The organism is Pseudomonas syringae, from assembly GCF_000737245.1.
Taxonomy (GTDB): Bacteria; Pseudomonadota; Gammaproteobacteria; order Pseudomonadales; family Pseudomonadaceae; genus Aquipseudomonas; species Aquipseudomonas syringae_J.
Genome location: NZ_JPQU01000025.1, coordinates 1 through 102,773, shown reverse-complemented (window position 1 = coordinate 102,773; position 102,773 = coordinate 1). Strand labels below are relative to the sequence as shown.

The window sequence follows — 102,773 nt, the reverse complement described above, 5'->3', positions numbered from 1 at the left end:
TAACCCACGAAATGGGCTTCGCCCGTACCGTGGCCAACCGCGTGATCTTCATGGATAAAGGCGAAATCGTCGAGCAAGCCGCTCCAAACGACTTCTTCGACAATCCGCAGAGTGACCGTACCCGTTTGTTCCTGAGCCAGATTTTGCATTGATTGGTTGAGTGGCAGCGTGAAAAACCCGGACCTTGTGTTCGGGTTTTTTTTGATAGACGCAAAAGTGATGCTGGAGCCGAATCTGTGGGAGCGAGCTTGCTCGCGAAAGGGCCTGAGACTCGATACATCTTCTGCGGTTGAAAAAATAATGCTGTCGCGAGCAAGCTCGCTCCCACGGGCTTCGTGAGGCCAGTTGGAGCCGGGCTTGCCCGCGAAGCACGATGATGCGGTTTGGCTGATGCACCTCGTCGACTGATTCGCGGGCAAGCCTCGCTCCAACAAGGGTGCCTTCTGTTGAAGCCCTGCTGGCTTGCGATCGCAGCGTACCCAAGTTCCCCGAAACTTGTATTCCCTTCCGTTCTCCAACAGGATGTTGCCCTTTCGCGCTTTGCGCAGTTTCACCTTCCTGCCCCCCACGAGAATGCAATGACGACCAAGGCGCCATCGGCGAGTACGACCCCGCAACACTCATCTTCTGTCCTCAATCGCCCGTGGCTGGTGCTGCTCGGGCTGGTGTTGGTAGCGCTCAATCTGCGTCCGGCGCTGGCAAGCATGGCGCCGTTGCTCGGCTACGTTTCCGACAGCCTCGGGCTTTCATCGGCCACGGCGGGTTTGCTGACGACCTTACCGGTGCTCTGCCTGGGGCTGTTTGCACCCTTGGCGCCTCGGTTGGCGCGGCGCTTTGGCAGTGAACAGGTGGTTTTTGCGGTTCTGTTCGCCTTGGCGGCAGGTATCGTCTTGCGCAGTTTCTTCGGCCAGTTCGGTCTATTCGCCGGCAGTATCCTGGCCGGGGCGAGTATTGGGGTCATCGGTGTGCTGCTGCCGGGTATCGTCAAGCGCGACTTCCCTAAACATGCGGGCACCATGACCGGTGTCTACACCATGGCGTTGTGTCTGGGGGCCGCGCTCGCGGCGGGCTCCACGGTGCCAATCGCCCATCATTTCAATGACAGTTGGGCCGTCGGCCTGGGTATCTGGATGATCCCTGCATTGTTTGCGGCCTTGATCTGGTGGCCGCAGGCGCGGCAAAAACATGACCAGCACAAGGTCGCCTACCGCGTGCGGGGTTTGTTGAGTGATCGGCTGGCCTGGCAAGTCACTTTGTACATGGGCCTGCAATCATCTTTGGCTTATGTGGTGTTTGGTTGGTTGCCATCGGTGCTGATCGGCCGGGGCCTTAGCCCGACGGACGCCGGTTTGTTGCTGTCCGGTTCGATCATGGTGCAGCTGATCAGTGCCTTGAGCGCCCCATGGCTGGCAACCCGTGGCAAGGATCAGCGCCTGGGCGTCCTTATCTCGATGTCCCTGACGCTGACTGGGCTGTTCGGATGCTTGTACGCGCCGGTGGGTGGTCTATGGGGCTGGGCAGTTGTGCTGGGGTTGGGGCAGGGTGCGGCATTCAGCATCGCGCTGACCCTGATCGTACTGCGGTCGCGGGATTCTCACGTGGCGTCCAATCTGTCGGGTATGGCCCAGGGGATCGGCTACACCATTGCATCCATCGGGCCCTTTGCCGTAGGCGTTGTGCATGATGTGACTGACAGCTGGGACTCCATCGGCTGGATCTTCGCTGTCCTCGGCATAGCGGCCACAGTCGCTGGCCTGGGTGCTGGACGAGCCTTGTATGTGCAGGTCAGTAGCGAAAAAGTATGAGTCACGGTATTTGCGTGTCGAATGCGCATGGCAAAGCGCTGAAAGTCCGCTTATCGTGCAAGCACCTTTTGCTCCAATGGACGTGCATGCATGAGTGACGAAGACAAACGCCTGATCAATAACGCGCTGATTACCCGCTTTTACGAGGCGTTCAACCGTCTCGACGCCGAAGCTATGGCTGCGTGCTATACCGATGACGTGGTGTTCAGCGATCCGGTGTTTGGCGAGCTGCGTGGGCAACAGGCCGGTGATATGTGGCGCATGCTCACGTCCCGTGCCAAGGATTTTTCCCTGACCTTTGACAGTGTGCGTGCTGATGAGCGTAGCGGCGCGGCACACTGGGTCGCGACCTATCTGTTCAGCAAGACAGGTAACATCGTGATCAACGACATTCAGGCGCGTTTCGTATTCCGGGACGGCAAGATCAGCGAACATCACGACCAATTCGACCTGTGGCGCTGGTCCCGTCAGGCATTGGGTGTCAAAGGGCTGCTGTTGGGCTGGACGCCTTTTGTTCAGAACGCCATTCGTGAGCAGGCGCGAAAAGGCCTGAAGGCGTTTCAGGCTGAGCGCTAAGGCTCTGCTAGAATCCGCGCTTTCATGCCAACCTGATTTGCCGTTATGCCAGAAGCCATGTGCACATCCGTCGACGAAACCCCCGAACCAGCGGTCAGTAAGCCCTGGTTCGTGTACCTGGTGCGTGCGGAAAACGGTTCGTTGTACTGCGGCATCAGCGACAATCCCCAGCGCCGCTTCACCGCCCACCAAAGTGGCAAAGGCGCACGCTTCTTCTATTCCAGCCCGGCAGTGGCGCTGGTGTATGTCGAGGAATGTGTCAGCAAGGGTGAAGCGCTGCGCCAGGAGCGGTTGATCAAGAAGTTGAGGAAGAGTGCCAAGGAGGTTTTGGCGGCGGGTTATTGCACCAAGATTTGATGGGGACACGTTCTCCTGCCTGTAGGAGCGCGCTTGCCCGCGATGCAGTGTGTCAGCGAAAAGTGCGTTGTCTGACCGTCCGCCATCGCGGGCAAGCGCGCTCCCACAGGTTCTGCATTCGTTCAGACACACCTCGGTTCTGTAGGAGTTGTCGGAGGTTACGACGGCGACGAATGCGGCTTGTCTGATGCGCCGCAGTTCGCAGCCTGCGGCAGCTCCTAAAGAACCTGCGTTTCGATCAATCGCCGTGATGATCCGCCATCAGAGTTGTCGGGTAGGCTCGAGGGTTTTTGCCGGTTAAGCTGTGGGTTTTCCCTCTGCCGGAAAGGCCAATATGACCGATATCATCCTGCACCATTACCCCACCTCACTGTTCGCTGAAAAAGCCCGTCTGATGCTGGGTTTCAAGGGCTTGTCCTGGCGCTCGGTCATCATCCCTTCAATCATGCCAAAACCCGATCTGACGGCGCTGACCGGTGGCTATCGGAAAACCCCGGTGTTACAGATCGGCGCGGATATCTACTGCGACACGGCCCTGATCGCCCGCCGTCTGGAGCAGGAAAAAGCCTCGCCTGCGTTCTTCCCGGAAGGTCAGGAATTCACCGTTGCCAGCTTCGCGGCCTGGGCGGATTCGGTAATGTTCATGCATGCGGTCAGCCTGGTGTTCCAGCCTGAATCCCTGGCCGTGCGGTTCGCCAAAGTACCGCCGGAAGCGGCGAAGGCCTTTATCGCCGATCGTGCCGCACTGTTCGATGGCGGTAGCGCGAATCGGATGCCAGCTGAACAGGCCAAACACCAGTGGCCAACGCTGATGGCGCGTCTGGAGCTGCAACTGGAGCGCAACGGCGACTTTCTGTTCGGCGTGCCGTCGATTGCCGATTTCTCGGTCGCCCACACCCTGTGGTTCCTCAAGCAAACCCCGGTGACCGCACCGTTGGTGGATGACTATCCAGGGATAGCGGCATGGCTGGGCCGAGTGCTGGGCTTCGGTCATGGCGCTCCCAGCGAGCTGAGCTCGGCCGAGGCAGTGGAAATCGCCGCGAAGGCCACACCCGCTGCGTTGCCGGATGAGCAATTTGTTGATCCCAACGGCTTCAAGGCAGGAGATCAGGTGACGATCTCAGCCGTCGATTATGGCGTCGACCCGGTTGAAGGTGAATTGGTGTTCAGTGGGCGTGAGGAGTTGATTCTGCGTCGCGAAGACGAAAGGGCTGGGGTGGTGCATGTGCACTTTCCGCGGTTTGGGTTTCGGATAGTGAAACGCTGAGCGCGGGCGGGTTTGATCTCTGTGGGAGCGAGGCTTGCCCGCGATACAGACGCTGCGGTTTCGCAGATGAACCGTGTCGACCTTATCGCGGGCAAGCCTCGCTCCCACAGGGATGTATCAGGCAGCACGATTTGCGATCACTTCAACGCCGCAAGTATCGCTTCTTCACTAAAGCCCCGAATAATCGTGCCATTCACATCAATCAACGGAATCCCTCGGCCGCCAAGAGCTTCATAGGCCTTGCGGCCTTCCGTTGATTTCTCGATGTCGTATTCCTTGTACGGGATGCCCTTGCTGTCGAGGAAACGCCGGGTCTGTTTGCAGTAACCGCACCATTCGGTGGCGTACATCACCACACGGGCTTGCGCCTGAGTGTGTGTGGGGACCGCGTCTGATGGATTGAAGAAGTGCTCGATCTTGCCCCAGTTCTGGTAAACCACCACAACCAGCATGATCAGCACGAATTTCTTCAAGGTGCGTATCAACATGACTAGTGCCCTCAGCGACGCTTGAGCTGATCGGTCAGCTGCGTCGGCAGGCCTTTGATGATCAGGGTGCCAGCGGCTTCGTCGTATTCGATCTTGTCGCCCAGCAGATGTGCTTCGAAACTGATCGACAGGCCTTCTGCACGGCCGGTGAAGCGACGGAACTGGTTGAGGGTGCGCTTATCCGCCGGGATCTCGGGTGACAGGCCGTAGTCCTTGTTGCGGATGTGATCGTAAAACGCGCGCGGGCGTTCTTCGTCGATCAGCCCGGACAGCTCTTCCAGGCCCATGGGTTCGCCCATCTTGCTCTGGCTGCTGGCGTAGTCCACCAGGGTCTTGGTCTTCTCACGGGCGGAATCTTCCGGCAGGTCCTCGCTTTCGACGAAATCGCTGAAGGCTTTGAGCAGGGTACGGGTTTCACCAGGGCCGTCGACGCCTTCCTGGCAGCCGATGAAGTCGCGGAAGTACTCCGAAACCTTTTTACCGTTCTTGCCTTTGATGAACGAGATGTACTGTTTGGACGTCTTGTTGTTCTGCCACTCCGAGACGTTGATCCGCGCCGCCAGGTGCAGTTGACCGAGGTCCAGGTGGCGCGATGGAGTCACGTCCAGGGTTTCGCTCACTGCCACGCCTTCACTGTGGTGCAGCAGGGCGATGGCCAGGTAGTCGGTCATCCCTTGCTGGTAGTGGGCAAACAGCACGTGGCCGCCGACGGACAGGTTGGATTCTTCCATCAGCTTTTGCAGGTGTTCCACCGCGATGCGGCTGAACGCTGTGAAGTCTTTGCCGCCGTCCATGTATTCCTTCAGCCAGCCACTGAACGGATGCGCGCCGGACTCGGCATGGAAGAACCCCCAGGCCTTGCCTTGTTTGGCGTTATAGCTCTCGTTAAGGTCCGCCAGCATGTTCTCGATGGCTTGGGATTCGGCGAGTTCAGAGTCGCGTGCGTGCAGGACAGCTGGCGTACCGTCGGGTTTCTTGTCGATCAGGTGGACGATGCAATGACGGATCGGCATAGAGTTCTCGGCTGGTTGTGAGCGGAATACAGGTCGAGCGGCGCGGCTCGTTTTAACGGCGGCCAGTGTAGCGCACACGAGGCTGGAACGCCCCTGAGACCCTTGGTTTTAGCTCTTGTGGTGGTATTGGAGTATGTTTTTTCGGCAGATTGAGGATAAACCTGTCCAAACGGGTAGGTTAGTGCGGATATTTGCTTGGCTCTGTGCTAGTTTTGCCCGGTCTTGCGCAGCATAGCGCGCCAAGCACCGCAGTTTGTGTGCTTTCGGGCCGAACCATTGCCCGCTTTGAGCATCTACAGTTCGCGATTAATCGTGGCTGCTATTGGAGGGTCAGGTTCATCGCCTGGCCCCAGGCCGATGCTGCACTCTGCAATCCAAATGAATTTGATAGGGAAGGAACACCACCATGGCTCTGACTAAAGACCAATTGATCGCCGATATCGCAGAAGCTATCGACGCGCCAAAAACCACCGCGCGTAATGCTCTTGAGCAATTGGGCCAAATTGTTGCCGACCAACTGGAAAACGGCGTTGAAATCACTCTGCCGGGCATCGGCAAACTGAAAGTAGCCGAGCGTCCAGCTCGCACTGGCCGCAACCCTTCGACTGGCGCTGCCATCGAAATCGCTGCCAAGAAAGTTATCAAGTTCGTACCAGCTAAAGTGCTGAGCGACTCGATCAACAAGTAAGCTCACGCTTGCTGTGAAAAAGCCGTGCGCCGGTCAACCGGGCACGGCTTTTTTGTGTCTGTTCGCTTAGCTCCGTCCCGTTGGAGCGAGGCTTGCCCGCGAATCAGACGACTCGGTGCAATAGGCAAACCGCGTCATCGTTCTTCGCGGGCAAGCCACGCTCCAACAGGGTTCAGTGCCAGTTGTTTGAGATCTACACCCACCGCTCCTGCCGCCACGCCTCTTGCTTCGCCTTGTCATGAAAAGTCCAGGCCACAAAACGGCTTTGCTTCTGGCCCTGGCCCATTTCCACCACGCGGCTCTCAAAAACACCCACTTTCTTCAGGGTGCTCTGAATCAGCGGCAGGTTGCTCGCCTTGGATACCAGTGTGCTGAACCACAGCACCTGCCTTGCCGACTGGGTGCTTTCCTTGATCAGTTGGGTTACGAAGCCGATTTCGCCACCTTCGCACCACAATTCCTGGGACTGCCCACCGAAATTCAGCACCGGAAGCTTGCGCTTCGGGTCGGCCTTGCCCAATGCCCGCCATTTACGCTGGCTGCCGCGCTGTGCTTCTTCCAGGGAAGAGTGGAACGGCGGGTTGCACAGGCTGACGTCAAAACGCTCATCGCTGTTCAGCAAGTCCAGCAGGATCTGCTTACGGTTGCCTTGCTGACGCAGGATGATGGCTTTGTTCAGTTTGTTGGACTTGACGATTGCAGTGGCCGCGGCAATTGCAGTGGGGTCTATATCCGAGCCCAGAAACTGCCAGCCGTAGTCGCTATGGCCGATGAGCGGGTAAACGCAGTTGGCGCCGGTGCCGACGTCCAGCGCCTTGATCGCAGCCCCACGCGGGATCACGCCCTCATTGCCCTCAGCCAGCAGGTCGGCCAGAAAGTGCAGGTAATCGGCCCGGCCCGGAATCGGCGGGCACAAGTAATCCGCCGGAATGTCCCAATGCGCTATGCCGTAGAACGATTTCAGCAACGCCCGGTTGAACACCCGCACGGCAGAAGGGTTGGCGAAGTCGATGCTTTCCTTGCCATACGGATTGGTGATCAGAAACTGACCCAGCTCCGGGCTGCTTTTGATCAGCTTGGGAAAATCGTAATGGCCTTGGTGGCGATTGCGCGGGTGCAGGGTGGCTTTTTCCTTCGGCTCGGCTCCCGGCGCTTTGGTTTTCGTCGGGAGCTTTTTGCCAGGTGCGGCCGGTTGTTTCGGAATAGTCATGGTTGCGTCGGGTCAGCGTCGGGGCTTGAGTGGCGGGCATTGTCCCACAGCTGGCCCTTGGTGCGGGGGATTGCATTGGTGGGCTAACTGCTACGTATTGAACTCCGTCTGCGACTTAAACTGAGCTGATTTCCATATAAATTGATTGAGTTTGCCCAACCTGAGGAGCTATCTGATGAAATTGAAGCTGATCTAGACGGCGGGGGAGTCCGTCTTGCAGGGATGACCTCGTGGTATGAAGGTGGCGGAGTTTCTGGGCGAGGCAAGGATATACGGGATGGAGTGGGGCTTTGGCGAGGGGTCAATGATTGATACGGAGGTGGATAGTCGACAACAATTCGATTGGTATTTCTCATGGCATAGAAATCATCGGGGTGCATCATAAGTCCACGAGCAGTTGTAGTAGGTATTCCAGTCCCTCTACTAGGCCTCAACCGGCTATAAGCTGTTCTTCCAAACATAAATCCCGCACTAATAGCAACTAACCCAGCGCCCACGACCATCAGGATCTTTCCTGTATCGCTATTTCGCACGACCCTGCCTAAAATCGCGGTTAACCCTCCTACAGCCATGCTTACCAGAATGAGGCTTGAAGCCGGCTTGGAAACTATCGCCCGAAACAGCGCACTCAAAGCTAAATGCCCAGTGGGATCGGAATGATTGATCGGATCCCCCACGCAATAGGCATAAGCATTCAGCCCACCACCACCAAACGGGCTTAAGCTGTCAGGACTGTGGAAGCGCCTTAATACCGGGTTATAGGCTCGGTATCCATTACCCAGCAGATACCAACCGGTATCCGGTTCACGGAACTCACCGTTAAAGGCCATTGATGCGACGGGATTCAGTTCGGTCGACCGTTGGCCATAAGCGCTGTAGCGGACCTTGTTCAGATCATGGTTATCGAGTTCAGCCAGCACGGAGTTTTGGTGACTGGCGGCCAGCAGAACAGTGGTTTGGTCAGCACGCTGCCGGCCGGGTTTGGGCTTCTTCATCAGATGGCACCTCGTATCCTCTATCGCTTCAGGTATCAGGCGGCAGTCAATACAGGGGGCTGCGGGGATGAGAATACGCTCGGTGGGGGACTGGCAGTACTAGCAGAAATACTAGGTTTTTGGGTCTTTATGCGGGATGTTTGGGTTTGATCAGGGTACTCATAACCCATTCGATGCTGGAGAAACGCAGCCCCCCCCCGTAGGAGCGCGCTTGCCCGCGATGACGGTGTATCAGACACGGGCGTTCTGGATCAGAATCGGCAGCGTTAGATCAGGCCTCATCGCGGGCAAGCGCGCTCCTACAGGGGCATGGTAGCCAGCCTGAGTTACAGGCTGGCTTCTTGGTTCATTTACAAACTCGCAATCCGCGCATGCTGCTCGGCCAGTTTGCCCAGAGCCTGTTCGGCTTCGGCCATTTTGGCGCGTTCTTTGGCGATGACTTCTGGCGGGGCCTTGTCAACAAACGCGGCGTTGGACAGCTTGCCGCCGACCCGCTGCACTTCGCCTTGCAGACGCAGGATTTCCTTGTCCAGACGCGCCAGCTCGGCGTCTTTGTCGATCAGGCCGGCCATTGGCACCAGCACTTCCATCTCGCCCACCAGACCGGTAGCCGACAGCGGTGCTTCGGCGCCAGCTTCCAGCACGGTGATGGATTCCAGCTTGGCGAGCTTTTTCAGCAGGTAGTCGTTTTCCTGCAAGCGGCGCAGGTCTTCGGCGTTGACGTTCTTGAGGAACAACTGCAGCGGCTTGCCCGGACCGATGTTCATTTCGCCACGGATGTTACGGGTGGCGAGCATCAGGCCTTTGAGCCATTCGATGTCGTCTTCAGCGGCTTGATCAATGCGCGCTTCGTTGGCCACTGGCCAAGGTTGCAGCATGATGGTCTTGCCTTCGACACCGGCCAGCGGCGCGAGGCGCTGCCAGATTTCTTCGGTGATGAATGGCATGAACGGATGGGCCAGACGCAGCGCCACTTCCAGTACCCGAACCAGTGTGCGGCGAGTACCGCGCTGGCGCTCAACCGGAGCGGTTTCGTCCCACAGCACAGGCTTGGACAGTTCCAGGTACCAGTCGCAATACTGGTTCCAGATGAACTCGTACAAGGCTTGAGCGGCGAGGTCGAAGCGGAACTGATCCAGCTGGCGGGTCACTTCGGCTTCAGTGCGTTGCAGTTGCGAAATGATCCAGCGATCCGCCAGGGACAGCTCGACTTCTTCGCCGTTCTGGCCGCAGTCTTCGCCCTTGTCCAGGACGTAGCGCGCTGCGTTCCAGATCTTGTTGCAGAAGTTGCGATAGCCTTCGACGCGGCCCATGTCGAACTTGATGTCGCGACCGGTGGAGGCCAGCGAGCAGAAGGTGAAACGCAGGGCGTCGGTGCCGTAGCTGGCGATGCCGTCGGCGAACTCGTCGCGGGTCTGCTTTTCAATCTTCTTGGCCAGTTTCGGCTGCATCATGCCGGAGGTGCGTTTCTGCACCAGATCTTCCAGCTCGATACCGTCGATGATGTCCAGCGGGTCCAGGACGTTGCCTTTGGACTTGGACATCTTCTGACCCTGACCGTCGCGGACCAGACCATGCACGTAAACGGTCTTGAACGGTACTTGCGGGGTGCCGTCTTCGTTCTTCACCAAATGCATGGTGAGCATGATCATCCGGGCAACCCAGAAGAAAATGATGTCGAAGCCGGTGACCAGCACGTCGGTGGAGTGGAAGGTTTCCAGCGCCTTGGTCTTTTCCGGCCAGCCGAGGGTGGAGAAAGTCCACAGGCCCGAGCTGAACCAAGTGTCGAGAACGTCGTTGTCCTGTTGTAGCGCAACTTCAGGACCGAGGTTGTTCTTGGCGCGGACTTCGGATTCGTCGCGACCGACATACACCTTGCCGGACTCGTCGTACCACGCCGGGATGCGGTGGCCCCACCAGAGCTGACGGCTGATGCACCAGTCCTGGATGTCGCGCATCCACGAGAAGTACATGTTTTCGTATTGCTTGGGCACGAAGGCGATGCGGCCATCTTCCACTGCGGCAATGGCCGGTTCTGCCAACGGCTTGGTGGACACATACCACTGGTCGGTCAGCCATGGCTCGATGATGGTGCCGGAGCGGTCGCCTTTCGGGACTTTCAGGGCGTGATCATCAACGCTGACCAGCAGACCGGCGGCGTCGAAGGCAGCAACGATCTGCTTGCGGGCTTCGAAGCGATCCAGGCCTGCATATTGCGCAGGCAGGGTGCCGTCAACGGTTTCGTTCAGGGTGCCGTCCAGGTTGAACACCTGAGCAGTGGCCAGTACGTGGGCATTTTTGTCGAAAATGTTCAGCAGCGGCAGGTTGTGGCGCTTGCCGACTTCATAGTCGTTGAAATCGTGGGCCGGGGTGATCTTCACGCAGCCGGTGCCGAATTCAGGGTCGCAATAATCGTCTGCGATGATAGGGATGCGACGGCCAACCAGTGGCAGCTCGACGAACTTGCCGATCAGCGCCTTGTAACGCTCGTCTTCCGGGTTAACAGCGACGGCGGCATCACCGAGCATGGTTTCCGGGCGCGTAGTAGCAACGATCAGGTAATCCAGGCCGTCAGCGGTTTTTGCGCCGTCAGCCAGTGGATAACGCAGGTTCCACAGGAAGCCTTTTTCGTCGTGGTTTTCCACTTCGAGGTCGGAGATGGCCGTGTGCAGTTTGGTGTCCCAGTTGACCAGACGCTTGCCGCGATAGATCAGCCCGTCTTCATGCAAACGCACAAAGGCTTCTTTAACGGCTTCCGACAGCCCGTCGTCCATGGTGAAGCGCTCGCGGCTCCAGTCTACGGACGAGCCAAGGCGACGGATCTGACGGCTGATATTGCCGCCGGACTGATCCTTCCATTCCCAGATCTTTTCCAGAAACTTGTCGCGGCCAAGGTCATGACGGTTCAGGCCCTGCGCTTCGATCTGACGTTCTACCAGCATCTGCGTAGCGATACCGGCGTGATCGGTGCCCGGCTGCCACAGGGTGTTGCGACCCTGCATGCGGCGGAAACGGATCAAGGCGTCCATGATCGCGTTATTGAAACCGTGCCCCATGTGCAGGCTGCCGGTGACGTTTGGCGGCGGGATCATGATGGTGTACGAGTCACCCGAACCTTGCGGCGCGAAGTAATTCTCGGATTCCCAGGTCTGATACCAGGAAGTTTCAATAGCGTGCGGCTGGTAGGTCTTGTCCATGCGCGGCGGGAACCTATTGCTGTAATTCAGGAAAGCCGACAAGTATAGCGAGGATGAGCGGCTGGGCGTAGAGCGGGGCGATGATGGGCTGTTAAATTTGGAAAGCAATTTTCTGACAACGCTTTCGCGCAACAAGCGCGGTCTCTGTGGGAGCGGTGCTTGCCCGCGATACAGGCGATGCGTGACATCAGGCAAACCACGTCATCGTTCATCGCGGGCAAGCACCGCTCCCACAGGGATGAAAGCGTTAATTCTGATACTGACTGAGCAACCGCTCCAACCTTGCCTCAAGCCGACGCTTGATCTCGGTTTCGATGTGCGGAGCGAAGTCATCGATCACGTCTTGCATGATCAACTGGGCGGCGTCGCGCAGCTCAGTGTCCAGATGCAGCAGCGTGTCTTCTTTCGAAACCGCTTGCTGTGGTGCAGGTGCAGGCGCGGCTGCTACCGCTGGTTCCGGCGTCAGGGTCGGGATATCGGCCTCATCGCCACCGAAATCCAGTTCCTCAGCCAGCGCCGGTTTTGCGCCCACCACATCGAACAGTAGAGGGATCTGACCCTCTCCATTGCCTGGCGTGGGCGGGGAGTCGTCGCCGAGCAGCTGGCGGATAGACTCAAGGTCATCCAGCAGGTTGGCGGAGTTTTTCAGGGAGTTTGAATTATCCATCGGGGTGCTCAAAGACGCTGTAGTCGGTGATCCTGCAGAGGATAGCCCTGTTCACGATAGAAGCGAAAACTCTCTCGTGCGGCCAGTCGTATCGCGGAATCTTCCACAACGATTTCCGCCACGCGGGCGAAACGTTTGAAAAAATCGGGGATGCGCAGGTCAAGGTTGACCAGCAGATCCTGATGTTGTCCCGGGTCTTCACCCAGGCCCAGTACGACAGGTGCAACCTGGTCCTCTTCGGCATCGCCGTGAGGGATAAAGGTCTCACCCTTGAAGCGCCACAGTCGGGCATCGAGGTCTTCACGCTGCGCAGCATCGCTGCAATGCAGGTAGATCCGATGGCCCATGCGCCAGGCCTTCTCCGTGAGCTTGCAGGCGAAGTCCAGGCGTGCCGACGGATCGGCGCTGGGGAGAATGTAGAAGTCGACTTGTGTCATGTAGGTTCCAGGTCGCGGGGCGCTTTTCGCGTATCAAACTCATGGTTTGAAACGCTTACCCTGTAGGAGCGAGCTTGCTCGCGATAGCGTCAGGTCAAGCGATAACTTATCGACAGAAAAAACCGAATCGCGAGCAAGCTCGCTCCTCCAGGGTTTGCGTTTGCCATGCGGCAGCGAACGCCCCGGTGTCCTTACGCGCCAGCGCGGTCGAGCAGGTATTGGGTCAACAGTGGAACCGGACGGCCAGTGGCGCCTTTTTCCTTGCCGCCGCTCAGCCAGGCGGTCCCGGCGATGTCCAGGTGCGCCCACTCGTAGGTTTTGGTGAAGCGCGACAGGAAGCACGCAGCGGTGATGGTGCCGCCTTTAGGGCCACCGATGTTGGCGATGTCGGCGAACGGGCTGTCCAGTTGCTCCTGATATTCGTCGAACAACGGAAGCTGCCAGGCGCGGTCGTCAGCGAACTTGCCCGCATCCAGCAGTTGATTGATCAGCGCATCGTTATTGCCCAGCAGGCCGGAGGTGTGACCACCCAAGGCTACGACGCAAGCGCCGGTCAGGGTTGCGATGTCGATCACCGCCTGTGGCTTGAAACGTTCGGCATAGGTAAGGGCATCGCACAGCACCAGACGGCCTTCGGCGTCGGTGTTGAGGATTTCCACAGTCTGGCCGCTCATGGTGGTGACGATGTCGCCCGGGCGAGTCGCGGTGCCGCTTGGCATGTTCTCGGCTGCGGCGATGACGCACACCAAATTGATCGGCAATTGCAGCTCCAGCACCGCGCGCAGGGTGCCAAACACGCTTGCAGCGCCGCACATGTCGAACTTCATCTCGTCCATGCCCGCGGCCGGCTTGATGCTGATGCCGCCGGTATCAAAAGTGATGCCTTTGCCAACCAGTACGAAAGGCTTCTCGCTTTTCTTGCCGCCAGAGTAGTTCATGACAATCAGGCGCGGCGGCTGGGCGCTGCCTTGAGCCACGGCGAGGAACGAACCCATGCCCAATTCGGCGAGTTTTTTCTCGTCGTGCACTTCAACCTTGAGGTTCTTGTGCGCTTTGCCCAACGCCTTGGCCTGTTCGCCCAGATAAACAGGGTGGCAGACGTTCGGTGGCATGTTGCCCAGATCGCGGGTCAGTGCCATGCCGGTGGCGATAGCCTGTGCGTGGGTCGCGGCGCGTTCCACGTCGGCGACGCTGATTTTGTCGGTCAGCAGGGTGACCTTTTTCAGCGCGCGGGCTTCGGCTTTTTGCGACTTGAAGCGATCAAAGACGTATTCGCCATCGGCCAGGGTCTCAACCAGCAGGCGAGCTTTGCCGTAGGTATCGCGGTTCTTGACTGCAACCTGATCCAGAGCGATGGCAGCATCGGTGCCGCCCAGGCCCTTGAGCGTCGACAGTACGCCGCTGATGATTTTCTTGAACTGGCGGTCGGTCAGTTCGGCTTCTTTACCGGTGCCGACCAACAGCACGCGTTCGGCTTTGAGGTTTGGCAGGTTGTGCAGCAGCAGGCTCTGGCCAACCTTGCCAACCAGATCACCGCGTTTGAGCACGGCGGCAATGGCACCACCACTCAGAGCGTCTACGCTCTTGGCAGCATCGCTGAGCACGCGGCCTTCGCCTACGGCAACCACCAGCGTGGCGGTCTTCAAGGTTTCTGGGCTTACGCTTTTAACAACCAATTCCATGTCCGGGTCCCCGAATAAACGATGAGCTATCGCGAAATGAATGACGTGCGCGACAGGCAGCAGCGGTTGCGCATGCACCTGTCAGCGACAAGGCCCGCAGTTTGACCCCCGCACAGGACCCCTGACAACCCCGTAAAACATACCGATACGGCACTGTGTAGGACGGCTACGTATGAACTATCCCGAGTGCGCAGTGACAGAGCACCTGATTCACAGGATAATGCCGCATATTTTTTGGCGGGTTCACGGCTCAACGTGTTGAATCTGCCGTCACCACTGATACCTTTTTTCTTGTCTGGCTGCCTGAGCCCGGCGACCCTGGAGTGTCTGGTTTGATCGTCTTCCGTTATCTGTCCCGAGAAGTGCTGGTTACCTTGAGCGCTGTCAGCGCTGTCTTGCTGGTAATTATCATGAGCGGACGCTTCATCAAGTACCTGGCGCAAGCGGCGTCGGGCGCACTGGATCCAGGCGTACTGTTCCTGATCATGGGCTTTCGCATGCCCGGTTTCCTGCAACTGATCCTGCCACTGGGTTTGTTCCTCGGCATTCTGCTGGCCTACGGGCGTTTGTACCTGGAAAGCGAAATGACCGTGCTGTCCGCCACAGGCATGAGCCAGCAGCGTTTGCTGGCCATGACCATGGTGCCGGCCGCACTGGTCGCTTTGCTGGTGGCGTGGTTGAGCTTCAGCCTCGCGCCTCAGGGGGCCACGCAGTTCTCGCTGCTGATCAACAAACAGGACGCCATGACCGAGTTTGATACCCTGGTGCCCGGTCGCTTCCAGACCCTGCGCGATGGCAGCCGGGTTACCTACACCAAGGAGCTCTCGGATGATCGTTCGAAGCTGGGCGGTGTATTCATTTCGGAAAAACGCATCTCTGCTGACAAATCCAAGGATCGCGGCATCACCGTGCTGGTCGCTGAAAAAGGCCACCAGGAAGTGAAACCCGACGGCAGTCGCTTTCTGGTTCTGGAAAACGGCTATCGCTACGACGGCAATCCGGGTGAGGCCAACTACCGCGCCATCAAGTACGACACTTACGGTGCGCTGCTGCCCAAACCGGACATCAGCAATGAAGTGACTGACCGCGAGGCTATTCCGACCCTCGACCTGTTTGGCAGCGACATTCCCCGCAACCAGGCCGAGCTGCACTGGCGTATCTCGCTGCCGATCCTGGTCTTCATCGTGACCCTGATGGCCGTGCCGCTGGCGCGGGTCAATCCGCGTCAGGGTCGCTACCTGAAATTACTGCCAGCCATTCTGCTGTACATGGCTTATCTGACCATCCTGATTGCTGCCCGTGGCGCCCTTGAAAAAGGCAAGTTGCCGATGGCGCTGGGCTTGTGGTGGGTGCACGCGATCTTCCTGTTGATTGGCCTGGGCTTGCTGTACTGGGAGCCGTTGCGCTTGAAAATGGCGAGTCGCCGCGCTGTGTCGGAGGTGACCCATGGTTAAGCTCGATCGCTACATTGGCAAAAGCGTATTCATCGCGATCCTGGCCGTCCTGGGGATTATTCTGGGACTGGCATCGCTGTTTGCCTTCATCGATGAAATGGGCGATGTCAGTGATTCCTACACCCTGTTGGACGCCGGCAGCTTCGTTGCCCTGACCGCGCCGCGCCGGCTCTATGAAATGCTGCCGATGGCAGCACTGATCGGCTGCCTGATCGGCCTCGGCAGCCTGGCCAGCAGCAGCGAACTGACCATCATGCGTGCGGCCGGTGTGTCCATTGGGCGCATCGTCTGGGCGGTCATGAAGCCAATGCTGGTGCTGATGATCTTTGGCGTGCTGGTAGGTGAATACGTTGCGCCTGCCGCCGAGAATCAGGCCCAGGCCAATCGTTCGCTGGCACAAGGCAGTGGCGACGCGCAGAGCGCACGTCACGGCATGTGGCACCGTCAGGGTGACGAGTTCATCCACATCAACGCCGTGCAACCCAGCGGCGTGTTGTACGGTGTGACCCGTTACCGCTTCGATGACGAGCGGCACATGCTCAGCGCCAGCTTCAGCAAGCAGGCCACATTCAAAACCGATTACTGGGAATTAAAGGACATCACCACCACCTTCTTCCGTGACGGCAGCACCGAAGTGATCAAGACCGCTGAGGAGCGCTGGGACGTAGCGCTCAGCCCGCAACTGCTGAGCACCGTCATCATGCCGCCTGATTCGTTGTCCATCACCGGCTTGTGGCAATACGCGCATTACCTGGCTGATCAGGGCCTGAGCAACGGCCGTTACTGGCTGGCATTCTGGACCAAAGTCCTGCAGCCACTGGTGACCGTGGCGCTGGTGCTGATGGCGATCTCTTTCATCTTTGGTCCGCTGCGTTCGGTGACTTTGGGTCAGCGGGTCTTCACCGGCGTGCTGGTGGGCTTCACGTTCCGCATTGCGCAGGACCTGCTGGGGCCTTCAAGTCTGGTGTTCGGCTTCTCGCCGCTGTTCGCGGTGCTGGTGCCGGCCGCGGTCTGTGCGTTGGCGGGGATACTGCTGTTGCGCAGGGCTGGGTAAGAGTTTTGTAGTTGTGAAAAAGCCGACGTTTAGTCGGCTTTTTTGTGGGTGTTGACCTTTGATTTTGGGGTGCCCTTATGGTGGCTACACATCTTTTTCAGTACATATCCATTGCTGCGGTAGCGGCGGCTTATGGTTGCGCTTTTACAGCGCCTCACTTTTGAAAAGCCGGAATGCCGGCCCAGTCAAAAGTAAGCAAAACGCTCTTGCCCCACCACTCGGTCCCTCGCTGGTGCTCGGCATGCCCGTAATCCGACATTGAGGCGTGGTGCCGCCGCCAACGGCCATCCATGGCCTAGGGCGGCTAAACCGGCATCCCTGCCGGTTTACCCCACGCCTCAACATCGAATTCCGGCCAGCGTGGTTTAACGGGGCGCCCAAGATCAAAAGCCAAATCAAAAGCGAACGAGGCGGCCTGAAAACCGACCTGTTTGGGTGAACTTACCGCGCGATGTTTGTTGTTTGGGGTCATTCGCGAATGAATTCGCTCCCACGGGTTTGAGTGCGCCTCGGACCTGTGGGAGCAAGCTTGCTTGCGAAGGCTGTATTCCAGGCGATAAATAACTATCGGATGTAATTGCCTCTTCGCGAGCAAGGTGGAGCGCCACCCCGGTCGCTCCCACAGAAGATCACCGAACCCGTGGGAGCGAATTCATTCGCGAATGCAATGATGCAGACGATGAAAGTAGCGAGGCAGGCTCGCACAAGAAAGCAGGTCGGCTTTCAGGCCGCCTCGCGCGCTTTTGATTTTGATCCAGGGCGCCCCGTTAAACCACGCGGGCGGGTACCCCGAGCCTAGGCGAGGAGCCGAGTGGTGGGGCAAGAGCGCTTTGGTTAGTTTTGACTGGGCCAGCATTCTGGCTTTTCGAAAGTGACCCGCCGTAAGGGCGGAACCGTAATTTCAACTCGCTGCGATAACGGATATGTACTCAGAATTCTGTGCAGCGAAATTCAGGGTTGTAGCTACCTCTGCTTCGGCACCCTAACCAACTGACTATTGGAATACATGTCATGCCAGCTGCGTTTGTGCTTGTCGAACAACGCCCAGACAAAGCCCAGCCCAAGACACAGCCAGGAAGCAATGGACACCATGAAGCGCAGCAGCGCCTGCATCAGGGATATTCCGCTGCCGTCGGCGTTCTGCACCCGTATGCCCCAGACCTGCATACCCAGAGTTTGCCCCGAGTGGGTCCAGAACTTGGCGAAGAAACCGAAGAGCACCATGAACAGAATCGCCGACAACAATGGATCGCCATCCAGCGAGCCCGATTCTGACAAGACCTTGAGCCTGGCCTCGCCGATGAATGCCATCATCACCAGCTTGTAGATAAAGGCCGTCACCAGCAGCAGCGCGAAGCACAACAGAGCGTCATAACAGATGGCCGCCAGGCGGCGACCCAAGCCTGCTGCCGGATAGTCACCTTGCGGACGAAGCATGTGTCTGGACATCGCGTGGCTCTCGTGGCGAAAAAGAACCCATTTTACGGAATCGCGCCCATAAAAAAGCCCCTGATATCAATATCAGGGGCTTTTCCTGTTCCAAAGGCTCAGCCTTCAGCTTGAACTTCGTCAGCCTGCATGCCTTTCTGGCCCTGCACTGCAACGAAGGTCACTTTCTGACCTTCTTTAAGGCTCTTGAAGCCGTTGCCTTGAATAGCGCGGAAGTGCACAAACAAGTCCGGACCGCTTTCTGGAGTGATAAAACCAAAACCCTTCTCGTCGTTAAACCACTTGACGGTACCGCTCTGACGTGTAGACATTTTCTTATTCCCTGGAACTTGAATTGATGACAGCCTCTTCCTCATGAAAGAGCGCTGGGCTGGTTGCAGGAAACAGGAACGTAGAGCGGGTTGTAGCAACAACTTGAGCTACCGACCAGGTCCAGATTCAGCGACCCATGCAAACGCAGTCAGGAAACTCTACGCTAACTCTTGTTACAAAAACAACCCCCGCGCGAGGCCCGTCCACAGGCCGTTTGGCAGGCTTTTAGAAATTTTACTACTGCTGAATAATCGATAGTTTTTAACTTTCAGCTGCACTGTTCAAGTGCGCCGCTTTGGCACTTTTGCCGTTGTTTAGTGCGGATCGGCGCAGGCGATAGATGCGGCCGAACAGTGCATATACCGGCCGCATTTTTTTGACGCTGGTTATTAGCCGCGGAAGTAACGTTGCGCTACAAAAGGCATTTTTGTCACGCGCATCGGTACTTTCTTGCCGCGCACTATTGCCCACACAGGTGTGTCAAGAGCAGTGAAGGCGCTGTCCACATAACCCATTGCCAACGGGCCGCCCAGACTTGGACCGAAGCCGCCACTGCACACGGTGCCAATGGATTTGCCGTCAGCGTCGACGATATCGGTGCCTTCGCGTACCGGGGTGCGTTCCTGTGGCAGCAAACCGATGCGTTTACGGGCCGGAGCCGCTTGTTGTTGAGCAAAAATCTGCTCCGCCCCGGGGAAGCCGCCAGCTCGCGTGCCATCCGCGCGACGAACTTTCGAGATCGCCCACAGCAGACTGGCTTCAATCGGCGTGGTGTCGGTGTTCATGTCGTGGCCATACAGGCACAGACCGGCTTCCAGGCGCAGAGAATCCCGAGCACCAAGGCCAATGGGGGCAACTTCTGGCTCAGCCAGGAGGCGACGCGCCAGGGCTTCAGCCTGATCGGCCGGGACGGAAATTTCGTAGCCGTCTTCACCGGTGTAGCCGGAGCGGCTGACATAGCAGTCCACACCCATCAGCTGGACGCTGGCGAACTGCATGAAGGTCATCTTGGCGACTTCTGGCGCCAGGCGTGCCAGCACGGTTACCGCTTGCGGGCCTTGCAGGGCGAGCAGGGCGCGCTCTTCGAACAGGGGCTGGATTTCACAGTGACCACTCACATGCTTTTGCAGGTGGGCTAGGTCTTCGTTCTTGCAGGCGGCGTTGACCACCAGCATCAGTTGATCGTTACCGAGATTGGCGACCATCAGGTCATCGAGGATGCCGCCGGTTTCATTGGTAAACATGGCGTAGCGCTGCATGCCCACTGGCAGGTCGATGATATCCACAGGCACCAGGGCTTCCAGCGCCTTGGCCGCATCGGCACCGGTCAGACGGATCTGGCCCATGTGCGATACATCAAAGAGCCCGGCTTTCTCACGGGTGTGCAGGTGTTCCTTCATCACGCCAGCGGGATATTGCACCGGCATGTCATAGCCTGCGAAAGGCACCATCTTGGCGCCGAGCTCGCGATGCAGGGCGTGGAGCGGGGTGGTGAGCAGTTGTTCGGTGGTCATGATCGATTCCTTGAAATAGATGGCGCTGGTGCCCAAGACGTGGGACCGGCCGGGCGGCGTTCCGCTTTAGCCGGGAAGGCTGCATTCCTGACACACCATAGGTGCAGGATGTACTTGCCTCTTCCCGGCTAAAACGGAACGCCGCCCGGCCGGTCCCACGACGGATCCTGTTAAGGGATCACGCCTCTTGATAGCTCTCGATGGACGGGCAGGCACAGATCAGGTTGCGGTCGCCGAACACGTTATCTACGCGTCCAACCGGTGGCCAGTATTTGCCGTCGATCAAGGACTCCACCGGGTACACCGCTTGTTCGCGGCTGTAGGGATGGCTCCACTCCCCGACGATTTCCGCTGCAGTGTGCGGAGCGTTTTTCAGCGGGTTGTCCTCCTTGTCCAGCAAGCCGCTTTCCACTGCGCGGATTTCTTCGCGGATCTTGATCATTGCGTCGCAGAAGCGGTCCAGCTCTTCCTTGGATTCGCTCTCGGTCGGCTCGATCATCAAGGTGCCAGCCACCGGGAACGACATCGTTGGCGCATGGAAGCCGAAGTCTATGAGGCGTTTGGCGACGTCATCGACGCTGATGCCGCTGGTTTCTTTCAGTGGGCGCAGGTCGAGGATGCATTCGTGGGCAACCAGACCGCTGCTGCCGGTGTAGAGCACTGGGTAGTGTTCTTCCAGGCGGCGGGAGATGTAGTTGGCGTTGAGAATCGCCAGTTGCGAAGCACGCTTGAGGCCTTCGCCGCCCATCATGCTGATGTACATCCAGGTGATTGGCAGAATGCTGGCGCTGCCGAACGGCGCTGCGCAGACCGCGCCTTCTTTGCGTTCCATGTTCGCGTGACCCGGCAGGAACGGGGTCAGGTGTGACTTGACGCCAATCGGGCCAACGCCCGGGCCGCCACCACCGTGGGGGATGCAGAAGGTCTTGTGCAGATTCAAGTGCGAGACGTCGCCGCCGAACTTGCCCGGTGCGCACAGGCCCACCATGGCGTTCATGTTGGCGCCGTCAATGTAAACCTGGCCGCCGTTGTCGTGAACGATGGCGCAGATTTCGCGGATGCCTTCTTCGAACACGCCGTGGGTCGACGGGTAAGTGATCATCAGTGCAGCTAGGTGATCGCGATGCTCGATGGCCTTCGCGCGCAGGTCTTCGATATCAACGTTGCCCCGTGCGTCGCAAGCAGTGACCACAACGCGCATGCCAGCCATGTTGGCAGTGGCCGGGTTGGTGCCGTGAGCGGATGACGGAATCAGGCAGATGTCGCGGCGCTCATCGCCACGGCTTTGGTGATAGGCACGGATTGCCAGCAGACCTGCGTATTCGCCCTGAGAACCGGCGTTCGGTTGCAGGGAGATCGAGTCATAACCGGTGGCCGCGCAGAGCATCGCTTCCAGTTCGTCGGTCAGTTGTTGGTAGCCGGCGCTTTGTTCAGCTGGGGCGAACGGGTGCAGATTGCCGAATTCAGCCCAGGTCACTGGGATCATTTCGCTGGCAGCGTTGAGCTTCATGGTGCACGAGCCCAGAGGAATCATGGTGCGGTCCAGCGCCAGGTCCTTGTCGGCCAGTTTGCGCAGGTAGCGCATCAGCTCGGTTTCCGAGTGATAACGGTTGAACACAGGGTGGCTGAGAATTGCCGACTCACGCAGCAGCGCTTGCGGCAGTCGCGCTTCAACGCTTTGTGCCAGTGCGGCGAAGTCCGGCAGATTCTGCCCTTCACCGGCGAAGATGGTCCACAGGGTTTCAATCGACGCTTGCGAGGTGGTCTCGTCGAACGACAGCCCCAGACGCTCACTGTCGATTTCACGCAGGTTGATCTGCTGGGCGCGTGCTTTGGCGTGCAGGGTTGCGGTATCGGCGCCAGTCTTGAGGGACAGGCTGTCGAAGAAGAATTCCTGCTCGACGTTCAGGCCCAGTTGGCTCAAGCCCTTGGCGAAAATCGCGGTCAGTTGGTGCACGCGGTTGGCGATCTGCGTCAGGCCACGTGGACCGTGATAGACGGCGTACATGCTGGCGATGTTGGCCAGCAGGACTTGCGCGGTGCAGATGTTGCTGGTGGCTTTCTCGCGACGGATATGTTGTTCGCGGGTCTGCATGGCCAGACGCAGGGCCTGTTTGCCATGACGGTCAACCGAGACACCGACCAGGCGGCCTGGCATGTCGCGCTTGAACGCATCTTTAGTGGAGAAGTAGGCCGCGTGCGGGCCACCGAAACCCAGTGGCACGCCGAAACGCTGAGCGCTGCCGATCGCCACGTCTGCGCCAAATTCGCCCGGCGGAGTCAGCAGGGTCAGGGCCAGCAAGTCAGCGGCCACGGCAACCAGTGCGTTGGCGGCGTGGAAGCGCTCGACCAGTTCACGGTAGTCGAACAGGTCGCCATTGCTGGCCGGATATTGCAGCAGAGCGCCGAAGAACGGGCTGACATCAGTCAGTTGTGATTCGTCAGCCACGACCACGGTGATGCCCAAAGGCTCGGCACGGGTGCGCAATACGTCGAGGGTTTGCGGGTGGCAGTGGCTGGAGGCGAAGAACTGGTGGCTGCTCTTGTTCTTGCTCAGGCGTTTGCAGAAGGTCATCGCTTCGGCAGCGGCGGTGGCTTCGTCCAGCAGCGAGGCATTGGCGATCGGCAGGCCGGTCAGGTCGCTGATCAGAGTCTGGAAATTCAGCAGGGATTCCAGACGGCCCTGGGAAATTTCTGGTTGGTAAGGCGTGTAAGCGGTGTACCAGGCCGGGTTTTCCAGCAGGTTGCGCAGGATCGGTGCAGGCGTGTGGGTGCCGTAGTAACCCTGGCCAATGTAAGTCTTGAACAGCTGGTTTTTGCCTGCGATGGCTTTGATCGAGGCCAGCGCATCGGCTTCGCTCAGACCCGGTTCCATGCCCAGCACGCTGGTGCCTTTGATGCTTTCCGGGATGACACTGGCGCTCAGCGCTTCCAGGGAGTCGAAGCCCAGCGTGGCGAGCATGGCCTGTTCGTCAGCGGCGCGGGGGCCGATGTGGCGGGCGATGAATTCGTTGGCGGTGCTCAGTTCGATACGGTCAGTCATGGTCGGCTCCTCAGGCTTCGGCGTTGGCTTTGATCAGGCGGTCGTAAGCGTCTTGATCAAGCAGGCCATCGATAGCGCTGGCGTCTTGGGGAATGAAGCGAAAGAACCAGCCCGCGCCCAGGGCGTCTTCGTTGACCAGTTCAGGCGTTGCGTCGAGGGCCTGGTTGACTTCAACCACTTCACCATCGAGGGGCATATTGATGCTGCTGGCGGCTTTTACCGACTCCACCACCGAGGCTTCGGCGTGCTGAGCGTAGGTCTGCAGCTCAGGCAGTTGCACGTAAACCACATCACCCAGGGATTCTTGGGCGTAAGGCGTGATGCCTACGGTGACACTGCCATCGGCTTCGGCACGCAGCCATTCGTGATCGACAGTGAATCGCAACTCGCTCATAAATACTCCTAAGGTGACTTACCGCTCGCAGCAGGCGCGGGCATTGATGACAATCACTTAGCAAATATGCGGCCAATAATTCTTTTTCTATATAAATCAATGGCTTGAGAGTTTATAGAAGGACGGTTTTGCATTGATCTGTAGCGAAATCGATACAGCTTGTATCGCGTTACAAATTCTCGATGGATCAAAGCCTTGGCGGCCGTGGATATGCGTATGTCGTAGTGAAATCGTTACGGTGTATTGAAATCACTACGGTCCTGGCGTTGAGTCGTAATCCCACAGAAACCACTGATGACGTGGGACCGGCTTTAGCCGGGAAGAGGCCAGTACATTCAGCACATCATTATCGTCAAAAATGCCGCCTTCCCGGCTAAAGCCGGTCCCACGTCGGCTTGCGGGCAAACATAGAATCTCCCACAAGGTCCGGCGCCACCCGCCTAATCACCTCACCGCACTCACCCCATCCAGCGTCGAGAACGAGGTGTCCTTGGCGGTCAGCAGGAAGTCGCGCATGTAGGGCGCGTCGAGCATGTCGGCGCGAACTCCGGCATAGAGTGTAGCGAACAATCCTTTTTCGCCCAGGCGTTTGCCCTTCACGTAGCCACGCGAGCTGTACTCATGCAGCGCCCAGTGAGGCATGCCGCACACGCCACGGCCGCTGGCGACCAATTGCATCATCATCACGGTCAGTTCTGAAGTCCGCACCTGAGCGGGTTCGATGTCGGCGGGTTCCAGAAAGCGGGTGAAGATATCCAGCCGGTCACGTTCGACTGGATAAGTGATGAGGGTTTCCTTGAGCAGGTCCTCGGGCACGATGTAGGGCTTGGTGGCCAGTGGATGCTGGTTGGCAACCGCCAGCATCGCCTCGTAAGTGAACAGCGGCACGTAAGTAATGCCCACCAGTTCCAGAGGATCGGACGTCACCACCAGATCCAGATCGCCACGGGCCAGAGCGGGCAGGGGGGCGAAGGCAAAGCCCGAGGCCAGATCCAGCTCGACTTCCGGCCAGGCATCGCGGAACTGGTCGATGGTCGGCATCAGCCACTGGAAGCAGCTGTGACACTCGATAGCCATGTGCAACCGCCCCGCGGTGCCGCCCGCCAGGCGAGCGATGTCACGTTCTGCGCCGCGCAACTGCGGTAATACCGAATCAGCCAACTGCAGCAGACGCAGCCCGGCGCTGGTGAAGCGTACCGGCTTGGTCTTGCGCACGAATAGCTGCATGCCCATGCGCTCTTCCAGCTCCTTGAACTGATGGGACAGCGCCGACTGAGTCAGATGCAGGCGCTCGGCCGCCTCCACCAGGCTGTCGGCCTCACGCAGGGCGTGCAGGGTTTTCAAGTGGCGTATCTCAAGCATTTCGTCTCGCAGCCCTATCAGCGCTTCATGAATGGATTTTGTGATCAACAAGAAAACAATGAGTTTGTCTCATGTTGCTCCGGCTGTCGACAATGGCGCCATCTTTTAAAGGGGACGCATCATGGCCTTGGCCCACAATCTTGGTTTTCCACGCATCGGCGCGGATCGTGAATTGAAAAAAGCTTTGGAAGCTTATTGGAAAGGCGACCTGGATCAGGACGGCTTGCAGGCTGTTGGCCGCGAGCTGCGCGCCACCCATTGGCAGCTGCAAAAAGAGGCGGGTATTGACTTACTGCCCGTGGGCGATTTTGCCTGGTACGACCAGGTGTTGAGCCATTCACTGATGCTCGGCGTGATCCCTGAGCGCTTTGCCGGCACTCGCAATGCCCGTGGCCTGCCGACGCTGGAGACTTTGTTCGCCATGGCCCGGGGCGCAGACAGTTGCTGTGGTCATGCTCATGGCAAAGAACAATACGCTCAGGAACTGACCAAGTGGTTTGATACCAACTACCACTATCTGGTGCCGGAGTTTACTCAGGATCAGCGCTTCCAATTGAGTTGGGAGCAACTGTTCGAAGAAGTGGACGAAGCGCGGGCGCTGGGCCACAAGGTCAAACCGGTGTTGATCGGTCCCCTGACTTTCCTGTGGCTGGGGAAAACCAAGGGCGATGACTTCGACAAACTCGATCTGCTGGATCGTCTGCTGCCGTTGTATGGGGAAATTCTCGGTCGTCTTGCGGGGCAGGGCGTGGAATGGGTGCAGATCGACGAACCGATCCTGGGCCTGGATCTACCGCAAGACTGGAAAAACGGCTTCGAGCGTACTTACCACAGCCTGCAATATTCGCCGCTGAAAAAACTGGTCGCGACTTACTTCTCGGGTCTGGAGGACAACCTCGGGCTGGCAGTTTCCCTGCCGGTGGACGGTCTGCACATCGATCTGGTGCGTGCGCCGGAGCAGCTGGCGTTGGTGCTGGATCGTTTGCCGACTTACAAGGTGCTGTCGCTGGGCGTCGTCAACGGGCGTAACGTCTGGCGCTGCGATCTGGAGCAGGCGTTGGGTCAGTTGCGTGAAGCGCAGCAGCGTTTTGGCGACAACTTGTGGGTGGCCGGATCCTGTTCCTTGCTGCACAGTCCGGTGGATCTGGGCCGTGAAGACCAGCTGGATGCGGAGTTGAAAAGCTGGCTGGCGTTTGCGGTTCAGAAATGTGCGGAAATTTCGTTGCTCAGTACCGCTCTCAATGAGCCCGGCAGCGCTGTGGTGCAGGGTGAATTGAGCGCCAGCCGTGCTGTGCAGCTCAGTCGCCAGCAATCGACGCGCATTCATCAGCCAGCCGTTCAGGCGCGTCTGGCGGCCATCACGGCGCAGGACAGCCAGCGCCAGTCGGCGTTCGCGCAGCGCATCGAACAGCAGCGTTTGCGCCTGAATTTACCAGCGTTTCCGACCACCACGATCGGCTCATTCCCACAGACCGCGTCGATTCGTCTGGCGCGTCAGGCTTTCAAACAGGGCAAATTGACGGCCAATGATTATCACGACGCCATGCGCCACGAAATCCGCCATGCGGTGCAGGTCCAGGAACAGTTGGGGCTCGACGTACTGGTGCATGGCGAGGCCGAACGTAATGACATGGTCGAGTACTTTGCCGAGCAACTGGACGGTTATGCGTTTACCCGTTTTGGCTGGGTGCAGAGCTACGGTTCGCGCTGTGTGAAACCGGCCGTGATTTTCGGTGACCTGAGCCGTCCACAGGCGATGACTGTGGACTGGATCAGCTACGCCCAAAGCCTCACCGACAAGCCTATGAAGGGCATGCTGACCGGACCGGTGACCATGCTGATGTGGTCATTCCCCCGGGAAGACATTTCCCGCAAGGCGCAAGCGCAACAATTGGCCCTGGCGATTCGCGATGAGGTGGTGGATCTGGAGCAGGCCGGGATCAAAATCGTGCAGATCGACGAAGCGGCATTCCGGGAAGGCCTGCCTTTGCGTCGCTCGCAATGGCAGGAATATCTGGACTGGGCGGTGGAAGCGTTCCGGCTGTGCGCCTCGGGTGTGCGGGATGAAACGCAGATCCACACCCACATGTGCTACAGCGAATTCAACGAGGTGATCGAGTCCATCGCGGCCATGGACGCTGATGTGATCACTATTGAAACCTCGCGTTCGGATATGGAGTTGCTGGAAGCCTTCAAGGCGTTCGATTATCCGAACGACATCGGCCCCGGTGTCTACGACATCCATTCCCCGCGGGTGCCGGCCACTGAAGAGATGGTCCGCCTGATGAGCAAAGCGGTGCAGCAGGTCCCCGCTGAGCGCCTGTGGGTCAACCCCGATTGCGGCCTGAAAACCCGCGCCTGGCCGGAAACCGAGGCCGCGCTGGTGAATATGGTGGCGGCGGCTCGAACCCTGCGTAGCCGTCTCGACTGACGCGGACCTGTGGGAGCAAGCTTGCTTGCGAAGGCGATAATTAAGCCTCCGAAGAATGTGCTGAATGTACTGGCCTCTTCGCGAGCAAGCTCGCTCCCACGGATGTGTTTTTTCCAAAAGAATGACCATTCAGCCACCTTCATCAAACTGTCACGCAAGTGTGGCAGCGCGCTTGGCAAAACATCATCACACTCGCTGCCTACTGGGGATTTGTTTGTTGGTGTTTTTTCATGCGTGTTTTTCTCTTCCTGGCCGCGCTTTTGTGCGGCTTGCCGTCTTTTGCGGCCTCTCGATGTGACGTCAATGTTCCGGTGCAGACAGCCGAGTTGCAAAACGTGCGCCTGACCTATCAAAGCATTGGCGACGAATCCGACCCTGCCTTGCTACTGGTCATGGGCCTGGGGGGGCAGTTGATCGACTGGCCGGATGAAGTCGTGGCCGCGTTGTGCCAGCAAGGTTATCGGATCATCCGCTATGACAACCGCGACGTTGGCCTGTCGACCTGGAATACCCCGCCTGCCAACGCCAACCTCACCTATGAAGTGCTGCGCTACAAGCTTGGGCTGGAGGTTTCGGCGCCGTATTCATTGACCGACATGGCGGATGACGCCCTGGGTTTAATGGATGCGTTGCATGTCCGGCAATTCCACGTGCTGGGAGCCAGCATGGGCGGCATGATTGCTCAGCATCTGGCCGACATCGCCCCGCGACGGATCGAAAGCCTGACGCTGATCATGACCAGCTCCGGCGCCCAGGGTTTGCCCATGCCGAGCTCGGCGTTGATGCAGTTGCTCGCTGAGCGCGGGGCGCCGGATCGAGCCGCAGCTCTTGAACAGCAGGCCGATTTGCTTGCTGCTCTGGGTAGCCCGGACATAAAAGACGACCGCGCCCTGTTACTGCAACAGGCGGCGGCATCCTATGACCGGGCCTTCAATCCTGAAGGCGTCAAGCGCCAGATTCTGGCGATTCTGGCCGAGCCCAGCCGGGTGGAATTGCTCAATCGCCTGCGGCTGCCGGTGTTGGTGGTGCATGGCACGGCTGATCCGCTGTTGCCGGTGATGCATGGTGTGCATGTGGCCGCTCATATCCAGGGCAGCCAGCTGCGCTTGATTCCCGGTCTGGCTCATCGTTTTCAGGAGGCCTTCAAGGCGCCGCTCCTTGGCGTGGTTTTACCGTACCTAAAAGCGCAGCATGAAGACGGGCGGCATATGGCGCAGCTTTGAACATGCAGGTGCGATAGGCGTATCGTGGTGGCTTTCTTTATTTGAGTGAGCCTGCCATGAGCACACCCCTGAAAATCGATTTTGTCTCCGACGTTTCCTGCCCCTGGTGCGTCGTGGGTTTACGCGCCCTTAACGAAGCGCTGGCCGAATTGGGCGATGAAGTTCAGGCACGGATCCACTTCCAGCCCTTCGAGCTGAACCCGAATATGCCTGCCGAAGGTCAGGACCTGAACGAACACATTTTCGAGAAGTACGGCTCAACGCCAGAGCAATTTGCGGCCAATCGAGAGAATATCCGCCAGCGCGGCGCCGAATTGGGCTTCACCTTTTCCCAGGGCGACCGGCGTATCTACAACACCTTCGACGCCCATCGGTTGCTGCACTGGGCCGAACTTGAAGGCAAACAGCAGGCGCTTAAAGAAGCTTTATTTGCGGCTTATTTTACTGACCATGCCGATCCTTCCAGCCATCGGGTACTGGCGGATGTGGCGCAGAAAGTCGGCCTCGATCGCATGCGCGCCGAGTCGATTCTGAACAGCGACGAATACGCCGCTCAGGTGCGTGAGCAAGAGCAATTGTGGGTCTCGCGTGGCGTCAGTTCGGTGCCGACCATTGTCTTCAACGACCAATATGCGGTGTCGGGCGGCCAGCCGGTTGAAGTGTTTGTGGGAGCGATTCGGCAGATATTGGCTGAAGACAAGTAACCGAAGATTTCGGGTATACCCCCTGTGGGAGCGGTGCTTGCCCGCGATACGACCACCGCAGATATCAGGTCTATCGCGTCCAGCCTTATCGCGGGCAAGCACCGCTCCCACAGATTGGAGTTCCGGGCCAGGCTTCAGCCGTGGAATCTGACCCAAACCGTCACCAACAATGTCGCAGCCACCAGCCAGGCGACGGCCGCGAGCGCCAGGGAAACCTCAAGGCGCCAGCGATCGACCAGCAGATACAGCGCCCCCAGATAAACGAAGTACGGAATGATCGACCACATGCCGAAGAGGATGGTGGTCTTCAGGTCGTCCAGCGAACGGCCTTTGCCGACGATGTAATGGGCGATCAGGGCAAAGGTCGGAAACAGCGGCACCAGCCCGGCGATGTAATAGTTTTTGGTCTTGGCCAGGGCGGCAAGAATGACCACAACAGCAGCGCCCAGCAGGGCTTTAAACACCAGATCCACAAAACACCCTTCTAAACTTGAAATGCGAATGAACTGTAGGAGCGAGCTTGCTCGAGATGGCGTTCCGTCAGTCACTAGATGAGTGTCTGATAAAACGTATCGCGAGCAAGCTCGCTCCTACAAGGGGGAGACCTCAGCCAAGGCCATACTTTTTGACCTTATCGAACAACGTCGTCTTGGCCATGCCCAGTTCCTGGCTAGCCTGGCTGAGGTTGCCGCCGCTGCGCTGCAAGGCTTCGCTGAGCAGGTTTTTCTCGAAGGCTTCGACGGCTTCGGCAAAGCCCAGGCTCTGGTTTTCTTCAAGGTTGGCGCTGGGCTTCTTGAACGCGGGCAAGCCCAGTGCGAAGCGCTCGGCAACGTTGCGCAGTTCACGCACGTTGCCGGGCCAGTCGTGGCTCATCAGGCTGGACAGGGTTTGCCGGTCCAATTGCGGCGCTTCCCGATCAAAACGCAGGGACGACAGCTGCAGGAAGTGTTCGAACAATTGCAGAATGTCTTCCCGCCGTTCCCGCAGCGGCGGCAGTTCCAGAGTGACCACGTTCAAGCGGTAATACAGGTCACTGCGAAACTGCCCGGCTTTACTCTGCTCGTCCAGATCGGATTTGGTCGCCGCAATCACCCGGCAATCCACCTCCACGCTTTGATTGGAGCCCAGGCGCTCAAGGGTGCGCTCCTGCAATACCCGCAGCAATTTGATCTGCAGACTGAGGGGCATGCTTTCCACTTCATCGAGGAACAGCGTGCCGTTGTGGGCGTGTTCGATCTTGCCGATACGGCGTTTGCCGGCACCGGTAAAGGCGTTGGATTCGTGGCCGAAAATCTCGGTTTCAAACAGGCTTTCCGGCAGCCCGCCACAGTTGAGCGCTACGAACTGCTGGGCGTGGCGACGGCTGAAATCGTGCAGGCAACGGGCGACCAATTCCTTGCCGGTGCCGGTTTCGCCTTCAATCAACACGTTGGCCGAGGTATCGGCAACGTTGGCGATCAAGGCGCGCAGGTTTTGCATGGCCGGCGAGCGGCCGATGATCTTGCCTTCCAGCGAGTTGCGCTCGGCCAGTTGCTTGCGCAGCGACCAGACTTCCCGGGCCAGGCCCCGCTGTTCAAGGGCGCGGCGGGCGACTTCAACCAGACGTTCCGGGGAGAAGGGTTTCTCCATGAAGTCATAGGCACCATCACGCATGGCACTCACCGCCATGGAAATATCGCCGTGGCCCGTGATCAGTACCACGGGCAGGCTGGCGTCACGGGCTTTCAGGCGGGTCAGCAACTCCAGGCCGTCGATGCCGGGCAGGCGGATATCGCTGATCACGATGCCGGCAAAATTATCGCCAATTCGCGCCAGTGCTTCTTCGGCACTGCCAACGCCTTCGCTGGGAATGTCCTCCAGCGCCAGAGCCTGCTGGCAACCGAGCAAGACATGGGGGTCGTCTTCGACGATGAGTACGGTCAGGTCAGTGGTCATTTGAAGGTCTCATCGGACGCCATCAGTTTTTGAATTGAAATACGCCCCTGTGGGAGCGGTGCTTGCCCGCGATAAGGCTGGACGCGATTCACGTCGGATCGCGTTGAACTTATCGCGGGCAAGCACCGCTCCCACAGATTCGCGGCGGTCATACGCTGACCACCGGCAAACACAGCACAAACTCCGTCCCGCCACTGGCCGGATGCTCAACGCTGAGGCTGCCACCGGTGGCTGCGGCGAGGCTGGCGGAGAGGGTCAGGCCCAGCCCCAGGCCTTGTTCGCCGGGTTTGGTGGTGAAGAAGGGTTCGAACAGATGCTTGCGCGCTTCGTCGTCGATACCGTGGCCGTTGTCGCGCACCAGCAGGCGATAGCGGTCTTCGAGCACCGCGCCTTCGAGCCAGAGTTCGGGCATTGGCTGCGCGTGCATGGCGTCGAGGGCGTTGCCGATCAGGTTGACCAGAATCTGTTCCAGCCGGGTCTGGTCGATCATCAGTTCTGCATCGACGAAGTCCTGATGCAAGGTCAGGGAGAAGTTTTCCAGACGCCCAGCCAGTAATTGCAATGCGGCATCCACCGCTTTGCTCAATTTGGCCTGGCCCTTGTCGTCACCGCGCCGGGCGAACGCACGCAAGCTCGCGGTAATACGGCCCATGCGGTCAACCAGATCATTGATGGTGCGCAGGTTGGTGCTGGCTGTTTCCAGCGCGCCGCGTTCGAGGAAGCGCACGGTGTTGCCGGACAAGGTGCGAAGCGCCGCCAATGGTTGGTTCAGTTCGTGGGCGATGCTGGTGGACATCTGGCCGATAGCGGCCAGTTTTCCCGCCTGGACCAGCTCGTCCTGGGCTTTGCGTAAAGTGTCTTCGGCTTGCCTGCGCTCGCGAATCTGCCCTTTGAGACGCTCGTTGCTGGCGCGCAGGTGTTCGGTGCGCTCAGCGATCTTGCGTTCCAGTTCGTCGTTGGCCGCCTGCAAGGCTTCCCGTGCCGCCAGCCGCGTCGAAAGCACCTTGCGCCGTTCATTCCAGGCGATCAACAGAAACGCCACCAACGCGCAGGCCACTGCCACCAACATGCCCTGGCTGCCGGCCTCCCGGCGCAGGTCTTCCAGCGGGGTGAGCAAGGTCAGGTGCCAGGGCGTATCGCTCAATTGGCGAGTCTGGGCCAGATAGCTGACTTGCTTGTGTTCGTGGTCGACGCTGACGTTGGCGGGGAAGGTGAGTTTTTCCACGCCTTCGGACAGCAGTTCGCGCTCCAGCGGCACCAGCTCATTGAGCGGCCACCAGTAATATTGCAGGCTGCGGGCGAGGCGTTCTTTGATTTCAGGTGTCAGCGGGCGCACGGATTTCAGGCGTCTGGCCGGGTCGCTGGAAAGGATGATGATGCCGTTCTCGTCACTGACGAACGCTTCCAGCCGCGCCCGTTGCCAGCGTTGCTCCAGGGCTTCGAGTTGCACCTTGATCACCGCCACGCCCACGATCTTGCCTTTCTCTTCCAGGCCATGGGCCAGGTAGTAGCCAGGCTCGCCGGTGGTGCTGCCGATGCCATAAAAACGCCCCGGCTGACCACGCACGGCATCCTGAAAATAGGCGCGGAATGACAGGTCTTCACCCAGGTAACTGTCGGCATCGCGCCAGTTGCTGGTGGCCAGCACTCGGCCGGTGGGATCAAGTACGTAAATGGCACGGCTGCGGCTGCGGCGGTTCAGACCTTCAAGGTAATCGTTGACCTCGCCACGCAGCTCCGGTGTCGGGTCGTTGAGCAGCGCTGAAACACTTGATTCCAGCTCCAGCACGCTGGGCAAATAGGTGTACTTGTTGATTTCGCTTTCGAGGGTGCGGGCGTGCAGTTCCAGCTGGCGCTCGCCGCTCTCGCTAAGGGTTTTGATGCCGTTGTGTTCACTGAACAGATAGGCGATGTAGCCCAGGCCGAGCATCAGGACGATGATCAGCGGTGGCAGAAACAGGTGACGAATCAGACGGGGTTTCACGGCGAGTGATGGCGGCGCGGCGCGATAGAGATTGGGGTCGCATTTCATCACAGTCGTCCTGAGCCGAACAGCGGCCTGACTCGATCAGAGTCAGGCCGCTATCGGGGTGTTGCATTTAGTGCTGAAGAATCTTGGCCAGGAACTGCTGGGCACGCTCGGAACGCGCACTCACATCACCAAAGAACTCTTCTTTTTCGCAGTCTTCAACGATGTGACCCTGATCCATGAAGATCACGCGGTTGGCGACTTTGCGGGCGAAACCCATTTCGTGGGTCACGCACATCATGGTCATGCCTTCGTGGGCCAGTTGCACCATCACGTCCAGCACTTCATTGACCATTTCCGGGTCAAGGGCCGAGGTCGGTTCGTCGAACAGCATGACGATCGGGTCCATGGCCAGCGCACGGGCAATCGCCACACGCTGTTGCTGACCACCGGAAAGCTGACCCGGATGCTTGTTGGCGTGGGCGGACAGGCCGACGCGATCCAGCAGTTTCAGACCTTTTTCAGTGGCTTCGGCCTTGCTGCGGCCGAGTACTTTGATCTGCGCGATGGTCAGGTTTTCGACGATGGTCAGGTGCGGGAACAGCTCGAAATGCTGAAACACCATGCCAACCCGCGAACGCAATTGCGGCAGGTTGGTTTTCGGGTTGGCAATCGAGGTGCCGTCCACGGTGATGTCGCCTTTCTGGAACGGCTCCAGGGCGTTCACGCATTTGATCAGGGTCGATTTGCCGGAGCCCGACGGCCCGCAAACCACCACCACTTCACCCTTTTTGACTTCGGTGCTGCAATCAGTCAGTACCTGGAAGTCGCCATACCACTTGTTGACGTTTTTTATGGAAATCATACGGCGAACCTTTTTTGCAGGCGCTTCACCAGCAACGAGGCGGCAAAGCTGATCGTGAAGTACACCAGACCGGCGATGATCAGGAACTCATTGGCGCGGCCAATGATGTCGCCACTGGCCCGCGAAGCATTGAGGAAGTCCACAAGGCCAACGGTGTAAACCAGCGAGGTGTCCTGAAACAGAATGATGCTCTGCTGCAGCAATAACGGGGTCATCTTGCGAAAGGCCTGGGGCAGGATGATCAGGCGCATCATCTGCCCGTAGGTCATGCCCAGCGCCTGGGCGGCACCCATCTGACCCTTGGAAATCGACTGCACACCGGCGCGGACGATTTCGCAGAAGTACGCCGCCTCGAACATCATGAAGGCCACGACGCATGAGGTGAACGCACCGATGGGCGTGTCTTCGCCGGTGATCCAGCGCAGCACGAACGGCACCGCCAGATAGAACCAGGTGATGACCAGCAGCAGTGGAATGGAGCGGAAGTAGTTGACGTAAGCGCCGGCCACATTGGACAGCAACTTGCTCGACGACAAGCGCATCAACGCCAGGATAGTGCCCAGCACCAGACCGCCGACGATGCCCATGGCCATCAACTGCAAGGTCATGACCATGCCGTTCCACATACCGGGAATGGCTTGGCTGATTCCGGAAAAGTCCATTATTTGCCCCCCACGGAAATCAAGCCAGGCACCGCGACTTTCTTCTCGATCAAGCGCATCAGCAGCATCAGGCTCATGTTCAGGGTGAAGTAGATCAGCGTGGCCAGGGTGAAGGCTTCAAACAGGTTCGCGGAAAACTCGGCGGTCTGTTTGGTCTGGGCCAGCAGCTCCATCAGACCGATCAACGAAGCCACCGACGAGTTCTTAAACACGTTGAGGAATTCGGAGGTGAGCGGCGGAATGATGATCCGGTAAGCCTGGGGCAGCAGCACGTTCCAGTAGATTTGCGTCAGGCTGAAGCCCATGGCGCGCGCTGCGGATTCCTGACCAGGCGGCAGCGCCTGAATACCGGTACGCACTTGTTCGCAAACCCGTGCAGCGGTGAACAGACCCAGGCAGACAATCACGCTGAGAAACGCGGACGTCGTCGGGTTCAGATCCTGCTTGTACCACTCCTGCATCCCTTCAGGCAGTAAGTCCGGTACCAGAAAGTACCAGATGAACAGCTGCACCAGCAGCGGCACATTACGAAAGATTTCCACGTACACCGTGGCGATGCCCGCTACCAGACGGTTCGGCACGGTGCGCATGACACCCAGCACCGAGCCCAGCAGCAAAGCGATGATCCAGGCGACGACAGCAATGGCGATAGTCCAGCCCAGACCGGAAATGAACCAGTCCAGATAGGTTTCGCTGCCAACGCCGGTGGACTTGAAGAAAACACCCCAGTCCCAGTTGTAATTCATCAGGGTCTCCCCTCTGATCGATCCAGATACGCGCAACGGCAACCCGAGACAGCCAAGGCTGTCTCGGGAGTAGCTTTGTTATGGGCGATTAAGCCTTTTTATCGTCAGCCGCTTTATCAGTCGGTTCAGCGATCAGTTTTTTCAGCTCGTCGCTCATCGGGAAGTTCAGGTTCAAGCCTTTTGGCGGGATGGGCGCCTGGAACCATTTGTCGTAGATCTTGTTGATTTCGCCCGACTTGTAGGTCGCAACGATGGCGTCGTCTACCGCTTTCTTGAACGGCTCGTCGCCTTTGCGCACCATGCAGCCGTAGATTTCGTACGACTGAGGCGTACCGGTCACGGCCCAATCGGTCGGCTTCTTGGCCTTGGCCATTTCACCGGCCAGCAAGGCGTCGTCCATCATGAAAGCCACAGCGCGGCCTGATTCCAGCATCTGGAAGGATTCGCCGTGGTCCTTGGCGGAGATCACGTTCATGCCCATCTGCTTGTCGGCGTTCATCGCCTTGAGGATGCGCTCGGACGTGGTGCCAGCGGTGGTCACGACGTTCTTGCCTTTCAGGTCGCCGAAATCTTTGTAAGACGAGTCAGCCTTGGACAGCAGACGGGTACCGATTTCGAAGATGCCGACCGAGAAATCGACTTGCTGCTGGCGTTCAACGTTGTTGGTGGTCGAGCCACACTCAACGTCGACAGTGCCGTTCTGCACCAGCGGGATACGGGTCTGCGAGGTGACCAGGTTGTACTTGACCTTCAGGTCCGGCATGTCCAGGTCTTTCTTGATGGCTTCGACGATTTTCAGCTGGATATCGTGGGAGTAGCCGACCGGAACACCGGACGCGTCAGCGATATAAGAGAACGGGATCGAAGCATCGCGGTGCCCGAGGGTGATTTGGCCGGATTCCTTGATTTTCTTCAGTGTGCCGGTCAATTCAGCGGCGAAAACTGGAGTGCTGATCAGAGCAGCAGCGATTGCTGCGCCCAGAAGATGGGGAACGATGCGCATCTATTTATCCTCGGATTTGTTTTTTTTATGGGACCTGAACAGTAAGTGGTCCGCCTGTTAAGGCGATGACTTCAGCAGCGGCCATCAGACTAAGGCTACAGATAAAGCGATCGACATAAAGTGTAGAGCAGAAGGCGTGCCAAGGCGGTGTGTCGTGGTTAATCAACTGATTTTAAAGAGGTTTTATTTTTTGCGCTGATCGGGAGCGAGACGGTGGCGTCCGGGATGCCGAACTAAAGGGGAGGGGGTGTTCGGGAATCCGAATGGGTGGGGAATTGCATAAGTCCTGTAGGAGTGAGCTTGCTCGCGATAGCGTCGGGACTGTCAACATAGCTATTGGCTGACCGGACGCTATCGCGAGCAAGCTCACTTCTACAGGTTCTGCTTTTTTTCAGGAATAGCTCAAAATCCTGTGAGAGCGCACCGAGGTTACGAGGCCCGCGATAGCGGTCTGCCTGACAAACCGCCATCGCGGCCTCGCGTTGCTCGTGCGCTCCTACAGGGGTAGGGAGTTGCCTCACGCCGCTGCGAACGCGCCTTTATTCCGGGCCACGGTGTCGAGGTACTGTTGAACACCGGCGCGCTCTTCGGCGGTCATGAACAGGCCAAGCTTGCTGCGACGCCACAGGATGTCTTCTGCCGCCGTCGCCCATTCGGTGCTGCACAGGTAATCAACTTCCCGGGTGTACAGGCCAGCGCCAAGGTTATCGCCCATGTCCGCAATACTTTGCACGCCGTCCAGCAGGCGCCAGCTGCGGCTGCCGTAAGTGCGAGCCCAGCGCTGAGCGATCTCCGCAGGCAACCAGGCGAAGCGCTTGGTTAACTCGGCGCTCAACTCGGCGGGAGTCGTCATGTCTTCGCCGCCCGGCAGGCTCGCATTGGCCGTCCAGCTTGGCTTCATGTTCTTGAAGAACGGAGCCAGTTGCGCCATGGCCGATTCTGCCAGCTTGCGGTAGGTGGTCAGCTTGCCGCCGAACACCGAAAGGATTGGCGCTTCATCGGCGCTGCCGGACAACGACAGGGTGTAGTCGCGGGTAATAGCTGAAGGATTATCCGATTCGTCATTGCACAGCGGACGGACACCAGACCATGTATTGATAACGTCATCGCGGCTCAGCTGCTTTTTGAAGTGGTCGTTGGCCACTTTGAGCATGTAGTCCATCTCGCCATCAGTAATCTCGACCTTGTTCGGATCGCCTTGATACTCGCGGTCAGTGGTACCGATGATGGTAAAGCGTTCCAGATACGGGATCGCAAAGACGATGCGCTGATCTTCGTTCTGCAGGATGAATGCGTTCTCGCCCTCGTACAGTTTCGGCACGATCAGGTGGCTGCCCTGAATCAGGCGAATGCCGTACGGCGAATCCAGCTTCAAGTCATCACGGATGAACTTGGCGACCCACGGACCGGCCGCGTTGACCAGCGCCTTTGCGCGGATCGAAAACAGCGTGCCGTCAGATCGCTCCATGTGCAGGTGCCACAGGCCGTGGCTGCGACGAGCATTCAGGCAACGGGTCTGGGTATGAATGTGTGCGCCGTTTTCACGGGCGGCCATGGCGTTGAGTACCACGAGGCGGGCGTCATCTACCCAGCAGTCAGAGTATTCGAAGCCACGGGTAATGTTCGATTTCAGCGGGCTGTCACTGCCAAAGCGAAGATTGCGCGAGCCTGGCAGCTTTTCGCGCTTGCCCAAGTGGTCATAAAGAAACAGGCCGGCACGAATCATCCACGCCGGACGCAAGTGCGGGCGATGGGGCAATACGAAACGCATGGGCTTGACGATGTGCGGTGCTTTGGCCAACAGCACTTCGCGTTCGGCCAAGGCTTCACGCACCAGGCGGAATTCGTAATGTTCCAGATAGCGCAGGCCGCCATGGATCAGCTTGCTGCTGGCCGACGAGGTATGGCTGGCAAGGTCGTCTTTTTCGCAAAGGAACACGGACAAACCCCGGCCAGAGGCATCTGCTGCGATCCCGACCCCATTGATACCGCCACCAATGACGGCGATGTCGTAGACCTCGGAGAGTGGTGGCGTTGGCAAGGTGGAATGGGGCATCGGAGAGCCTCCTGAGTTTATCGTTCGAACATTGAATTCGAACATTTATGTTCATTTCCGAAAATCATAGCTCAATAGTGACGGGGCTTCCAGTCGGCATTCATTGAAAATACTGATTGGAAGGGAGAAAAGGAACAAAAATGAACATGGGAATGGGGTAAGCGAAGGAGGTACCTGTTGGAGCGAGGCTTGCCCGCGAATCAGGCTCCGCGGTTTGTCAGGCATATCGCGTCATCGTTCTTCGCGGGCAAGCCTCGCTCCAACAGGGATTGCGCTGGATTTTAAACCACTTCCAACCGAATCTTGTTCTGCGCCAGCAGTTGCATCAGCGCCGGAACCGGCGCCTGATCGGTGACCAGGCAATCAATCAGGCTGATCGATCCGAGGCGGACCATGGCGTTGCGGCCGAACTTGCTGGAGTCCGCAGCCAGAATCACTTGCCGGGCATTGGCGATGATCGCCTGGGAAACGCGCACTTCCTGGTAATCGAAATCCAGCAGGCTGCCGTCTTCGTCGATACCGCTAATACCCACCAGAGCAAAGTCGACCTTGAACTGATTGATAAAGTCGACGCTGGCCTGACCCACTACACCACCATCGCGACGCACGTTGCCGCCAGCCAGCAAGACTTCGAAGTCATCCTTGGCGCTCAGAATCGATGCTACATGCAGGTTGTTGGTGATGATTTTCAGGTTGTTGTGGTTGAGCAGGGCGCGGGCGATGGATTCGGTGGTGGTGCCGATGTTGATGAACAGGGAGGCATGATCGGGGATCTGCGCCGCAATCGCTTCGGCTATCCGCTGTTTTTCATCGCGCATCTGATCGGCGCGCATGGCGTAGGCGGTGTTTTCAATGCTCGAGTCATAAGCCGCGCCGCCGTGATAGCGGCGCAACAGGTTCGATTCTGCGAGCTGATTGATATCCCGGCGGATGGTTTGCGGGGTCACGACGAACAGCGTGGCCATCTCCTCGATGCTCACATAGCCGCGTTCACGAACCAGTTCGAGGATCTGCTGCTGACGGGGTGGCAGGTTCATTGTTGTGAGTGTCCTTCAGGCCGCCAAATGGCGACCATCATGCCGCAGGCGCTGAGGCCTGTCAGCCGGAAACTCACGTCCTGAACCTAACTCCCGTCCTGCTCATACCCAGATCAGTCGTTGGTTTCGTGCGGTTCCCAGTCACGAGTACGGGATACCGCCTTCTGCCAGCCGGCGTAGAGCTTTTCCTTCTCTTCTTCGGCACATTGCGGCTGGAACTCGCGCTCAATAACCGCCTTGTTTTTCAGCTCGTCCAGGCTGCTCCAGAAGCCAATGGCCAAACCTGCCAGGTAAGCAGCACCCAATGCGGTGGTTTCGCGCATTTTTGGACGCTCAACCTTCGTGCCGAGGATGTCTGCCTGGAACTGCATCAGGAAGTTGTTGGCCACTGCGCCGCCATCGACGCGCAGAGATTTCAGACGCTCACCGGAGTCCTGCTGCATGGCATCGAGGACATCGCGGGTTTGATAGGCGATGGATTCCAGCGCCGCGCGGATGATGTGATCGACTTTGACGCCACGGGTCAGGCCAAACAATGCACCACGGGCATACGGGTCCCAATAAGGAGCGCCTAGACCGGTAAACGCGGGCACCAGATACACGCCGTTGCTGTCTTTCACCTTGCCAGCGAAATACTCGGTGTCCACCGCGTCGGTGATGATTTTCAGCTCATCGCGCAACCATTGCACCGTGGAGCCACCGTTGAATACCGCACCTTCCAAGGCGTAAGCCACTTCTCCACGAGGGCCGCAGCCGATGGTTGTCAACATGCCATGGGCTGACTTGACGGCTTTTTTGCCAGTGTTCATCAGCAGGAAGCAGCCAGTGCCGTAGGTGTTTTTCGCCTGGCCCGGCTCGACGCACATCTGTCCGAACAGCGCGGCCTGTTGGTCACCGGCGATGCCGGCAATGGGAATGCCGCTTTTGCTCTCCCCGTAGACCTCGGAGGAGCTTTTCACCTCGGGCAGTATCTCCCGTGGAATATCCAGCACGTCGAGCATGCGCTGATCCCATTCCAGGGTATGAATGTTGAACAGCATGGTCCGCGAGGCGTTGGTGTAATCGGTGACGTGGACTTTGCCACCGGTGAATTTCCAGATCAGCCAGCTATCGATGGTGCCGAACATCAGCTCGCCATTGCGGGCGCGCTCGCGGCTGCCTTCTACGTTATCCAGGATCCACTTGACCTTGGTGCCGGAGAAGTACGGGTCGATAACCAGGCCCGTAGTGTCCTTGATGTACTCTTCCAGCCCATCACGCTTGAGCTGCTGGCAGATTTCGGTACTGCGGCGGCACTGCCAGACGATGGCGTTATAGATCGGACGACCGGTGTCCTTTTCCCAGATAACCGTGGTTTCACGCTGGTTGGTGATGCCAATGGCGGCGATCTGATTGTGATGCAGATCAGCCTGGGCCAGCGCTTTGGTCATGCAGGCCGTCTGAGTGGCGAAGATTTCCATCGGGTCGTGTTCAACCCATCCCGGCTGCGGGTAATGCTGAACGAATTCACTTTGCGCGGTACTGACCACATTGGCGTCGCGGTCAAAGATGATTGCACGAGAGCTGGTCGTACCCTGATCGAGGGCAATGATGTAATTCTTGTTCTGAGCGTCAGTCATGTCGATTGCCTTGTGCTTGGGGTGAAGTTTTCATTTCAGATATGGCGAGCGAATTCAGTACGGTGCCGAGACTTTTCCGGAAGCCGCCTCTACGTTTGCTTCTTCTTGCGTAGCCGCTTGGGGAAGGTGTCGCGCAATCAGCGCACGATAACCGGCAGCACCGACGCAGGCACCGAGAATCGGCGCGAAAATCGGAATCAGAAAGTAAGGAATATCACGAGTACCGGTAAATGCCACTTCGTCCCAGCCTGCCAGAAATGTCATCAGTTTAGGACCGAAATCCCGCGCCGGGTTCATGGCGAAGCCGGTCAACGGGCCCATGGAGGCTCCAATCAGCGCTACTAGCAGACCGATGAGCAGAGGGGCCAGAGCGCCACGAGGCAAGCCGTTATTGTCGTCAGTCAGGGACATGATCACGCACATCAGGATGGCGGTAATCACACCTTCAACCAGCGCCGCCTGGGCGACGGAAATGGCCGGGTTGGGGTAGGTTGAGAAGGCTGACGCCAGCTCCAGACTTTGTAATGAGCCGCGTATCATCTGGTGAGCTTGTTCGAATTCGAAGAAAAGGCTGCTATACAGCAAATAAACAAGGCCCGCGCCGCAGAACGCACCTGCGACTTGAGCCGCGATGTAGAACGGCAATTTGCGCTTCTCGAAACCGGCGAACAGGCTCAGGGCAATGCTGACCGCCGGGTTCAGGTGAGCGCCGGAAACGCCTGCGCTTAAATAAATGGCCATGGCGACAGCCAAGCCCCAGATAATGCTGATCTCCCATTGGCCAAAGCTGGCACCCCCGACCTTGAGCGCCGCAACACATCCTGTGCCGAAAAAAATCATCAGGGCAGTGCCGAGAAACTCAGCGACACACTGGCCTTTCAACGTGGGTTGTTGCAGTTCGATCGTCATGGAAACCTCATTTTTTGTTCTTTTGCGGCGCTGTGTGAAATTCACCAGTGCTCATTTTTTACCTCTCGGGGAATACCCCATCCCCGACATCGGTTCGACCTTTGTAAGGACTAAAGTTCCAGTACGTTTTCGAAAACGAAAAAATATAGACATGAATGAATGCTGTCAAAGGTCAAAATGAACGGTGCGACCGATTCTGAGCGGGCAGGCGCTGCTTGCGTTGATTCGTGCCGTAGGAAATGTATGTTTATTGCTGTGGTTATTGTCCGGAGGGCCCGCCAATACGCGGCATATCGGGCGAAGATCGCTTAAAGTAACCCGCTTGGAACAGTTTGCCCTTCACTCTGGAGTGCCGCATGACGCCCGCATTGGATTTGTTGAAAAAAGTTCGCGCCGAACATCATATCCACAGCTATGAGCACGACCCCAAGGCTGCTTCTTATGGGCTGGAGGCCGCCGAAAAGCTTGGTCTTGAGCCTGCGCAGGTATTCAAAACCCTGTTGGCGAGTACCGAAAAAGGCGAGTTGCTGGTGGCGGTGGTGCCAGTTATTGGCACTCTGGACCTGAAAGCCCTCGCGAGCGCTGCCAAGGCCAAGAAGACCGAAATGGCTGATCCGGCAGCAGCGCAGCGTTCAACGGGTTATCTGTTGGGAGGCATCAGCCCCTTGGGCCAGAAGAAACGCTTGCGCACGTTCATTGACGAAAGCGCCGAAGCGTTCACGACTATTTACGTCAGTGCCGGACGGCGCGGCCTTGAGGTGGAGTTATCGCCTGCGGTACTGGCCGAACAGACCAATGCGATCTTCGCGCCGATTGGGCGGGGGTGAGTTGACGGTTCTGTGGGAGCGGTGCTTGCCCGCGATAGGTCTATCGCAGATATCAGGTCAATCCGGTCCAGCCTTATTGCGGGCAAGTCGGAATGCCGCCCACACGCTCCCACAGGGATTGAAGTGCACCCCAAGGCAGGTTCAGCCCGCCTTATGCACCGGCACACTTCCCGCAACCGGAAACAACACCAGATGCTCCGCCGCAACCTGGATGCCTACCTGATCGCCGGCTTGATAGTCGGCGTGGCTGGGGAAGATGGCCTCAAGCTGAGTGCCCGTGGGCAGTTGCAGGCGATACAGGGTTGATGCGCCCTGGAAGGTCTTGCTCGTCACCCGGACTTTGAGTTCGCTGTCCGGGGCATAGACGATGTCGTCCGGTCGAAGCAGAACCTCGACGGCACTGCCTTTGCTGCCAGGGTAGGCGCGGTTGCCTTGCAGTACGCCCAGCTCGGTTTGCACCGACTGAGGATCAACCATCAAGCCGCGTATGAAATAGCCCTGACCAATAAAGCTGGCGACAAACGGCGTCAGCGGTTCGTGATACAGGTTGTAAGGCGTATCCCATTGTTCAAGGCGACCTTCCTTGAAAACTCCAACGTGATCACTTACCGCGAAAGCCTCCTCCTGATCATGGGTCACCAGAATGGCACTGGTGCCGCGCGCCTTGAGGATGTCTCGTACTTCATGGCTCAGGCGCCTGCGCAATTCGCCGTCAAGGTTGGAAAACGGCTCGTCGAGCAGCAACAGTTGCGGCTCGGGTGCCAGGGCACGTGCCAGCGCAACCCGCTGCTGCTGGCCGCCGGACAGTTCATGAGGGAAGCGTTTGCCCAACGCAGCGAGATTGACCAGCTCCAAAAGCTCTTCAGTCACTTGTTTGAGGCGAGGATGTTTGCGAATACCGAAGGCGATGTTCTCGGCGACACTCAGGTGCGGGAACAGCGCGTAGTCCTGGAAAACCATACCGATCCGGCGTTTCTCCGGGGGCAGGGTAAAGCCCGGTTTTGAAATGACTTCCCCCGCCAGGGTGATTTCCCCGGCGTGGACCGGTTCAAAGCCTGCAATGGCACGCAGAGTAGTAGTTTTGCCGCAACCGGAGGACCCCAGCAGGCAACCGATGTCGCCCGCGTTGAGGTGCAGGTTGAGATCCTGCACCACCCGCTGATCCTGATAACCGCAGGCCAGATCGTGCAGGTTCAGCAGCAGTGGCTGGCTCATGCCGGCTGGCAGGACGGCGCGACCAGGAACTCCAGCAGCGCTTTCTGAGCATGCAGACGGTTTTCGGCCTGATCCCACGCTACAGAGCGCGGATCATCCAGCAGGTCGACGCTGATTTCTTCGCCACGGTGGGCTGGCAGGCAGTGCATGAACAGCACCTCAGAATCCGCCAGATCCAGCAGCTCGCGGGTCACCTGGAACGGCGTGAACAACGCGATGCGCTTGGCGGTTTCTTCTTCCTGGCCCATGGAGGTCCAGACGTCAGTGCTGACAAGGTGTGCGCCTGCAACCGCTTCGCGTGGGTCGCGCAGCACGGTAACCCGATCACCGGCCAGTGCCAGGAACTCAGGATTAGGCTCGTAACCTGCCGGGCAGGCGACGCGCAACTGGAAGTCGAATTGGATCGCCGCTTCTATATAGCTGTTGCACATGTTGTTGCCATCGCCAATCCAGGCAACAGTCTTGCCCTTGATGGAGCCGCGATGCTCAAGGAAGGTTTGCATGTCGGCCAGCAACTGACAGGGGTGCAGATCATCGGATAGGCCGTTGATCACCGGTACCCGGGAATTGGCGGCAAACTCAAGCAGATTGCTGTGGGCAAAAGTCCGAATCATCACACCGTCAAGCATGCTCGAAAGCACTCGCGCGGCGTCGCCAATCGGCTCGCCACGGCCCAATTGAGTATCCCGAGGCGACAAAAAGATCGCCTGACCCCCGAGCTGGATCATGCCGGCTTCAAACGAAACACGGGTACGTGTCGAGGATTTCTCGAACACCATGCCCAGCACACGGCTTTTCAGCGGCTCGAAAAGCACGCCACGATTTCGCAGGTCTTTGAGCTCTACACCGCGATGAATCAAGCGCAGGAGCTCTTCTGGCTTGTAATCCATCATCGAGAGAAAGTGCCTGGGGTTCATTATTAACTACCTTTTTTGCAACAGACCGCAGGTGCTCAAAGCCGGGTTTTATCGGGAAAACGGGCGAGACCTGCGGCGGAAGCCGCTCGGGGCGACGAATAGGGAAGGCGCGATGGTATAAAAAAATGTCGCGTCTTACCAATAGGATGCTTACCTCCTGCTATTTTCAGCAGCGGCAGGAGGCGGATCTACATTCATAAAATGCCGGATTCAAAGCGCGGACGTGCTCCTGATGGAGTCAAACAGCCAGCCCTTAAAATTCCGAGGGGAGCATTTGTACACCGAGCATGCGCGCGATTGCAATTAGTGCCGATCCGGTAACAGTCCCCGCAGTGATCAGACCGCTTATGCGATGTGCTTCACGGGACGGAGATTTGTCCCGTTTCATAAATACTCGAGGTGAGTTATAAATGCCGAGCGTGCCATCACAAGGCTTATAAGGGGCTACAGGAATGGAATCAAAGGAAAAACAGCTGACGGAATTGCTCGGGCTCACGGCTCGGACCCTGACGCACCTGACTGCTTCGATGACCTCCATGTCCTTCGAGCTGCTGCGCAGTGAAGACGAAGTCACCCGTGCTGCGGGTCGACACATGATCGACCGCATGGCAACCATCAGCTCCGGCCTCGATGAGCATTGGCGTCTGATCGGTGAACTGACCGGCGTGCATGTGGCTCAAGAGCAGATCGAGACCGTTCACGAGATCCAGCTACAGCGCAAAATCACCCCGATCGGCGGTTGATTAGACGCCAGCATCGGCCTGCCTGATGCTGGCCGATTCATGAGACGAACGTCTCTGGCGTAGTTGCAAGCCACCCTCCATAGTTTCGTTGGCGTGACCGGTCCAGGTCGCAACGACAAAAATATGAGGCTGGCCATGACCAAGACCCTCCACCACCGTGCGTGCCATCTCTGCGAAGCTATTTGCGGGCTGAGCATCGAGATCACTACCAGTCTGGAAAACGAAGCGACGATCACCTCGATCAAGGGCGATCCGCTTGATACGTTCAGTCGCGGGCACATCTGCCCCAAAGCCGTAGCCCTGCAGGACATCCAGAACGACCCGGACCGCTTGCGGCAACCTGTGCGCCGCGTCGGCAATCAGTGGCAGCCAATCGGGTGGCAGGCGGCGTTTGATCTGGTCGCCGAGCGGCTGCTGGCTATTCAACAGCGTCACGGTCAGAACGCGGTTGCGGTCTATCAAGGCAACCCCAGCGTTCATAATTACGGGCTAATGACCCACAGCAATTACTTTCTAGGCCTCCTGAAGACCCGCAATCGTTTTTCGGCAACCTCGGTGGATCAGTTGCCCCATCACCTCACCAGCTTCCTGATGTACGGTCATGGCCTTCTGCTGCCCATCCCGGACATTGATCACACCGATTTTATGCTGATTCTGGGCGGCAACCCGTTGGCCTCGAACGGCAGCATCATGACCGTCCCGGATGTTGAAAAGCGCTTGAAGGCGATTCAGGCTCGTGGCGGCAAAGTCGTGGTGGTCGATCCTCGGCGCAGCGAAACCGCTGCAATTGCCGATCAGCATCTATTCGTGCGGCCCGGCGGCGATGCGGCCCTGTTGTTGGGTCTGCTCAATACCCTGTTTGAAGAGGGCCTGACCCGTGACAGCCCATTGCCGGTCGACGGTCTCGATCAGGTGCGTGCCGCCATTGCTGATTTCAATGCCGAGGCCATGAGCCCCCGTTGCGGGGTGTCCGCCGGGCACATCCGCCAGCTAGCGCGGGATTTCGCCGCAGCCGACAAAGCGGTGTGCTATGGGCGCATGGGTATCTCGACCCAGCAATTTGGCACTCTCTGCCACTGGCTGGTGCAACTGATCAATCTGGTTACCGGCAACCTGGATCGAGTGGGCGGGGCGCTCTGCACCGAACCTGCCGTGGACCTGGTCGCCTCGACGTCCGGTGGCCATTTCAATCAATGGCAAAGCCGGGTCTCCGGGCTGCCGGAATATGCCGGGGAACTGCCGGTCGCCGCTTTGGCGGAAGAGATGCTCAGCGTCGGGGAAGGGCAGGTCAAGGCGCTGGTGACGGTGGCGGGCAATCCGGTGCTGTCCACGCCCAACGGACGCCAGCTCGATCAGGCCCTTGAGGGCCTCGAATTCATGCTCAGCATCGATTTGTACATCAATGAAACCACACGCCATGCCGACCTGATCCTGCCGTCCACCTCAGCGCTGGAAAACGACCATTACGACACCACCTTCAATATGTTCGCGGTGCGCAACGTCAGCCGTTTCAACCAGGCGATTCTAGAGAAGCCTGAGGGGGCGCTGCACGATTGGGAGATCTTCGTCGGCCTGGCAAAAGCTTTTGCCAGCAAGGCCGGACGCGAGTTGAAGCCGACCATGGCGCCGGCGCAGATGATCGATCGTGGTTTGCGTGCGGGCCTGTATGGCGATGGCTCGCAGCACCAGCTTTCAATCGCGACCCTGGCGCAGTATCCCCACGGCTTGGACCTTGGTGCGTTGAAGCCGAACCTCGCTCCACGGCTGAATACCGCCAATGGCCACGTTCAGGCTGCGCCAGAGGTGATCATGGCCGACCTGAAGCGTTTCGCCGCGCAGCTCGCCCCTGAGGCGGGGGAACTGTTACTGATTGGCCGTCGACATGTACGCAGCAACAATTCCTGGATGCACAACTACCATCGTTTGGTGAAGGGCAAGCCGCGCCATCAATTGCTGATGCACCCGGAGGATCTTGCCTCGCGGGGGTTGAGTGATGGACAGCAGGTGCGCGTGAGTTCCAGGGTTGGGGTTATTGAAGTTCAGGTGCTGGCGAGCCTGGAGATGATGCCGGGCGTGGTCAGCTTGCCCCATGGCTGGGGACATGGACGGCCAGGCGTACAGATGGATATCGCCCGCAGTCAACCGGGAGTCAGCGCCAATGACCTGACCGACGAGCGCGAACTTGATAGCCTGTCTGGCAATGCGGTCCTCAATGGGGTCAGTGTGCAGGTCGCAGCGGCATGAGGTGGGGTGAAAGGGAAGGCTGAGCGCCATGCTCGGGTTTCCGTTACAATGCGCCACCGTGTCGACAACTGAGTCGCAAAAGTTAAGCCGAGGTGTTCCATGGATATCATCGAAACGATCAAAGAGCAGATTGCGAACAATACCGTTCTGCTTTATATGAAAGGCGCTCCGAATGCCCCGCAGTGCGGCTTTTCGGCAAAAGCTTCCCAGGCATTGATGGCATGTGGCGAAAAGTTCGCTTACGTCGACATCCTGCAAAACCCTGAAATCCGCGCCAACCTGCCCAAGTACGCCAACTGGCCGACTTTCCCACAGTTGTGGGTTGCAGGCGAACTGGTCGGCGGCAGCGACATCATTACCGAGATGATGGCTGATGGCTCCTTGCCGACGCTGGTAAAAGAAGCAACGGCCAAGGCTGCTGCGGGTAATACTGAAGCCTGATAAACGCCGCTTCTGCAGGTACAAAAAAAGCCCCGCTTTTCTCACGAAAGTGGGGCTTTTGCGTTGCGCCATTCACCGGTAGGAGCCAACTTGTTGGCGAGGCGGTGGGTCGGGTGGCAGATGTCCTACATCGTTGGCCCTGGGCTCAATTACCTGTGGGAGCGACCGGGGTGGCGTTCCACCTTGCTCGCGAAGGGGCAGTAACATCCGATAGTTATTTATCGCCCGGAATACAGCCTTCGCAAGCAAGCTTGCTCCCACAGGTTCTGAGGCTGCCACGGGAAGACGCACAAAGGAAAGCTCCGCTTTCGAGAGAAGGCGGGGCTTTTTCGTTACCGGTCGATCAGACGTTTCAGTCGTCGCCCATCTGCGATTGCAGGTAGTTTTCGATACCGATTTTTTCGATCAGGCCCAGTTGGGTTTCCAGCCAGTCGATATGTTCTTCCTCGGATTCGAGGATGTCTTCCAGCAGCTCGCGGCTACCAAAATCGCCAACCACTTCGAAGTGAGCGATTGCAGCTTTGAGATCAGCCAAGCCTTTCTGTTCGATTTTCAGGTCGCACTCAAGCATTTCCTTGGTGTGCTCGCCAATCAGGATTTTGCCCAGCTCCTGCAGATTAGGCAGGCCTTCAAGGAACAGGATGCGCTTGATGAGCTTGTCAGCGTGCTTCATCTCATCGATGGACTCGTGATACTCGTGCTTGCCCAGCTTGTTCAGACCCCAATCCTCGTACATGCGAGCATGCAGAAAGTATTGATTGATCGCGACCAGCTCGTTTCCGAGGATCCTGTTGAGATGCTGGATGACTGTAATGTCGCCTTTCATTTTTGAGGTCCTGCCAATGGCTTGTGTATATAAAGCGCGAGTTTGAGCTGCGCTTAATCGAGTGTCAAACCTAAGTTATTGAATAATAAGTGAAAATAAATAGGAATAAGAATGTTTGTGTTCCGCATCTTGCTCCTAAGCGCTTGAATTAAAGGCATAAAAAAACCGGACGCAGGGTCCGGTTCTCTGAATTCGTTAAATCAGGCAGGTGAAAATTCTGCCGGATAAGCCAGCGCAGCCTGGCTGGTTTGCAGTTCGGTCAGGGTATCGCGCACCACTTCCTTGGCAAGACAGGCGCATTTTCCGCATTTGGTTGCGACACCGAGTGTTTCGCGGACATCTTTATAACTGCAGCAACCCTCGAATATTGCATCGCGGATTTGACCGTCGGTGACACCCTGGCAGAGGCAGACATACATAAGTGAGAACCATCGCTGTAATTTCTCGTTGCCGGGGATACTAATGTTAATGAGAATGCTTGTCAAAACTCATTGAGAAGGTTTCTTGGGTTGGCGATGAATGGTAAAAGTGGTTTTATTGAAGATCTGTATATCTGAAAACTTTGTGGCGCATATGACAACGCCATCGCGAGCAAGCTCGCTCCTACAGGGGATCGCGTCTTCTGTAGGAGCGCGCTTGCACGCGATGGCGTCATTAGAAACAACGCAGATTTTCAGCCCCGCCGATCAATCATCAAAATCATCCCAACCGCCCATCTGCTTCCAGCGGTTGACGATGCCGCAGAACAGCTCAGCCGTTTTTTCAGTGTCGTAACGCGCTGAATGCGCCTCACGGCCGTCGAAGTCGATGCCGGCGGCCTGGCAGGCTTTAGCCAGCACGGTCTGGCCGTAGGCGAGGCCCGCGAGCGTAGCGGTATCAAAGCTGGAGAACGGATGAAACGGATTTCGCTTCATGTCCAGGCGCGCCACAGCTGCGTTCAGAAAGCCCAGGTCAAAGCTGGCATTGTGACCGACCAGCACGGCACGTTTGCAGCCATTGGCCTTCAGGGCCTTGCGCACGCCACGAAAAATATCGTTAAGCGCGGTTTCTTCGCTCACCGCCATGCGCAGCGGGTGATCCAGCTTGATGCCGGTGAACTCCAGCGCAGCGGCTTCGATGTTGGCGCCTTCAAACGGCTCGACACGGAAGAAATGGGTGTGCTCCGGGAAGACAAAACCGTGTTCATCCATACCGATTGTGACGGCGGCAATTTCCAGCAGCGCGTCGGTGGCCGAGTTGAAGCCACCGGTCTCTACATCGATGACGACAGGCAGATAGCCGCGAAACCGGGCCGCCATCGGATGGCGCGAACCGCCGCCATGACCTCCCTGTTCGTCGTCGAAATGATCTTCACTCACGCGTGTTTCTCCAGCAGGCGCCAGCGCAGTTTTTCACCGGCGCGCAGCGGTATTACGGACAGCTCGCCAAACGGCAGACTGGTGGGCGCGGTCCATTCATCACGGACCAGCGTTATGGTGTCTTGTGGCGCAGGCAAACCGTAGAACGCAGGACCATGCAGGCTGGCGAAACCTTCCAGTTTGTCCAGTGCGTTGCGTTGCTCGAACGCCTCTGCATACATTTCAATCGCAGCGTAGGCGGTATAGCAACCGGCGCAACCGCAAGCATTTTCCTTGGCGTGCTGGGCGTGGGGTGCCGAGTCGGTGCCCAGGAAGAACTTGCTGCTGCCACCAGTGGCGGCGTCGAGCAGCGCGGTCTGGTGAGTGTTGCGCTTGAGGATCGGCAGGCAATAGAAATGCGGCCGGATCCCGCCCACCAGCATGTGGTTGCGGTTATAAAGCAGGTGATGCGCGGTGATCGTCGCGCCAACGTTGGCCGAGGCCTGATTGACGAATTGCACTGCTTCACTGGTGGTGATGTGTTCAAACACCACTTTAAGCATCGGGAAGCGTTCGACCACACGGGTCAGGTGCTCGTCGATGAACATCTTCTCGCGGTCGAACACGTCGATTTCGCTGCGGGTCACCTCGCCGTGCACCAGAAGCGGCATGCCGACGTCGGCCATGGCTTCCAGAACCGGGAAGATCTTGTCGATGCTGGTAACTCCGGAGTCGGAGTTGGTGGTCGCGCCAGCCGGATACAGCTTGGCAGCATGCACAAAACCGGTGGCCTTGGCCGTGCGGATATCTTCGGGCAGGGTCAGGTCAGTAAGGTACAGCACCATCAGCGGTTCGAACGGGCTGCCGGCAGGGCGGGCGGCCAGAATGCGCTGTCGATAGGCATCGGCTTCCTGCGCATTGCGTACCGGTGGAACCAGGTTGGGCATGATGATGGCGCGGCCAAAAGTACGCGCAACGTCAGCAACGGTGTGGGGTAATACAGCTCCATCGCGGAGGTGTATGTGCCAGTCGTCGGGACGCAGAAGGGTCAGGCGGTCGGACATTGGGGATTCCAGGCGGGTCAAACTCGCTGGGAATGCTACCGGAAAAGACTCTCTCAGGCACTCGCTATCAAGTTTTGTAGGAAGTAACCGATAGCCCGTTGTAGGAAGAATTTTTTGGTTATGCCGTATTTTTAAGTGGAGCCTCCCGTGCGCCAGCGATATCTAGCCCTGCTCAGCGTGTTCGCCAGCCTGCCCGCGATGGCGATTACTTTCCAGACGCGTCTGGAAAGCATCGAGTGGAAAGTTGAAGGCGATCAGTTCGAGTGCCGCCTGAGCCAACCCATCACCGACTTCGGTGCGGGCGAGTTCGTGCGCCGTGCCGGCGAGCAGGCGACCTTCCGGATCAAATCCGCAGGCAACATGATGGGCGCCGGCTCCGCGACGTTGATTGCCGCTGCTGCACCTTGGCAGCCGGGCCGTGGCGACATCAATCTGGGGTCGGTGCGCGTTAGCAACGGCGAGTTTCCGTTTAGCAGTTCACAGGTGCAGGCCGGTCGTCTGATCAGCGGGCTGATGGACGGTCGCAGCCCGGTGATCCGCCATTATTCCCGCGACGTGGGGGGCACGACCGAAGTGCGTCTGTTGCCGGTCAAGTTCAATAAAGCTTTCGGTGAGTATCAGCAGTGCGTCGCCAAGCTTCTGCCGATGAATTACGACCAGGTCAAACAGGCTGAGGTCGGCTTTCCTGGCGGGGGCATTGATCTTGACGCGCAGGCCAAGAGCAAGCTGCACACCATCGTGGCTTATTTGAAGGCCGACCCAACGGTCAACCACATCGAGCTCGACGGCCACTCGGATAACAGTGGCAATCGTCTGACCAACCGTGATCTTTCACGCCGACGCGCGCTGGCGGTCATGGATTACCTCAAGGCCCAAGGCATCCCGGAAGAGCAGATAACCCTGCGCTTTCATGGCGAGCGTTATCCTTTGGCACCTAACACCAATAACGCCAACCGCGCTCGTAACCGTCGGGTCAACGTCCATCTGGAGCGCGTTGCTCCTGATGAAAAGCCTGCGCCAGTGGCCTCAATCGGCCCATCTGCAAAGGTTTGATCACCCGCTACCTTGCGTCGCTCGATTGACATAAGTTGTCGCTTCATCGTCAGAAGCTGTCGCGCTACTGTAAATCGAAGCATTTGAGCGGTAGAATCACCGGTTTTCCGTACAACCCGGTGGAGTGATGGCATGGCGGACGTAAACAAGGTAGTTCTCGCGTATTCCGGTGGCCTGGATACTTCGGTAATCCTCAAGTGGCTGCAGGATACGTACAACTGCGAAGTGGTGACTTTTACGGCTGACCTGGGTCAGGGCGAAGAAGTCGAACCAGCACGCGCCAAGGCCAAGGCCATGGGCGTGAAAGAAATCTACATCGACGATCTGCGCGAAGAGTTCGTGCGTGACTTCGTGTTCCCGATGTTTCGCGCCAACACCGTTTACGAAGGCGAGTACCTGCTGGGTACTTCCATCGCTCGTCCGCTGATCGCCAAGCGCCTGATCGAAATCGCCAACGAAACCGGCGCTGATGCCATCTCCCACGGCGCTACTGGCAAAGGTAACGACCAGGTTCGTTTCGAACTGGGCGCCTATGCCCTCAAGCCAGGTGTAAAAGTGATTGCCCCTTGGCGCGAATGGGATCTGCTGTCTCGTGAGAAGCTGATGGATTACGCCGAGAAGCACTCGATCCCGATCGAGCGTCACGGCAAGAAGAAGTCTCCGTACTCCATGGATGCCAACCTGCTGCACATCTCCTATGAGGGCGGCGTGCTGGAAGACACCTGGACCGAGCACGAAGAAGACATGTGGCGTTGGACTGTCTCTCCAGAGAGCGCGCCTGACACCGCGCAGTATCTGGAGCTGACCTACCGTAACGGCGACATTGTCGCGTTGGACGGCGTCGAAATGACCCCGGCAACCGTACTGGCCACCCTCAACCGCATCGGCGGCGAGCACGGTATCGGTCGTCTGGATATCGTAGAAAACCGCTATGTGGGCATGAAATCCCGTGGCTGCTACGAAACCCCGGGCGGCACCATCATGCTGCGCGCTCACCGCGCTATCGAGTCGATCACTCTCGACCGTGAAGTCGCTCACCTCAAGGATGAGCTGATGCCGAAATACGCGAGCCTGATCTACACCGGCTACTGGTGGAGCCCGGAGCGTCTGATGCTGCAACAGATGATCGACGCTTCCCAGGCGCACGTGAACGGCGTGGTACGTCTGAAGCTGTATAAAGGCAACGTTATCGTTACCGGTCGAAAGTCTGACGAATCGCTGTTTGATGCCAATATCGCCACCTTCGAAGAAGATGGCGGCGCATACAACCAGGCCGACGCTGCGGGCTTCATCAAGCTCAATGCGCTGCGCATGCGTATCGCGGCAAACAAGGGTCGTAAACTGTTTTAAACAGCAGCCCTGACATAGAGTTGCAGCACCTGCAAGGGTGCTGCAACGCTAGCGAATGTTTAGACCTCTCTTTATCGTACCGAGGCTTGCTCCAGTTTTGCCGTTTTAGCGTGCTCGACTCGCTGCCGTTCTGTTTTTCATTATCCTCGTATTCATCATTTACCTTCCTCGATAACCTGACTGTCTGGCGATAGGCGGCTGCCTTGCTTCAGGTCTCCTGCTAGCAGATCTGATGCCGAGCAGGGAGGCGGTTTGCTCGCGTCTCTCTGCGGTCCGTACAAAACTTTGTTATTGAAGTTCAATGTTAAAAAAAACATTACAACAAGTGCTGATGGGAACACTATCAAAAACCACAGATAGACCTGACGATTTTCGTCATTCAGATAAGGCAGCACTGTTGTTGCGGACGCTTCGCACAGCGCTGCGAACATGGCGATAACACTGATCGGATTGAGCAGGTGCGTAAGTACTTTCATTCAAATGTCCTCCTGCGTAAACAGGCGTGTGGCGGCTCAAGTGATTAGCAAGAGGCGTCGTCCTTGTCTCGCTTGAATTCGAATCGGTAGGCTTTCCCGATATTCCAGACTTCCCGGGTGGTCAGTCCCAGAATCTGTGCTATTTCGGGTGCGCTGTAGCCCAGACTGGAATAGTGCATGGCCTGGCCCGCAACCACGTCGTCCACATCAGTCGTATCATAACCGCGCAGGCGATGGGTGCTACCCAGTGGTTTGCTGAGCGCAATTTTTACGCCGTGCTCCACGGCCAGCTGTCTGATGTCTTTTCTGTTCATCTTCAATGAATATTGAAGTGATGAAAAGCCTGCGCCTTTGGCGACCAATTGCCTCAAGAGTTCGACTTTCTCGTGCCGGTCATTTTGGCTGTCATTCTTGTCTGATGCCACAAGTCTGGCTGCCGGGACGCTGGTGCAAGACTCGCCTATGGGAATCTTGTCGATAACACCACCCTGGGCTACGAATTGCTCAACAGCAGCATTTAGATCCATGGCGTCGGGGTCGTCCGAAGATAAGCGGATGGTTTTTCTGTTCATGGGTTATTCCTTTTTGAACATGGTTATACACATGGCCAATTCAAATAAAGAATCGTCTGGCCTTGTTGAGGCCACCAAGGGATAGCTGCATATCTAATCAGTTACTTGCTTGAATCCTTTCGGCGCTCTGCGGGCAGAGTCTATACATAATGCTATTTGAAAAAGTCAAAGTGGCATCAGTTTGCTAGAGGATGATTTGTTATTCGCGACGCTGTACTAATCAGTACTAATGGGTTGTCGTTAAAAAAGTAACCACTGGTAATAGAATTTGCAAGTGAAAAAATAGTCTTTACATGAATTGCCTGGAGTCCAGTTTGCTTGTCTTACATGGCTGTTATCAGTGTCTGTTAGTTTTGTAGTCCATTTCCTATTTGTGATGGGGAGGATGGCGCCGTGTCTCTATATAGTATTACCTGAATGTCGGATGAGCTGTCGCAAAGACAGAGCGCTCTCACGCTCGATCCTGGTGGCTTTTTTGATGTGCGGTATATATCTATGGTCCAGTGTTTTTTATGTCTGCATCCACAGCTTGTAAATGTCATGAGTTCTGGCCAAATAACGCTGTCCGTAAGATTGGGCTTTCAGGAATATCCTAAAAGCTAGTAGGAAATTTCTCTAAATACATATGTTTACAAAAAGGCGAATAAAAGTGTGTATTTTCTAAACGTCATATACCAGACCGGCCTGAAACGTCCTGTTGGAGTCTGCTTGATTAACGTCGCTCAAGGAGGTGTATCTTTTGCGTGATTAGCTGCTTTGCCTATGTGTTGACCCTGCCGACGGGTTGTCAGTTGTAACCAGACTCTATTTGTCCTGGTCGCAATGGTGTCGTGGCTTCGTGTATCCAAAAGGCCTTCGCCCCTCCGGGATCCCGCAGGGTAAGTCGATTGTTCATTCATGGATTGTAAGACCGTTTGATTAGTCCAAAGAGGTATTGGAAAAATGCTTGACGTAACAGTGATAATTCTTTTGCTGTATTCGCCGCGCTCTATCTCGCTGCTGCGGCGCTCGGCAAACCCGTCTGACGCTGAGTGGGTGGTCTCTTGAAAAACTATTCACAGGCGTCATATCGGCAGAATCTTGTAGGAAAATTCTGCTGTAAGAGTAGGAATGGTCTCTTGCTGTTGGTACTCAGGGGTAAGCGCCATGCAAAGCACTAAACGACTAAGCTATTGTGCGTATCCTGAATATTCGAATAGCGAAAAATGGACTGCCCATGAATAAAGTGCTGATCGTGGACGATCATCCCGTCATTCGCCTTGCCGTACGCATGCTGATGGAGCGCCATGGCTATGAGGTCATCGCGGAGACGGACAACGGAGTGGATGCCCTGCAACTGGCTCGTGAGCATTTACCCGATATCGTGATTCTTGATATTGGCATCCCCAAGCTGGATGGCCTGGAAGTCATTGCGCGTTTGTCTGCCATGACACTGCCGTTCAAGGTGCTCATCCTGACTTCTCAGGCGCCAGGCCATTTCTCGATGCGTTGCATGCAGGCCGGGGCGGCAGGATATGTTTGTAAGCAGCAGGACCTCACCGAACTGTTGAGTGCAATAAAGGCGGTATTGTCTGGTTACAGCTATTTTCCGAACCAGGCACTACATACCGTACGTTCGAGCATGGGCAATGCCAGCGAAGCGGATATGGTTGATCGCTTGTCAGGCCGGGAAATGATGGTGTTGCAGCAGTTGGCGAGGGGGAAGACCAATAAAGAAATAGCCGATGGAATGTTTCTAAGTAATAAAACAGTCAGCACTTATAAAACCAGACTGCTACTTAAACTTAATGCGCACTCTCTGGTAGATTTGATTGAGCTTGCGCAGCGTAATGGACTGGTTTGAATATTGAGCCGACCAGCCTGCAAGCCAGCGCTGGTCGTCAACAGATTTACATCTGCTCTTCACCTGGGGGAGATCTCGGCGTACTTCTCGGCGACGTGAGACCTGGGTGGTTGCATGCAGGCATGGGATATACGTGCATTTTTAGCTCATAAATCGTAGTCGTAATCGGCCAATTGTCTTTGCAGGCGGCGTTCTTCCAGCATGTTGTCGATGGTCCGGCGTTTGCTGAGGTTGGTTTTGGCTGGCTCGACCGGGGCTGGTTCATTGTCGTCGGATTCAACTGCGATGAAATCGTCGTCTACGTCTAATTGCTCTTTGTCAGTGCTCATAAAGTCGACTCCAGAATTAGGCTGTCATTGGCGGACCTTATAGCGACTATCGGCGAGCGGGTAAAAAAGATTTTTTCAATCGATCGACCACCAGAACCTCTATTACTCAATCGTCAGAGGTTTTGTCCTTGTAGTCGCAAAGGTCTTCTATCCGGCAACTCCCGCAGCGGGGCTTGCGGGCCTGGCACACGTATCTGCCGTGCAGGATCAGCCAGTGGTGAGCATCGAGCAGGTAATCCTTGGGAACAAATTTCATCAGTTGCTTTTCAACGTCGACAACGTTCTTGCCGGGCGCGATCCCGGTGCGGTTGCTGACCCGGAATATGTGGGTGTCCACCGCCATGGCTATCTGTCGAAAGGCAGTATTGAGCACTACGTTAGCGGTTTTGCGCCCGACACCGGGTAATGCTTCCAGTGCCTCGCGGGTTTGCGGCACCTCTCCGTTGTGCAACTCCATCAGCATCCGGCATGTTTCGATGACGTTTTTGGCCTTGCTGTTGTACAGGCCGATGGTCTTGATGTACTCCGACAGCCCTTCGACGCCCAGTTCATAGATAGCCTGAGGAGTATTGGCAATCGGGTAAAGGCGGGCGGTGGCTTTGTTAACGCTCACGTCGGTTGCCTGGGCAGACAGAATCACCGAGATCAGCAGTTCAAATGGGGTTGTGTAGGCCAGCTCGGTCTTGGGGTCAGGATTGTCTTCGTGGAGTCTACGGAAGATTTCCTTACGCTTTGCGGTGTTCATGATCCGAGTATTTCCCTGGATTGGGTGGTGCCAGACTGGGCGATACCGGAGGTCCCTTTTTCTGCAGCCTCGAGAAACTGTTCGGCGCACTGCATTTGAGCGTTCAATTCCTCAATTTCCTTCAGGCCTGTCTCAGTTGTCTGAGCTTTCTTGAGTGCTGCGCGGGCCATGGCGAGCTGTATTTTTGCGCGTTTGATATTCCCGGTGTCTACCTGGGCAACCTGCACCCGGACCTCCGTTGGCTTTGTTGCCAATAGACCGGCCAATATCTGCTCGGCGGTTTCGTATTCGTTCTGCAACTCGACCAGACGTGCGGCCTGTTCGGCAATAGGCGGATGACCGAATGCCTTGAGCGATTTGTTCAACTGCGCACGGCTCATGGCCACGGCAATACGTGCTTTCTTTACGGCGGTGTCGTCAGTTGCTTCGAGCCGTGATTGAGGCTGCGCAGGCGTAGCTGGTGGCTTTTGCGCGCGGGCCAGCCGCTCTGCCTGGCGTCGCTCGTCAGCGTGCCGTAGTCGAGCATTGCGGGACTCGAAGCGCATGCGCGCATGGTCGCGTTTACGGTTGCGGATCTGCCGTTCTTCAGGTGTTTGCGCCAGGCCGCCGGTGAGGGCGATGACTTTTGCGGCAGGGGGAACCGCGGGGGATGCCTGATCTGCTGAAATGGGTATCAGGTCGATGCAGTCCACGGGGCAAGGCGCAACGCACAGATCGCAACCTGTGCATTCATCGACGATCACGGTGTGCATGAACTTTGCCGCGCCGACAATTGCGTCAACCGGGCAGGCTTGAATGCACTTGGTGCAACCGATGCACTCTGCTTCACGAATGAATGCCACCTGTGCAGGCGCAAGTCCGCGTTCGAGGTCCGGGCGCATCACCGGCAAGTTCAGCAAGAGCGCCAGTCCGGCGATGGTTTCTTCACCGCCTGGTGGGCATTTGTTGATCGCCTCGCCCTGAGCGATACCCTGGGCATAAGGCATGCAGCCCGGATGTCCACATTTGCCACATTGGGTCTGAGGCAGCAGGGCGTCGATGCTTTGGATGAGGTTCATGGTCTTGCCGAGTTGCGTTGGGTGATGAGTGAATGCAGAGTCGAAAGCGCCTGTGGGAGCGAATTCATTCGCGAAGCGTTGTGTCAGACAACGCTTTACACGCTGTAGCACCGCTTCGCGAATGAATTCGCTCCCACAGGGGTACTGATCGACGTACCAGCTCTGGCGCGCCGCCTAGCCTGTTACCAACCTTACTTGATGCGCTGACCCGGTTTAGCTCCGCTGTCAGGGCTGAGCAGGTAGATTTCTTCGCCGCCAGGGCCGGCTGCCATCACCATGCCTTCGGACATGCCGAAGCGCATTTTCCGCGGTTTCAGATTGGCGATCATCATCGTCAAGCGACCTTCCAGCTCGGAAGGATTCGGGTAAGCACTCTTGATGCCGGAGAACACGTTGCGTTGCTCGTCGCCGATATCCAGCGTCAGACGCAGCAGTTTGTCTGCGCCTTCAACATGTTCGGCCTTGAGGATCAGCGCGACGCGCAAATCCACCGCTGCAAACGCATCGAACTCGATCTCGGCAGCCAGTGGCTCCTTGAGCAACTCGCCATTACCTTGAGGGGCTGCACCGGTATCGGTTGCACTGGCCGCCAGGTCCTCTTTCGAGGCTGCGGTCATGGCTTCAACCTTGATCGGGTCGATCCGGCTCATCAGGGCCTGGAAAGGGTTCAACTGGTGATTGCCCAACAGCGTCTTGTGGTCGTCCCAGGTCAATGGTGCGACGTTGAGGAATTTCTCTGCATCAGCGGCCAATAGTGGCAGGACTGGCTTGAGGAAAATCACCAATTGACGGAACAGGTTGACGCCCAGTGCGCAAACGGCCTGAACTTCGTCCTGTTTGCCCTCCTGCTTTGCCAGCGACCAGGGTGCCTTTTCGGCGATGTAGGCGTTGGCTCGATCGGCAAGGCCCATGATTTCACGCATGGCGCGAGCGAAGTCGCGGGCTTCATAGGCGTCGGCAATCCCTGGTGCGGCTGCCAGGAATGCATCGGTCAGCTCGGGGGCGGGGTTTTCCGCCACCAGAACACCGGCATTGCCTTTATGAATGAAGCCGGCACAACGGCTGGCGATGTTTACCACCTTGCCGATGAGGTCCGAATTGACCTTCTGCACGAAGTCTTCGAGGTTCAGGTCGAGGTCGTCGACGCCTTTGCCGAGCTTGGCTGCGTAGTAGTAGCGCAGATACTCCGGCGACAAGTGTTCCAGATACGTGCGGGCCTTGATAAAGGTGCCACGGGATTTCGACATCTTCTGGCCGTTGACGGTCAGGTAACCGTGAACGTTGATACCGGTAGGCTTGCGCAAGCCTGCACCTTCGAGCATCGCTGGCCAGAACAGGGCGTGGAAATTGACGATGTCCTTGCCAATGAAGTGATACAGCTCGGTGGTGGAGTCTTTGGCCCAGTAGGCATCGAAGTCCAGCTCCGGGCGGCGGGCGCACAGGTTCTTGAAGCTGGCCATGTAGCCTACAGGTGCGTCCAGCCACACATAGAAATACTTGCCCGGCTCGTCAGGGATCTCGAAACCGAAGTACGGCGCGTCGCGGGAGATGTCCCACTGCTGCAGGCCTGCGTCCAGCCATTCGGCGATCTTGTTGGCCACGGCGTCCTGCAAGGTACCGCTGCGAGTCCAGCTTTTCAGCATGGCATCGAAGGCGGGCAGGTCGAAGAAGAAGTGTTTCGAGTCCTTAAGGACTGGCGTTGCGCCTGAGATCGCCGATTTCGGGTCTTTCAGGTCGGTTGGCGCGTAGGTGGCACCGCATTTTTCGCAGTTGTCGCCGTACTGGTCAGCCGTGCCGCACTTCGGGCAGGTGCCCTTGATGAAGCGGTCGGCCAGGAACATTTTCTTTTCCGGGTCGAAATACTGGGTGATCGAGCGCGTGGCAATGTGCCCGGCATCACGCAGGCGGGTGTAGATCATGCTCGACAGTTCGCGGTTTTCATCCGAGTGGGTCGAGTGGAAGTTATCGAAATCCACCAGGAAATCGCCGAAGTCCGCGCTGTGCTCGGCCTTGACGTTGTCGATCAGCTGTTCCGGTGTGATGCCTTCCTTTTCAGCACGCAGCATGATTGCCGAGCCATGAGCGTCGTCCGCGCAGACATAAATGCATTGATTGCCGCGATGCTTCTGAAAGCGCACCCACATATCTGTCTGGATGTACTCAAGCATATGGCCAAGATGGATAGAACCATTGGCATAGGGCAGGGCGCTGGTGACGAGGATCTTGCGTGGCTCGGACATGGGGCTCGGCTACTTGAAGTGAAACGGAGGTCGGCCACTATAAAGGTCTGAGCGATTTTTTTCATCCTGTGCTGACTGTAGGAATGTGCGCGCCCAATTGAAATGTGCGTCGTTGTAGGAGCGCGCTTGCCCGCGATTACGGTGGTCCAGTCGAAAGATCATTGCCTGACTTGGCGCTATCGCGGGCAAGCGCGCTCCTACGGGGCCTGCGATTGCTGCGTGACATGGCGGGATCGGGGGTGAGACAGACAAGTATTGATTCCAGCGAAACCATGCCCCGGTCCCTGCAGAAGAGTTAGGATAGCCGCCTGTTTTAGTCTGTCTTTATTCGGGAGTAGCCCATGAGCGCTGTTAATCGCGCAGCGGTGGAAGCCGTCCTTCGCCAATATACCGATCCTTATCTGAATCAAGACCCGGTGACCGCCGGTTGTGTTCGCGCTATCGAAATCGAGGGTGAGCGTGTCAGTGTCCAGCTTGAGCTGGGCTATGCCGCCGGGTTGTTCAAAAGCGGTTGGGCGCAAATGCTGCAGATTGCTATTGAAGGTCTCAATGGCGTGGTATCGGCCAAAGTCGATATCCGCTGTGTGATCGAGGCGCACAAGGCTCAGGGGCAAATCCCTGGGCTGGCCAATGTGAAAAATATTGTGGCGGTAGCGTCCGGCAAAGGTGGCGTAGGTAAATCCACTACCGCAGCCAACCTGGCTCTGGCCCTGGCGCGTGAGGGTGCGCGAGTCGGTATTCTCGACGCAGACATTTATGGCCCGAGTCAGGGCGTTATGTTTGGAATCCCTGAGGGGACGCGGCCGAAGATCAAGGACCAGAAGTGGTTCGTGCCAATCGAATCCCATGGCGTTGAAGTCATGTCCATGGCGTTTCTGACCGACGACAACACGCCCATGGTCTGGCGTGGACCGATGGTGTCCGGGGCGTTATTGCAATTGATTACACAGACAGCGTGGAATGACCTGGATTATCTGGTCATCGATATGCCGCCGGGTACCGGTGATATTCAGCTGACGCTGGCGCAGAAGGTGCCGGTCGCCGGTGCTGTCATCGTCACTACTCCGCAGGATCTGGCGCTGCTGGATGCGCGCAAGGGCGTCGAAATGTTCCGCAAGGTCAACATTCCGGTACTGGGCGTTGTGGAGAACATGGCTGTGCATATCTGCTCCAACTGCGGCCATGCAGAGCATCTGTTCGGCGAAGGTGGCGGGGAGAAGCTGGCGGCGCAGTACGACGTTGAGCTGCTGGCGTCGTTGCCGTTGTCGATGCTGATTCGCGAGCAGGCCGACGCGGGCAAGCCTACGGCCATTGCAGAGCCGGAAAGCCAGATTGCGATGGTCTACCAGGAGCTGGCGCGCCACGTGGGTGCCCGGATCGTGTTGCAGGAGGCAGTGAGTCCTGCGATGCCGAGTATTTCTGTAAGCGACGATTAAGGTATGACGTGAAAGCGTGATTCCGTGGGAGCGAATTCATTCGCGAAGAGTCCGGCACAACCGATATCTATCTGTCGTCTGTGCTGGCGGTTTCGCGAATGAATTCGCTCCCACAGGTTCCCTGTATGCGGCGCCACAGCGGGGTATCAGCACCACAAGCAAGTCGGTCAGCGCTTTTCTCACAGGCATAAAAAAACCCCGCCGAAGCGGGGTTCTTTTTAAGCGAATAAGTACAAGTTAGATAACTTGAACTTCTTCAGCTTGCATGCCTTTCTGACCGCGGGTAGCGATGAAAGAAACCTGTTGGCCTTCTTTCAGGCTTTTGAAGCCGTCGGATTGGATAGCTTTGAAGTGTACGAACAGGTCGTCACCGGATTGTGGAGTGATGAAGCCGAAGCCTTTTTCATCGTTGAACCACTTAACGGTACCAGTTTGGCGATTAGACATGGTGTATCTCCTTGGACAAAGTTAACTGCGACTCAGGAAGAACCCTGGCCGAGACTGAGTGCAAAGAGCAGGAAAAATTCTTGGAGATGGTTGGATCGAAATTCAACATCGTGTAGAGATTCTCAGTGACACAAGCAACACAGTGACGCCACCTTAACGCTTTTTTTGTAACGTGCCAACACTCTGATGAGGATTATTTCCATTAGCGTGCAAAGCATCTGTCGACACCCCTCGTACAGCCTTTGAACCCAGCGCCTGCGCCCGGTAAGATGCCGGACATATTTTTTCACCTCGTTATCAGGACATTGCCATGAGCATCAAATCGGACAAGTGGATTCGCCGCATGGCGCAAGAGCACGGCATGATCGAGCCTTTCGTCGAGCGCCAGATGCGTGGCGAAGGCGCTGACCGGCTGATCTCCTACGGCGTCTCCAGCTATGGCTACGATGTGCGCTGCGCGGATGAATTCAAGGTTTTCACCAACATCAATTCCGCCACGGTCGACCCGAAAAATTTCGATGAGAAGAGCTTCGTCGACGTTAAAAGCGACGTTTGCATCATCCCGCCGAACTCGTTTGCCCTGGCCCGCACCGTCGAATACTTCCGTATTCCGCGTAATGTCCTGACCATCTGTTTGGGAAAAAGCACTTATGCTCGCTGCGGGATCATCGTCAACGTGACCCCTCTCGAGCCGGAATGGGAAGGTCACGTGACGTTGGAATTCTCCAACACCACGACCCTGCCGGCGAAGATCTACGCCAATGAAGGCGTGGCGCAGATGCTGTTCCTGGAGTCCGACGAGGAATGCGAAATTTCCTATAAGGATCGTGGCGGCAAATATCAGGGCCAGCGCGGCGTGACCCTGCCTCGTGCGTGATTGATCAGATATTTGTGACCGTTGATCACGGCGAAATTGAATTAGTCCTCATTTCGGCACTCTATTGACTGAACCGCTCCTTCTCACCCGATGTGGGAGGGGGCCAACGCTCAGGAGTGCCTTTATGAAGATGCAATCGAATGCCAGCGCCGAAGGGCCTGACCCGCGAGAGAATCATGTTGGTTTGTTAGCCTGGTCGTTACTCGCCCAACCACAGCTAAATATGGTTGGCGGCGGCATCCCCGGACAGCCTGATCCGGACAGCCCAAGTTACCCACAGCCGACTGAACCCGGTGAGCCAACCCTTCCAGACGAGCCACCTCCCGCTCCTGTTGCATGAATTCAACTCATGAGTTGCTGGCGCATCTATTGGCCAGCTTCGCCATGGGTCAGTGTTTTACGTTACGCCCTTAATCATGGATATGAATCGATCTTGCTCCGTTGAACCGTTTCAGCTTGCCTCCCAGATCGTCCCGTCTCCCACCACGAATATCTTGCTGTCTTGAGTCGCTTCGATATTGAATCCGCCGGTGAACGCGCCGAATGCGGGCAGCAGGCTCATGCTTCCTCGAAAGTAAAAACAGGCCAGACGCAGCGACTGCCGACCGCGTCCACGCAGTCGGTAGACCGGATGTACATGCCCGGCCAATACATGGTGAGTGGCGTGCGGATCAGGTTCGTGTTGCAGAGCAAAAGGTCCCAGCAGCAAGGGTTCGGGGACCGTTTCGATCCTTAGCGCAGGCGGAGGGTCGCCAGCCCGCTTATCGTGATTGCCGCGAATCAGGGTCATTTCAAGTTCCCGGTGCCTGGAGCGCCATTGAGCAAGAGCCTCGAGCGTAGCGGGGGCTCGGGACTCTGGCGCGTGCAGGAAGTCACCGAGAAAGATCAACCTGTCGCATGGGTAGCGCCCCAGCAATTCATCCAGGCGCTCTAGATTGTTCTGCGTCGTACCGTGGGGCACTGGCTGCCCGAGCTTGCGATACGCAGCAGCCTTGCCGAAATGCACATCAGCAATCAACAGCGCACGATATTCGGGGTAATAGACGGCTTTGTCTGCCAACAGCCAGAGTTCAGCGCCGGCGAGGGTGATGGAGAGGTGAGGGCTCATGTGGCTTCTGGTCCGGCGGCTTTTTCCAGATCACGCACCATTCGGGCGATACGGTCGGCTAGTTTTTCAGAGCTCAGGCTTTCGCGCATGCGTTCAACCAGTAATGGAAAGGCCATGGGAGTGGCGCGTTTGATGAGGTGCAGATCAAGGCTGCGTTGATTGATGCGTTGCAACGTTTGCTCCAGCCTTGCCACATCCAGCTCCTGACGCAGAACTTCTTCCTGCGCCTGGGTCAGCAGCAGGTTACCGGCGTCGTATTGTTTAAACACTTCAAAGAACAGGCCGCTGGAAGCCTGGAGCTGGCGGTTGCTTTTCGGCGCGCCGGGATAGCCCGAGAACACCAGCCCGGCAATCCGGGCGATTTCCCGGAAGCGCCGCAGGGCCAGCTCGCCAGCGTTGAGGCTGGCCATGATATCTGCCAGTAGATGATCTTCGCTGAACAGTTCGGCACTCAAGTGCGTGCTCCAGTCCACCTCGGTGGCGCTGAGCAGCTCGAAGCCATAATCGTTGACGGCAATCGAGAAAGTCAGCGGTTCGTGACGGCTCAGGCGCCAGGCCAGCAAACTCGCCAGCCCCAAGTGAACATGGCGGCCAGCAAAGGGGTACAGGAATAAATGCCAGCCTTCCCTGGATTTGAGGGCCTCAGCCAATAGCGTCTGTTGCCGGGGCAGGGCGGACCATTGCCGCTGGATTTCCAGCAAAGGTTTCACTGCCTGCATTTCCGGGCTATGGAATTCTCCCCGAGCCGCCGCATCGAATTTGGTCACCACCGCATCGGCAAGCTCATTGGAGAGTGGCATCCGCCCGCCATTCCAGCGGGGGACGGCTGCCTTTTTCGTGGTGGCGCGTTTGACATAGGCGGTCATGTTTTCGACCCGGACCAATTCCAGCAATCGCCCGCCAAATAAAAAACCATCACCGGGTTTGAGTCGGGCGATAAAGCCTTCTTCGACGCTGCCCAGTGAACCGCCACCGCCGCCTTTCTTCCAGTATTTAACGTTGATACTGGCGTCGCTGACGATGGTGCCAATGCTCATGCGATGTCGCCGGGCCAGGCGCGCATCCGGAACACGCCAGATACCCTGCTCGTCGGGTTCCACCCGACGGTAATCCGGGTAGGCCGTCAGCGAGTGGCCGCCGTGGCGCACGAATGCCAATGCCCACAGCCATTCTTCTTCGGTCAGGTCGCGATAGGCCCAGGCGCTGCGAACCTCGATCAGCAGTTGGTCCGGGTCGAAGCCGCCACCCAACGCCATGCTGACCAAATGCTGGACCAGCACATCAAGAGGTTTGTGGGGCGATTGCCGAGGTTCGATCATTCTTGCAGCCACTGCGTCATGGGCCGCAGCAGCTTCTACCAACTCCAGACTGTGGGTCGGCACCAGCGTGACCCGCGAGGGGCGACCAGGGGCGTGGCCGGAGCGACCGGCACGCTGCATCAGCCGTGCCACGCCTTTGGGTGAGCCGATTTGCAACACTCGCTCCACGGGCAGGAAATCCACGCCCAGGTCCAGGCTCGACGTGCAGACCACGGCCTTGAGCTGACCCTCCTTGAGCGCTCGTTCGACCCAGTCCCGTACTTCGCGCGCCAGGGAGCCATGATGCAGCGCTATCAGGCCCGCCCAGTCAGGTCGCGCTTCCAGTAATGCCTGATACCAGATTTCCGACTGCGCACGGGTATTTGTAAACAGCAGACAACTGGTGCTGCTTTCCACTTCTGCCAGTACCTGCGGCAGCATGCGCAAGCCCATGTGCCCGGCCCAGGGAAAGCGTTCGATAGCGGGTGGTAAAAGGGTATCGACCAACAGCTCTTTACTGACTTTGCCTTGCACGCTGATCCCGCCGTCGCCGAGCAGGACCTGCTGCGCGTGCTGCTGATTGCCGAGGGTTGCGGAAACGCCCCACACGATCAGTTGCGGATTCCACTGACGCAAACGGGCCAGTGCGAGTTGAAGCTGGACGCCGCGCTTATTGCCGATCAGCTCATGCCATTCGTCCACCACCACCATTTTCAGGCTCGAAAAGGTGCTCATGGCGTCTGCTCGGGTTTGTAACAGCGTCAGGCTTTCGGGGGTGGTGATCAGCGTGGTGGGCAGGCGTCGGCCCTGTTTGGCGCGTTCGCTGCTGCTGGTGTCGCCCGTGCGCAGGCCTACGGTCCAGGGGATGTTCAGATCCCCCAGCGGCGCTTCCAGCGCCCGTGCGGTGTCGGCGGCCAGAGCGCGCATTGGCGTGATCCACAAGACGCTCAGCGGTGCTGCGGGTGCTTTGCGTTTGCGTGGTTTTTCTTCAGGGGATGGTGTGCTGGCTTGAGCGAAGCGGTTAAGCGCCGCAAACCACACCGCATAGGTTTTCCCCGAGCCGGTGCTGGCATGCAGCAGGCCGGATTGTCCTTGCTTGACGGCGGCCCAGACCTCTTTCTGAAAAGCGAAAGGCTTCCAGCTGCGTGCCGAAAACCATTGCTGAGCGAAGTCTTTGGGTCTGCTCATGCGCTGCGGTGTGCTCTGAAAGGGGGTATTTCAGAGACAGCGGTGGTGGGGGATTAGTTTTACTGAAGGTTGATGATGCCACCTGTGGAAGATTCTATGTTTGCACAAATGGATGTGACGATGTGGGACCGGCTTTAGCCGGGAAGAGGCCAGTACATCCACCCGATATTTATGGTCTGAAATGCCGCCTTCCCGGCTAAAGCCGTTCCCACGTCGTCACATCTGCTTGCGAGCAAACATAGAATCTCCCATGTGGTTTTACTTCAAATTCCCACTCAAAAACTGCTGCAGACGCTCGCTCTTCGGGTTGTCCAGCACTTCATCCGGGTGGCCGGCTTCTTCGATCTGGCCCTGGTGCAGGAACACGATCTGGTTGGCGACTTTGCGGGCGAAGCTCATTTCGTGGGTGACCATGATCATGGTCCGGCCTTCTTCGGCCAGGCCTTGGATCACTTTCAATACTTCACCGACCAGCTCCGGATCAAGGGCCGACGTAGGCTCGTCGAACAGCATGATTTCCGGTTCCATGGCCAGGGCGCGAGCAATAGCTACGCGCTGCTGCTGGCCGCCAGAAAGGAATGCCGGGTATTGATCAGCGACGCGATCGGGCAGGCCGACCTTGTCCAGGTACTTGCGGGCGCGTGCTTCGGCTTCCACTTTTGAGACGCCCAGTACCCGACGCGGGGCCATGGTGATGTTTTCCAGCACGGTCATGTGTGCCCACAGGTTGAAGTGCTGGAACACCATGGCCAGTCGTGTGCGGATGCTCTGCAGCTCACTCGCGTCCGCGACACGCATGCCACCCGAGTCACTGACCATGCGCACTTGCTGGCCGTCCAGGCTCATGGCGCCGTCGTCGGGTTGTTCAAGGAAGTTGATGCAACGCAAGAAGGTGCTTTTGCCCGAGCCGCTGGCGCCGATCAGGCAGATGACATCGCCGCTGCTGGCCTTGAGCGAAACGCCTTTTAGCACTTTGTTATCGCCGTAGCTTTTATGCAGGCCATCGATGGTCAATTTGTACATGACAGGCAGTCCTTAAGGAGAAAGTAGATAGCCGCTGCGATAGGCTTCGGTGCCTGCGACGTGAGCGATGGCCATGCCGGCGGTCGCCATGCGTCGCAACGAGCGCGCATAGAGCAGACCGGCGTGGGTGGTATGGACCGAGGTTACCGCATCGCTGATGGGATCAATGATTTCCGCGATCAGTTGCCCGGCCTCGACGTATTCACCAGGTTGGGTGCAGAACACCAGCAGGCCGCCGACTGGCGTGGTGACCGGTTCGACCGCCGCCAGCGGTGTTGCCGGGTAAAGCAATTGTGGCGCGGCAGCCACTTCGCCGCCAATGGCGCCGTAGGCGATCAGGTAATTGATCAACGCCTGGCAGTCGCGGCTGGCCAGCGCGTGGCAGACATCGCCCTGACCGCGCAGCTCCAGGGTCACGGAGAAACTGCCCATGGGAATCGCAAACTGATCACCGAAGCGTTGCTGCAATTGCCACCAGACCAGGGTGAAGCATTCATCGAATGACTGGCCGCCAGAATCGGTCGCCAACATGCTGGCCTGGGCACCGAGATAACGAGAGAGCAATTCCACCTGCGGCCAGGCTTCGGGCGTGGTGTACAGATGCTCCACTGATTCGAAGTCGCAATGCAGGTCCAGCACCATGTCCGCGTCGCAGGCCAGTCGTTGCAGCGTCAGGCGCAGGGATTGCAACTGAGTACCGGCAGGCTGCGTTTGCAACGCCGAGCGCAGGGCGTGACGGATCAGCTGGACGTTGTGCTGTGCATCGTCGTTGAGCTGATGTTCAACGGCGTCACCGACTTCAGTGCTGAGGTCGACGAACCAGCGATTAAAGTTCTGCCCGCTCTCCATCTCATAGCGGCCGAGTGGGGTGTCCATCAGCACCTGTTCCAGCCCGATGGGGTTGGCGACCGGCACTACAACGATTTCGCCCAGCAGCAGGCCGGCCTTTTCCAGTTCGCTCAGGCGCTGCTTGAGGTGCCAGGCGACCAGCATCCCCGGCAACTCGTCGGCATGCAGCGAGGCCTGGACGTAGATTTTGCAGGCACCGTCTTCTGGACCGTAGTGAAAACTATGGATCTGCCGGGCGGTGCCGGGCACCGGTGCAATCAGATCGTGAATGTCGTGACGCATAGACAGGTCCTAGTGGGTCGGGCCGAGAAAGGCCAGCCAGCGGCGTTCGGCAAGACGGAACAGGCCTACCAGTATGAATGTGACGCACAGATAAATGATGGCTGCGATGCCGAACGACTGGAAAGTCATGAAGGTTGCCGAGTTGGCGTCCCGGGCCACCTTGAGAATGTCCGGCACGGTTGCAGTAAAGGCCACCGTGGTCGAATGCAGCATCAGGATCACTTCGTTGCTGTAGAACGGCAGCGAACGGCGCAATGCCGACGGCATGATCACGTAGGTGTAGAGTTTCCAGCCGGTCAGCCCGTAAGCCTTGGCTGCCTCGACTTCACCGTGGTTCATGCTGCGAATGGCACCGGCGAAGATTTCCGTGGTGTAGGCGCAGGTGTTCAGGGCGAACGCCAGGATCGTGCAGTTCATTGCATCCCGAAAGAACGCATCAAGCAGCGGCTCTGCCCGAACTGCTGCCAGGCTGTAAATGCCGGTGTAGCAGATCAGCAACTGGATATAGAGCGGCGTGCCACGAAACAGGTAGGTGTAGAACTGCACCGGCCAGCGTACCCAGAACTTCCTGGATACCCGAGCGATGGACAGCGGGATCGAGACCAGAAACCCAATGCCGATCGAGGCGCTGAGCAGCCACATGGTCATCGCCAGACCGGTGATGTTTACGCCGTCGCTATAAAGGAAGGGGCGCCAGTATTCCTGTAACAGTTCGATCATCGTTGAGCCTCCCGGCTGCCTGCGGAATACCGCCGTTCGGCCCAACGCAGCGCGAAGTTGGATGCGCTGGTGATCAGCAGGTAGATCAAGGCGGCTAGTACCAGGAAGTAAAACAGTTGGTAGGTGCTTTTACCGGCGTCCTGCGCGGCCTTGACCAGATCGGCGAGGCCGATGATCGACACCAGGGCGGTGGCCTTGAGCAGCACTTGCCAATTATTGCCGATGCCGGGCAGGGCGAAGCGCATCATCTGTGGGAACACCACGTAGCGAAACCGCTGGCCACGATTAAGGCCATAGGCGGTGGCGGCTTCTACCTGGCCGCGTGGCACAGAGAGAATCGCCCCACGGAAGGTTTCGGTGAAATAAGCCCCGTAAATAAAACCCAGAGTCACCACCCCGGCACTGAAGGCATCGATTTCGATGTAGTCCCAATCCATGGCGTCGGTCAGCTGGCTCAGCCAGGTTTGCAGGCTGTAAAAAATCAGCAGCATCAGCACCAGATCCGGAACGCCCCGGATCAGCGTGGTGTATAGCTGCGCCGGTATCCGCAGGATGGCGGAACTCGATAGTTTTGCCGCGGCGCCGATCAGGCCGAGCACAATGCTCACCAGCAGCGACAGCAGCGATAATTTGATGGTCATCCATGTGCCTTCGAGCAGAAGCGGGCCGAAGCCTTTGAGGCTGAAGGTCGAGAGTCCCAGGGTTTGCAGCAGTGAATCGAACATGGGTAAAGCCTTTGACGGTCAATAAAACAAAACGCCCATGGAAATCGGCGCGTGATCATCGCCGAAGTCCATGGGCGTCGGGGTGTTATTTACCGCTATACAGATTCAGATCGCCGAAGTGCTTCTTCTGGATCTCGGCATATTTGCCGTCGTCGTGTAACGCTTTGATACCTTTGTCCAACAGTGCCTTGAGCTCTTTGTTACCTTTCGCGATACCGATCGCGGTTTTCGACGGTAACAGTTCGCTGTCTACAGGCTCGCTGACTTCGTAGCCGGCGCCTTGTGGCGACTTCAGGAAGCCCAGTTCGGCTTGCAGCATGTCCTGAATGGAAGCATCCAGACGGCCGGAAGTCAGGTCAGCGTAAACCTGATCCTGGTTGGCGTAGGCCTGGGTTTTAACCCCAGCCTTGTCCAGTACGGCCTTGGCGTAGGCTTCCTGGATAGTGCCTTGCTCGTAGCCAACGGTCTTGCCTTTCAGACTGGCCGGATCAGCGGTCAGGCCTGCACCTTTCTTGAACACCAGAGAAGTCGGGCCGGAGAACAGCTCGTTGGAGAAGTCGATGGCTTTTTCACGGGCCGGGGTAACGGTCATCGACGAGATCACACCGTCGAATTTCTTGGCTTTCAGGCCAGGAATCATGCCGTCGAAATCGCTTTCGACCCATTTGCATTTAACTTTCAGCTCGGCGCAGATTGCGTTGCCCAAGTCGATGTCGAAGCCAACCAGGCTGCCGTCAGCGGCCTTTGATTCAAAAGGTGCATAAGAAGGATCGACGCCGAAGCGCAGTTCCTTGTATTCCTTGGCCATTGCATTGCCAGCTGCGAGACAAACAGCCAATGCAGAAAGGGTCAGCCATGCTTTTTTCATCGTTCAGTCCTTAAAACCAAATTGAGCGTTGGGAACACGCGAGGCTTGCTACCGGCGGGTGCCAGACCACAGAAGATAGCAATTTCCGAACCAAAGATACGAACGTGCGTTTTAAATGTACGGAGTTGTCGCAATGCTGACTGCTACCGACCACGCCGCTTTCCTGTAGGAGCGAGCTTGCTCGCGATAGCGTCTTGCCAGCTGTAGGGTCTGTGCCTGCCTAATCCAATCGCGAGCAAGCTCGCTCCTACAGGTTCGGAGTATTGAGCACCAATAAGGAGCGGCACGAAGTCATCGCCCCAAAAAAGGGCGGCATCCTACCCCAACAGGTCCTGCAACGTCGATAAACTATCGGCTTCGGCCACTGACTTATCCTGCCGCCAGCGCAACATGCGCGGAAAACGCACTGCAATCCCGCTCTTGTGGCGCTTTGAAAGAGCGATGCCTTCAAACCCCAATTCGAAAACCAGGGTCGGCGTCACGCTACTCACCGGGCCGAACTTTTCCACCGTGGTCTTGCGCACGATGGCGTCGACTTTGCGCATTTCTTCGTCGGTCAGGCCGGAGTAAGCCTTGGCGAACGGCACCAGTGTACGCTGGCTGGCTTCCGGCGGGCCGTCCCACACCGCAAAGGTGTAATCGCTGTACAGGCTCGCGCGCCGACCGTGACCGCGCTGCGCGTAGATCAATACCGCATCGACGCTAAACGGATCCACCTTCCACTTCCACCAGACGCCCATGTCCTTGGTGCGGCCTACGCCGTATAACGCATCTTTGGCTTTGAGCATCATGCCTTCCACGCCGAGGCTGCGGGAGGCTTCGCGCTGCTCACTCAAATCCAGCCAATCGTTGCCACTGACAACCGGTGAGGGCAGCAGCACCGGGCTCTGGCACATCGCGATCAGCGCATCCAGTTGCGTACGCCGTTCCTGCTGCGGTCGGCTGCGCCAGTCGTGGCCTTGCCATTCCAGCAGGTCGTAAGCCAGCAGTACCACCGGCACTTCTTCGAGGATTTTCTTGCCCAGGGTTTTGCGGCCGATGCGCTGTTGCAATAGCGCAAAGGGCTGGACCGAGGGTGCAGCCTGATCGGTTGCCTGATCCTTGAGTTCGAACGCTTTGCCTTCCGGAGCCGCAGGCTCGGGCGCTTTCCAGACCACGATTTCGCCATCGATTACCGTGCCGTCCGGGAGGTTCTGCACCAGGCTGTGCAACTCCGGGAAACGGTCAGTTACCAGTTCTTCACCTCGGGACCAGATCCACAGCCGCCCCTCGCGTTTGACCAGTTGCGCGCGGATACCGTCCCACTTCCATTCCACTTGCCAGTTATCCACAGGTCCCAGCAGGGTTTCGAACTGATCCACCGGTTGCTGCAAGGCATGGGCAAGAAAGAACGGGTATGGCTGCCCGCCGCGCTGGGCGTGCTCATCTTCGGATTCCGGCGCAATCAGCCGTTGAAAACCTTCTGCGGTCGGCCGGTTGGAGAGGTCGGTGTAGCCGACAAGTCGCTGGGCCACACGCTTGCTGTCGATGTCGGCCAGGGCGGCGAGGGCGCGGGTTACCAGCAGTTTGGAGACGCCGACGCGAAAACTGCCGGTGATCAATTTGATGCAGACCATCAGGCTGATGCGGTCCAGCTGGCTCCAGAAAGTCGGCAGGCGCTCGGCGAGCTCTTCGGGTGGCAATCCTCTTAAAGGCAGCAGCTTTTCTTCCATCCAGACTGCCAGGCCTTGATCGGAACTGTGCACCGCTTCAGGCAACAACAGTGACAGGGTCTCCGCCAGGTCGCCCACCGCTTGATAGCTTTCTTCGAACAGCCATTCCGGCAGATCGCCCAGGGTCATGGCCTGTTCGCGCAGCAGCTTGGTAGGCACCAGCTGACGCGGGCGACCACCCGACAGGAAGTACACCGCCCAAGCGGCGTCCTCTGCCGGGACGCTGGCGAAATAGTCGCGCATGGCGCTGAGTTTGGCATTGCTGGAGGTGGTGGCGTCGAGCCGGGAGTAGAGTTCGGCAAAGGCCTTCATGCCTGGCCCTCGCTGGATCGGGCAGGTTGGCTATCGCTGGGTTGTACCTCGGCGGCTGAAACATCGTCCTCGTCGCCGTATTCGGTCACGAAGCCCTGAGCGTCCAGACCCCGCTCGCGCAGATAACGCACCAGAACCGCTACCGAGCCGTGAGTCACCATCACTCGTTCAGCCCCGGTTTGCTCGATGGCCCAGAGCAGGCCAGGCCAATCCGCGTGGTCGGAGAGCACGAAGCCGCGATCCACGCCACGCCGCCTGCGGGTCCCGCGCAGCATCATCCAGCCGCTGGCGAACGCATCGCTGAACTCGCCGAAACGCTTCATCCAGCTGCTGCCACCGGCTGAAGGCGGGGCGAGGATCAAGGCCTGACGCAGGGCCGGGTCGGTCTTCTTGAAATCACCGGCATAGAGGGTTTCAGGGATTCGCACCCCGGCCTCGCGGTATACGCGGTTCAGCGGCTCAACTGCACCATGGACCAGAATCGGCCCGATCTGTGGATCGATGCCGTGCAGGATGCGTTGCGCCTTGCCGAACGAATAAGCGAACAACACGCTGGCTTTGCCAACAGCCGCGTTGGCCCGCCACCAGTCGTTGATCCCGGCAAAAATTTCAGATTGCGGCTGCCACTGGTAGATCGGCAGGCCGAATGTCGATTCAGTGATGAAGGTGTGGCAACGCACCGGCTCAAAGGGCGCACAGGTGCCGTCCGGTTCCACTTTGTAATCCCCGGAGGCGACCCAGACTTCGCCTTTGTATTCCAGCCTGACCTGCGCCGAGCCGAGCACGTGGCCCGCAGGGTGCAGGCTCAGTTTCACCCCGTGGTGCAGCAGCGTTTCGCCGTACTCGAGGGTTTGCAGGTTAATGTCCTGACCTAGCCGGGAACGCAGAATGCCTTCACCGGGCGCAGCGGCCAGATAGTGCTCGTTGCCGGTGCGCGCATGATCGCCGTGGCCGTGGGTAATTACCGAGCGCTCGACCGGTCGCCACGGATCAATATAGAAATCGCCGGGCGGGCAATACAAACCTTCGGGGCGCGCGATAACAAGATCCATGGAATGACCGATTGGATGGGCTTGTTAGTTATGAGGCGGCGCGAATGAGGAAGTTCGACGAACTTGGGGCACAGTGCGGTGGACTTTCTGTGGGAGCGGTGCTTGCCCGCGATAAGGCTGGACGGGATCTAAGTGAACCGCGTCCAGCCTTATCCCGGGCAAGCACCGCTCCCACAGGGGGTTTGTGCCGGTGCTGACGGGGTTTTACTTGCCCGGCACCAACGTCAGCCGCTTGCTGCCATAACCCCGTTCGTAGTTCTGGGTTTGCAGCGGGATCGACTGGTATTGGGCCTTGAGCCATGGCTCGATGCTGTTGGTGTAATACGGGCTGGCCGGGTTGCCGGACTGGCCGATGTTGGTCATGCCCAGCATCGGTTCGGTCTGGCCGAAATCAACGATCATGCGCAGGCTAGGCACGGTCTGGCTGTCGAAGCCCTGGCCCCAGGGAAAAGCCGAGATATTCAATGTGCTGTGGTCGCCGCCGATCGCAGTTGCGCCGCGGTTGAAGTCATTAACCGCAAACTCGGTGCCCTGGGTCGTCGCACGATGCAATTTGCCCCATTGCCAGGCTTTGTGATCGGTGCCCAGTTGGTTATCACCGGCAGTGATTGCAGCGGCCAGGCTGCGGGCCAGTATCGCGGGTTTATCTTCTTTCTGTGGTGTTTTCACATCGTCCCAATATGGGCTGTCTTCGCGACCTAGCAAGTGGTCAGCCTGGGCGGAATACGACAAGGCTGCGTTCTGTTGCAAGGCTTTCCAAGCCGGGCTGGTTTCCGGGCCCAGTTCGTCGAGGAAGGTCTGCTTGGCGCTTTCCTGCAGGAACAGCTCATACAGAGCGGCATCCGCAGAGGTCGCAAGCAACTTGCCATCAAACGCCATCAATCGCGTAAAAGCCTCACGGGCCTTGTTGCGCTCCGCTTCCGGCAGGGCATCGATCGCTTGCTTCAGGGGTTTGACCATCCCCGGCGCTTCAAACATCTTGCGCAGCTTGGCGGCAAAAGTCGTGGTCTGGTCATATTGCATGGCGATCACGCTGCGGGTGTCCTGCTTGCCACTGTTGGCCAGCTCGGCAATACGCTCGGCGCGCTCCGGAGTCTTCCAGGAGTTGGACAGTTGCATGCCGTAACCCTTGGGGAAGGTGCGCTGGTTAGCGGTGCCAATCCAGCCTTGCTGAGGATCCTGGTCATACGGGTGCAGCATTGAGTCGGCGAACCCGTCCCAGTCGTAGCGGCTTTCCCAGCCCGGCGACGGCAGCAGACCCAGGCCTTCGCGACGATTCGGGAAACGCCCGGTGACTTGCCAGCCGATATTCGAAGGGTCGGCGAACACCATGTTCAAGGTCACCGCGCGGATCTCGCGGCTGGCGTCGAAGGCTTTTTCCACGTTGGGTGCGCGGGACAGATCGAAAAACGCATCCAGGCTCTTGTCGTCCTTGAAATCCGGCTTTTGCAGGGCGATGCCCAGACCGTTACCCAATTGACCTGAGCCCAGGTTGCTGTTGAGCAGTGGCCCGTGACGGGTTGCGTAAACCGCTTCGCGGATCGGGCGGCCGCCTTTGACGATAAAGGTTTCATCATGGGCTACTGCGGGCAGCCACTTGCCATCGGCCAAGTACATCAGGCGATTGTTTTCGCGCTTGAGTTTTTCCAGAAACAGATCCTGGTTGTCGCCCATGGCCGAAGCCATGGACCAGGCCAGTTTGCCGTTGAAGCCGCTCAATACCAGAGGCAAGCCCGCGATCGTCGCGCCGGATGCTTGGTATTTTGGTGCGCGGATCTGCACCAGGCTCCACGCTGAATTCAGCCCGGCTGGCAGCTGAATGTCGCTGGCCAGCAGGCTTCGGCCGGTGCGGCTGCGTTGCGGGGCGATGGCCCAGTTGCTAGAGGCGGCGATGCCGAGCATGTTCAGATCGGTCAATTGCAGGGCAACTTTGTTCAACTCGCTCAGCCCAGAGACTTGCGTGCCCAGGTTCAGACCTTTGAGTTTTTCCGCCTCGGCGAACGGCAGTTCTTCATCCGGATAAGTCGGGATCAGCCAGGCCAGTTTGTCCACGCCAACTTTTTGCGCCAGCACCAGCGACGACAGTTCTTCTTGCAGGTTCACCGACTGACTGAAGTTCAGCAGGCTGAAAATCAACGCCGAGTCTTCCGGCTTCCAGTAGTCCGGGCGATAGCCGGAGCTGGCCAGATCGGCCGGCAATTTGTCGCGATAGCGGAACATCCAGGCGTTGACGCCACGGGCATAGACTTCGAAGAAGCGTTGCAGGCGCGGGCTCGAAGCGTTGTACAGCTCACTGGCGCTCTTCTTCAGAATCGCCGAACGCATCAGCCGGTCAACATCCAGCGCGCTGGGGCCAGCCATTTCCGACAGACGTCCCTGGGCGAGCAGGCGCATAGTCAGCATCTGGGTGATCCGGTCGCTGGCATGCACGTAGCCCAAGGTGAAGAGGGCATCGTGGAAGGTGCTGCTTTCGATCAGCGGCATGCCCAGATTATTGCGCCGCAGCGAGACATTCTGCGCCAGGCCCTTCACGGCAACGGTGCCGGAAGTCGGTAACAGGGTATCGGTATCGCCCCCGCTGATCTGGCAGCCGGCAAGGCTCAGCAAACCCACCGTGGCGGCAACAGCACCGAACCGGGGTACGACTCTGAAACGGGCTGGCGAGGCCATGGCGAAGCTCCTGCAGGGGATGACATATAAAGGGCGCTACGTTAGAGAGCGCGCAGGCACCGCGCAAGCGGGAAGAGGGAGTTTATTTCAGGGTTTTTCAACTGTTTGGATCTGTTGGGTTGCGAGGATCCTGTGGGAAATTCTATGTTTGCTCGCAAGCGGATGTGACGTGGGACCGGCTTTAGCCGGGAAGGCGGCATTTCAGACGATAAATATCGCATGGATGTACTGGCCTCTTCCCGGCTAAAGCCGGTCCCACGTCGTCACGCCACTATTGAGATCACTCTTGTGCGGTGCTTGCCCGCGATAAGGCTGTATGCGATGGACCTGATAGCTGCGGCGACCTTATCGCGGGCAAGCACCGCTCCCACACAAGCTCGCACACACACACACACACACACACACACACACACACAGAGGTATCACGATGCCGGGGGCGGATTCACCCGCTCAACCAGCGCATACGCCCGTTTGGTGGCGTCGCGGCTGGCGATGGCGTCGTACCAGCGCTTGAGGTTGGGGAAGTCGTCAAGGTTCTGGTCTTGCCAAGTGTGCCGCGCTATCCATGGGTAGATCGCCATATCGGCAATGCTGTATTCACTGCCCGCCACAAAGTCACGATCCGCCAGACGCTTGTCCAGTACGCCATACAAACGGGTTGTTTCATCCACATAGCGCTTGATCGCGTAGGGAATTTTTTCCTTGGCGAAGCGGTTGAAGTGGTGATTTTGACCGGCCATCGGCCCCAGGCCGCCCATTTGCCAGAATAGCCATTGCAGCGCTTCCTGCCGCTCGCGCAAATCCTGAGGGATGAACTTGCCGGTTTTCTCTGCCAGATACAGCAGGATTGCACCCGACTCGAACAGGCTGATCGGCTCACCGCCATCCAGCGGATCATTGTCAACGATGGCCGGGATACGGTTATTGGGGGAGATTTTCAGGAACTCGGGTTTGAACTGATCGTTCTGGGTGATATCAACGGGGAAAATCTTGTAGGGCAGACCGGCTTCTTCAAGGAACAGGGAAACCTTGTGGCCGTTGGGCGTGGTCCAGTAGTGCAGATCAATCATCAGGGGGCTCCGGTCGTGTTGCACGAATTCCCCTGTTTTACTCCTGTGGCCCCGGGCTGCACAAATGAAAACGGCCTGCAATGCAGGCCGTTTACCAATACCCGTCGCGGTTTACGCGCCGTGGCATTTCTTGAATTTCTTGTCGCTGCCACACGGGCAAGGATCGTTGCGGCCTACGTCTTTCAACGCGTTGCGTACTGGCTCTTGATGAGCGTGACCGCAGTTCGGGCCGTGTACATGGCCGTGCTGGTGGTCATGATGGTCATGGTCATGGTCATGATCGTGGTTGCAGTCGGGGCCATGCACGTGGGCTTGCTGGTTCATCGGGTTACTCCGGAATTAGATCGCCGGGGATTATCTCGCCGTTGCGGCCAATACGCACGTTATGACGGAACAAAAAGCCGGTTTTAAGTTTGCCTTCGAGCCGATAGGGAATCGCCTGATCGGGTTTTTTCAACAGTTTGGAGATGTATTTCAGATGCTGCCAGAGATTGGTCCGGACTGGCACCACGAAATTTTTGTGGCTGTGCCCCTCGACCACGAACCAGTCGCTGGACTCGCCCTCGGCCAGCGTCGCGTCTTTGAGCATGACTTTGTAGCGCAGGCTACGCACCAGCACGCTGCGATCATTGAGGTTGTCGACCCGAAAGTGCAGTTTGAAATCCTGCTGCAGCAACTTGGCCTTGACCACTTGCACCTTGAGCAACCGCACCTCGGGTTCCTGGTAACCGCTGACAACCCAGGAGGAGCAGCCGGTGAGAAGGGAGAGCAGTACCAAAATCAGAACAGTAGCCGCGTTTTTTTTGTAGGAGCGAGCTTGCTCGCGATAGCGCCCGATCAGATAACAACGTATCGACGGCCAAATCGCATCGCGAGCAAGCTCGCTCCTACAGATATCTGTGTGTGATGTGCTGAAGGAATCTGCTGTCAAACAGGCCTTTGCAAACATGGTCTTGCTCCATTTGTGGCCCGCTCAGGGCCATCGTTGGCAAAGCGACTTGCCCGTTCCTTTTTTATAAGGCTGCGGCATACTCCTCGCACGTGCTGTCAGAGTATGACTGATGAAACTGTATGAAATTGTATTCAGTGGCCAATTGGTTTCTGGTGCCCAGCCTGATCTGGTGCAAAGCAACCTTGGCAAGCTGTTCCAGGCCGATGCTCAGCGCCTGGCACTGCTGTTTTCCGGACGGCGGCTGGTTCTGAAAAACAATCTCGACGCGGCAGCGGCAGAAAAGTATCGCTCGACGCTGGAGCGTGCCGGGGCATTGGCCGAAGTCGTTGAAATGCCAGCCCTCGTAGATTCACAGGTTTCAACACCTTCTTCTCAGCCTGGTCGATTGCAGGTTGTCCCCCGGGATGTGTACATGGCGGCCTTTGTCGATGTCGATGCGCCAGCGCTGGAGTTGTTCGAGGTCGGCAGCGACCTGCAGGACCACAAGCCCGTGCCGGTTGCGCCCGCCCTGGATCTGTCGCTGTTCAGCGTCGCCCCGGTGGGCAGCGACATGGGCCAGGCCGCCGAGCCGCAAAGCGTGCAGGTGCCCGATATCTCTCATCTGCGCCTCGTGTGATCCGCGACGATCTCTGTTGGGTCAGGCGATATAACTCGCGCAGCACTTCTTGTACTTCTGCTCGCTGCCACAAGGGCAGGCGTCGTTGCGCCCGGCTTTGAGGCCTACGGTAGGGTCAATGAAATACCAGCGCCCCTGGTTCTGTACGAAAGCCGAGCGCTCGCGATGGCTATGCTCGCCCGCGCCGTCATGCCAGCGTGCCGTAAAGGTGACGAACGCGTGTTCCGGTTTGCCGCCGAAGACTTCCGAGCTTTCCACTTCAAGGCCCAGCCAGGTGCTCTGCAAGCTCCATTGACTGATGGCTTCCCGGTCCAGCGCAGCCTTTTGCACTGGTAGCGTGGTGTCCAGCAGGTAATCGATCAGGCCCAGCACATAAGCGCTATAGCGTGAACGCATGAGTTTTTCGGCGCAGGGCGTGGGCTGCCCGGCGTGAAACGGCCCACAGCAGGTGGCCAACAGGTCTCCACTGCCACACGGGCAAATCGCGCTATTCATGAGTTACCACCAGTATTTGCCAAAATTCTCGGGATTGGCCCAGAACCTGGAGTTCAGCCAGTCAGGTACTTGTTTGTATTCGCGCAGGTCGTAGGTGAACAGAGTCAGCACTTGCTCGTCCCGGGCGAAACGTTCACTGGCCTGCAAGGCCAGGGAATAAAAGTCAGTGGTCTTCCAGCCGCAGGCTTGAAGGTCAGCCAGTACCGCGATGCGGCTGGCGTTGAGGTTGCGAATCCCGCCCAGCAGTTCCAGGCCGTCCCGCTTGGGGATGTGCTCGAGGCAATCGACTACCAATGCCAGGTCAAAGCGTTGCGCAGCCAATTCCGCTGGCAGCGGACCGGGCCTGGCGTGGGCCAGTTGCGTGTCGGGGTGGGCGTCCTGAAACGCCTGTAATGCAGGGAACGCCTCTGCCCCGATCAATAGCAGACGCTTCGGGGCCTGCAAGTCGAGCAGGGCGGCCAGCGCTTGCTGCGGCGTGCGTGTGGAAAAGCCTTCACTCATCAAAAATCCCCTCTTGGACCTGCAAGACTAGCCTGTGCAGGGGCGTGGGCCTAGTCCCTCTATTGGGCCTGCTGTTATCTGTTGGAGCGAGGCTTGCCCGCGAATCAAGCGACGCGGTTAGCCAGACACACCGCGTTATCGTTCTTCGCGGGCAAGCCTCGCTCCAATGGAAAAATGATCTGATCAGCTCAAAACCCAATAAAACAAGGCTCAAAGTGGCGAACTGGCCTATTGCCGTCTTAACTCCCTTGGCGGCGCATTGGGCCGAACCCTTGGGAGAGAAAATTTATGAGAATGATCCGCACAGCATTGCCTCTGATTTTAATCACCAGCGTTTTAACCGGTTGCGCAGGTTTACAGAAGACCGACTGGCCTCTTTGCGCCTTGGGTGGCGGTGTCGCCGGTGCTGCGGCAGGCGCGTTCCAGAGCGCAGCGGTCGCAGCCAGCCTGGGCGGCGCGGTTGGCGTCATGGCGGGTGCCTATTGCTGGGTACACGGCGATGGCGATGATGATGGCGACGGCGTGAAGAACAGCATCGACAAATGCCCGGACACCCCTAAAGGTGTAGCGGTCGACGCCACCGGCTGCCCATTGGTGGCGCCAGCTCCACCTGTAGTGATCGAAGAGGTGGCGGTGGTCAAGGAAGAAGTCATCGTCATCAATGATGTGTTGTTCGAGTTCGACTCTGCACGTTTGACTGCCGCCGATAAATCGAAACTCGACCTGATCACCACTCGCCTGAAACGTGAAGCACCGAGTGCTCAGCTGCGTGTCAGCGGTCACACCGACAGTGTCGGCCGTGATGGCTACAACCAGAAACTGTCCGAAAAACGTGCCATGTCCGTGACTGACTACCTCGTCAGCTCAGGCATCCCGCGCAGCTCGTTCGTTTCCGTGCAAGGCGCTGGCGAATCTCGCCCGGTTGCTGACAACTCGACTGCCAACGGTCGTGCATTGAACCGTCGCGTGGAAATTCAGATCAACCGCTGATTTTCAGCCTACTGATTGGCCCGGCATCCGTGCCGGGTCAATGCCGATGTGTAGCCGTTCAGCGGTTGGTCTTTCGTCCTAAAGAATTTTTGGCAGCGTGCTGGCATATTTCCCAACGCGAGCGTTTACTGTGCGCGCAGAAAAATTGCACAACAAAATAAGCTTTCACAAAAACAATGACAGGGGCAGGTTCCGGCAATGAAGGTGTTTTGGGGGTTGGGAAAGCTTTTAACCGCAGCATTCTGGCTGGTGGTGTTGGTCAATCTGGTCATGGTGTTGCCGACGCCGTTCGCTCTGTTAATCAAACTCGCTGGCGGCCTGCTGGCACTGACACACGTGCTTGAGTTGCTGCTATTCAACGGTAGCCTGCGCGGCCGACGTCATCCCTGGCGCGATCGTCTGCACATCCTTGTGTTTGGAATCTTCCATGTTCAATCCTTGCCCAAACCTTCCCCGGAGATCGCCCATGCGTAGGCTTTGTCTACTTGCCGCACTTTGCAGCCCGCTTGCCATGGCCCAGAGCGTCAGCGTCGAACCTCATTCCCTGATGCGCTTGCCGAGCAATACCAGCGTGCTGCAACTGGAGCGTCTTGAAGTCGAGGATTACGGCACTTTGCTGATCCCGTCCGGGTTGACTGAAGTCAAAGTTGATCAACTGGTGCTGGGCCATGAGGCACGTATCGCGATCGTGTCCGGCAGCCAGCCGTTCAATTTGGTGGTTGGCCACGGCAAGCTGGGCGTTGGCAGTCAGATCACGGCTCGTGGCGCGCCGGGCACTTACGAAAAACCGCCATTGCCGGGCCGCAACCTGACCTTGCGTATCGAGCATCTGGACGGCAGCGAATTATTCGTTGATGCCCGTGGTGGTGCCGGTTCGCCGGGTTATGTTGGTCTGGATGGCGCTAATGGCGAGGCGCCGGGCTGCACCTTTGGCAGCGCGGGGAAAGGTTTTGACGGCGACAACGGCGGCAATGGTCACGATGGCGCGCCGGGTGCTCAGGTGCGGCTGGAACTGCCGCTGAGTTTTCCTGCTGAACGTATCAAGGTCAACGTCCAGGGTGGCCCCGGCGGTTTGGCTGGCGCTGGCGGCAAACCGGGCAAAGGCGGCGCGTCCAAAGGTTGCATCGTTTACCGCGCCAACGGCGGCAAGGCCGGGCGTCCCGGAGAAGCGGGGCAGCCTGGAGCGGCCGGACCTGCGGGTGCAGTGACGGTGCAGCGGTTGTAAGGCTGTTGAATACTTGTGAGAGCGAATGAATTCGCTCTCACAAGTTCGGTGTTCTTTCAGGCATACCGCGGTCCTGTAGGAGCGCACCGAGGTTACGAGGCCCGCGATAGCGGTGTATCAAACAGACCGCCATCGCTGCCTCGCGCTGCTCGTGAGCTCCTACATATCTCGCTTAGAAATTCGGTCTGGCCGCTGCAATCGCCACCACCGCCAGGCCAATCAACAGATTAATCCCCACCAATCGGCGAATCCGGCCCAATACCCCGGCACCTTCAGCCCATTGCTCCGCTTCAACCGCCCGGCGCAGTTCCGGCAGTTGCAACGACTGGACTCGGATGAACAGTGCGGTCATCACCACGTACAAGCCCATCATCACCTGCACATAGCGCGGCGCGGTCTGGAAGTTGACGAATTGCAACTGGATCATGCCGACCCCAGTGATCGGCAAGACCACCACCACAGCCCAGACCCAGACAAAAAACCGTGGAAACACTTCCAGCCACAATTTCAAACGGGTCGGGCCCTGCAGGGCGCTGACGACCGCCGGTCGCAGGATCATCCAGGCGAAAAACATGCCGCCGACCCAGACCAGAGCGGCCAGAACATGCAGGGTGTAGACGAGGGAAAAAGGTGTCATCAGGTACTCCGTTCTGCGCGGATGGAATTTGCGGGGTATGATAGCCGCCTGCTGGAACTACTGAAGATATATCCAGCTGTTTACGCTTTAATTTTTTGCCGATGCCGTAGCGCCCGAGCCAAACCATGATCAGCAACGAACTCAAATCCCAGATTCAGGGCGCTTACTCGCGTTTCCTCGAAGCCAAGAGCCTCAAGCCACGCTATGGCCAGCGTTTGATGATCGCCGAGATTGCCAAGGTGCTGGGCGACATCGACACCGACGAAGAAGGCCGACGCACCAGCGACCCGGCGGTGGTCGCAGTGGAAGCTGGCACGGGTACCGGCAAGACGGTGGCCTACGCCATCGCAGCCATCCCCACCGCGAAGCTGGCGGGCAAGCGTCTGGTCATCGCCACGGCTACGGTGGCCCTGCAAGAGCAGATCGTCCACAAGGATCTGCCGGACCTGATGCGCAACAGCGGGCTGAATTTCACCTTCTCCCTGGCCAAGGGCCGCGGCCGTTATATGTGCCTGTCCAAGCTCGACATGCTGCTGCAGGAAGGCGATGCGACCAACGCCACTGCCCAGCTTTTCGAAGAAGAAGGCTTCAAGATTGAAGTCGATGAGGCCAGTCAGAAGCTTTTCACCAGCATGATCGAAAAGCTGGCGGGCAATAAATGGGATGGCGACCGCGACAGCTGGCCCCAGGCTCTTGAAGATCAGGACTGGGCGCGACTGACCACAGATCACAGCCAGTGCACCAACAGGCATTGTCCGAATTTTCAGCAGTGCGCCTTCTATAAAGCCCGTGAAGGCATGGGAAAAGTCGACGTGATCGTGACGAACCACGACATGGTGCTGGCGGACCTTGCCCTGGGCGGCGGCGCGGTGCTGCCCGATCCACGGGACACCTTGTACGTGTTCGACGAAGGCCACCACCTGCCTGACAAAGCCATCGGCCATTTCGCCCATTACACCCGTCTGCGCTCAACCGCCGACTGGCTGGAACAGACCGCCAAAAACCTCTCTAAACTGCTGGCTCAGCATCCGTTGCCGGGTGACTTGGGCAAGCTGATCGAGCAGGTGCCGGAGCTGGCCCGGGAGATCAAGGCACAGCAGCAATTCATGTTCAGCGCCTGCGAACAACTGGCGGATTTCCGTGCCGGTGAAGACATGCAGGGGCGCGAGCGCCCACGGCACAGGTTCATTGGCGGCGTGGTGCCTGAGCACATCCGGGAAATGGGCATCGAGCTGAAGAAGGGCTTCGCCCGTCTGGATGATCTGTTCACCCGTCTGGCCGACCTGCTCAAGGAAGGCATGGACGGCGAGGTCAATATCGGCATCGCCAGTCATCAGGCGGAGGAGTGGTATCCGCTGTTCGGCAGCCTGCTGGCCCGTGCCCATGGCAACTGGGAGCTGTGGACCGCCTTCACCGCTGAGGATCCGGAAGACAGCCCGCCCATGGCGCGCTGGTTGACCCTGGCGGACAGCGGTGCGTTGTTTGATATCGAGGTCAACGCCAGCCCGATCCTGGCGGCGGAAATGCTTCGCCGCAATTTGTGGAACGTGGCTTATGGCGCGCTGGTGACTTCCGCGACGCTGACGGCACTGGGCAAGTTCGACCGCTTCCGCATGCGCGCCGGTCTGCCCAAAGTCGCCGTTACTGCTGTGGTGCCCAGCCCGTTTCATCACGCGGACGCGGGTGTGCTCCGGGTGCCGGACCTCAAGGCCGATCCGCGTGATTCCGTGGCCCACACCGCTGCAATCATCCGCGAACTGCCGAGTCTGGTGGAAGGTTCACGGGGCACGCTGGTGCTGTTCTCCTCGCGCAAACAGATGCAGGACGTTTTCGACGGCCTGGAGCGGGACTGGCGCAAGCAGGTGTTCATTCAAGGCAATCTGTCCAAGCAGGAGACCCTCAACAAGCACAAGGCTCGTGTGGATGGTGGTGATTCCAGTGTGCTGTTCGGCCTGGCGAGCTTCGCCGAAGGTGTCGATTTGCCGGGGGCCTATTGCGAGCACGTGGTAATCGCCAAGATCCCGTTCGCGGTGCCGGACGACCCAGTGGAAGCGGCCCTTGCGGAGTGGATCGAAGCCCGTGGCGGCAACCCGTTCATGGAAATCGCCGTGCCGGATGCTTCGCTGCGCCTGGTCCAGGCCTGCGGCCGCTTGCTGCGCACCGAAGAAGACCGCGGCACCATCACACTGCTGGACCGCCGGGTGGTGACCCAGCGCTACGGCAAGGCGATTCTCAACGCGTTGCCGCCGTTCAGGCGGGAGATTTCCTGAGTCTGCCGAAGCGATTCGGGTCCTGTGGGCGGTGCTTGCCCGCGATGAGGTTTAGTTGATTTGCCTGCAGAATCGCGGTGCCCTTATCGCGGGCAAGCACCGCTCCCACATTGAATCTTTGTCTCCGTTGGAGCCGGGCTTGCCCGCGAAGAACGATAACGCGGTCTGTCTGTAATACGCTGGCGCCTGGTTCGCGGGCAAGTCTCGCCCCAACGGGTTCGGTGATCCGCTGTAGGAGCGCGCTTGCCCGCGATGGCGTCGGCACTCGCAGCCTATTGATCCACATCTGTTCCCAAAATCAGCAATCGCTGAAACAATGCACGCCATTTTTCAATCAGCCAATCCGGGAGCCAGTGGGTGCAGATTCAGGGTCATTTCGAGCTCAAGTTCGAAGCAGTACGTGAGGCGTTCGCCGCACTCTTCGACGATCCTCAGGAACGTGGTGCGGCGCTGTGCATTCAGATCGGTGGCGAAACGGTCGTCGATCTGTGGGCGGGCATTGCCGACAAGGACGGTGCCGAGGTCTGGCACAGCGATACCATCCTCAACCTGTTTTCCTGCACCAAACCCTTCGCCGCCGTCGCCGCGTTGCAACTGGTCGATGAGGGCAAGTTGCGCCTGGATGAACCGGTCGCTCTTCTTTGGCCCGAATTTGCCGAGGCAGGCAAGGGCGCAATTACCCTGCGTCAATTGCTCTGCCATCAGGCCGGGCTGCCCGCGTTGCGCCACATGTTGCCTGCCGAAGCGCTTTATAACTGGAGCGCAATGACGGATGCACTGGCTGCCGAGCAACCCTGGTGGACGCCGGGGCAGGGCCACGGTTACGCGGCGCTCACCTATGGCTGGCTGGTGGGTGAAATGCTGCGCCGGGCCGATGGTCGCGGGCCGGGTGATTCCATTGCCGCGCGTATCGCACGGCCATTGGGTCTGGATTTCCATGTCGGCCTGGCGGACGAGGAGTTTTACCGGGTTGCCCATGTGGCGCGTGGCAAAGGCAATACAGGTGACGAGGCCGCGCAGCGTCTGGTGCAGACCACCATGCGTGATCCGACGTCGATGACTGCACGAGCCTTCACCAACCCGCCCTCGATCATGACCAGCACCAACAAGCCGGAATGGCGTCGCATGCAGCAGCCCGCCGCTAATGGTCACGGCAATGCCCGTAGCCTTGCGGGCTTCTATGCCGGTCTGCTCGATGGCCGCCTGCTGGAATCCGAATTGCTCAATGAGCTTACCCGCGAGCACAGCGTTGGCGAGGACAGGACTTTGTTGACTCGGACACGTTTCGGTCTGGGCTGCATGCTGGATCAGCCTGACATACCCAACGCCACCTTCGGCCTGGGCGCCAAGGCATTCGGTCACCCGGGCGCTGGCGGTTCGATCGGTTTCGCCGACCCGGATAGGGACGTTGCGTTCGGGTTTGTCACCAATACCCTGGGCCCTTATGTGCTGATGGATCCTCGGGCACAGAAGTTGGCGCGTGTGCTTGATGAGTGTTTGCGCTAAGTTGTGTGCATAAGTGCTTGTTTAATACCGACTGTCAGTTAATGGGGTGTAACTGGAACCGTGCGACGGTTTCCTTTTCCAACTGAGCGTTTAGGCGTGTTATATGGGCGCTGCCCAGTTCTTTTCTGGCCGAGCTCTTTTCTGATTACTATTTTTTTGTGGGTCATCCATGTCGTCTACCAAAAGCCTCGCAATCGCACTTTGTCTTGCCGTCACGGGTTGTGCGCAAACCCCTCAAAATGATTCTGCCGACACCGGTAGCAGCTGGTGGAAGTTTGGTTCGGACAGCGTAGCCGATGCCGCACCCACAGCTGCACCGACAGCTACACCTAAAAAATCGCCAGAAGCCAAGCCAGATGCGCCGGTAGCCAAAGCCGAAGGCGGCACCCATTGGTACTGGCCGTTCGCATCCAGCGACAGCACCGAGCCAAAGGCCGGCGACGTTGCCGCCAAGCCTGCGCAGAAAAGCGTGCCGCCTCTGGTTGCCAAGTCCGAGACCGACAGTAAGTGGTGGTGGCCGTTTGGTAGCAGCGAGAAAGCAGCACCCGACGCAGCCCCCAAGATCGACCCGAAAGTCACTCAAGCCTGGCTGGATGAGTACGAGCCGCGCCTGCGTCTTGCGATCAAAGACAGCCCGTTTGAACTGGAGCGTCGCGAAGACCTGCTGGTGATTACCGCGCCAGTGGACAGCTCGTTCAACCCGGATCGTCCAGCCATGTTGCTGCCTGTCACGCTGGGCCCGATCACTCGCCTGGCCAAAATCGTGGAAGGCGATCAGAAAACCGCCGTGCTGGTCCTCGGCCACGCAGACACCTCGGGTGCCGTCGCAGCCAACCAGAAAATCAGCCAGGAACGCGCGCAATCCATTGCCGCGATCTTCCGCCTCAGTGGTCTTGAGCGTAATCGCCTGAGCCTGCGTGGCATGGGCGCTGTGATGCCCCGTGCTGCCAACGACAGCGCCGAAGGTCGCAAGCTGAACCGCCGCGTGGAAATCATGATGACGCCACAGAACACCATGGTTGCCCTGATGAGCAAGTACGCGCTGCCGCCGTCGGCCACCATGGTTGCTGCCCAGGATGCCAAGCCTGCACCTGCCGTTGCCCCGGCTCCGGCCAAGGCTGCGCCTGCTGCCAAGGCTCCGGCCAAGAAAGCCGCCGCCAGCAAGCCAGCTGCCAAAAAAGCTGCTCCGGCGAAAAAAGCCACTCCTGCCAAAGCTGCGCCGGCCAAGGCTGCCGTGAAGAAAAAACCAGCCGCGACTGATCAGGCCAGTAACTAATGCTTTGCTGACTCGCGCTTGGCGGCGCGAGTCAGCACCCGGACTTTTTTCAATCCAAGGAAAGCGTCATGACCCAGTCTCTGGCTGATATGCGCCGCGACTACGCCCGCGATGGTTTAACTGAAGCACAATCGCCGGACGAGCCGTTTGCTCTGTTTCACCAGTGGTTTGCCGAAGCAGTCAAAACCGAGCAGGCCCCGGTCGAGGCCAACGCCATGACGCTGGCAACCGTGGATGAAGACGGTCGTCCTCACTGCCGAATCCTGCTGCTGAAGGGGCTCGACTCTCAGGGCTTTACCTTCTTCACCAACTACGACAGCGCCAAGGGTCAGCAACTCGCGGCGCGTCCATTTGCGGCCATGACTTTTTTCTGGCCAACCCTGGAGCGTCAGGTCCGCATCGAAGGGCGGGTTGTGAAAGTGACGCCTGAAGAGTCCGATGCGTACTTCCAGGTTCGTCCGCTGGGCAGCCGCCTGGGGGCCTGGGCTTCCCCGCAGAGTCAGGTCATTGCTGATCGCGCCGAGCTGGAAAGCATGATCACGGCCACCGAGCAGCGCTTTCTCGATACCCAGCCTCATTGCCCGCCACATTGGGGCGGCTACCGACTTTTACCGGAGCGCATGGAGTTCTGGCAAGGGCGTTCCAGCCGTTTGCATGACCGCCTCAATTACCGTTTCAGCGACGGTGGATGGACCCGGGAACGCCTCGCTCCCTGATATCACTTTGGTTGAATTATTCGCCGTTGAACCCGTCATAGGGGTACGTGGCGTCCGGCTGTATCGCGCCTGAATGAAAACAAATTAACGAGGAACGGCACGTGACACCGTCAATAGTGCGGAGTCTAATGGCTGCATGTTCCTCTGGAGATACCCTTATGCGTAAGTCTGTTCTGCTGGTCGCCTCGTTTACTGCCATGGCGTTGTCGCTCACTGGCTGCATGTCGAACCTGACCGGCGATTCCTATTCCCGCGATGAAGCGCGGACAGTGCAGACGGTTCGCATGGGCACCATCGAATCCCTGCGGCCGGTGAAAATCGAAGGCAGCAAGACCCCGATTGGTGCTGGTGCTGGCGCAATCGTCGGTGGCGTAGGTGGTAGCGCTATCGGTGGTGGTCGCGGGAGTATTGTGGCAGCGGTGATCGGTGCGGTAGCCGGTGGGTTACTGGGTTCCGCTACTGAAGAGGGCTTGACCCGGACTCAGGGCGTCGAGATCACGGTTCGTGAAGATGACGGCAGCATGCGAGCCTATGTGCAGCAGGTGCAGGAAAATGAAATCTTCCGGGTGGGTGAGCGCGTACGCATCATGAGTGTCAATGGCACCAGTCGCGTTTCCCACTAACGTCTGTAGTGGTGTTGTAGTGTTCTGATACATAAAACCCCGATCCAGGTGATCGGGGTTTTTTTATCTGTGGTGGGACCGGTTTTAGCCGGGAAGGCTGTATTCCCGACGACTAAAATACATCCAATTTACCGACCTCTTCCCGGCTAAAGCCGGTCCTAGGAGGTCAGGCCTTGGAGTTGTTTTTTGCTACTGATCGCCATAACCGCATAGCCAATAAACGCCGCCAGAATCGAACCGGTCAGGATCCCCATCCGGTCTGCTCCGGCGTAGGCGCTAGTGGCCGGATCATAAGCCAGCGAGCCCACAAACAGACTCATGGTGAAGCCGATGCCGCACAGGATCGAAACTCCCAGCACCTGGCCCCAATTCGCTTCCGTCGGCAACTTCGCCATCCCGACTTTGACCACCAGCCAGGTCAGGCCGAACACGCCAAGGGTCTTGCCCAGCAACAAGCCCGCCGCGATGCCCATGGGCACGTGATGGGTGAAGCTTTCCAGTGTGACGCCAGTCAATGACACCCCCGCATTGGCAAAGGCAAACAGCGGCAGAATGCCGTAGGCGATCCAGGGATGTAGGGCATGTTCCAGTGTCAGCAAGGGTGAGCTTTTCTGATTCGGCGCTCGCATGGGTATGCAAAACGCCAGCACTACGCCTGCCAGCGTGGCGTGTACACCGCTTTTGAGTACGCAAACCCACAGCACCAGACCTATCAGCAAGTAAGGCCCCAGCTTCAGCACGCCCAATCTGTTCATGGCGATCAGGCCGACGATGGAGGTTGCGGCGAGTATCAGCGAGAGATTCGACAGTTCGCCTGAATAAAACAGCGCGATCACCACGATGGCACCCAGGTCATCGATGATTGCCAGGGTCATCAGGAACAGTTTCAGCGATACCGGAACGCGTTTGCCCAGCAGCGCCAAAACCCCAAGAGCGAACGCAATATCAGTCGCCATGGGAATGGCCCAGCCGTTCATGGCGGCGGCGTCGGCGGTGTTCAACGCCCAGAAGATCAGCGCAGGAATCACCATGCCGCCAACCGCCGCCGTGCCGGGTAAAACGATCTGCGAAGGCTTGGACAGATGACCCTCAAGCACCTCACGTTTAACCTCAAGCCCGATGAGCAGGAAGAACAGCGCCATCATGCCGTCGTTGATCCACAGCAACAGCGGCTTGGCGATTTTGACTGCACCGATCTGGGCGACCACGGGTACATCGAGGAAGGCGTCATACAGCCAGGACAACGGGGAGTTGTTGATGATCAGCGCCAACGCAGCGGCGGCAATCAGTAAAAGACCGCCGGCTGCTTCGAGTTGGAAAAAACGAATGACAGAGTTACGCAGAGGCAAGATTCGCGCTCCATTCATGCAAAAGGAGCGACACCCTAACGTGTACTTACCGACTTCAAAACAGAATTTATATTCGTTTTTGTTATGAAAAAAAGGCCCGATTTAGGGTGTTTTGTAGTCTGTCAGGAGGCTCAGTTTTGCTGGTCAGACGCGTCTTTTCATTGTGTAGGAATTGTCTTAAAACGATCGGTCGTGCCTTCAATTTTCTGTGGGAGCGAGCTTGCTCGCGAAGGCTATGTTGGGTCCAAAAAATCGTTGGTCGTTCCGGCCCCTTCGCGAGCAAGCTCGCTCCCACGAAAAATACCATCCGACCCTATGAGTAATGTCGTTTAAAGGGAGTGGTTTAAGCCTACGCCTCAATCCCCAACATATCCCGCGCCAGTGCCTCGGCGATTCGGATGCCATCCACCCCCGCAGACAGAATCCCGCCGGCATAACCTGCACCTTCACCTGCCGGGAACAGGCCCTTGACGTTCAGGCTCTGCATGGTGTCGCCACGGGTGATGCGCAGAGGTGCCGAGGTGCGGGTTTCGATGCCGGTCAGTACCGCATCGTGCAAGGCAAAGCCCTTGATCTGCTTGTCGAAGGCAGGCAGTGCTTCGCGGATGGCCTCAATGGCGTAGGCAGGCAAGGCATCTGCGAGATCCACCAGTTTTACCCCTGGCTTGTAGGAAGGCTCGACGCTACCCAGCTCGCTGGAAGCCTTGCCGGCGATGAAGTCACCCACCAGCTGCGCAGGCGCCTCGTAGGTGCTGCCACCGAGCAGATAGGCATGGGACTCCAGACGCTCCTGCAACTCAATGCCCGCCAACGGACCGCCTGGATAATCTTCCGGAGTGATACCGACCACGATGCCTGAGTTGGCGTTGCGTTCGTTGCGCGAATACTGGCTCATACCGTTGGTGACAACGCGGTTCAGCTCGGAGGTCGCCGCGACCACGGTGCCGCCGGGGCACATGCAGAAGCTGTAGACCGAACGGCCATTCTTGGCGTGGTGCACCAGTTTGTAATCCGCAGCGCCCAGTTTCGGGTGCCCGGCATATTTGCCCAGACGAGCACGGTCGATCAACGATTGCGGATGTTCGATACGGAAGCCCACGGAAAACGGCTTGGCCTCCATGTAGACGCCCCGGCCATGCAGCATGCGGAAGGTGTCCCGGGCGCTGTGACCGAGGGCCATGATCACGTGGCGCGACTCGATGCGTTCGCCGCCGTCGACCTCCACACCCAGCAGTTGGCCGTCTTCAATCAGCACATCGGTGACGCGTTGTTCGAAGCGCACTTCACCGCCCAGTGCTTCGATCTGGTGACGCATGTTTTCCACAACGCCGGTCAGACGAAACGTCCCGATGTGTGGCTTGCTGACATAAAGGATTTCTTCCGGCGCACCGGCTTTGACGAACTCGTGCAGTACCTTGCGACCGTGGAATTTCGGGTCCTTGATCTGGCTGTACAGCTTGCCGTCGGAGAATGTCCCGGCACCGCCTTCACCGAACTGCACGTTGGACTCGGGGTTCAGCACGTTCTTGCGCCAAAGGCCCCAGGTGTCTTTGGTGCGCTGGCGAACTTCACGGCCTCGCTCAAGGATGATCGGCTTGAAGCCCATCTGCGCGAGCAACAACCCGGCGAAAATCCCGCACGGTCCGAAGCCGACCACCACAGGGCGCTCGGTCAGACCGGCTGGCGCGTGCCCTACGACCTTGTAGCTGACGTCCGGTGCGGGATTGATGTGGCGGTCATCGGCCATTCGCAACAGCAGCGCCGCTTCGTCCCGGACCTGGAAGTCGATGGTGTAGATGAAGCACAGCTCGGAGGACTTCTTGCGCGCATCGTAGCTGCGCTTGAACAGGGTGAAGTCGAGCAGTGCATCACTGTCGATCCCCAGGCGGTGCAAAAGAGCAGGTCGCAGGTCTTCTTCCGGGTGATCGATCGGCAGCTTGAGTTCGGTGATTCGTAACATGAAAAAATCCAGTTTCCGGGCCGCAGGATCAGCCCGACAGCGCTACAAGAGAAGAGGTGGCGATTATAAGCGACATTGGGGGAGGGCGGGGTGGTGGGCCGGGATTTTCAATTGGACCGGCCGAGGGATCGATTGGGGGACGTGGGACCGGCTTTAGCCGGGAAGACGCCAGTACTGACGCTGAATTCGTTGCGTCAGAAATATAGCTTTCCCGGCTAAAGCCGGTCCCACGTCCAGTGCCGCGTCCTACCCATCAATCATCCCGCGACCCGCCGTAATACCCGCAGCCCCGTACGGTCTGGCCGTTCAGGCGCAGTTCGGCAGTCAGGTGCTGGACGGAGCCATTTACGCTGTCGACACAACGCTGTGGCGCGACCCAGAGTTCCATGGTCTGACCATTGGCCTCGCTGCTGACGCTGAAGCGCCCGTCAGGCAGTTGTTCTTCGACATACGGCACGGCGATGGTGTCCTTGTTCAGGCGCTCGATGACCATGCCTTTACCGCTGACGTTGACGTTCCACGCCGGATTGTTGCCGTTGACGTGCAGGGTCAGGCGCTTGAAGTTCGGGTCTTCGCAGTTTTGGTCCGGACGTTCCACCCGATACACCTGGCGCAGATCGAGCTGACCGTCGCTGTTGGCGGCCTTGCCAGCGACGAAACTGCCGCGCAGGTCGGCAAACACCTTGCCGGACTTGTCAGCCAGGGCTGCCGATTCCTGCAGGATGCCGGTGTTGCCGCCATCGTTGACGACAAAGCGACGTTGTTCGTTGCAAGGCTGGAACAGCAGCTTTCCGCCTTCACCGGTCAGGTTGCCCTGCATGCGAACCCAGCCAGCCTTGGATACAGAGGTTTCAGGCTTGGAGCCAAGCATCTGGCAACCGGCGAACAGCGGCAGCAGAGCGAAAATCAGGGCGGAACGGGCAGCAAACATTGGGTGGTCTCCAGACATGTGCCGCCACGTTACTCAGCCTGTGTCGTCATCACAAGAGGCATTAGCCAACCTGATAGACCTGACCGGTCTGTAGACCCTCGACACTTTTTGCGTAAGCGAGGGCGACATCGGCTGCAGGAACCGGCTTGAACCCCCGGAAATAAGGGGCATAGCTCGCCATCGCTTCCACCAGAACGGTTGGGCTTACCGAGTTGACCCGCATGCCGCGCGGCATTTCGATGGCCGCAGCCCGCACGAACGCATCCAGCGCGCCATTGACCAGGCTGGCCGATGCGCCAGTGTGAATCGGGTCGCGGTTCAGGACTCCCGTGGTGAAGGTAAAAGAAGCACCGTCATTGGCAAACTCACGGCCGATCAGCAGCAGGTTGACCTGGCCCATCAGCTTGTCTTGCAGGCCCAGGGCGAAGTGTTTTTCACTCATGTCGGCCAGTGGTGCAAAGGTGACATTACCTGCCGCGCAGACCAGCGCGTCGAAGTGGCCTATCCGTTCGAACAGTTTTCGGATGGAGCCACTATCACTAATATCCACCTGCGCCTCGCCGCTGCTTCGGCCGATTCGCACGATCTCGTGGCGTGGGGCTAATTCTTCGGCAATGGCCGAACCGATGGTACCGCTTGCTCCAATCAACAGAATTTTCATCGCATTGCTCCTGGGCATTTCATGAAAGGGGAAGCAAGCAGTGTAAGTTCGCTATTTACTATCGATAAGAGTGCTAATAGGCAACCTTTGGTTCTCATAAGGAAACAATAGTGAGTGAGATTGATGACTTGGCGGCCTTTGCCGTGTTGATCGACGCTGGCAGCTTCACGGCTGCTGCGGCGCGTCTTGGCTGTAGCAAAGGTTACCTGTCCAAGCGCATCAGCCATCTGGAAGAGAGTTACGGGGTGATGTTGTTGCATCGCAGCACCCGCAGTCTGAACCTCACATCGGCGGGCGCGGCGTTGTTGCCTCAAGGTCAGCAGCTTCTGACCAGCATGGAGCGCGCGCGAAACATCGTCGCCCTGATGCGCGACGAAATGGTCGGCGACGTTCGCCTGACCGCGCCGGTTTCCCTGGGCGAGACCTTCTTTGATGGCCTGCTGATGGAGTTCTCCGAGCAGCACCCGCAAGTGAGGATAGAGCTGGAGCTCAATAACAGTTTTCGGGATCTGCGCCGTGATGGCTTTGATCTGGCCATCCGTTCCTATGTCGCCACCGATGAGCGGCTGATCGCCAAGCCGCTCTTGGCCATGCAGGAATTGACTTGTGCCAGCAGCGCCTATCTGGCCAAGTTCGGCCATCCCCGCACGCCTCAGGACTTGAGCAGCCACAGATGTTTGCTCAACAGCCATTACAGCGGGCGTGACGAGTGGCTTTATCATCAGAATCACGACCTGACCCGGGTGCATGTGAACGGCACCTTCGCCAGCAATCACTATGGATTGCTCAAGAAAGCCGCGCTGGTAGGCGCCGGCATTGCCCGTCTGCCTTCATACATGGTGCACGGGGAGATCAACGATGGGCGGTTGAACTGGTTATTTCGGGATTATCAGACCAGCACTTCTCCGCTGTTTCTGGTCCACCCTTACGAGGGGGAGTTACCCAAGCGGATGCAGGTGCTGGCGGATTATCTGATGGGTTGGTTTCAGCGCAGTAGTGCGGCGTTGGAAAGGTTGGGGGTGGGGGACACATGAGCCGGTTTACAAACTGCTGGATTGGAATGCAGACCTGTGGGAGCGGTGCTTGCCCGCGATAAGGCTGGACTGTGTTGACCTGATATCGGCGGTGCCCTTATCGCGGGCAAGCACCGCTCCCACAGGTTCAGTGTTGGCTGTGCTCCCATAAAAAAACGGCCCGCAGGCCGTTTTCTTATTGCAGCGTTGTATCAGCCACCCAGATACGCATCGCGTACTTTCGGGTCGACCAGCAACTCTTCGCCAGTGCCTTGCATAACCACGCGACCGTTTTCCAGCACGTAGGCCCGGTCGGCAATTTTCAGGGCCTGGTTGGCGTTTTGTTCGACCAGGAACACCGTCACACCATCACGGCGCAGCTGTTCAACGATCTCGAAAATCTGCTGAATGATGATCGGCGCCAGGCCCAGAGACGGTTCATCCAAGAGCAGCAGTTTGGGTTTGCTCATCAGCGCACGGCCGATGGCGAGCATCTGCTGTTCGCCGCCGGACATGGTGCCGCCGCGCTGATTGAAGCGTTCCTTCAGGCGCGGGAACAGGTACAGAACCTTGTCCATTTGCTCCTGGTAGTCAGACTTGTCGGTGAAGAAACCGCCCATGGCGAGGTTTTCTTCGACGGTCAGGCGAGCGAACACGCGACGGCCTTCGGGGACCACCGCGATGCTTTTACGCATGATTACCGAGGAATCCAGACCGACCAGCTCTTCACCCATGTAGCGGATGCTGCCGCTGTGGGCGCGAGGCGAACCGCACAGAGTCATCAGCAGCGTGGATTTACCCGCGCCGTTGGCACCGATCAGCGTCACGATCTCACCCTGACGCACATCTACGTTGATGCCATGCAGCGCCTGGATCTTGCCGTAGAAGGTGGAAACGTTTTCGAATTGCAGCATTTACGCTTCCCCCAGGTAGGCTTTGATCACTTCAGGATTGTCTCGGATCTGTTCCGGCGTGCCGTCAGCCAGAGGCGTGCCCTGGTTGATCACCACGATGTGGTCGGAGATGCTCATCACCAGCTTCATGTCGTGCTCGATCAGCAGAACGGTCGCGTTGTGCTCGTTGCGCAGCACACCGATCAGCGCCTTGAGGTCTTCGGTTTCCTTGGGGTTGAGACCCGCTGCTGGTTCGTCGAGCATCAGAATGCGCGGCCGGGTCATCATGCAGCGGGCGATTTCCAGACGACGCTGCTGACCGTAGGCCAGGGTGCCTGCCGTACGGTTGGCAAATTCTTTGAGGTTCACCGCTTCCAGCCAGTGTTCGGCGTAGTCCATGGCTTCGCGCTCGCTGCGACGAAACCCTGGGGTGCGGAACAGTCCCGAGAAAAAGTTGGTGTTCAAGTGCCGATGCTGGGCAACCAAGAGGTTTTCCAGCGCGGTCATTTCCTTGAACAGGCGCACGTTCTGAAACGTGCGCACCACACCTTTACGGGCGATCTGGTGTCCGGCCAGGCCTTGAATCGGTTCGCCGTCCAGCAGGATTGTGCCGGCAGTCGGTTTATAGAAACCGGTCAGGCAGTTGAACACCGTGGTCTTGCCAGCCCCGTTGGGGCCGATCATCGACACGACTTGTTTTTCATTGACGGTCAGGCCTACGCCGTTGACCGCCAGCAGTCCGCCAAAGCGCATGCTCAGGCCGCTGACTTCCAGGATCGGCCGGCTCATTTGCGCAGCTCCATGTGAGGGCGTTGCATCGGCAGGAAACCTTGTGGACGCCAGATCATCATCAGCACCATCAGGGCGCCGAACATCAACATGCGGTAATCGCTGAATTCACGCATCAACTCGGGCAGCAGGATCATCACGATGGCGGCGAGGATCACGCCCAGTTGCGAGCCCATGCCCCCTAGTACAACGATGGCCAGAATGATTGCCGACTCGATAAAGGTGAACGACTCCGGCGTGACCAGCCCTTGGCGCGCTGCAAAGAAACTGCCCGCGAAACCTGCGAAAGCGGCACCCAAAGTGAACGCCGAAAGCTTGATCACGGTCGGGTTCAGGCCCAATGCACGGCAAGCGATTTCATCCTCGCGCAACGCTTCCCAGGCACGGCCAATCGGCATGCGCAGCAGGCGGTTGATCACGAACAAAGCGACCAATGCCAACAGCAACGCGATCAGGTACAGGTAAATCACTTTGCTGATCGGGTTGTAGGCCAGGCCAAAATACTCGTGGAAGGTTTGCGCGCCCTCTGCAGCCCGGCGGTCGAAGCTCAGGCCGAACAGCGTCGGCTTGTCGATGTTGCTGATGCCGTTGGGGCCGCCGGTAATATCGGTGAGGTTACGCAGGAAGATGCGGATGATCTCGCCGAAGCCCAGGGTCACGATTGCCAGGTAATCGCCACGCAAACGCAGTACAGGGAAGCCCAGCAGGAACCCGAATAGCGCCGCCAGCAGGCCGGTGAGTGGCAACGCCTCCCAGAAGCTCAGGCCGAAATAATGCGACAGGAGGGCGTAGCCGTAGGCGCCGACGGCATAAAAGCCGACATAGCCAAGGTCCAGCAGACCCGCCAGACCCACGACAATGTTCAGGCCCAGGCCGAGCATCACGTAGATCAGGATCAGGGTGGCGATGTCTACTGCGCCTCGCGAGCCAAAGAACGGCCAGATGAACGCCAGCACGATCAGCGCGATCAAGCCCCAGCGCTGGGTTTTTGGCTGGCTCAGGAAGTCGCTGGTCTTTTGTGAGATCAGCGGCTTGCGAGAGGTATTGCGCATGCCGCTGATCTTTTCAGCGAACAGTACGCGCAGGAACATCAGCACCGAACAGAGGGCGATGATCATCAGGGTCATCTGGCTGGCGTTCTGCACTTGCAGAGTCACGCCGGAGAAGGCCAGTTTCAGGCCCAGCACCGGGTAAGCCACCGCCCACACCAGTGCGGCGCTGAACAGCGCCTGTTTGAGAGACTTGCTCATACTTTCTCAACCTCAGGACGGCCCAGGATACCGGTCGGCCGGAACAGCAGAACGAGAACCAGCAAGCCGAAGGCCACCACGTCCTTGTATTGATCACCAAAGATATCGGCGCCGAAGGCTTCAGCGACGCCCAGCACCAGACCGCCAAGCATGGCGCCCGGGATCGAGCCGATGCCGCCCAGCACTGCGGCGGTAAACGCCTTGAGGCCGACGAGGAAGCCTGCGCTCGGGTTGATCACACCGTACTGCATGCTCAACAGCACCGCAGCGACGGCCGCCAGTGCTGCACCGACGACGAAGGTCAGGGCAATGATGGTATTGGTGTTGATGCCCAGCAGGTTGGCCATTTTCATGTCCTCGGCGCAGGCGCGGCAGGCGCGGCCCATTCGCGAGCGAGAAATGAACAATGTCAGGCCAGTCATGGCCAGCAGCGTGACCACGAACACCACCACCTGCATGTAGGAGATCAGAACTTCTTCTGAACCGCCCGGGCCGAACGAAAAGCTGCCGGGGAGCAGATTGGGGATGGCAAAGTTGCCGGAACCCTGGGAAAGCTGGACTGCGTTCTGCAGAAAGATCGACATGCCGATCGCAGAAATCAGTGGAATCAGGCGGTTGCTGTTACGCAACGGACGATAGGCAAGCCGTTCAATGCTGTACCCGTAGGCACTGGTCACGATGATCGTGGCGGCGAAGGCAACAATCATTAATAGCGGCAGGCTGTGGATACCCATCATGGCCAGACCGGCCAGGGCCATGAACGCAACATAGGAACCGATCATGTACACCTCGCCGTGGGCGAAGTTGATCATTCCAATGATGCCGTACACCATCGTGTAGCCGATGGCGATCAATGCATACGTACTGCCAATGGTGAGGCCATTGACCAGTTGCTGCATGTAGTGGAAAAAATCGGGCATTACCGCGCTCCTAAAAACCTGCTCTGCATTTCTCTGGCTTGCGCCGGGTTCGCATTCTATTCGATGCGTTGCCAGTGACGCCGCCAACGAACCGCTGGTAACGGTTTTAAGATTTTCAGGGGGTCACGTTTCCGGGGTACGGAACGGACCGTCATTCGTAAAACAAAGCCCACTGCGGATGCAGTGGGCTTTGGTTGTCAACGCCAGCTGTTTACTTGGCGGCTTCAGTCTTCGGCTTGCCGAAGTGCCACTCGTAAACCACGAACTGGAAGTTTTTCAGGTCGCCTTTCTCGTCGTAGCTAAGATCGCCCATCGGAGTCTTGAAGGTACCGGCGTGGATGGCGGCTGCCACTTTGGCGGTGTCTTCGGACTTGGCGGCAGCGATGCCGTCAGCCACAACTTGAACGGCAGAGTAGGCCGGGTACACGAATGGACCGCTCGGATCCTGCTTCTTGTCCTGGAAAGCCTTGGTCAACGCCTGGTTGCTTGGATCCTGATCGAAAGATTTCGGCAGGGTAACCAGCAGGCCTTCGGAAGCATCACCGGCGATTTGCGAGATGGAGTCGTTGCCGACGCCTTCAGGGCCCATGAACTTGGCGTTCAGGCCTTTTTCCTTGGACTGACGCAGGATCTGGCCCAGCTCAGGGTGATAGCCGCCGTAGTAGACGAAATCGACGTTGGCTTGTTTGAGCTTGGCGATCAGCGACGAGAAGTCCTTGTCGCCGGCATTGATGCCCTCGAACAGGGCAACCTTTACGCCTTTGCCTTCCAGGGTCTGCTTCACGGCGGTGGCGATGCCTTCACCGTACTGCTGTTTGTCATGGATGACTGCTACGTTCTTCGGTTTGACGACGCTGGCGATGTAGTTGCCTGCTGCCGGGCCCTGGGCGCTGTCCAGACCGATGGTGCGGAACACCAGCTTGTAGCCACGAGCTGTGATTTCCGGGCTGGTAGCAGCCGGAGTCACCATGATGATGCCTTCGTCTTCGTAGATGTCCGAAGCCGGTTGAGCTGAGCTGGAGCACAGGTGACCAATCACGAACTTGACGCCGTCGTTGACCACTTTGTTGGCAACGGCCACGGCCTGTTTCGGTTCACAGACGTCATCGTATTCAACAGCTTCGAGCATCTTGCCGTCGACGCCGCCTTTGGCGTTGATCTGCTCAATAGCCATTTTTGCGCCATTGAACTGCATGGTGCCGTATTCGGCTACCGGGCCGGTTTTAGGACCTGCGATGCCGATCTTGATGGTGTCTGCTGCGAACGAATGGCTGGCAACCCCCGCCATAACCAATGCGGCAAACAGCTTGGAAAGCTTCTTGGTACCCTTAGTCATGATGCTCCACTCTTGTGTTTTAGTTTTTATAATCCTGACGCCAGGATCGGATTCAATCCCCGACCAGCTCCCTGGCAACTGTACCGGAACAGTTTAGAGCGCCGGTTGCTGCATTGAAAAGCTGGCTTCGGGGGGCAACATCGGTTGATGTCGCTTAAATGAAAGAAAGATACAGAATCACGCAGATCGAACAGTCCATCGACCTTCAAGCCCCTGGTTTTCCTGATCTTCCCTGCACCAAATTACTTGTTTCTGGGTTTGTCTTGAGCGGAGTCGGCGCTATCATTTGCGCCGATTTTCCATTCGGTGAGACCCATGAGCGAAGAACCAAGCACCCTCTATGCCAAACTGCTCGGCGAGACGGCATCTATTACCTGGACGGAACTGCAACCGTTCTTCGCTCGAGGTGCCCTGTTGTGGGTCGAACCGTCATTGGACTTGATCGAAGTGGCACAGGCGGTCGCCGAAAATGAGGCGGATAAAGTCAGCGCCTGGCTTGCCCGCGGTGAGGTTGGCAAGGTTGCGGAGTCCCGCGCCCTAGAGCTTGTGGAGCGTGATCCGGTACTCTGGGCGGTCGTAGTGGCACCTTGGGTGTTGGTCCAGGATAGGGCGTCAGTTGCTTGAGTGATCGTTTTTGGTGCGAATTGCGGGTTTAAGTGGGAAGTCTGGTAACTGCGCCGGGGGTCTGGGTAGCGAAATCTCTCACCGGATCGGGCAGAGCAAGCTGATGTGACGTGGGACCGGCTATAGCCGGGAAGGCGGCATTCCCGGCGATGAAGATGTAGCGACTCTACCGGCCTCTTCCCGGCTAAAGCCGGTCCCAC

Annotated in this window: 94 protein-coding genes and 1 pseudogene; 32 read left to right on the top strand and 63 right to left on the bottom strand. The window is 58.0% G+C overall.

What is annotated here, in order from left to right; translation table 11 throughout:
• The 5 genes and pseudogenes from IV01_RS26215 to IV01_RS16635 all read left to right on the top strand — a co-directional run.
• Positions 1-152 (top strand): annotated as a pseudogene (locus IV01_RS26215) (amino acid ABC transporter ATP-binding protein); the annotation flags it as partial.
• A gap of 426 nt (positions 153-578) precedes the next feature.
• On the top strand, positions 579-1,805 hold the full coding sequence (locus IV01_RS16620) for a CynX/NimT family MFS transporter (protein ID WP_032627569.1): 1,227 nt from the start codon (positions 579-581) through the stop codon (positions 1,803-1,805).
• A gap of 90 nt (positions 1,806-1,895) precedes the next feature.
• Positions 1,896-2,381 (top strand): nuclear transport factor 2 family protein, encoded by a 486-nt coding sequence (locus tag IV01_RS16625; protein WP_032627568.1) that lies wholly within the window; start codon positions 1,896-1,898, stop codon positions 2,379-2,381.
• 45 nt (positions 2,382-2,426) lie between these two features.
• A complete protein-coding gene (locus tag IV01_RS16630) occupies positions 2,427-2,738 on the top strand; it encodes a GIY-YIG nuclease family protein (RefSeq protein WP_050507387.1) in 312 nt (103 codons plus the stop codon).
• A 334-nt stretch (positions 2,739-3,072) separates the two neighbouring features.
• Complete coding sequence (locus IV01_RS16635; RefSeq protein ID WP_032627566.1) at positions 3,073-4,005, top strand: glutathione S-transferase family protein; 933 nt, start codon at positions 3,073-3,075, stop codon at positions 4,003-4,005.
• A 137-nt stretch (positions 4,006-4,142) separates the two neighbouring features.
• Here IV01_RS16635 and IV01_RS16640 read toward each other — a convergent pair whose 3' ends face one another.
• Together IV01_RS16640 and yejK are read right to left on the bottom strand one after the other, a co-directional pair.
• On the bottom strand, positions 4,143-4,493 hold the full coding sequence (locus IV01_RS16640) for a glutaredoxin family protein (protein WP_032627565.1): 351 nt from the start codon (positions 4,491-4,493) through the stop codon (positions 4,143-4,145).
• Positions 4,494-4,504: 11 nt separating this feature from the next.
• The gene (yejK, locus tag IV01_RS16645) at positions 4,505-5,506 is read right to left on the bottom strand and encodes a nucleoid-associated protein YejK (RefSeq protein WP_032627564.1); all 1,002 of its coding nucleotides are present in this window, start codon (positions 5,504-5,506) and stop codon (positions 4,505-4,507) included.
• A 406-nt stretch (positions 5,507-5,912) separates the two neighbouring features.
• Here yejK and IV01_RS16650 point away from each other — a divergent pair, with 406 nt between their 5' ends.
• Positions 5,913-6,194, top strand: a complete 282-nt coding sequence (locus tag IV01_RS16650; protein ID WP_020292090.1) for an HU family DNA-binding protein — start codon at positions 5,913-5,915, stop codon at positions 6,192-6,194.
• A gap of 193 nt (positions 6,195-6,387) precedes the next feature.
• Here IV01_RS16650 and rlmF read toward each other — a convergent pair whose 3' ends face one another.
• From rlmF to IV01_RS16680, 6 genes are all read right to left on the bottom strand, one after another.
• Positions 6,388-7,404 (bottom strand): 23S rRNA (adenine(1618)-N(6))-methyltransferase RlmF, encoded by a 1,017-nt coding sequence (gene rlmF / locus IV01_RS16655; RefSeq protein ID WP_032627563.1) that lies wholly within the window; start codon positions 7,402-7,404, stop codon positions 6,388-6,390.
• An 83-nt stretch (positions 7,405-7,487) separates the two neighbouring features.
• Positions 7,488-8,399, bottom strand: coding sequence for an RHS repeat-associated core domain-containing protein (locus IV01_RS26210; RefSeq protein ID WP_080290257.1), 912 nt, complete (start codon positions 8,397-8,399; stop codon positions 7,488-7,490).
• A gap of 350 nt (positions 8,400-8,749) precedes the next feature.
• Positions 8,750-11,596 (bottom strand): valine--tRNA ligase, encoded by a 2,847-nt coding sequence (locus IV01_RS16665; protein ID WP_032627561.1) that lies wholly within the window; start codon positions 11,594-11,596, stop codon positions 8,750-8,752.
• 247 nt (positions 11,597-11,843) lie between these two features.
• Complete coding sequence (locus IV01_RS16670) at positions 11,844-12,263, bottom strand: hypothetical protein (protein WP_032627560.1); 420 nt, start codon at positions 12,261-12,263, stop codon at positions 11,844-11,846.
• 8 nt (positions 12,264-12,271) lie between these two features.
• Positions 12,272-12,700, bottom strand: a complete 429-nt coding sequence (locus tag IV01_RS16675; protein WP_032627558.1) for a DNA polymerase III subunit chi — start codon at positions 12,698-12,700, stop codon at positions 12,272-12,274.
• 191 nt (positions 12,701-12,891) lie between these two features.
• On the bottom strand, positions 12,892-14,382 hold the full coding sequence (locus IV01_RS16680) for a leucyl aminopeptidase (RefSeq protein WP_032627556.1): 1,491 nt from the start codon (positions 14,380-14,382) through the stop codon (positions 12,892-12,894).
• A 332-nt stretch (positions 14,383-14,714) separates the two neighbouring features.
• Between IV01_RS16680 and lptF the strand changes: the two genes are divergently transcribed.
• Positions 14,715-15,836 carry an LPS export ABC transporter permease LptF gene (gene lptF, locus IV01_RS16685; RefSeq protein WP_032627555.1) on the top strand — a complete coding sequence of 374 codons (1,122 nt, stop codon included), beginning with the start codon at positions 14,715-14,717 and terminating at the stop codon, positions 15,834-15,836.
• Positions 15,829-16,890, top strand: coding sequence for an LPS export ABC transporter permease LptG (lptG, locus tag IV01_RS16690; RefSeq protein WP_032627554.1), 1,062 nt, complete (start codon positions 15,829-15,831; stop codon positions 16,888-16,890). Before lptF ends, lptG begins: the two co-directional genes overlap by 8 nt.
• 963 nt (positions 16,891-17,853) lie before the next feature.
• Here the strand turns inward: lptG and IV01_RS16695 are convergent.
• The 6 genes from IV01_RS16695 to metR all read right to left on the bottom strand — a co-directional run bounded on the left by IV01_RS16695 (position 17,854) and on the right by metR (position 24,964).
• Positions 17,854-18,339: an RDD family protein gene (locus IV01_RS16695; RefSeq protein WP_032627553.1), complete on the bottom strand. Its 486-nt coding sequence runs from the start codon at positions 18,337-18,339 to the stop codon at positions 17,854-17,856.
• A 98-nt stretch (positions 18,340-18,437) separates the two neighbouring features.
• Complete coding sequence (locus tag IV01_RS16700) at positions 18,438-18,650, bottom strand: cold-shock protein (protein ID WP_003237709.1); 213 nt, start codon at positions 18,648-18,650, stop codon at positions 18,438-18,440.
• A gap of 390 nt (positions 18,651-19,040) precedes the next feature.
• Positions 19,041-20,165, bottom strand: coding sequence for a glycine cleavage system aminomethyltransferase GcvT (gene gcvT / locus IV01_RS16705; protein WP_032627551.1), 1,125 nt, complete (start codon positions 20,163-20,165; stop codon positions 19,041-19,043).
• Positions 20,166-20,343: 178 nt separating this feature from the next.
• The gene (gcvP, locus tag IV01_RS16710; RefSeq protein WP_032627549.1) at positions 20,344-23,208 is read right to left on the bottom strand and encodes an aminomethyl-transferring glycine dehydrogenase; all 2,865 of its coding nucleotides are present in this window, start codon (positions 23,206-23,208) and stop codon (positions 20,344-20,346) included.
• 10 nt (positions 23,209-23,218) lie between these two features.
• Entirely contained in the window at positions 23,219-23,602 is a 384-nt protein-coding gene (gcvH, locus tag IV01_RS16715; RefSeq protein WP_032627548.1) for a glycine cleavage system protein GcvH, read from the bottom strand.
• A 444-nt stretch (positions 23,603-24,046) separates the two neighbouring features.
• Entirely contained in the window at positions 24,047-24,964 is a 918-nt protein-coding gene (gene metR, locus IV01_RS16720) for a transcriptional regulator MetR (protein ID WP_032627576.1), read from the bottom strand.
• A gap of 121 nt (positions 24,965-25,085) precedes the next feature.
• Here metR and metE point away from each other — a divergent pair, with 121 nt between their 5' ends.
• The 3 genes from metE (at position 25,086) to IV01_RS16735 (ending at position 29,322) form a co-directional block, all read left to right on the top strand.
• Entirely contained in the window at positions 25,086-27,395 is a 2,310-nt protein-coding gene (metE, locus tag IV01_RS16725; protein ID WP_032627547.1) for a 5-methyltetrahydropteroyltriglutamate--homocysteine S-methyltransferase, read from the top strand.
• Between the two features lie 230 nt (positions 27,396-27,625).
• Positions 27,626-28,618 carry an alpha/beta fold hydrolase gene (locus IV01_RS16730; protein WP_032627546.1) on the top strand — a complete coding sequence of 331 codons (993 nt, stop codon included), beginning with the start codon at positions 27,626-27,628 and terminating at the stop codon, positions 28,616-28,618.
• A 56-nt stretch (positions 28,619-28,674) separates the two neighbouring features.
• Positions 28,675-29,322, top strand: coding sequence for a DsbA family oxidoreductase (locus IV01_RS16735; RefSeq protein WP_032627545.1), 648 nt, complete (start codon positions 28,675-28,677; stop codon positions 29,320-29,322).
• Positions 29,323-29,456: 134 nt separating this feature from the next.
• Here the strand turns inward: IV01_RS16735 and IV01_RS16740 are convergent, their stop codons facing one another.
• From IV01_RS16740 to IV01_RS0124845, 11 genes are all read right to left on the bottom strand, one after another.
• Complete coding sequence (locus tag IV01_RS16740; protein WP_195758769.1) at positions 29,457-29,786, bottom strand: GlpM family protein; 330 nt, start codon at positions 29,784-29,786, stop codon at positions 29,457-29,459.
• A 142-nt stretch (positions 29,787-29,928) separates the two neighbouring features.
• Positions 29,929-31,257, bottom strand: coding sequence for a sigma-54-dependent transcriptional regulator (locus IV01_RS16745; protein ID WP_032627543.1), 1,329 nt, complete (start codon positions 31,255-31,257; stop codon positions 29,929-29,931).
• Positions 31,258-31,405: 148 nt separating this feature from the next.
• Positions 31,406-33,289 carry a sensor histidine kinase gene (locus IV01_RS16750; RefSeq protein WP_032627541.1) on the bottom strand — a complete coding sequence of 628 codons (1,884 nt, stop codon included), beginning with the start codon at positions 33,287-33,289 and terminating at the stop codon, positions 31,406-31,408.
• A gap of 67 nt (positions 33,290-33,356) precedes the next feature.
• Complete coding sequence (locus tag IV01_RS16755; RefSeq protein WP_032627540.1) at positions 33,357-34,091, bottom strand: amino acid ABC transporter ATP-binding protein; 735 nt, start codon at positions 34,089-34,091, stop codon at positions 33,357-33,359.
• Entirely contained in the window at positions 34,088-34,756 is a 669-nt protein-coding gene (locus IV01_RS16760) for an amino acid ABC transporter permease (RefSeq protein ID WP_195758768.1), read from the bottom strand. The genes IV01_RS16755 and IV01_RS16760 overlap by 4 nt, the downstream gene beginning before the upstream one ends.
• Complete coding sequence (locus IV01_RS16765) at positions 34,753-35,499, bottom strand: amino acid ABC transporter permease (RefSeq protein ID WP_032627538.1); 747 nt, start codon at positions 35,497-35,499, stop codon at positions 34,753-34,755. The genes IV01_RS16760 and IV01_RS16765 overlap by 4 nt, the downstream gene beginning before the upstream one ends.
• A gap of 88 nt (positions 35,500-35,587) precedes the next feature.
• Complete coding sequence (locus IV01_RS16770) at positions 35,588-36,502, bottom strand: glutamate/aspartate ABC transporter substrate-binding protein (protein ID WP_032627537.1); 915 nt, start codon at positions 36,500-36,502, stop codon at positions 35,588-35,590.
• Between the two features lie 517 nt (positions 36,503-37,019).
• On the bottom strand, positions 37,020-38,558 hold the full coding sequence (glpD, locus tag IV01_RS16775) for a glycerol-3-phosphate dehydrogenase (RefSeq protein WP_032627536.1): 1,539 nt from the start codon (positions 38,556-38,558) through the stop codon (positions 37,020-37,022).
• 281 nt (positions 38,559-38,839) lie between these two features.
• Positions 38,840-39,595 (bottom strand): DeoR/GlpR family transcriptional regulator, encoded by a 756-nt coding sequence (locus IV01_RS16780; protein WP_032627535.1) that lies wholly within the window; start codon positions 39,593-39,595, stop codon positions 38,840-38,842.
• 113 nt (positions 39,596-39,708) lie between these two features.
• Complete coding sequence (gene glpK, locus IV01_RS16785) at positions 39,709-41,214, bottom strand: glycerol kinase GlpK (RefSeq protein WP_032627534.1); 1,506 nt, start codon at positions 41,212-41,214, stop codon at positions 39,709-39,711.
• Between the two features lie 54 nt (positions 41,215-41,268).
• A complete protein-coding gene (locus tag IV01_RS0124845; RefSeq protein WP_032627533.1) occupies positions 41,269-42,123 on the bottom strand; it encodes an MIP/aquaporin family protein in 855 nt (284 codons plus the stop codon).
• A gap of 356 nt (positions 42,124-42,479) precedes the next feature.
• On the opposite strand from IV01_RS0124845, the gene ybaK reads away from it, so the two are divergent.
• A complete protein-coding gene (gene ybaK / locus IV01_RS16790; RefSeq protein WP_032627532.1) occupies positions 42,480-42,950 on the top strand; it encodes a Cys-tRNA(Pro) deacylase in 471 nt (156 codons plus the stop codon).
• 141 nt (positions 42,951-43,091) lie between these two features.
• On the opposite strand, the gene IV01_RS16795 is transcribed toward ybaK, so the two are convergent.
• The gene (locus IV01_RS16795) at positions 43,092-44,165 is read right to left on the bottom strand and encodes an ABC transporter ATP-binding protein (RefSeq protein ID WP_032627531.1); all 1,074 of its coding nucleotides are present in this window, start codon (positions 44,163-44,165) and stop codon (positions 43,092-43,094) included.
• Entirely contained in the window at positions 44,162-45,082 is a 921-nt protein-coding gene (gene argF / locus IV01_RS16800; protein WP_032627530.1) for an ornithine carbamoyltransferase, read from the bottom strand. The genes IV01_RS16795 and argF overlap by 4 nt, the downstream gene beginning before the upstream one ends.
• Positions 45,083-45,534: 452 nt before the next feature.
• On the opposite strand from argF, the gene IV01_RS16805 reads away from it, so the two are divergent.
• From IV01_RS16805 to grxD, 3 genes are all read left to right on the top strand, one after another.
• On the top strand, positions 45,535-45,825 hold the full coding sequence (locus IV01_RS16805; protein ID WP_032627529.1) for a hypothetical protein: 291 nt from the start codon (positions 45,535-45,537) through the stop codon (positions 45,823-45,825).
• A 135-nt stretch (positions 45,826-45,960) separates the two neighbouring features.
• Positions 45,961-48,069, top strand: coding sequence for a molybdopterin oxidoreductase family protein (locus tag IV01_RS16810; RefSeq protein WP_032627528.1), 2,109 nt, complete (start codon positions 45,961-45,963; stop codon positions 48,067-48,069).
• A gap of 99 nt (positions 48,070-48,168) precedes the next feature.
• A complete protein-coding gene (grxD, locus tag IV01_RS16815; RefSeq protein ID WP_032627527.1) occupies positions 48,169-48,510 on the top strand; it encodes a Grx4 family monothiol glutaredoxin in 342 nt (113 codons plus the stop codon).
• A gap of 352 nt (positions 48,511-48,862) precedes the next feature.
• Here grxD and bfr read toward each other — a convergent pair whose 3' ends face one another.
• The 4 genes from bfr to pyrC form a co-directional block, all read right to left on the bottom strand.
• Positions 48,863-49,336 carry a bacterioferritin gene (gene bfr / locus IV01_RS16820; RefSeq protein WP_032627526.1) on the bottom strand — a complete coding sequence of 158 codons (474 nt, stop codon included), beginning with the start codon at positions 49,334-49,336 and terminating at the stop codon, positions 48,863-48,865.
• A gap of 200 nt (positions 49,337-49,536) precedes the next feature.
• Positions 49,537-49,755, bottom strand: coding sequence for a bacterioferritin-associated ferredoxin (locus tag IV01_RS16825; RefSeq protein ID WP_032627525.1), 219 nt, complete (start codon positions 49,753-49,755; stop codon positions 49,537-49,539).
• 267 nt (positions 49,756-50,022) lie between these two features.
• The gene (rnt, locus tag IV01_RS16830) at positions 50,023-50,694 is read right to left on the bottom strand and encodes a ribonuclease T (RefSeq protein WP_032627524.1); all 672 of its coding nucleotides are present in this window, start codon (positions 50,692-50,694) and stop codon (positions 50,023-50,025) included.
• A complete protein-coding gene (gene pyrC, locus IV01_RS16835) occupies positions 50,691-51,737 on the bottom strand; it encodes a dihydroorotase (protein ID WP_032627522.1) in 1,047 nt (348 codons plus the stop codon). The genes rnt and pyrC overlap by 4 nt, the downstream gene beginning before the upstream one ends.
• A 147-nt stretch (positions 51,738-51,884) precedes the next feature.
• Between pyrC and IV01_RS16840 the strand changes: the two genes are divergently transcribed.
• Both IV01_RS16840 and IV01_RS16845 read left to right on the top strand, forming a co-directional pair.
• A complete protein-coding gene (locus tag IV01_RS16840) occupies positions 51,885-52,790 on the top strand; it encodes a flagellar protein MotY (protein ID WP_032627521.1) in 906 nt (301 codons plus the stop codon).
• 132 nt (positions 52,791-52,922) lie between these two features.
• Entirely contained in the window at positions 52,923-54,140 is a 1,218-nt protein-coding gene (locus tag IV01_RS16845; protein WP_032627520.1) for an argininosuccinate synthase, read from the top strand.
• Positions 54,141-54,295: 155 nt separating this feature from the next.
• Here IV01_RS16845 and IV01_RS25870 read toward each other — a convergent pair whose 3' ends face one another.
• Together IV01_RS25870 and IV01_RS16850 are read right to left on the bottom strand one after the other, a co-directional pair.
• Positions 54,296-54,616, bottom strand: a complete 321-nt coding sequence (locus IV01_RS25870; RefSeq protein ID WP_050507380.1) for a hypothetical protein — start codon at positions 54,614-54,616, stop codon at positions 54,296-54,298.
• A 44-nt stretch (positions 54,617-54,660) separates the two neighbouring features.
• Complete coding sequence (locus tag IV01_RS16850) at positions 54,661-55,188, bottom strand: hypothetical protein (RefSeq protein WP_032627518.1); 528 nt, start codon at positions 55,186-55,188, stop codon at positions 54,661-54,663.
• 1,216 nt (positions 55,189-56,404) lie between these two features.
• Here IV01_RS16850 and IV01_RS16855 point away from each other — a divergent pair.
• Positions 56,405-57,031 carry a response regulator transcription factor gene (locus IV01_RS16855; RefSeq protein ID WP_025261490.1) on the top strand — a complete coding sequence of 209 codons (627 nt, stop codon included), beginning with the start codon at positions 56,405-56,407 and terminating at the stop codon, positions 57,029-57,031.
• Positions 57,032-57,177: 146 nt separating this feature from the next.
• On the opposite strand, the gene IV01_RS16860 is transcribed toward IV01_RS16855, so the two are convergent.
• The 4 genes from IV01_RS16860 to metG form a co-directional block, all read right to left on the bottom strand.
• Positions 57,178-57,360 (bottom strand): PA3496 family putative envelope integrity protein, encoded by a 183-nt coding sequence (locus IV01_RS16860; protein ID WP_032627517.1) that lies wholly within the window; start codon positions 57,358-57,360, stop codon positions 57,178-57,180.
• A 106-nt stretch (positions 57,361-57,466) separates the two neighbouring features.
• Positions 57,467-58,105, bottom strand: a complete 639-nt coding sequence (gene nth, locus IV01_RS16865) for an endonuclease III (protein ID WP_032627516.1) — start codon at positions 58,103-58,105, stop codon at positions 57,467-57,469.
• Positions 58,102-59,163 (bottom strand): RnfABCDGE type electron transport complex subunit B, encoded by a 1,062-nt coding sequence (locus IV01_RS0124835; protein WP_050507376.1) that lies wholly within the window; start codon positions 59,161-59,163, stop codon positions 58,102-58,104. The genes nth and IV01_RS0124835 overlap by 4 nt, the downstream gene beginning before the upstream one ends.
• A 191-nt stretch (positions 59,164-59,354) precedes the next feature.
• A complete protein-coding gene (metG, locus tag IV01_RS16870; protein WP_032627515.1) occupies positions 59,355-61,403 on the bottom strand; it encodes a methionine--tRNA ligase in 2,049 nt (682 codons plus the stop codon).
• Positions 61,404-61,744: 341 nt separating this feature from the next.
• Between metG and apbC the strand changes: the two genes are divergently transcribed.
• On the top strand, positions 61,745-62,839 hold the full coding sequence (apbC, locus tag IV01_RS16875; protein WP_032627514.1) for an iron-sulfur cluster carrier protein ApbC: 1,095 nt from the start codon (positions 61,745-61,747) through the stop codon (positions 62,837-62,839).
• A 237-nt stretch (positions 62,840-63,076) separates the two neighbouring features.
• On the opposite strand, the gene IV01_RS16880 is transcribed toward apbC, so the two are convergent.
• Positions 63,077-63,286 carry a cold-shock protein gene (locus IV01_RS16880; RefSeq protein ID WP_002554837.1) on the bottom strand — a complete coding sequence of 70 codons (210 nt, stop codon included), beginning with the start codon at positions 63,284-63,286 and terminating at the stop codon, positions 63,077-63,079.
• A 310-nt stretch (positions 63,287-63,596) separates the two neighbouring features.
• Here IV01_RS16880 and dcd point away from each other — a divergent pair, with 310 nt between their 5' ends.
• Together dcd and IV01_RS16890 are read left to right on the top strand one after the other, a co-directional pair.
• Complete coding sequence (dcd, locus tag IV01_RS16885) at positions 63,597-64,163, top strand: dCTP deaminase (protein ID WP_032627513.1); 567 nt, start codon at positions 63,597-63,599, stop codon at positions 64,161-64,163.
• A gap of 124 nt (positions 64,164-64,287) precedes the next feature.
• Entirely contained in the window at positions 64,288-64,503 is a 216-nt protein-coding gene (locus IV01_RS16890) for a hypothetical protein (protein ID WP_032627512.1), read from the top strand.
• A gap of 111 nt (positions 64,504-64,614) precedes the next feature.
• Here the strand turns inward: IV01_RS16890 and pdeM are convergent, their stop codons facing one another.
• The 13 genes from pdeM to IV01_RS16960 form a co-directional block, all read right to left on the bottom strand.
• Entirely contained in the window at positions 64,615-65,271 is a 657-nt protein-coding gene (pdeM, locus tag IV01_RS16895) for a ligase-associated DNA damage response endonuclease PdeM (protein ID WP_032627511.1), read from the bottom strand.
• Positions 65,268-67,757 (bottom strand): ligase-associated DNA damage response DEXH box helicase, encoded by a 2,490-nt coding sequence (locus tag IV01_RS16900; protein WP_032627510.1) that lies wholly within the window; start codon positions 67,755-67,757, stop codon positions 65,268-65,270. Before IV01_RS16900 ends, pdeM begins: the two co-directional genes overlap by 4 nt.
• Positions 67,758-68,015: 258 nt before the next feature.
• Entirely contained in the window at positions 68,016-68,780 is a 765-nt protein-coding gene (locus IV01_RS16905) for an ABC transporter ATP-binding protein (RefSeq protein WP_032627509.1), read from the bottom strand.
• Between the two features lie 12 nt (positions 68,781-68,792).
• On the bottom strand, positions 68,793-69,911 hold the full coding sequence (locus IV01_RS16910) for a succinylglutamate desuccinylase/aspartoacylase family protein (protein WP_032627508.1): 1,119 nt from the start codon (positions 69,909-69,911) through the stop codon (positions 68,793-68,795).
• Between the two features lie 9 nt (positions 69,912-69,920).
• The gene (locus tag IV01_RS16915; RefSeq protein WP_032627507.1) at positions 69,921-70,631 is read right to left on the bottom strand and encodes an ABC transporter permease; all 711 of its coding nucleotides are present in this window, start codon (positions 70,629-70,631) and stop codon (positions 69,921-69,923) included.
• Entirely contained in the window at positions 70,628-71,356 is a 729-nt protein-coding gene (locus tag IV01_RS16920; RefSeq protein WP_032627506.1) for an ABC transporter permease, read from the bottom strand. The genes IV01_RS16915 and IV01_RS16920 overlap by 4 nt, the downstream gene beginning before the upstream one ends.
• 85 nt (positions 71,357-71,441) lie before the next feature.
• A complete protein-coding gene (locus IV01_RS16925; protein WP_032627505.1) occupies positions 71,442-72,224 on the bottom strand; it encodes a transporter substrate-binding domain-containing protein in 783 nt (260 codons plus the stop codon).
• A gap of 317 nt (positions 72,225-72,541) precedes the next feature.
• Entirely contained in the window at positions 72,542-74,248 is a 1,707-nt protein-coding gene (locus tag IV01_RS16930; RefSeq protein WP_032627504.1) for an ATP-dependent DNA ligase, read from the bottom strand.
• On the bottom strand, positions 74,245-75,300 hold the full coding sequence (locus IV01_RS16935) for a ligase-associated DNA damage response exonuclease (RefSeq protein ID WP_032627503.1): 1,056 nt from the start codon (positions 75,298-75,300) through the stop codon (positions 74,245-74,247). The genes IV01_RS16930 and IV01_RS16935 overlap by 4 nt, the downstream gene beginning before the upstream one ends.
• 204 nt (positions 75,301-75,504) lie before the next feature.
• Positions 75,505-77,970, bottom strand: coding sequence for a penicillin acylase family protein (locus IV01_RS16940; protein ID WP_032627502.1), 2,466 nt, complete (start codon positions 77,968-77,970; stop codon positions 75,505-75,507).
• 422 nt (positions 77,971-78,392) lie between these two features.
• The gene (locus tag IV01_RS16950) at positions 78,393-79,040 is read right to left on the bottom strand and encodes a glutathione binding-like protein (RefSeq protein ID WP_032627500.1); all 648 of its coding nucleotides are present in this window, start codon (positions 79,038-79,040) and stop codon (positions 78,393-78,395) included.
• A 111-nt stretch (positions 79,041-79,151) separates the two neighbouring features.
• Complete coding sequence (locus IV01_RS16955) at positions 79,152-79,364, bottom strand: SEC-C metal-binding domain-containing protein (protein ID WP_032627499.1); 213 nt, start codon at positions 79,362-79,364, stop codon at positions 79,152-79,154.
• Positions 79,365-79,368: 4 nt separating this feature from the next.
• The gene (locus IV01_RS16960) at positions 79,369-79,824 is read right to left on the bottom strand and encodes an LEA type 2 family protein (protein ID WP_032627570.1); all 456 of its coding nucleotides are present in this window, start codon (positions 79,822-79,824) and stop codon (positions 79,369-79,371) included.
• A 277-nt stretch (positions 79,825-80,101) separates the two neighbouring features.
• On the opposite strand from IV01_RS16960, the gene IV01_RS16965 reads away from it, so the two are divergent.
• On the top strand, positions 80,102-80,608 hold the full coding sequence (locus IV01_RS16965; RefSeq protein ID WP_032627498.1) for a hypothetical protein: 507 nt from the start codon (positions 80,102-80,104) through the stop codon (positions 80,606-80,608).
• 21 nt (positions 80,609-80,629) lie between these two features.
• Here the strand turns inward: IV01_RS16965 and IV01_RS16970 are convergent, their stop codons facing one another.
• Positions 80,630-81,103, bottom strand: a complete 474-nt coding sequence (locus IV01_RS16970) for a YchJ family protein (RefSeq protein ID WP_032627497.1) — start codon at positions 81,101-81,103, stop codon at positions 80,630-80,632.
• 3 nt (positions 81,104-81,106) lie between these two features.
• The gene (locus tag IV01_RS16975) at positions 81,107-81,604 is read right to left on the bottom strand and encodes a DUF6231 family protein (protein WP_032627496.1); all 498 of its coding nucleotides are present in this window, start codon (positions 81,602-81,604) and stop codon (positions 81,107-81,109) included.
• Between the two features lie 288 nt (positions 81,605-81,892).
• Between IV01_RS16975 and IV01_RS16980 the strand changes: the two genes are divergently transcribed.
• The 3 genes from IV01_RS16980 (at position 81,893) to IV01_RS16990 (ending at position 83,819) form a co-directional block, all read left to right on the top strand.
• On the top strand, positions 81,893-82,594 hold the full coding sequence (locus tag IV01_RS16980) for an OmpA family protein (RefSeq protein ID WP_032627495.1): 702 nt from the start codon (positions 81,893-81,895) through the stop codon (positions 82,592-82,594).
• Between the two features lie 198 nt (positions 82,595-82,792).
• Entirely contained in the window at positions 82,793-83,068 is a 276-nt protein-coding gene (locus tag IV01_RS16985) for a DUF1145 domain-containing protein (RefSeq protein WP_032627493.1), read from the top strand.
• Positions 83,061-83,819, top strand: a complete 759-nt coding sequence (locus IV01_RS16990; protein ID WP_032627491.1) for a hypothetical protein — start codon at positions 83,061-83,063, stop codon at positions 83,817-83,819. The genes IV01_RS16985 and IV01_RS16990 overlap by 8 nt, the downstream gene beginning before the upstream one ends.
• A 172-nt stretch (positions 83,820-83,991) precedes the next feature.
• On the opposite strand, the gene IV01_RS16995 is transcribed toward IV01_RS16990, so the two are convergent.
• Complete coding sequence (locus IV01_RS16995; RefSeq protein WP_032627490.1) at positions 83,992-84,456, bottom strand: CopD family protein; 465 nt, start codon at positions 84,454-84,456, stop codon at positions 83,992-83,994.
• A 125-nt stretch (positions 84,457-84,581) separates the two neighbouring features.
• Here IV01_RS16995 and dinG point away from each other — a divergent pair, with 125 nt between their 5' ends.
• The 5 genes from dinG to IV01_RS17020 all read left to right on the top strand — a co-directional run bounded on the left by dinG (position 84,582) and on the right by IV01_RS17020 (position 90,847).
• Positions 84,582-86,726 (top strand): ATP-dependent DNA helicase DinG, encoded by a 2,145-nt coding sequence (gene dinG, locus IV01_RS17000; protein WP_032627489.1) that lies wholly within the window; start codon positions 84,582-84,584, stop codon positions 86,724-86,726.
• A 357-nt stretch (positions 86,727-87,083) separates the two neighbouring features.
• The gene (locus IV01_RS17005) at positions 87,084-88,232 is read left to right on the top strand and encodes an EstA family serine hydrolase (protein WP_032627488.1); all 1,149 of its coding nucleotides are present in this window, start codon (positions 87,084-87,086) and stop codon (positions 88,230-88,232) included.
• Between the two features lie 169 nt (positions 88,233-88,401).
• Positions 88,402-89,508 (top strand): OmpA family protein, encoded by a 1,107-nt coding sequence (locus IV01_RS17010; RefSeq protein WP_032627487.1) that lies wholly within the window; start codon positions 88,402-88,404, stop codon positions 89,506-89,508.
• Between the two features lie 68 nt (positions 89,509-89,576).
• Complete coding sequence (gene pdxH, locus IV01_RS17015) at positions 89,577-90,224, top strand: pyridoxamine 5'-phosphate oxidase (RefSeq protein WP_032627486.1); 648 nt, start codon at positions 89,577-89,579, stop codon at positions 90,222-90,224.
• A 158-nt stretch (positions 90,225-90,382) separates the two neighbouring features.
• Positions 90,383-90,847 (top strand): glycine zipper 2TM domain-containing protein, encoded by a 465-nt coding sequence (locus IV01_RS17020; protein ID WP_032627485.1) that lies wholly within the window; start codon positions 90,383-90,385, stop codon positions 90,845-90,847.
• Positions 90,848-91,005: 158 nt separating this feature from the next.
• On the opposite strand, the gene nhaA is transcribed toward IV01_RS17020, so the two are convergent.
• The 4 genes from nhaA to IV01_RS17040 all read right to left on the bottom strand — a co-directional run bounded on the left by nhaA (position 91,006) and on the right by IV01_RS17040 (position 95,748).
• A complete protein-coding gene (gene nhaA, locus IV01_RS17025) occupies positions 91,006-92,196 on the bottom strand; it encodes a Na+/H+ antiporter NhaA (protein ID WP_032627483.1) in 1,191 nt (396 codons plus the stop codon).
• 349 nt (positions 92,197-92,545) lie between these two features.
• The gene (locus IV01_RS17030; protein ID WP_032627482.1) at positions 92,546-94,156 is read right to left on the bottom strand and encodes an NAD(P)/FAD-dependent oxidoreductase; all 1,611 of its coding nucleotides are present in this window, start codon (positions 94,154-94,156) and stop codon (positions 92,546-92,548) included.
• A 253-nt stretch (positions 94,157-94,409) separates the two neighbouring features.
• Positions 94,410-95,087 (bottom strand): COG3650 family protein, encoded by a 678-nt coding sequence (locus IV01_RS17035; RefSeq protein ID WP_032627481.1) that lies wholly within the window; start codon positions 95,085-95,087, stop codon positions 94,410-94,412.
• Positions 95,088-95,148: 61 nt separating this feature from the next.
• Positions 95,149-95,748, bottom strand: a complete 600-nt coding sequence (locus IV01_RS17040) for a short chain dehydrogenase (RefSeq protein WP_032627480.1) — start codon at positions 95,746-95,748, stop codon at positions 95,149-95,151.
• Between the two features lie 110 nt (positions 95,749-95,858).
• Between IV01_RS17040 and IV01_RS17045 the strand changes: the two genes are divergently transcribed.
• Positions 95,859-96,782, top strand: a complete 924-nt coding sequence (locus tag IV01_RS17045; RefSeq protein ID WP_032627479.1) for a LysR family transcriptional regulator — start codon at positions 95,859-95,861, stop codon at positions 96,780-96,782.
• A 191-nt stretch (positions 96,783-96,973) separates the two neighbouring features.
• On the opposite strand, the gene IV01_RS17050 is transcribed toward IV01_RS17045, so the two are convergent.
• The 5 genes from IV01_RS17050 to IV01_RS17070 form a co-directional block, all read right to left on the bottom strand.
• Positions 96,974-97,675, bottom strand: coding sequence for an ABC transporter ATP-binding protein (locus IV01_RS17050; RefSeq protein WP_032627478.1), 702 nt, complete (start codon positions 97,673-97,675; stop codon positions 96,974-96,976).
• Entirely contained in the window at positions 97,676-98,443 is a 768-nt protein-coding gene (gene livG, locus IV01_RS17055) for a high-affinity branched-chain amino acid ABC transporter ATP-binding protein LivG (RefSeq protein WP_032627476.1), read from the bottom strand.
• On the bottom strand, positions 98,440-99,693 hold the full coding sequence (locus tag IV01_RS17060; RefSeq protein ID WP_032627475.1) for a high-affinity branched-chain amino acid ABC transporter permease LivM: 1,254 nt from the start codon (positions 99,691-99,693) through the stop codon (positions 98,440-98,442). Before IV01_RS17060 ends, livG begins: the two co-directional genes overlap by 4 nt.
• Positions 99,690-100,613: a high-affinity branched-chain amino acid ABC transporter permease LivH gene (livH, locus tag IV01_RS17065; RefSeq protein WP_032627473.1), complete on the bottom strand. Its 924-nt coding sequence runs from the start codon at positions 100,611-100,613 to the stop codon at positions 99,690-99,692. The genes IV01_RS17060 and livH overlap by 4 nt, the downstream gene beginning before the upstream one ends.
• 211 nt (positions 100,614-100,824) lie before the next feature.
• Positions 100,825-101,949, bottom strand: coding sequence for a branched-chain amino acid ABC transporter substrate-binding protein (locus IV01_RS17070; protein WP_032627472.1), 1,125 nt, complete (start codon positions 101,947-101,949; stop codon positions 100,825-100,827).
• A gap of 315 nt (positions 101,950-102,264) precedes the next feature.
• On the opposite strand from IV01_RS17070, the gene IV01_RS17075 reads away from it, so the two are divergent.
• Positions 102,265-102,573 carry a DUF2288 domain-containing protein gene (locus IV01_RS17075; protein WP_032627471.1) on the top strand — a complete coding sequence of 103 codons (309 nt, stop codon included), beginning with the start codon at positions 102,265-102,267 and terminating at the stop codon, positions 102,571-102,573.
• Positions 102,574-102,773 lie beyond the last annotated feature (200 nt).

Bases quoted from the DNA above. Each gene is read 5' to 3' on its own strand.
- IV01_RS16620 (WP_032627569.1), top strand. From the start codon at position 579: ATGACGACCAAGGCGCCATCGGCGAGTACGACCCCGCAACACTCATCT.
- IV01_RS16625 (WP_032627568.1), top strand. From the start codon at position 1,896: ATGAGTGACGAAGACAAACGCCTGATCAATAACGCGCTGATTACCCGC.
- IV01_RS16630 (WP_050507387.1), top strand. From the start codon at position 2,427: ATGCCAGAAGCCATGTGCACATCCGTCGACGAAACCCCCGAACCAGCG.
- IV01_RS16635 (WP_032627566.1), top strand. From the start codon at position 3,073: ATGACCGATATCATCCTGCACCATTACCCCACCTCACTGTTCGCTGAA.
- IV01_RS16640 (WP_032627565.1), bottom strand. From the start codon at position 4,493: ATGTTGATACGCACCTTGAAGAAATTCGTGCTGATCATGCTGGTTGTG.
- yejK (WP_032627564.1), bottom strand. From the start codon at position 5,506: ATGCCGATCCGTCATTGCATCGTCCACCTGATCGACAAGAAACCCGAC.
- IV01_RS16650 (WP_020292090.1), top strand. From the start codon at position 5,913: ATGGCTCTGACTAAAGACCAATTGATCGCCGATATCGCAGAAGCTATC.
- rlmF (WP_032627563.1), bottom strand. From the start codon at position 7,404: ATGACTATTCCGAAACAACCGGCCGCACCTGGCAAAAAGCTCCCGACG.
- IV01_RS26210 (WP_080290257.1), bottom strand. From the start codon at position 8,399: ATGAAGAAGCCCAAACCCGGCCGGCAGCGTGCTGACCAAACCACTGTT.
- IV01_RS16665 (WP_032627561.1), bottom strand. From the start codon at position 11,596: ATGGACAAGACCTACCAGCCGCACGCTATTGAAACTTCCTGGTATCAG.
- IV01_RS16670 (WP_032627560.1), bottom strand. From the start codon at position 12,263: ATGGATAATTCAAACTCCCTGAAAAACTCCGCCAACCTGCTGGATGAC.
- IV01_RS16675 (WP_032627558.1), bottom strand. From the start codon at position 12,700: ATGACACAAGTCGACTTCTACATTCTCCCCAGCGCCGATCCGTCGGCA.
- IV01_RS16680 (WP_032627556.1), bottom strand. From the start codon at position 14,382: ATGGAATTGGTTGTTAAAAGCGTAAGCCCAGAAACCTTGAAGACCGCC.
- lptG (WP_032627554.1), top strand. From the start codon at position 15,829: ATGGTTAAGCTCGATCGCTACATTGGCAAAAGCGTATTCATCGCGATC.
- IV01_RS16695 (WP_032627553.1), bottom strand. From the start codon at position 18,339: ATGTCCAGACACATGCTTCGTCCGCAAGGTGACTATCCGGCAGCAGGC.
- IV01_RS16700 (WP_003237709.1), bottom strand. From the start codon at position 18,650: ATGTCTACACGTCAGAGCGGTACCGTCAAGTGGTTTAACGACGAGAAG.
- gcvT (WP_032627551.1), bottom strand. From the start codon at position 20,165: ATGACCACCGAACAACTGCTCACCACCCCGCTCCACGCCCTGCATCGC.
- gcvP (WP_032627549.1), bottom strand. From the start codon at position 23,208: ATGACTGACCGTATCGAACTGAGCACCGCCAACGAATTCATCGCCCGC.
- gcvH (WP_032627548.1), bottom strand. From the start codon at position 23,602: ATGAGCGAGTTGCGATTCACTGTCGATCACGAATGGCTGCGTGCCGAA.
- metR (WP_032627576.1), bottom strand. From the start codon at position 24,964: ATGCTTGAGATACGCCACTTGAAAACCCTGCACGCCCTGCGTGAGGCC.
- metE (WP_032627547.1), top strand. From the start codon at position 25,086: ATGGCCTTGGCCCACAATCTTGGTTTTCCACGCATCGGCGCGGATCGT.
- IV01_RS16730 (WP_032627546.1), top strand. From the start codon at position 27,626: ATGCGTGTTTTTCTCTTCCTGGCCGCGCTTTTGTGCGGCTTGCCGTCT.
- IV01_RS16735 (WP_032627545.1), top strand. From the start codon at position 28,675: ATGAGCACACCCCTGAAAATCGATTTTGTCTCCGACGTTTCCTGCCCC.
- IV01_RS16745 (WP_032627543.1), bottom strand. From the start codon at position 31,257: ATGACCACTGACCTGACCGTACTCATCGTCGAAGACGACCCCCATGTC.
- IV01_RS16750 (WP_032627541.1), bottom strand. From the start codon at position 33,289: ATGAAATGCGACCCCAATCTCTATCGCGCCGCGCCGCCATCACTCGCC.
- IV01_RS16755 (WP_032627540.1), bottom strand. From the start codon at position 34,091: ATGATTTCCATAAAAAACGTCAACAAGTGGTATGGCGACTTCCAGGTA.
- IV01_RS16765 (WP_032627538.1), bottom strand. From the start codon at position 35,499: ATGAATTACAACTGGGACTGGGGTGTTTTCTTCAAGTCCACCGGCGTT.
- IV01_RS16770 (WP_032627537.1), bottom strand. From the start codon at position 36,502: ATGCGCATCGTTCCCCATCTTCTGGGCGCAGCAATCGCTGCTGCTCTG.
- glpD (WP_032627536.1), bottom strand. From the start codon at position 38,558: ATGCCCCATTCCACCTTGCCAACGCCACCACTCTCCGAGGTCTACGAC.
- IV01_RS16780 (WP_032627535.1), bottom strand. From the start codon at position 39,595: ATGAACCTGCCACCCCGTCAGCAGCAGATCCTCGAACTGGTTCGTGAA.
- glpK (WP_032627534.1), bottom strand. From the start codon at position 41,214: ATGACTGACGCTCAGAACAAGAATTACATCATTGCCCTCGATCAGGGT.
- IV01_RS0124845 (WP_032627533.1), bottom strand. From the start codon at position 42,123: ATGACGATCGAACTGCAACAACCCACGTTGAAAGGCCAGTGTGTCGCT.
- ybaK (WP_032627532.1), top strand. From the start codon at position 42,480: ATGACGCCCGCATTGGATTTGTTGAAAAAAGTTCGCGCCGAACATCAT.
- IV01_RS16795 (WP_032627531.1), bottom strand. From the start codon at position 44,165: ATGAGCCAGCCACTGCTGCTGAACCTGCACGATCTGGCCTGCGGTTAT.
- argF (WP_032627530.1), bottom strand. From the start codon at position 45,082: ATGAACCCCAGGCACTTTCTCTCGATGATGGATTACAAGCCAGAAGAG.
- IV01_RS16805 (WP_032627529.1), top strand. From the start codon at position 45,535: ATGGAATCAAAGGAAAAACAGCTGACGGAATTGCTCGGGCTCACGGCT.
- IV01_RS16810 (WP_032627528.1), top strand. From the start codon at position 45,961: ATGACCAAGACCCTCCACCACCGTGCGTGCCATCTCTGCGAAGCTATT.
- grxD (WP_032627527.1), top strand. From the start codon at position 48,169: ATGGATATCATCGAAACGATCAAAGAGCAGATTGCGAACAATACCGTT.
- bfr (WP_032627526.1), bottom strand. From the start codon at position 49,336: ATGAAAGGCGACATTACAGTCATCCAGCATCTCAACAGGATCCTCGGA.
- IV01_RS16825 (WP_032627525.1), bottom strand. From the start codon at position 49,755: ATGTATGTCTGCCTCTGCCAGGGTGTCACCGACGGTCAAATCCGCGAT.
- pyrC (WP_032627522.1), bottom strand. From the start codon at position 51,737: ATGTCCGACCGCCTGACCCTTCTGCGTCCCGACGACTGGCACATACAC.
- IV01_RS16845 (WP_032627520.1), top strand. From the start codon at position 52,923: ATGGCGGACGTAAACAAGGTAGTTCTCGCGTATTCCGGTGGCCTGGAT.
- IV01_RS25870 (WP_050507380.1), bottom strand. From the start codon at position 54,616: ATGAAAGTACTTACGCACCTGCTCAATCCGATCAGTGTTATCGCCATG.
- IV01_RS16850 (WP_032627518.1), bottom strand. From the start codon at position 55,188: ATGAACAGAAAAACCATCCGCTTATCTTCGGACGACCCCGACGCCATG.
- IV01_RS16855 (WP_025261490.1), top strand. From the start codon at position 56,405: ATGAATAAAGTGCTGATCGTGGACGATCATCCCGTCATTCGCCTTGCC.
- IV01_RS16860 (WP_032627517.1), bottom strand. From the start codon at position 57,360: ATGAGCACTGACAAAGAGCAATTAGACGTAGACGACGATTTCATCGCA.
- nth (WP_032627516.1), bottom strand. From the start codon at position 58,105: ATGAACACCGCAAAGCGTAAGGAAATCTTCCGTAGACTCCACGAAGAC.
- IV01_RS0124835 (WP_050507376.1), bottom strand. From the start codon at position 59,163: ATGAACCTCATCCAAAGCATCGACGCCCTGCTGCCTCAGACCCAATGT.
- metG (WP_032627515.1), bottom strand. From the start codon at position 61,403: ATGTCCGAGCCACGCAAGATCCTCGTCACCAGCGCCCTGCCCTATGCC.
- apbC (WP_032627514.1), top strand. From the start codon at position 61,745: ATGAGCGCTGTTAATCGCGCAGCGGTGGAAGCCGTCCTTCGCCAATAT.
- IV01_RS16880 (WP_002554837.1), bottom strand. From the start codon at position 63,286: ATGTCTAATCGCCAAACTGGTACCGTTAAGTGGTTCAACGATGAAAAA.
- dcd (WP_032627513.1), top strand. From the start codon at position 63,597: ATGAGCATCAAATCGGACAAGTGGATTCGCCGCATGGCGCAAGAGCAC.
- IV01_RS16890 (WP_032627512.1), top strand. From the start codon at position 64,288: ATGAAGATGCAATCGAATGCCAGCGCCGAAGGGCCTGACCCGCGAGAG.
- pdeM (WP_032627511.1), bottom strand. From the start codon at position 65,271: ATGAGCCCTCACCTCTCCATCACCCTCGCCGGCGCTGAACTCTGGCTG.
- IV01_RS16900 (WP_032627510.1), bottom strand. From the start codon at position 67,757: ATGAGCAGACCCAAAGACTTCGCTCAGCAATGGTTTTCGGCACGCAGC.
- IV01_RS16905 (WP_032627509.1), bottom strand. From the start codon at position 68,780: ATGTACAAATTGACCATCGATGGCCTGCATAAAAGCTACGGCGATAAC.
- IV01_RS16910 (WP_032627508.1), bottom strand. From the start codon at position 69,911: ATGCGTCACGACATTCACGATCTGATTGCACCGGTGCCCGGCACCGCC.
- IV01_RS16915 (WP_032627507.1), bottom strand. From the start codon at position 70,631: ATGATCGAACTGTTACAGGAATACTGGCGCCCCTTCCTTTATAGCGAC.
- IV01_RS16920 (WP_032627506.1), bottom strand. From the start codon at position 71,356: ATGTTCGATTCACTGCTGCAAACCCTGGGACTCTCGACCTTCAGCCTC.
- IV01_RS16925 (WP_032627505.1), bottom strand. From the start codon at position 72,224: ATGAAAAAAGCATGGCTGACCCTTTCTGCATTGGCTGTTTGTCTCGCA.
- IV01_RS16930 (WP_032627504.1), bottom strand. From the start codon at position 74,248: ATGAAGGCCTTTGCCGAACTCTACTCCCGGCTCGACGCCACCACCTCC.
- IV01_RS16935 (WP_032627503.1), bottom strand. From the start codon at position 75,300: ATGGATCTTGTTATCGCGCGCCCCGAAGGTTTGTATTGCCCGCCCGGC.
- IV01_RS16940 (WP_032627502.1), bottom strand. From the start codon at position 77,970: ATGGCCTCGCCAGCCCGTTTCAGAGTCGTACCCCGGTTCGGTGCTGTT.
- IV01_RS16950 (WP_032627500.1), bottom strand. From the start codon at position 79,040: ATGATTGATCTGCACTACTGGACCACGCCCAACGGCCACAAGGTTTCC.
- IV01_RS16955 (WP_032627499.1), bottom strand. From the start codon at position 79,364: ATGAACCAGCAAGCCCACGTGCATGGCCCCGACTGCAACCACGATCAT.
- IV01_RS16965 (WP_032627498.1), top strand. From the start codon at position 80,102: ATGAAACTGTATGAAATTGTATTCAGTGGCCAATTGGTTTCTGGTGCC.
- IV01_RS16970 (WP_032627497.1), bottom strand. From the start codon at position 81,103: ATGAATAGCGCGATTTGCCCGTGTGGCAGTGGAGACCTGTTGGCCACC.
- IV01_RS16975 (WP_032627496.1), bottom strand. From the start codon at position 81,604: ATGAGTGAAGGCTTTTCCACACGCACGCCGCAGCAAGCGCTGGCCGCC.
- IV01_RS16980 (WP_032627495.1), top strand. From the start codon at position 81,893: ATGAGAATGATCCGCACAGCATTGCCTCTGATTTTAATCACCAGCGTT.
- IV01_RS16985 (WP_032627493.1), top strand. From the start codon at position 82,793: ATGAAGGTGTTTTGGGGGTTGGGAAAGCTTTTAACCGCAGCATTCTGG.
- IV01_RS16990 (WP_032627491.1), top strand. From the start codon at position 83,061: ATGCGTAGGCTTTGTCTACTTGCCGCACTTTGCAGCCCGCTTGCCATG.
- IV01_RS16995 (WP_032627490.1), bottom strand. From the start codon at position 84,456: ATGACACCTTTTTCCCTCGTCTACACCCTGCATGTTCTGGCCGCTCTG.
- dinG (WP_032627489.1), top strand. From the start codon at position 84,582: ATGATCAGCAACGAACTCAAATCCCAGATTCAGGGCGCTTACTCGCGT.
- IV01_RS17010 (WP_032627487.1), top strand. From the start codon at position 88,402: ATGTCGTCTACCAAAAGCCTCGCAATCGCACTTTGTCTTGCCGTCACG.
- pdxH (WP_032627486.1), top strand. From the start codon at position 89,577: ATGACCCAGTCTCTGGCTGATATGCGCCGCGACTACGCCCGCGATGGT.
- IV01_RS17020 (WP_032627485.1), top strand. From the start codon at position 90,383: ATGCGTAAGTCTGTTCTGCTGGTCGCCTCGTTTACTGCCATGGCGTTG.
- IV01_RS17030 (WP_032627482.1), bottom strand. From the start codon at position 94,156: ATGTTACGAATCACCGAACTCAAGCTGCCGATCGATCACCCGGAAGAA.
- IV01_RS17035 (WP_032627481.1), bottom strand. From the start codon at position 95,087: ATGTTTGCTGCCCGTTCCGCCCTGATTTTCGCTCTGCTGCCGCTGTTC.
- IV01_RS17040 (WP_032627480.1), bottom strand. From the start codon at position 95,748: ATGAAAATTCTGTTGATTGGAGCAAGCGGTACCATCGGTTCGGCCATT.
- IV01_RS17050 (WP_032627478.1), bottom strand. From the start codon at position 97,675: ATGCTGCAATTCGAAAACGTTTCCACCTTCTACGGCAAGATCCAGGCG.
- livG (WP_032627476.1), bottom strand. From the start codon at position 98,443: ATGAGCCGGCCGATCCTGGAAGTCAGCGGCCTGAGCATGCGCTTTGGC.
- IV01_RS17060 (WP_032627475.1), bottom strand. From the start codon at position 99,693: ATGAGCAAGTCTCTCAAACAGGCGCTGTTCAGCGCCGCACTGGTGTGG.
- livH (WP_032627473.1), bottom strand. From the start codon at position 100,613: ATGCCCGATTTTTTCCACTACATGCAGCAACTGGTCAATGGCCTCACC.
- IV01_RS17070 (WP_032627472.1), bottom strand. From the start codon at position 101,949: ATGACTAAGGGTACCAAGAAGCTTTCCAAGCTGTTTGCCGCATTGGTT.
- IV01_RS17075 (WP_032627471.1), top strand. From the start codon at position 102,265: ATGAGCGAAGAACCAAGCACCCTCTATGCCAAACTGCTCGGCGAGACG.